A 115,343-nucleotide genomic window follows, 5' to 3' on the forward strand; every position below is an offset into this window, starting at 1 on the left:
TAATGAATGGCAGGTTGTAAAGGGGCATCCGAGTACGGTGAAAAAAATTCCTTTTGCATTTGCAGAACTGTTTGGCGAAGAGGTTGAACACGATACTAGTGTCGTTGAAGGTCAGCTAAGTTTATTTGATTTTGACGATGAAGATGATGAACCTAAAGAAGAGATTAAAGAAATAAACATTCAAAAAGTTTATAAGTTAGGAGATTAGTTTTATGAATGTTGAGTCAAATTTTGACTTTTTAACAATAGATTTAGATACAGCAGAGCTGTTTACAACAGCTAACATGGCTGAGAAGAGTTATACTCAAGAAGATTATGAAACAACTTTGTTTAAGGTTAGAAAAATTGCCGAAAATACAGCTTGGTTAATTGCTGACCGTGAATACATGGATATTCCTGAGAGAACCAATTTTAATGGTGTCTTGAGACTTATAAAAGATCGTATTGATGATACCAATGTTGTTGATTATTTTTACAAAATAAAACAGCTTGGTAATGATTCTGCACATAACATTAATTCTAAAGATGCGACAAAAGAAAATGCTTTAGATGCCTTACAAGATATTTTTTACATTTTGGTCTGGTTTGTTATTAAATATGTTGATCCAGATGTTAGTCAAGAATGGTATCATCAGTTTCTAGAGCCACAAGCACAAGAACTTTATAGTACTGCTACTCGTAAATTCATTTATATCCAAACCGTCAAAAATGAAAATGGTTTGTTTAATGCTTACGATGGTAGCCATAAAATTGGCGAAGGTTCTATTTCAGAAGATGACTTAGAGGCAGACTGGTCACCAAATAGTGACTTTTTACGAGAAGCGGCTCCAAAGCGTATTAAGCAGTATATGACAACTTCTGGTCTTCCTTATACACTTGGGTGGGTAGAACTTGCTTACAAGAAATCAACTAAAACTTGGTTCCACGATAAAGATGTCCATAAAGTTTTAACTCGTTCTGGTATTAATCATTCTAAATACCTTGAAGGAAATGAGTGGTTTGAAACAGACTTAGAAACAGCTAAACAAGCTATTAAGGCAGTTAAAGAAGGACGTGAATATCTTCAAAATATTATCGAAGAAACACCACAAGCTGAAACAAGAATTGAACTTCGTCCTGAGCAAAAAGAAGCCGTTGCTAAAACTCAAAAAGTCTTTAAGAAAAAAGACAAAATGCTTTGGAATGCCAAAATGCGTTTTGGTAAAACAATGACTTCTTTACAATTAATCAAAGAAGAGCAATTTCAAAAAGTCCTTATCATGACTCACCGCCCTGTAGTATCGGACTCTTGGTTTGAAGACTATCGTAAGTTAAAAATGGATGAAGCAGGCTATGAGTATGGTTCAGTTAACAAAGGTGCTCATATTACTTCATTGAAAAAAGGTGATAAACCTTTTATCTATTTTGCTTCGATTCAATTATTGCGTTATAACAATGGTGAAACAAACTTAAAAGACTTTGCTGATGTTGATTGGGACTTGATTATTATCGATGAAGCCCATGAAGGCACACAGACAGAACTTAGTGATATTGTTCTTAAACAGCTTGTTAAAGAACATACTAAGATTTTGGAGCTTTCTGGTACTCCGTTTAATCTACTAGATCAATTTGATGAAGATCAAGTGTATACATGGGACTATACCATGGAACAACAAGCTAAGACAAAATGGAAGTATGAACATCCTGATGAACCTAATCCATATGATTCTTTGCCAAAAGTGCTCATGTATACTTTTGAAATGAAGAATAAAGCGAAGTTTATGGATGAAAGCAAATCCTTTAACTTTAGAGAGTTCTTCAGAACAGATGAAAATGAGCAGCTCGTCTATAAAAAAGAAGTCAATGCGTTTCTAGATAATATTACAAATAAAGATAGCAAAACAAACTATCCATTTTCAACGCCTGAATATCGTAATGAACTTCGTCATACCCTCTGGATTATGCCTGGTGTTAAAGAAGCGAATGCTTTTGAAAATTTACTGAATGAGCACCCTATCTTTGGTAAAGAATATAAAATTGTAAATGTCGTTCGCGGAAGTTATACAGATAACGGCGTGACAAATGAAGCTGATATCGAAAAAGTTAGAAATGCTATTACAGACGATCCAACAGCAACTAAAACTATTACACTAACTGTTCGTAAATTAACAACAGGTGTTAACGTCCCTCAATGGACAGCTGTTATGTTCTTGTCTAATACTAATAGTGCTATGAACTATCTGCAAGCAGCCTTCCGTGCACAAACACCTTACTCACATGAAAAACTAGGTAAAAAAGAACGTTGTTATATCTTTGACTTTGCTCCAGATCGTGCTTTGACTGTTATGGCAGAAAGTGCTCAAATCAATACAGGTGTTGGTAAGAAAAATACTTCGGACCAAAAGCAAGCTATGACTAATCTTTTGAACTTCCTACCAATCCTAGGTAGTTCAGAGACTGGCATGAAGACTTATGATGTCGACAATATGCTAACGCAGCTTAAGAGGGTTTATGCTGAAAAAGCAGTGCGTTCAGGATTTGAAGATGATAGCCTTTATAATGATAGACTACTTACCTTAACAGCTGAAGATGCTAGCATGTTTAATAAATTGAATGCTATCGTTGGTAAGACGCAAAAACAAAAAGTCAAAAATACTATAACTGTTAATGAAAATGGTTTAACCGATCCAGAATACGAAGCTGGTGAAAAAGCTAAGAAAAAACCAGCTCGCAAACGTACTGAAGAAGAAAAAGCGCTTATCGAAAAGATTAAAGAAGCTAAAAAAGATAGACAAAAACTGATTTCTATCCTTCGTGGGGTGTCAATCCGTATTCCAATGATGATTTACGGAATGAAAGTTGATTTTGATAAGGATATCACCATTAAAGACTTTATTAACAAAGTCGATGATGAATCTTGGAAAGAATTCATGCCAAAAGGTTTCACTAAAGGCATGTTTAGTGAAATCACGAAGTATTATGATGCTGAAGTCTTTATCGAGGCAGGACGTATCATTCGTCAGCGTGCCAAATCATTTGACTCACTAGACTTTATCGAGCGTGCAGAGAGAGTTTCAGAGCTATTTGGGTCATTTAAAAATCCTGATAAAGAAACAGTTTTGACACCGTGGCGCGTGGTCAATATGCAGACAGCAAAAAGCGTTGGTGGACTTAATTTCTACGATGATGACTTTACATCAACAACCAACGGAGCTACTTCTAACCTTCATTGGGTAGAAAAAGATATCACAAGTGAGATTTATCATCCAGAAACTAAAATCTTAGATATTAACTCAAAAACAGGACTCTATCCGCTCCATGCAGCTATTAGCTTGTACTATCAAAAAGTCGTGGCAAACGATGATAGTCACTTTGAAGCAGATAAAGTCTATCAAGATATCTTAGCTAATAATGTTTATGCTGTTGCGAAAACACCAATGGCAAAAACAATTACCGAACGCACATTGACAGGATATCGTGATTATAAGACAAACGTAAAATACATCGAAGACCTTACAGATATTCTTAAAAATGATATCGAAGAAGGCAAACAAAAAGTAGAGGAGGCATTCAATCAAGTGAAATTTGACGTCGTAATCGGAAACCCTCCATATCAGGAAAGTGCTACAGATAAAGTAATGAGAGCTGGTCATCAGCAGCGGGTTAATAATGTATTTCATTTGTTCCAACAATTATCAGATGAGTTGAAGCCAAATCATTCTGTTTTAATTTATCCTGGTGGAAGATGGATGCAACAATCTGGACGAGGAATGCAAGAATTTGGAACTAAACTAATTAATAGCCCTCAGCTTAGTCATTTAATTTATTATCCTAATGCGAATGATGTATTTGGAGATGTTTCAATTTCTGATGGGATTTCAGTAGTACATAAGGATTATTCTAAGGAAATAAATGGATTTGACTATGTTCTTGCTGAAAATGGAAGTTTTATAGAAACCAAAAGAAAGAATCCTGGTGAACAAACTTTTATCATATACCCAATTGATGAATCAATTGTAAATAAAATCAATAAATTCGTAATTGATAATAATTTAGATTATTTATCATCGTCTTCAACAATTAATCAAAAACTTTTCCAAATTGAAAGTAATTTTGTTGAGATGAATCCTGATAAGGTAGAGCTTTATACTGGTCAAAAAATCGATAAGAGTACACAGATAAAATTATTGGCTAATGATAAAGCCGGAAAAGCTGGTAGAGCTACATGGTTTGTTGCTAATCGTGATGTTATTAAGGTTCGTAGAGAATTGATTGATAAATACAAAGTTGTTGTTTCTAGTGCTAATGCTGGTGGTCAGAAGAGGGATAATCAGTTAGCAATTTTAGAACCACATACTGCATTTGGAAGAAGTCGATTAGCACTGAAGGCATTTGATACAGAAGTAGAAGCTCAAAACTTCTACAAGTATGTAAGCTCATATTTTATTCGATTTGCTTTCTTATTAACTGATGAAAATCTTTCATCATTAGCTAAATTGGTGCCTGATTTACTTGACTATAGTGATTCACAAAAATTAATTGATTTTTCTAATGATGTAGATAGTCAACTGTTTGCTGTTTTAGACTTAACAGGTGAGGAGATTCAGAGAATAAAACAAAGAGTTGATACTATTCGCTCTTAACACACTATTACGAATAAAACAAATCTTATATATTCAAAAAAATTAAAAAAACATTTGAATATAGAGTCTGATTGATATATAATGCTTATAAGGACGCGGGTATTTTTACCTGCGTTATTTCATACAAAGGAGACTCATTCTTATGTCTATGGAAAAATTAGCAAATCATATTATAGCCGTAGCGCAAGAAAAAAACCTCTCAATAACAAATTTACAATTGCAAAAGGTTATGTATTTTACAATTAGATTAGCAAGACTTGAAAAAAGTGAAAATGACGATGAGCTAAAAAAATTATATGATAAAAAGTTCTATGTTTGGAAATATGGTCCAGTAATTCCTGAAATTTATGATAAATACAAAAAGTTCGGTTCAGATCCTATAACAGGAATCTTTTCTCAAGAGGATGAATACAAAAAATGGAACGACAATATTGTAAATCTTTTATCTATTAGTGTTTTTAAACTTGTCAACTTATCGCATAATATTGAATTTTGGCAAAAGAATAGTCCTAGTATAAATGGATATAGAAGCGATGTAGCATACGAGTTGGAAGATATTTAATTTAGAATATGGAAGAAATACAGCAGTTAAAAAATAATTTAGACGAAAAAATATTAAGTGAGTTTTTTGTAAATTATGGAAACTTTTTAAAAAATTTTACAAAAACAGTTGTTGAAGACATTGAAAAGGAGGGGGCAAAAGAAAGCGATTTAATTAGTCGCTTAAAAATTTCTAATATACAAGTTCGTGATGATTCTCGATATAGAAGCGAAATAACGACAGACTTAGAAAATCTTGCTGTTGAATTAACTAATTCTCATATTTCACATGTTGATTATTCTAGGATTAGTCAGTTAGTGATTGATTTGAAAAGTAATAGTAAGAATGATGATGAATCAGATATCTCATCTCTTTCGGATTATATTGAAGCATCAAAACAATCGTTAAGGGATTTGATTCACAAATTTGAGCAAAATAATACTGATTGTTCATTTAGTGCAGGCTCTCTTGTAGTTTTACATAAAATCATTGAACATACGTCACTTATCAATATTCAATATAGTAATTTATACGAAAGTCAAGAGCGAGAATTAAAAGAGTTACTCGAACAAATTGAAAGTGCAAAAATAGACCTTTCAAAGATTACTAAAGATTTTGAAACAAAATCAAAAGATTTTGAAACAAAATCAAAAGATTTTGAGGAAAAATTTAAAAGTCTCAATGTTGAAATAATATCAGTGCTGGGGATTTTTGCCTCTATCATTTTTGCAGTATTCGGTGGTGTCTCACAACTTGGAGCTTTGGGAGGTAAATTAACTACAACCAGTGTTAGTAAAATTTTTATTTTTGTAGGTGCATCATCATTTGTCCTCTTTAGCGTTGTATTCATGGCCTTTGCTGCAACAGCTCGATTAACAGGCCGTGAACTAAGATCTTGTGGTTGCTTAGAAAAAAATAACGGTGAGAAATGTCAACATAAAATATATGAGCGATACCCTATTTATACTATATCAGTTATCATATCACTTATTATTCTAATTTTAGGAGTTTTAGGAAATCGAGGGGTATATCCTGTGATATTAAACATTCTACAATTAATGTTTAATAATTTGCCAAACAGAGAAATTATTTGGAAAATATTATCGATATGGTTTCAGATGATAGAAAAATTTGGTATGCTTTGAGTACAAACATGATTGAAGGAGCAAACAACAGTTGAGGACGTTAAACGATTGAAAGAAGAAGTAATAGCTTTAAGTTTAAAAGAAAAGTACTAACTACTAGTTTAGTACTTTTTTATTATCTCCTTCCCCAATTCCCCAGCGTCAGCAAATTCTCCCTTCGTTGTCCCGCCATTTTCCAAAAGAAATGATACCGTGACTAAAAACTTCCTTGATTTTATGCTAAAATAGAGCTAAGTTATTTAGAACAGAACGGGAGTAGAGGTTATGATTCCAGCGTATATTAGAATTCATGATGCGTTAAAGAAAAAGATTGACGATGGTTTTTGGGAGATTGGTCAGCGTTTGCCGAGTGAGCGTGATTTGGCGGATGACTACGAGGTGAGTCGTATGACGCTTCGTCAGGCGATTACGCTTTTGGTGGAAGAAGGGATTCTTGAGCGCCGTGTGGGTAGCGGGACTTATGTGGCGAGTCATCGTGTGCAAGAGAAGATGCGCGGGACAACGAGTTTCACAGAGATTGTGCGTTCGCAAGGCAAGACCCCGTCATCTCAGGTGGTTTCTTATCAGCGTAAGCCTGCCAATGAAACAGAGATTCAGCAGTTGCAACTGAAACCTAGTGATTATGTGGTTCGTATGGAGCGCGTGCGTTATGCGGATAATGTGCCTTTAGTTTTTGAGGTGGCGTCAATCCCAGAGAAGTTGATTCGTGAGTTTAAGCGTGAGGATATCACGGAGCATTTCTTCCAGACTTTGACGGATAATGGTTATGAGATTGGTAAGAGTCAGCAAACCATTTATGCTAAAAATGCGAGTGAGCGCGTGGCTAATTATCTTAAAGTGCCTAAAAATCATGCGGTGCTTGCCTTGACTCAGGTGTCATATTTCTCAGATGGACGTCCATTTGAGTACGTACACAGTCAGTATGTTGGCGACCGCTTTGAATTTTATTTGGAGAATAATTAAAAATAAGAGAGCAAGAAAACTTGCTCTCTTTTGTCATCAAATATAAAAAAGGTAGAGAACCCTCGGGGATTTTCCTTTAAAAAATCAAGGCGGCAGCACCTCTACCTAGTTCAAATGCACTCTTTGGATAAATCGTCACCGATTTAAACTCAGTCTCAACCTTGCTTTATTGTATCATTTTAGAGAAAGTTACACTAATTTTTGCTTCTAAACTGATATCGCTTACGCTTTTTGTGACTTATTGGGTGTGATTAACCAATTCTGACTATTAAAATCAGGCAAAATATGGTAAAATAAAGGCTATGGAAATTGAAAAAACCAATCGTATGAATGCTCTTTTTGAGTTTTATGCTGCTTTGTTAACGGACAAGCAGATGAATTATATTGAACTGTATTATGCGGATGACTATAGCTTGGCTGAGATTGCTGAGGAATTTGGTGTTAGCCGTCAAGCAGTTTATGACAATATCAAACGAACTGAAAAGATTTTAGAAGCTTATGAGATGAAGCTACACATGTATTCGGACTATATTGTTCGTAGTCAGATTTTTGATGAGATTTTGGATAAATACCCATCAGATGACTTTTTGAAAGAAAAAATTGCGATTTTGAGCAGTATTGATAACCGAGATTAATTTACAGATAATTGATAATTTATAGATTTAGGTAGGAGAATTTATTATGGCTTTTGAAAGTTTGACAGAACGCCTGCAAGGGGTTTTTAAAAATATTCGTGGAAAGAAAAAGCTATCTGAAAAAGATGTTCAAGAAGTAACCAAAGAGATTCGTTTGGCTTTGCTTGAAGCCGACGTTGCTTTGCCAGTCGTTAAAACATTTATCAAACGCGTTCGCGAACGTGCAGTTGGTCACGAAATCATTGATACACTTGACCCAACACAACAAATCGTTAAAATCGTTAACGAAGAATTAACAGAAATCCTTGGTTCTGAAACAGCTGAGCTTGAAAAATCACCTAAAATTCCTACAATCATTATGATGGTCGGTCTTCAAGGTGCTGGTAAAACAACATTTGCTGGTAAATTGGCTAACAAGCTGATTAAAGAAGAAAAAGCACGTCCAATGATGATTGCGGCTGATATCTATCGTCCAGCAGCCATCGACCAATTGAAGACTCTTGGTAGCCAAATCAACGTTCCAGTCTTTGATATGGGAACTGACCATTCAGCCGTTGAAATCGTAACAAACGGTCTTGCACAAGCTAAAGAAAACCACAACGATTACGTTATCATCGATACAGCCGGTCGTCTGCAAATTGATGAAGCTTTGATGCAAGAACTTCGTGATGTTAAAGCTCTCGCTAAACCAAATGAAATTCTTTTGGTTGTTGATAGCATGATTGGTCAAGAAGCTGCCAATGTCGCTGACGAATTCAACAAACAATTGGATATCACAGGGGTTGTCTTGACTAAGATTGATGGTGATACACGTGGTGGTGCGGCGCTTTCTATCCGCGAAATCACTGGTAAACCGATCAAATTCACTGGTACTGGTGAAAAAATCACTGATATCGAAACATTCCACCCAGACCGTATGTCAAGCCGTATCCTCGGCATGGGTGATTTGCTCACACTGATTGAAAAAGCAAGTCAAGAATACGATGAAAAACGTTCAATGGAACTCGCTGAAAAAATGCGTGAGAACACCTTTGACTTTAACGATTTCATCGAGCAACTTGACCAAGTGCAAAATATGGGACCAATGGAAGATCTTCTTAAAATGATTCCTGGCATGGCTAATAACCCTGCACTTAAAAACTTTAAAGTTGATGAAAAAGCTGTCGCTCGTAAACGTGCTATCGTGTCATCAATGACACCTGAAGAACGTGAAAATCCTGATTTGCTAACACCTAGCCGCCGTCGTCGTATTGCAGCTGGTTCAGGTAACAGCTTTGTTGACGTCAATAAATTCATCAAAGATTTCAACCAAGCAAAACAAATGATGCAAGGTGTCATGTCTGGTGACATGGAAAAAATGATGAAGAAAATGGGTATCAATCCAAATAATCTTCCTAAAAATATGCCAAACGGCATGGATATGTCATCACTTGAAGGCATGATGGGTGGAAACGGTATGCCAGACCTTTCAGCGCTTGGTGGAGACATGGACCTTAGCCAAATGATGGGTGGCGGCTTCAAAGGTAAAATTGGTGAATTTGCTATGAAACAATCAATGAAACGCATGGCAAACAAAATGAAAAAAGCTAAGAAAAAACGTAATAAAAAATAAAATCATACAAAAAGCACGAGGTTAACTCGTGCTTTTTTACTTCGGATTTTCAGTGGCTGTCTTTACGTCACAGAGTTTATTGAGGCAGTTGTGACATGGGCTTTTTTCTTTGTTTTTAGGTTGTTTTTTGATGTCGTGCGGGTAGATGCCAATATATTTCTTAAATAAACTTGAGAAGCGGCTGTGAGAAGTATAACCAACAGCGATGGCGACCTCTTTGATTTCAAGTTGAGTTGTCATTAAGAGGTGCTCTGCTAGTGCCATACGACGTCGCTGGATGTATTCGGTGATTGTCATATGATATTTGGTTTTAAAAGCTGTTTTTAGCTTGGTTTTACTCATCATAGCGATTTTAGCCAGCAAATCCTGTGGTATTGTTGCCATTAAGTGATCATTGATATAATGGCGGACATTGTCCAAAGCAACACTGTCTTCTTGGCTGATTTCCTGCTCATTTTGTGTAGCATAATAGTTGTTAATAATGCTACTAAGCCATTCTTTAGCCTTGATTTCATAGAAAAGTTCGCTAGCAGAAGAGCCTAGTTTATAATGTAAAATGTCATCAGCAATTTTTCCAAGTCCCGCTCCAAGAAAATGATTGGCTTCTTTGAAAATGTGACACAAATCATCTGGTTTTAATTGATAGCGCCCAACAAGACAATCGTCGATAATTTTTTGTTTAAAATCAAAACAGACCGCTTGAAAATTAGTATGCTCATGCAGCAAGGTCTGAAGAATCTGATGTTGATTACAAATCACAAAACTATCGTTGCTTGATAGTTGTTGATAGGGTGGTAAAATCTCACCATTTGCTGAAATAATATGAGCTGAAAAAAGTGCAGTATCAGGAAAACGTGACAAGTCGCAACAATAAATGGTCTCTTTTTTTAAATCAAAATCAAAAATACTGACTCGAAAATATTCAGTATCATAGGTCCAATAAAAGCCTTCCAAATCATCGCAAGATAAGTAATAACTTTGTCCATGAGGGGCAAAGCGACTACAATTTGGCAGTAAAATAGCCTTTTCTTTGATATTATCATTAAAAAAGATAGCAGACATAAGGACTCCTTTGATAAAATGATACGATTAGTCAAATGCTACAATTCGTCATAATATTCTTTATGCATTGAATACATAATTATTACATGCTAGAATGTATGTCAAATCCATTATAATGCTAAAATGCTTATTTATCAATATTTTGGATAAAAATATAAAGGAGTTCATATGATTAAGGTTTATAAAAAGTTATTTTCTTATGTACCTGAATATAAATATCTGGCTTATCTTGCTATTTTATTAGCGGCGATTTCATCAGTCTTTACAATAGGTGCTTTTTATGACATGTATCTCTTTTTAAACCATCTAATTGTTCAGAATAATGCGACAAATATTGCCCATTATGCTAAAACGGTTGTTGGTTTTATGATGACTGGGATTGGTATTTACCTCATTTCAGGGCTATTAACCCACATAGTAGCTTTTCGTTTGGAAACTAATCTTAGAAAAAAAGGGATTGACGCTTTGAGTCAATCAAATTTTGCTTATTTTGATACTCATACATCAGGATACATTCGTAAAACCATTGATGATAATGCTGCAGAAACACATACGATTGTTGCTCATTTGATTCCTGATAATACAACAAGTGTCATGACTTTGCTATTGCTGGTTCTTGCAACTTTTGCAGTTAATGTTTATCTGGGACTTGCTTTAATTCTGTTAGCAGTGGTTGCTTTGTTGCAGATTAAACAGATGATGGGAAACGCTGAGTTCATGGATGCTTATATGAAAGCTTTGGAAAAAATGAATAGTGAAACCGTTGAATATGTTCGCGGGATGCAAGTTATCAAGATTTTCAAAACTTCTGTACAATCCTTTAAAGCTCTTTATACAGCTATTAAATCTTATTCAGATTATGCTCTCAATTATAGCTTTTCTTGTCGTACAGCCTTCATTATCTTTCAAGTAATGTTTGCGACTTACGCTACTTTGATTGTGCCAATTTACTTATATTTCGTACCGCAATCACAACAATTAGCTCTGCTACCAAAATTTATTTTCTTCTATTTTGCGGTTGGTTTGCTTTATGTTACCTTTATGAGGATCATGTATGTTTTCATGTATCAGTATAAAGGAAGTGTCTCAGCAGAAAAGATTGAAACTTTGTACAATGATATGACCAGCCAGCGTGTAGCTCTTGGAGATGAAGAACTTCTTGAAAATGGTAATATCATCTTTGATCACGTAAGTTTTGGTTATGAAGATCAAAAAGTTATTGACAATCTGTCATTTGAATTGGAAGAAAACAAGGTCTATGCCTTTGTTGGAAGTAGTGGTAGTGGGAAATCAACAATTGCCAAATTGATTGCTGGACATTATCGAGTTGATAGCGGAAGTATCAAATTAGGTGGAAAACCCATTGAATCCTATAGTCAGGATGCTTTGATGGGACAAATTGCATTTGTCTTTCAACAATCAAAACTTTTTAAAATGTCTATTTTTGACAATGTCAAAATCGGTAATCCAAATGCAAGCGATGAAGAGGTTATGAAAGCCTTGAAATTAGCCTCATGTGAAGAAATTCTTGATAAATTCCCTGAACGTGAACAAACGATGATTGGTTCCAAAGGTGTTTATCTTTCAGGCGGTGAAAAACAACGCATTGCTATCGCACGCGCCATTCTAAAAGATGCTAAAATCGTTATTTTAGATGAAGCATCAGCTTCTACAGACGTTAATAATGAATACCAAATCCAAAAAGCTTTTGCTAATTTAATTGCTCATAAAACGGTTATTATCATTGCACACCGTTTATCATCAATTAAAGGTGTTGATGATATTTTAGTGATTGATAAAGGTCAAATTATTGAACGTGGTAACAGTAATGAATTACTGGAAAAAGGTGGTAAATATAAAGCCTTTAGCGATCTTTACGCATCAGCAAATGAATGGAGGGTGTCATGAAAAAGAAATTACAAGAACTTTTTGCCTTGACTGAACACGGTGCAAGTCGTTTATTATATGCTTGCGTCACGGGATTATTTGTATCAGCAGCAGAATTAACACCGATTATCTTGATGATGTACTACATCAAGCATATCTTGGCACAGGAAACTCTTTCTTTTTGGACAGTTATTCTAGGTTTAGTTTTAGTTGCTGCAGTGACTTATGGCTTTTTCTACATCGATTATAATGCGACTTATACGGCTACTTATCAAGAAAGTGCTGATCTTCGGATTGATATTGCTGATACTTTACAAAAAATGCCTTTATCGTATTTCTCACAACGTGATTTGACAGATTTGTCACAAACCTTGATGAGTGATGTGGAACGTCTTGAACATGCTCTTAGCCATGCGATTTCTAAAACGATTGGCTTTGTCCTTTACTTTATTTTATTAACGATTACGCTTTTTTTCATCAATCTTCCTTTAGCTTTGTGTATTTTTATCCCCATTTTTCTAGCTTTTTTAGCACTTATTTTGTCAAAAAATATGCAAAAGAGAGCTGTTAAGAAATACTGGAAACAGCTCCGCGAAAACTCTGATAGTTTCCAAGAAGCCATTGAATTACAGGAAGAAATAAAAGCTTACAATTTAAGACAAACCATCCATGATAAGCTTTATCAGCAAATGGAAAAAAGTGAAAAAATCCATATTATTTCTGAAGTCCTTCAAGGTATTCCAATTAATATATCCAACTCAATTATCAGATTGACAATCGGATTGGTGATTTTGGTTGGAACAAATCTTTATTTCCAAGGTCAAGTGAGTCTTCTGGTTTTGCTGATGTTTATTCTACTTGCTATCAAAGTTTCTGACAGTACTGAAAACATTGTTTTAAATGTCGGTGAAATTCTCTACATTGACTCAGCTGTTAAAAATATTAAAGAACTTCGTGCAGTCAAACAACAAAGTGGACAAGATGTTACTCTCAAGCATTTTGACATCGAACTCAAAAATGTTGGCTTTGCTTATAAAGATGGACAAAAGATCATCGACGGTGTATCTTTTGTTGCCAAACAAAATGAAATCACAGCACTTGTCGGACCATCAGGATGTGGTAAAACAACCCTATTAAGACTTTTATCTCGCTTGTATGATTATCAAGAAGGTCAAATCACTATTGACGGCAAGAACATCCAAGACATTAGCACCAATAGTTTATTTGATAACATCTCAATTGTCTTTCAAGACGTTACGTTGTTTGATAATACGATTTTGGAAAATATTCGCCTTGGTCGACCAGATGCAACAGATGAAGAAGTAAAAGAAGCTGCTCGTCTGGCAAATTGTCAACATTTTGTTGAAAAATTACCAGAAGGTTATGAAACAAGAATTGGTGAAAATGGGGCAAAATTATCTGGCGGAGAACGTCAACGTATATCTATTGCACGTGCCATTTTGAAACAGGCACCAATTGTTATCCTTGATGAAATCACTTCATCACTCGATATTGAAAATGAAAAGTTGATTCAAGATAGTTTAAATTATTTATTACAAGGTAAGACCGTGATTATCATCTCACACCGTCTTAAATCCATTGAAAATGCAGATAAGATTGTTGTGATGAAAGATGGTCAGGTTGACGGTATTGGTAAGCATCGTGATTTGCTTGAAAAATCAGCTGTTTACCGTGATCTCATTGAAACATCGCAAAAAATTGAAGAGTTCAAATATCAAAAGAATGCTTAGGAGAAAAAGATGAAAACAAATTCCTTCACTGTTAAAGATTTGATTAATGCTGGTTTATTTTCACTCTTAGTTTTTATAGCTATTTTTGCTAGTGGCATGTTTGGGTTGATTCCGATTTTTATGCCATTCATTCCTTTTCTATGCGGGCTTTTTGCTGGTCCTGTCTTTATGCTTTACAGCACCAAGATTCACCGTTTTGGTATGGTTTTAATTATGGGAGTCATCATTGGGCTTGTATTCACAGTGACTGGACACGGTATTTACATTCTTCCAGGAATGACACTCTTGTCTTTAGTAGCTGAATACATTTTGAAAAAAGGTGGCTATGCTAGCGTAAATCACACGAAGTTGGCTTTTAACGTCTATTGTTTATCATTTGGTTTCAATATGATTCCGATTTATGTTTCTAGGGCTGCTTATGTGCAACGTTTGGTCGAAGAAGGCTATGGTCAAGCTTACGCTGATAAAATGATGAGTATCTTACCTTATTGGTCATTCTTCCCAGTTCTTGCCCTAGGAGCAGTAGGTGGTTACCTAGGAGCAACAATTGGTGTCAAGATGCTGAAAAAACATTTCCAAAAACTTGAAATGGCGTAAAATACAAAAAAATGAATGCAAACTTGGTCGCTTGGTGCGGCCAAGATGCATTTTGAGAGTGAATGAGATGAAGTTAGATTTTCGAACAAAATTACTAATGACAGTTGTCATTTCCTTTGTTTTGCTATTTGGCAATTTGCAAAGAAGCTACCCGATTATTGGTTTGATTGTAACCTTTTTGCCTTATGCTTTTTTACTGCTAGAAAGAAAAGTAAGCAAAGCCCTTAGGGGAGCAAGTTTAATGATTTTTGCTTTAGTATTGCAATACTATGCAGGCTTGCATGCGTTTAGCGGTATTGGAGCGTCTGTTGTGTTATTCTTTTCTATTATCGTTTTACGGATGGGACCAGGACTTGCCATGGGAGAATACAGTCTTTTAACGACAACCATGAGCGACTTAGTAGCTTCTTTAAAGAAAATGAAGTGTCCTGATAGTTTAATTATTCCAATATCGGTTATGTTTCGATTTTTTTATACGGTAAAAGAAGATTATCGCCAAATCAAGGAAGCTATGTACTTGCAGGGTTTGGTGACTAGTCAATTTTTCCGTCAACCTTTACGAATGATTGAATACCGATTAGTTCCGCTTTTGATGTGTTTGTCCCGCACGGCAGATGATGTGGCTATTTCGGCAACAACCAGAGGGATGGCAGTTGGTCAGGAACGTTCAAGCATTTCAAAAAGTCGCTTGAGATTACTTGATTATTTTTGGATGTTTGCCATGTTGACCATTTTAATCTTAATGATTTGGAGTTAAAACTATGCTAAAACTCAACCATTTTTCACTAACTTATGACCAGCCAATCTTAGAAGATATCAATTTAAGTTTTAAACCAGGTGAAATTACTGTTTTAACAGGGAGTTCAGGTTGCGGAAAGAGTAGTCTTTTGAAGGCGATTAATGGGGTAATTCCTTATTTTCAGCCTGCTAAGTTATCTGGTGATATGACTTATGATGGAGAAAGTTTGCTTGATTTGGATATGGCTGAAAGAAGTCAAGTAGTGGCTAGTGTTTTTCAAAATCCTAAAACGCAATTTTATGCCGTTAATTCAACGGATGAAATGGCTTTTGCTTTGGAGAATCGTAATTTGCCAGCTAAAAATATTTTTGAACGAATCAATTATTATACCAATCTGCTTCAGATGCAAGATTTGCTGAATCGCGACATTTTTACCTTGTCTGGTGGCGAAAAACAGCTTTTAGCTATTACTAGTGTGGCTTGCATGGATAATGACATTTATCTCTTTGATGAACCGTCGTCATCGTTGGACCGTGAGGAAATTTCTCGCTTTAAACGCGTTTTGATAAAGCTTAAAGAGCTTGGAAAAATCATTATCATTGCTGAACATCGACTTTATTATCTGAAAGACTTGATGGACCAGTTTGTCCTTATTTCTGACAATAAAGCGCATGTTTATCCCATTTCAGCGGTTAATGATGACTTGATTCAAGCGAAAAATTTGCGCGCATTGACAGAAATCAGCAAAACTGAGCTTATCAAGATTTGCTCGTACCAAAAACAATCAAAATACTCTTCAAATCAGGCAAATGGCAAGTTGATTTGTCAACGTTATAGCTATCAACACGACGACCAGCCAAAGAAAATTTTTGATTTCAATCTAGGTATCGATCAAGGCATTAACTTTATCATCGGGAAAAATGGTATCGGGAAAACAACTTTTTTAAGATGCCTATCGGGGTTAAATAAGAAATTCAAAGGAAAAACATACTACGATAAGAAACTCGTCAAACCAAGCTATAAATGGCTAAGTGAGGTGGTTCAAGACGTGAATTATCAGCTCTTTACAGAGTCTGTTTGGTCAGAAATTTCACTGGTTAGTGATGATGATGTTATCAAAAAGGATGCGCTTACACAGTTTGGATTAATCAGCAAGCTAAATAGACATCCGCAAAGCTTATCTGGTGGCGAAAAACAACGTTTATTACTAGCTATGGCAAAAGCTTCCAATAAACCAATTATTGTCTTAGATGAGCCAACAAGCGGCTTATGTCATGGTCAAATGAACAAAATGATTGAAGACTTACAAGAAATGGCGAAAAACGGAAAAACGATTATCGTCGTGACGCACGATTATGAATTAATCAAGAATTGCAAAGGCAATGTCATTGAGCTTGTCGAATAAAAAAATTCCCGCAGTTAAAAGCTGTGGGATTCTTTAATGTGTGAAAAAAATGACGAATCCGCTTACAAACACTAAAAATCAAGACTAAAAAGCCAAAATAGAAGGTATTTTTAGCAAATTTCATGACCAATGACACGAAGAAAAGCCAAAAAAAAACGCCTAAAAACGGCATTTTAAAAGCTAAAAATGCGAAAAAATCTGCAAAAAACATCTAAAGCAGATAAGATATTAAATCATAAAAAATAGATAAATCGTCAAAATTTTACCTTATAAAGATTTGCTAAAGACAATTTACCATTTATCCAGTGAAAATTTTTTCGAAAAAAATTTTGAGCATGAGAATAGGAAGAATAAGTAGTCAATAAAAACTAATGAGCAGAAAAACGCATAAAATCAAGTGTTTTTGACGATAATATAAATTTAATATAAATCAGCTCTTTCTAAAATTTTCCATAACATCTTTCCGAAAAACTGTAATTTTCTTGAAAAACAAATCAGTCTATGATAAACTACTATTATAAAGACATCTAGGGAGATTTTCAGATGAAACGTGAAAAATTACTTGAAAAAATTGATGAACTAAAAAATATAATGCCTTGGTATGTCCTTGACTATTACCAATCAAAACTTTCTGTACCATATAGTTTTACAACCTTGTATGAATATCTTAAGGAATACAGACGATTTTTTGAATGGATTCTTGAATCAGGAATTTCAAATGCTAAAAAAATTGCTGATATTGAATTAAGTACTTTAGAACATTTATCAAAAAAAGATATGGAATCCTTCGTTCTTTATCTACGTGAACGCCCTTCTTTAAATACTTATTCAACTAAGCAAGGGGTTTCACAAACCACTATCAATCGTACCTTATCAGCACTTTCAAGCTTATTTAAGTACCTGACAGAAGAGGTTGAGGATGAAAATGGTGACCCCTACTTCTATCGAAATGTCATGAAAAAGATATCAACGAAGAAAAAGAAAGAAACTCTGGCAGCTCGCGCTGAAAATATTAAAGGAAAGCTCTTCTTGGGTGATGAAACAATGGCTTTTATCGAGTATATCGATAAAGAGTACCAAAATAAGCTCTCTCACCGTGCCCTCTCCTCCTTCCAGAAGAACAAGGAGCGAGATTTGGCAATTATCGCCCTTCTTCTTGCATCTGGTGTTCGTCTTTCTGAGGCTGTTAATCTTGATTTGAAGGATTTACATCTGAATATGATGGTTATCGAAGTCACTCGTAAAGGTGGCAAACGCGATTCTGTGAATGTTGCTGCTTTTGCCAAACCTTATCTTGAAGAGTATTTAAAAATTCGTGCACCACGCTACAAAGCAGAAAAACAAGATCAGGCTTTATTTTTAACGGAATACCGTGGTGTTCCAAATCGTATCGATGCATCAAGTATTGAAAAATTGGTAGCTAAATACTCACAAGATTTCAAAGTACGTGTAACCCCCCACAAACTTCGCCACACCTTGGCAACCAGGTTGTATGGCGCTACTAAATCTCAAGTTTTGGTCAGCCACCAATTGGGTCATGCTAGTACTCAGGTAACTGACCTATATACCCACATCGTTAATGATGAACAAAAGAATGCACTTGATCAATTGTAAAAAGTAATCTGGACTATAAAATTAGTCCAGATTTTTTTATGTTAAAGTAATTTTAAAAACTGTTAATTAGCCATTTTACATAAATAATATTATGTAGTTAAATTTCTAAAGGTTTAAAGTTCCCAACGATTTTTCTAATGATTCGTGGATTTTCATCATAAGGTGCAAATTTGTCAGCATAATGTTTATTGAGAGAGACTAAACGTAATCCATCTTCTTCTCGATAAACTTTTTTGATGTAAGTTTGTCCATCCCAATCAACAGCGTAAATGGCTCCATCATAATCAAAGCCAGTTTGCTTAATAAGGACCACTTCACCATTTAGATAAGTTGGTTCCATTGAATCACCGAAAACCCAAGATGCAAAATCGTGGTCTAACTGCTCATCATAAAAGACTGTATCGTAATTGCCATCGCCAAAATAAGAGTAACCAGTACCTGCAGATAACTTTTCAAAAACCTTATAAGAGTAAAGTTTTGGTAATGGTTTAACAATTTCTTGCTCTTTTAGGAGATTTTCTGCGTAGTTCTCTAATTTTAAGCGATTATCTGGATTCAATTGTAGGTAAGTATTGACAATATCATGCTCAGAAAGGAAATACGTTTTTTCATCAACTTTAAAAATCTGACTTAATTGTTCTAGGTTTTTTTGATTTGGTTTTGTTTTCCCATTCTCCCAATTAAAGTACGAAGCTCTTGATATTTGTAGTCTTTTGGCTAAATCAGCTTGAGAATAGCCTTTTTCTTGACGTAATTCTTTTAATTTTTTTCCAGAAAACATGGCTTCCTCCTTTTTGTTAGTTTATAAACTAACGTTATTATAAAAGATATTCAGTAAAAAAGCAAGACGAAATAGTCTTGTCTTGCTTAACGTTTTTTAGGTGTGATGAAAACTTGTGTTCCTTGGTCAATTTGACTATGAATTGTGATATCAAGATTAAGGCTATCTAGGACTTGTTTTGTCATATAAAGACCAAGACCTGTGGCTTTTTGATGTTCATGACCGTTAAAGCCTGTGAAACCTTCTTCAAAAATACGTGGTAAATCTTCTTCAAGTATGCCGATACCATCATCTGATATTTCAATACTAGCTTGAGAAATGCGGATGATGATTTTGCCGTTATCTTTCGAATACTTAATGGCATTGTCAATTATTTGTGTCAGTGCGAAGGTCACCCATTTTTTATCAGACTTGAGTTCCCAATCACCTGTCACCTCAACAGAGAGGTGTTTTAACAAACAAGGAATGCGGTATTTTTTGATAATTGAGATTGTAATCTCCTTGACGGATAGTCTTTCAAAACGAAAATCATCTTTATTTTGACTGAATTTCAAGTAATTTAATAGGGTATCTAAATAGTTTTGAAGACGATTTAGTTGTTGTTCAACTTCTTTTGATTCAAGTTGATTAGTCTGTGCCATCAATGATAAAGCTGATAGAGGAACTTTCATTTGGTGAGACCACATTTTGATGAGATTCTGAGTATCTTCCATCTGTGTCTGAATAGCTAGAACATCGCTGGCATGCGCTTTTTTTTGTTTACAAATAATAGCTTTAAAAGCTTTTTCTGATGGGAGATTGAAGTCATCTAATTCTTTTACATAAATAAATTGTTGTAAAATTAACTGTTTCTTTTTAAATTTGAAGTACTGCCAAATGCTAATGAAAATTAGTATTGTGATACTAATGCTAAAGCTTATTCTGAAGTAAGTTACGGGCAAGTGAAATAACATAAAGGTCAGGAAAAATGAAATGGTTAATATGGCATAGGTAAGGTACCAAATGCCGTATTCTTTAAAAAACTGTCGAATCATTTTAACAGATAACCTACTCCTCTCACGGTGTGAATGCGGTCAAATCCTAGCGGCTGTACTTTTTTGCGTAAGCGAGTCATGTTGACACTTAGGGTATTTTGGTCAATAAAACTCTCATTTTCCCACAGCTTTTCAAGCAAATCTTCTTTTGGAACCACTTGATTTTGGTGCTCGAATAAAATGCTAAGAATTTTATTTTCTGTTGGCGAGAGATTAATTTGTTTGCTCCCATTTGAGAGAATGCCCTCGCGAGACAACGAAAATTCGTCAAGCTGATAATTATCAGAGGTGAATTGGTAAGCTCTGCGTAAAAATGCTGCAATCTTAGCATCTAAAATGGTTAAGGAGAATGGTTTTGAAATAAAATCATCTCCTCCCATATTTAACGCCATAACGGTATCCATCTCGTCATCACTTGAGGAAATAAAAATGATTGGTAAAGTCATGGTTTTACGAATCTCAGTTGTCCAATAAAAGCCATTAAAATAGGGCAAAGTGATATCCATTAGAATCAAATCCGGGGTGATTTCTTCGATTTCTTGCTTAATCGCACGAAAATTATTAACGCTAAATACGTCGTATGCTTTGTTTAAATGTTGTTTTAGTAAATTGACGATGGTTTTGTCGTCTTCAACGATGTAAATCTTTCCTTGTTTCATAGGTTCATTTTAGCAAAAAATGGTCTTTGCGACCATTTTCAGCTGGAGTTTCTTATCAAAATATTGTGTAGAGCTTGTTTAAAAGAGTTTTGTTACTAACGTTGGATAATCTTATAGTAAGTTCGGCTAGTTAGTTTATAGATAAAGAAGTAAATGATAATGACACATAGAATTGTCACCGCACTGACAGAAACCATTTTAGAGCCCGTTACGCCAAATAGCAAGAGCATTTGTTTTAGCATGGTTAAGGCGAAAATAAAGTGTAGTATTGCAAAACCAAGCGGCATAAAGAAGACAAGTAAGGTTTGTGAATTGATTGTTCGTTTGACTTCTTTGGCACTCATTCCTACTTCTTGTAAAATCTTGTATGATTTCTTATCTTCGATTCCTTCGGTGCGTTGTTTGTAGTAAATAATCAATGCTGCACCAAGTAGGAAGCTTAGACCAAGTAAGAATCCTGTAAATAGGAAGCCTCCAGTAATGGCATACATATCATTTGCAAAGTCTTTTTTGGTTTCAAGAATGCCCAAGATGGCTTTATCAGCTCTACCTGAAGGTATTACCTTATCTTTTGAGATGGTAGCTACTTCTTTATTTGAAAGGTCAACAAATGCGGTAAAATTATCTTGTACTGGGAAGTGATGGTCATTAAAAAGTTTTTTAACTTCTGATAAGGTTGAATCATCACTAAAGATAATAACACCAGGATTATAAGTATTTCCAAGTTCTGGGAATTTAACTGTTTTAAGATTTTTAATGTTGACAAAATCTTTACCGAAAAGAGTTAAATGTTCAAGTTTGCTATCGCCTTTTTGTTTGTAAAAAGCAATTTGGTTATCTTTTAGTATTGGAATATCATTTCCAAGTGCTCTAAAATCATCTTGCGTAGTAATATAGATAGCACCAAATGATTTAACATCAGGATGCTTGATCATATCATCAGTGACAGCTAAACTTTTACCTGTTGGCACAGAGAAAGATGTCAAAGCAGATTCGTAAGTTAAGTAATCACTTTGAGGTTTATCAAGTTTATCCACGACTTGTTTTTGCAACTCATCCTGGAAATCTTTTCTCGTCATTTCTTTAGCATTTTCATCAGCATAGCCATTGTTATTTAAAACGATTTGTGTATTTTTAGGAAATAAGATATCAAGTTGTTGCTGACTACTAACGTAGAGAGAGGTTGTTGTTGCTACAGTTACAAATGACATTGTGGCAAGCAAGGTGATGTTAGCTAATCCGATAGCGTTTTGCTTGATTCGAAAAATCATTTGTGAAGTGGTTACAAAGTGTTCAGGTTGGTAAAAATAATTTTTATTTTTACGTCGACGTTTGAGATACCAAGCCATAAAGCTAACGTAAAAGAGGTAAGTTCCGATAATAACTAAGACAACAGCGATAAAGAATCGATAAACCACTACTAGCGCAGCTATTTTTTCAGAAGTCACTGACAAATAGTAGCCTGCACCAAGGCTGATTAGACTCAAGAGGGCAAAAAGAATATTTCCGCGAGGCTCTTTTTCACCTTTTTCCTGACGTTTAAATAAAGCCAATGGAGATGAACGGCGAATAACAATCAAATTGATGACTTCTAACAAAATAAAGATTCCCGCAAAAGCCATAGTCGTAAAGAGAAAGGCAATCAACGACAAGTTCAAGACAAATTTATTGTAATGTAAGAGATTAACAAAAATGAGGTAAAAAACTTGTGAAAAGATTGCTGAAAGAAGGCTACCAAGTACTACGATGCCAAAGAAACTAAAAGCTAACTCGATACTTGCTACCAAGCTAATCTGTTTTCGATTCATTCCGAGAATATTGTAAAGACCAAATTCTCTACTTCTTTGCTTGAGCAAAAAATTGTAACTGTAGATTTCCATGATAACTGTGAAAATCATAAGGACTACAATTGCTAATCCAAGCACGGTATTGCTATACCTCATCGCATCAGCTACAGAACTGAAAAGAATGAGCAAAGTAGAGCAATCTAAGATAAATAAAACAACACTGGCAAGTAAAAATGGGCCGAAAATATCAAGTGATTTTTTCAAATTTGACCAAGCTAGTTTAGCATAGAACATCTTATTCACCTCCTAAAAGAGCTGTCATGGCGAGTGAAATGTCTTTACTAAATTCTTGATTGGTTTTATTACCACGGTAAATTTGGTGGAAAATACGACCATCTTTGATAAAAAGCACACGTTTAGCATGGCTTGCGGCGTTGGCTGAGTGAGTTACCATAAGTATTGTTTGGCCATAGCTGTTAATGTCTTCAAAAAGATTTAAGATATCTTCTGAATTACGATAGTCAAGCGCTGCGGTTGGTTCATCAGCCAAAAGAAGCTGCGGATTAGTAATTAAACTACGAGCAATGGCAACACGTTGTTTTTGACCACCAGATAATTCAAAAGGACGTTTTTCAAGCAACTCTTCAATGTGTAATTTTGGAGCAAGTGTTGCAATGCGTTTTTCCATTTCTTGATGATGAACTCGACCAAGAACTAATGGCAAGAAAATATTGTCTTTAACAGACAAAGTGTCGAGCAAGTTGAAATCTTGAAAGACAAAGCCAAGATTTTTTAAACGAAATTCAGCTAATTGGCTTTCTTTGATTTTCGTGACTTCTTCACCATTTAGAATAACGGAACCATTGGTTGGCTTTTCTAGTGTTGCTAAGATATTTAGCAAGGTTGTTTTACCTGATCCTGATTCTCCCATAATGGCGATGAACTCATTTTCATCAACCTTAAAGTCGACATCTTGCAAAGCTCGTGTCACTTCTTTTGAAAAGCGTGTGCGAAAAACTTTCTCGAGGTGATTGATTTCCAGTAACATAATTTCTCCTTTTTTTCATTATACCCTTTCAAGCTCAGAAATGCTTAGTTAGTCTTTTACTTTTGAAAACTTTTTAGCGCTTTTTTAGCGGTCTTCTACCACTCCAGTACCAAAAAGCCAAGCTTGCTACTCCTACTATGATGATAAATAGAATACTTATCAGACTATATAGCTCAATCATACTAAGCACCTCCTTCTACTTTGTTATGCGAAAGGCATATGAGATGATATAAACAATAGATCCAAGAAATAGCAATACAATCCAAATGAAAAAATGAATCCATAGGCTAAGATAGTGTTTAAATTCTTCTTTCATATACTGCTACTCCTTTCTTATTGACATCTTTAGTTTATCGGAAATCAGCTCTTTTTTTCTTACAGTTTTGGGGATGAAACCTTACAAAAATGTAAGAAAAAACACAGAAGCCAATACTTCTGTGTTTTATATTATCTTACAAGTTTTGTGCAATCTGTTTTAGGTAAGCATGACTTTCGAGCTGTTCAACTGGATTAGTTAGGTCTTTTAAGTTAATTTCGTAGATGCTACTTGCTTTCTCATTAAAGAGTGGCAAAGCTTTCGCCCAATCAATTTTCCCATGCCCTAGCGTTAAGCTATCATGCGTTTGCCCAAGTGAGTCTACTAAATGGTAATGAACGATATGATCCTTCAAAGTCTTTAGAGACTGTTGAAGAGCCTCGTTATCACCGTGAAGATAGATAAAAGCATGAGAAATATCATAGGCAAGCGGGTAAGCTTTTTTCGCTAGCAAGCCATCAAATTTAGGATCTCCATAGGCATAGAGTTTTGAAATACCATTTTCAAACATGATATGGCCTTTGCCAATATGGCAAAAATGATCCATGCGAGAGAAAAGATACTGACGAGCATCCTCAATTGAAGCAAAAGGTTCTAATAGTTCAGCTTCTTCTAACTCGTAAGAGCCGTGAACCAGCACTTTACAGTCGTATTTTTTTGCTAAATCAAGTATTTTTTGTGTTGAAAAATCGATAAAGTTAACCAATTCAGCATTATTTTTGGGATGGGCTACCAATTCCAGACGTTTTCCTTGGTATTTCATGGGGTGATGGAGAACAATAGTCTTTACACCACTTGATTTGACCTTTTGAATGGCTTCTTCAAGTTTTTCTAAGCCATCAGCCGTATAATCAGCTTCGCTTGTGAAAAATTCAAAAACATCTGGATGATATTTTAGACGACTAGCTACTTGCTCTGGAGCGCAGCTAGCTTTTAGTCCTAATTGAATCGGAAACATTTTGTCACCTCTTCTAAGATATTGTATTAAACGTTAAGGTATTCTTCCAAATCTTTCAAGGCACGTTCAGCAACTTTTTCGTAACGTTCTTTTTTATCACGGATACGTGGTCCTTCGAGTTCTTTAACGATACCAAAGTTAACGTTCATTGGTTGGAAATGTTTGCTTTCAGCATGAGTGATGTAGTGTGGTAAAGCACCGATAGCTGTTGTTTGAGGGAAAATAACTGGTTCTTCGCCTTTGAAACGACGCACAGCATTGATACCAGCTACAAGACCTGATGCAGCAGATTCAACATAACCTTCAACACCAGTCATTTGACCAGCGAAGAAAAGATTTGGATTTTGACGTGTAGCAAATGTTTCAGTCAAAAGGTTTGGTGAATCCATGTATGAGTTACGGTGCATAACGCCGTAACGTACAAATTCAGCATTTTCTAGACCTGGAATCATGCGGAAAACACGTTTTTGTTCACCCCATTTGAGGTGTGTTTGGAAACCAACGATATTAAATAGGCTACCAGCAGCGTTATCTTGGCGTAGTTGAACAACAGCATATGGTGTTTTAAATTCACCGTCACGTGGACCTTTGTAGTCATCTGGATATTCGAGCCCAACTGGTTTCATAGGACCGTAAAGCATTGTTTTAATGCCGCGTTTAGCCATCACTTCGATTGGCATACAACCTTCGAAGTATTTTTCTTTTTCAAATGAATTTAGCGGAGCTTCTTCAGCATTGACAAGAGCTTCGTGGAAAGCCATGAATTCTTCTTTTGTCATTGGACAGTTAAGGTAAGCAGCTTCCCCTTTGTCATAACGTGATTTAAGGTAAACTTTATCCATGTCGATAGAACTTTTATCGACAATTGGTGCTGCTGCATCGTAGAAATAGAAGCCGTCGCCGCCGTTTAATTCGTGGATTTTTGCAGCCAAGGCATCTGAAGTAAGTGGACCACTAGCAATGACTGTGATAGCATCGTCAGGAATTTCAGTGATTTCTTCACGGATAACTTCGATAAGTGGGTGGTTTGTAACTTCATCAGTTACCATTTGTGAAAATCCGTCACGGTCGACAGCAAGAGCACCACCAGCAGGCACACGAGTGCTTTCAGCAGCTTTCATGATAACAGAATCCAAGCGACGCATTTCTTCTTTCAAAAGACCAACAGCATTTGTTAAACTGTCACCACGAAGTGAATTTGAGCAGACAAGCTCAGCGAATTTATCAGTTTTATGCTGAGGAGTTGGTTTAACGCCGCGCATTTCGTAAAGTTTAACTGGAATACCGCGTTTAGCAATCTGATAAGCAGCTTCAGAACCAGCTAAACCAGCTCCAATAACGTTAATGTATGATGATTGAGACAATATACTAATACCTCCAAAACGACGCCAAAATGGCTAAATAAGCCAATCTAACATCGCTTCCAGACACGGGGATTTCCCATATCTGAATCTTTCTATTTTTAATACTTGACTATCATAACATAAAATCATTGAAATACAAACAAATATTTAAAATTACAAACATAATTAAAGTTATGTAAAAAAGACTAAAACAAACAAATCCAAGCAGCTAGCAAAACACTTAAAATACTAAATAGTGATCCAATCAAATAATATTCTGCAAATGTTGGACTTTCTGAAATTTTATTATACCGCGCAATAGATTTTGCTGTAAAAACTAAACCGATTGAGGCGAATTGATTAAAAATGATACAAATACTCATTACAATGCGTTCTAATAGACCAATGATTGCCCCAGCACCTGGAATGGTATCCATTTTTTGATTGTCTTGTGGCTGATATTTTTGAAAGAAAATCTTGAAAACAACATTTGTTGGCTTAGTGATGAGAACAAGAAATAGAATCATGTTTACTGTTGTAGCATTGACAGTCAGATAAGGACAAAATATACTTCCTGTCAATAAAACGATAATCACTAAGTGAAGTGTCTGATCTGCTAAAAATGTCCACATAGCGTTGAGATGAAGCCACTTAGCGACACTCGATTTTCCAAAATCAATGATAGCATGGCTAAGTAAGATAAGCAGACTCGTCAACCATAGACTTGGTAAAAAGCAAGTTAGTAAAATCAGAGGAAAAGCTACTCCTAGAAGATGAACCAAAAGGTACTTTTTATCTGTATTTTTACGGTCAGCCACCTTTTGACTTTGCAGTTGGAAATCAGATAAAAAATGACAGATTAACAACAAGGTCAAAACAGGATGCTGTGTCAAATATTGTGCAAGTCCAGTGATAGGCATTAAGCTAACTCCTCTCCGTAGTGTTTGAGACAATTTAAAGCCGTTTTTCGTGCGCGAAGGTAAACTTTGATATTACTACTTTTAAGACGTTTTGATAAGGCACTGGTCGTTAATTCTAATCGTTTAGCAAGCATTTGTTGGTCGAACTGCTCATCGTAAATTCCAAGCGCTAATAATTCTTTTAAGATAATTTCTTGACTTGCTCGCCAGTCTGATTTAATAGCTTCGCTGCTTGCAATCAAGGTATTAACAATGCTGACTTGATTCTCATCATCAAAAGAAACCGCAATTTGTGTATTGCCGTAGTCATTTTTTTGATGAATATAGTTAATGGCTTTTCTGGCATGCCAGTAAGCTGGACCATCAGCACCAATACTTTGTTCGGGATTGATGTCTGTTAGAATTTTTCCCATTCCAATTCCGAAACGTACCTGATAAGGCTGCATAGCAAGATTAATACGATCAATGATTTGAAATAAAGGGGCATCAAGCGTCAATAATCCTTGAAATTCATCTCCCAATGTAATAGATAATTTTGAAACCAATACTTCTTTAAATTCTGTATTTAAATCATTTAAGCAAGTTTCTAATATTTTTTGAACTTGGTAACGATTATCGATTTTTTTTGAATCAATGATATCACCAATTAATGCAAAATAATTCATAGGCCACCTCTCTTATAGGTCTATTATAACAGACTTATCAAAAAAAGTCCGTTATAACGGAAATTATTTAAAAAGTCTATTATAATGGCAATGAAAACTGACCTAAAAAAACCTTACAAAACAAATTGTAAGGTTTAACAGATTATTTAACTTTTGCTTCTTCATAGTCACATTCTTCGTTGCTGCAGACGACTTGTTTACCACCGCCACGAATTTTCTTCTCAACGAGGAATTGACCACATTTTGGACAAGAACGTCCGACTGGTTTATCCCATGAAGTGAATTCACACTCAGGATATCGGTCACAGCCATAGAAAAGACGATTACGTTTTGTCTTACGTTCAATCACTTGACCTTCGCCACAAATTGGACAAGTCACACCAATTTCTTTTGTGATGGCTTTGGTATTGTGACATTCTGGGAAATTACTACAAGCATAGAATTTACCGTAGCGACCAAGTTTAATAACCATTGGATGTCCACAAACGTCACAGTCAAAACCAGCAGGCTCATCTTTGATTTGAATTTTTTCAATTTCAGTTTCTGCTTTTGCTAGTTCTTTTTCAAATGGTTTGTAGAAAGCATCAATGACTTTTTGCCACTGTTCTTTTCCTTCTTCGACTTCATCAAGTTTACCTTCCATGTCAGCGGTAAATTTGACATCAACGATATCTGGGAAGAATTCAACAATCAAGTTATTAACGATTTCACCCAATTCAGTTGGTTCGAAGCGTTTTGAAACCAAGCGAACGTAGTAACGTCTTTGGATAACATCAAGTGTTGGTGCATATGTTGATGGACGTCCAACACCGTTTTCTTCAAGCGTTTTGATTAATGTGGCTTCAGAATAACGTGCTGGTGGTTGAGTGAAGTGTTGTTCAGGATTTGTTGAAACTTTCTTAACAACATCGCCTTCAACCATGTCGGGCAACATTTTATTCTTATCAGAATCGTTGTAGACAGCCAAGTAACCGTCAAATTTGACTTTACTACCGTTAGCTGTGAAGCGAACGCCATTTTGCTCCAAATTAACTTTCATGGTATCAAACACCGCAGCTGTCATTTGACTTGCGACAAATCGATTCCAAATCAATGTGTAGAGTTTCAATTGGTCTTTGTCTAAGTGTTTTGCGATAGATTCTGGTGTTAGGTTAACGTTTGATGGGCGAATAGCCTCGTGGGCATCTTGAGCACCTGAAGCGTTTTTCACACGACTACCGTGTTTAGAGTAATTTTCACCGAAACGTTCTGTAATAAAGCCTGCAGCATCATTTTGCGCAACAGGGCTGATACGTGTAGAGTCGGTACGCATGTAAGTAATCAAACCTTGTGTACCACTCTTACCAAGACTAATCCCTTCGTACAACTGTTGAGCAACCATCATAGTCTTACGTGTACGGAAGTTGATTTTGTTAGCAGCATCTTGTTGAAGAGATGATGTTGTATATGGAAGTGGTGCGTTACGACGACGCTCTTTCTTTTCAACTTTTGCTACGTTAAACTCGTCACTTGTAAGTCGAGCAAGAACTGCTTGGACATCCTCGTTAGTGTTGAGTTTTAGTTTTTTACCATCGATGCCATAAAAAGCAGCTTGGAATTTTTTAGTTCCTTTTTTGAAGAATCCATCAATTGTCCAGTATTCTTCAGGTTTAAAGTTTTTAATCTCATTTTCACGGTCGATAATTAATTTCAGTGCTACAGATTGCACACGACCTGCAGAAAGACCTTTTTTAACCTTTTTCCAAAGCAATGGTGAGATAGAATAACCAACAATACGGTCAAGAACACGACGAGCTTGTTGCGCATCTACCAAATCCATGTCAATCTGACGTGGTTCAACGAAGGCATTCTTAACAGCATCCTTAGTGATTTCATTGAAAACAACACGGTTTTTATCGTTTTCGTCAAGTCCCAAAATGTGTGCCAAATGCCATGAAATAGCTTCTCCCTCACGGTCCGGGTCACTTGCGAGATAAACTTTTTTAGATTTTTTAGCCTCTTTTTTCAAATCATTAATTAGAGGACCTTTACCACGGATATTAATATACTGCGGTTCATAGTTGTTTTCAAAATCAATAGACATGCTTGATTTTTTCAAATCACGGATATGACCAACTGAAGCGACAACTTTGTAGTTGCGTCCTAGATATTTTTCAATGGTTTTTGCTTTAGCTGGTGATTCCACAATAACCAAGTTTTTCTTGGCAGCTGTTTTTTTCTTTGTTGTTTTTTTACTTGTCTTTTTAACAGCTGTTTGGGCTTTTGTAGTAGTCGTTGCCATAAGCTCACTTCCTATCAGTAATAAACTTATAACATGATACCCCGCTTTTTCCAAACTGTCAATAAAAAAGTTGTATTTAATAGAAAAAACTTGTTTACAATTGGTACTCTGAAAGGACGTCTAAGCCTGATGTGATGCACTTTGCGCCTTCTTTGATCAAATGATGACATCCGTCAGATTTTCCGTCTAAAATATTACCTGGAATGGCAAAAACGTCTCGTCCTTCTTCTAGGGCTCGCTCACAAGTAATTAAGCTGCCAGATCGCAATTTAGCTTCTGCTACTATGACGCCTTGGGATAACCCTGCGATAATGCGATTGCGTTCTGGAAAATGGTATTTTAGTGGCGCTTCTACTGCTGCGTATTCACTTAAAATCAAATGATTTTTTCCAAGGTAGTCCTGCAACTGCTTGTTTTCTTTGGGGTAATAGACGTCAAGACCACAACCAATAACTGCTATTGTCGCTCCGCCATTTTTTAGGGCTGAAATATGTGCGCTGGTATCGATTCCTCTAGCTAAGCCACTGACAATGACGAATTGATTTCCAAGTTCTTTGATAATTTTTTGAACGGACTTGGTTCCTGTCTGTGTGGCTGTGCGTGCTCCTACTACTGCCATTTTTGGACGATTGAGTAGCTCAATATTGCCTTGATAAAAAAGCAAAACAGGCGGATTATAAGAGTGTTTTAATTCCAGCGGATAGTCGTCATCTAGTATTGAAATACTAGGGTATTGGTTAAAGACTTTTCGCAAAGTTTTACTATCCAAATCTTTGTATTTTTCTATAAATAAAATAGGATTCTTACATTTGGACACAACTGCCATATCGCGCAAGGAAAGAGATTCCTTCTCTCGCTTTTGATAATCTAAAATGGTTAGAATATTGAGATTTGTTAGTCCTGCTTGTTTTAATTTAAATAGTTCAAAATTATTCATTAGTCACCTCACTACTTCTCTATTCGAAAAAAAGTCCTATAACCATAGGACTTTGTGAGATTTTTTTGAGTTAATCTAATATTTTGATGATTTTAGCTGGATTTCCGGCGATAACCACATTATCTCCAAATGATTTGGTTACAACAGTGCCAGCACCAACGACGACATTATCACCTAAAGTGACACCTGGTAGAATGGTTACCCCACCACCAAGCCATACATTATCACCAATAGTGATTGGCGCTCCATATTCCAAACCAGAAATACGTTCTTTTGCATCTAGTGGGTGAAGAGGAGTTAAAAACTGACAATTCGGACCAATCATAGCGTTGTCTCCAATGTGAATCTCGCAGACATCTAACATGGTACAGTTATAATTAGCGAAAAAGTTCTCACCAATGTAGATATTTGACCCGTAATCGCAGACAAAACGCTGCTCCATTAGCAAGTTATCGCCTGTGGAACCAAATAATGATTTGATAATTTCTTTACGTTTCTGACGGTCTTCTTCATTATTAAAGAGTGTGATTTGTTTACGGGCATGTAAACGCATGGCAAGTAGCTCACTGTCACCAGCATCATATAGCTGACCAGCTAGCATTTTTTCTTTTTCGCTTGTCATTTAGTTCTCCTTCAACATAGATTTAATTGGTTCAAATGTTTTACGGTGAATTGGTGTAATACCGTGTTCTTTAAGACCTGCAAGATGGTCTTTAGTACCGTAACCGACATTTTTTTCAAAAGCATAGCCAGGGTACTCTTTGGCGTAATCCGCCATCATGCGGTCACGAGTGACTTTGGCAACGATAGAGGCTGCCGCAATTGATAAAGAATTAGCATCTCCTTTGATAAGTGATTGCTGAGGAATGTCAGTGTCTAAGTGCATGGCATCAATTAAAAGATAATCGGGTTTAGTCACTTGTCCCTTGATTTGGTCAATTGCTTGGAGCATACCAACTTTTGTCGCTTCATAAATGTTGATATCATCGATGACAGTATTATCAATCACACCAATACCAACTCCTAAAGCACGCGCAAGGACTTCTTCATAAATTTCCTCGTGGTGTTTTTTAGGAATTTTCTTAGAGTCATTAAGATGCTTGATTTTACAATTCTTAGGCAGAATAACGCAAGCAGTCACGACAGGACCCGCTAATGGGCCACGTCCTACTTCATCGATGCCTCCGATAGCTTCATAACCAGCTTGATAAAGCTCTTTTTCGTAGCGCAGCATATTTTCCAAACGCAAGTCTTCGTCGATATCGGCTTGAATAGCCTTTTTACGCTGGATGATAGCTTTTTGCACGCCTGCTCGGCTATCTTCCTCGTAGGCTTGCCAGCGTGCATCGTCAAGATTGTCAATGTCAGCGAGCGCTTCTTTGATTTCTTTAACGGTCGCCATTTTCAACATCTCCTACAATGTCCAATGTGTAGCGTCCAAGTTTACCTTCACGAACATCTTTGACAAAAAGAGCGTAGAAACGATCATAGTCATCACGAAAACCAAGTTTCTGTGTCATAGCCATGATAATTTCTGGTGCTTCTTCTTCCAAGTCAATGCCTTTATAACGTTCAATCAAACGTTCTGGGTAATGTTCTTTGAAGAAATTAAGTCCAAAGATAGTCACTTCGTCCATTGGTAAAAGTTGATCTTTGATAGCTCCGGTAAGAGCGAGTTTTAGACCAACCACTTCATCTTCGAATTTTGGCCAAAGAATCCCTGGGGTGTCAAGGATTTCCAAATCTTTATTAGATTTAAGCCATTGTTGTCCTTTTGTGACACCAGGTTTATTTCCGACAACGGCGATTTTCTTACCAGCTAAGCGATTCATAAGAGTTGATTTACCAGCATTTGGAATACCGATAATCATCGTACGAAGGGTTTCTTTTTGAATACCACGTTCACGCAATTTAGCTAATTTGTCAGCCATTAAAGATTTAGCTGCTTCTGTAACTAATTTTACAGTTGCTTGTTCTTTTGAGTTGACAGCAAGAGTTTTAATTCCTTGGCTTTCAAAATAACGACGCCATTCTTTTGTACGATTGCTATCAGCTAAATCAGCTTTATTTAAAATCATGAGTTTTGGTTTATCACCAACAATTTTTGTTAGCATTGGATTTTGACTTGAAAGTGGTAAACGTGCATCCACTAAAATAGTCACGAAATCAACGTGTTTAATATTTTCCTGAACTTGTCGACGGGCTTTTGACATATGCCCTGGGAACCATTGAATAGTTGCCATGAGTTTATAAATCCTTTCGTAGCAAGGCTTTTTGTTTGAAAAAACTGCCTGTTTTTTATTAGGCACCAAACAGGTACCAAGATTTTGTATTCACCAAGTTAACCTATAATAACCAACAAACTTTTGTTTCCCTTCTCTTAAATAAGAAATATCAAATGACTTGTAATATTTTGATAAATCTTTCTTAAGCTTAGGAATTATATTTGCAGTTATATGCCTAGGTGTATAAGTTGATTTTAGACCAAGTTTTTCTCTAAAATCAACTAAAGAAAATTCAATTATTTTTGAATCAAGATTATTTTCTATTTCATCATTTAATATTTGGAATATTTGCTAGACCAAGATTTTAATGCTTCAAATCTAAAATTATTCCTATCAATAAATTTATCGAAGGCTTTAACTGTTTGATTTTCAGATATTCCTTGACTATGAGTATACAACATAGTTGTTTCATAATTAGCATGTCCAACACGTTCTATAATTTCTTTTATAGCAACTTTCATACCCTCACTTTGTAAATAGGTAATATGCATATGTCTAAAGGAATGAGGGGTTACATGCTTTGTCCATTTGAAACCGTATCTCTCTTCGCAGTTTTTGATAAGATCAGTTTCAACACGAGCAAGTACTTCCCGGAAAGAATGCGAAGTTATTGGTGAACCGTATTCTGTTCTAAAAACACTCTCAGCATCAAAATCTTCCTTTGTAAAAGCAGCTTCCCCGATTCGCAGTCCTGAAAATAGTAAAACTATTATAGCTAAGTCATAGTAATTCGGGTTTCTTCTTCGACTTAGTGCTTCAAAGAAGGCTCTAATTTCATGAATTTCTAAAAACTTTGCTTCTCGCTTTTTCTCAAGGAACGTTTCTAGCTTTATTACAGACATTTGTGAGAACTGAATAACATTATAAAGAACACCATGGTTAAAAATTTTGTTACAAGTGTTTTTATATGTATCATAGTAGATTGTAACGCATTATATTCTCCATATAGGTAGTCAAATACTTTTTCATCAATAACGGTGTTAAACGTTCGAGTAAATAATCATCACCAATGATTTCACCAAGACGTTCTATCACAAAAGCCTCTCTTTTTACTGTCTGAGGTTTTACTGATACTGACTAGGTTTCTAACCAACTCATCTTTAACTCTCCGAAAGTTCTTATCAACTGTGGATTAAATTGAGCTTCACTGCCATTAACTAATCTCTTAATTTTATCTTCGAGCGCGACTCGTGTTTTTACGATAACTTACAACAGTTGTCTTCCACTTGCCAGATAGTACATTTTCGTTTCCTTAAACTTGAAAAGAAAAATCAATCATAGAAATATAACCATTTTATATTATATCATGATTCTCTTTATTTTTCTGCCCTCTGCTTCCATCTTAAAAACTCTTCAAAGCCTTCCAAATTAATAAAGACTAGTTTATGAGTTGGATTAATCACATAATCTTTAAACTGCTTATTATCTCTCATTTCACCTAACCATCTATTCAGTGTATATTGATTCAGACCTTCTCACCTCCTCAATATAGCTTTTTTATCTGCCCACTCAGCTATACTATTCTCAACCGATACAAATTTAATTTTCATAATAGTTTCTCTCTATTCATATTATTAACCTCCGTGGGTATGATTGGTTAAATCATTCATGGGCATTTCACCCGCTATCCTTTTACGCTGGCAGCCTGAACGTTCAGAAGTATCATTATCCTTATTTGAGGTCATGGCAGATAGAGAAACACTCTATTTTATAGCTAATAATTTTCGCTCCTATCACGGCGTATCTCACTAAATTGCTCAACAAATAAGAAAGTCCCACCTCGGTTTATTCAATTGTCAATGAACAAATCAAGGAGAGACTATTTTATTTTGTGTTTTATCCTATCTGGACAATCTGTTAACCCTAATAGGTAATCTGTACTAACCGTTATAGAGTTTAGAAAGTTACACTAGAACATCTGCCGTTAAGGCAACCTCTCCTCTCTCAAATCTCTTATATGTTGGTACATCTAGCTTTCTCCTAAGAAAAGTATATGCCACTTTCAGAAAAAAGCCGGAAAATTGTCATAATATGGCACTTCTAAATTGTAACTACTAACTTATCCAAAGCTATGTCATCTTTCTCCTGTTCGCGAATATACTTCGCTACAGTTTGTTCGTTTAGTCCAACAGTACTTACGTAATATCCCCTAGCCCAAAACTTACGATTTCCGTATTTATATTTTAAATTTGCGTGCTTATCAAATATCATCAAAGCACTTTTACTTTTTAAATATCCCATAAAATCTGAAATCGCAAGTTTTGGAGGAATGAGTACTAATATATGAACATGATCAGGCATCATATGTCCTTCCAAAATTTCTACTCCTTTATACTTACAAAGTTGTCACATGACTTCTATTAAATCTAACCTAACCTTGTAGTATTATCGCCTTACTGCGATATTTAGGAGTAAAAACAATATGATAGAGCACATCCATTTCGTATGTGATAAACTGTAACTGGTTTTTGCCATTTATTTTTCCTCCTTTTCTGACCTGAACACTTAGATTATACAGGAAAAATAAATGGAAGCTCAAAGACCTGTTAGCCACCAGCTTAACTGGTGGTTTATTTGTTTTTCACGCAATGAAAAACTAGCTTGAATCCATAACAAAAACGATGTTTAAAAACATCGTCCTAATATTTAATCTTGAAATTTGTCTGCGATATAGTGTTCTACTGTAAGTGCCATCTCATTATTATCCTCGATATACTTATACAAAAAATGTGCAATCTCAAAGTAACTTTTAACAGTCTTTTTTTCAGAAAAATTTAGGCTTAAATTTCCTAATAGCAAAAATAAATCTGCTAATAGATATGATGTGCGATACTCTTGACATAGCCTAATTGTAGCAGTTACTTGCTTAATGGCTAAGTCTATATTTTTTTGTAGCCAGTAGTATCTACTTAGATTATAGTTGAATTTTATAGAAAGTTCTAATTCCTCTATTTTATCTAAACTAAGTTTCATTATCTGTTCATTTAAATCTTCCTTAATTCTATCAAATTTATCTAAGTTTTCCGTATCATAATAAAAATTAAATAGAGTATTTGAAATTTGTAGATAGTTAATATCTATCTTAGTAAGTGATTTCAAAATTTCCTCCAAATTTTCCATTGCTTCCTCTCTTTTTTGAAAAAAATAGAAATCAACAAGGGAACCAACCCACTCCAAATATATTTTATCTGATAGAGACAAACGATGTGACTTTCCTTTCTCAAGTTCATAAATATATTTTAAGGATTCATAATTTCTATGATTGATAAAGTTTTTAGATATTTTTTTAAACTCAATAAGTTCGACACTTTCATCTGAAATATGTTCATCAAAAAAATAATCCATACTCACATTAAGTTTTTTAGCTAACTGATATAATAATTCCGACCCTGGAGTATATTCTCCATTCTCTAATCTACTAATTTGACCTTGCTTGCATATCCCATCAGCTAATTCTTTCTGTGACATTTTTAATTCTTTTCTTCTATTTTTTATTCTAGAAGCTAGTAAGATTCCCATAAATTTTCCTTTCCTAGTTCATTATAATAGTTTATTTTACCACTTCAAAAAAATTATTCAAATAATAGATACATTGTTATTAAAATACAAACTATGATAATGATGTTTCCATCATGTCCTGATATTTTAGACTGGATAACTTTCACTACTACAGCGTATATTTCATTTACTCAACAAATTTCGTAAAATCTTGTAATTTTTTATGATTGTCTCTATTATTATTTAGGATTTTTACAAATGTTTCTAATCTTTTAGCTAGTCGCTCATATTCGTCAATATCATTACTAAGTTTCTGTTGTAATTTTAAAATATCTTTATTGAGCTTATCCAATGTTATTGATTCCGTCATATTCAGTCTAGCAAAATCATACTTTGCTAATTTTCTGCTCTCATGCTTATCACTCTTCAGATTGACAAGCACTTCCGCCATCTTGTTTAAGGTGGTGATTTTTTCATTGGTTTGATTCAGTTTGATATCTAGCTTTGCTATTTCTGCAACCAGACCGTCTTTAACGTCCTGGTATTTTTTGTCTGTCTCAGTTAACTCAACCAAGAGGTTAATCTCAGTAATCTTTTTCTGTAAACTTTCAACTGTTGGTCTTCTGTATGGTATTACTTGACTATCGTTGCTTAGTTGTCTAATCAAGGTTCGTCCTTTTATATACTGATTTATCCGAATGTTCTTTGTTATAGACAAAGTATGAGGTTGTCTCACAGATATAGACTTTATATTTTGTCTGATTCTCTTCTGCTAGAATATCTAATTGATAATTGGAAATGAAAATAAGACCGCTCTGTTGGACACCGAAAGACACCTTGATATAGACGCCCTCATCAACTAATTTCTCAATTTGATGTTCTGTAAGTTCCACCTCAAATTCATGAATGACATCACGTTTTTCCTTAAATGTCTCAAAGGCTTCCCCAATCTCTTGCTTGGTAAAATGTGTACGAAAAAATTCTTCATCATATAACTCTCGTTTACTGAGTTGGCGTCCTCGAATTGGCTTTGTCATAGTTCTATCTGTCATCATGAATCGACTATGCTTCTGATTAAAATCAATATGAACATGTAACTGCTCTGCTTTTCCCAAAAAATCATCAAAGGACTTTGACTGCTACATCAAAAAATAAAGACGTTGTTTCAATTCAAATTTATGACTAGACTGCCTATATTTTTGATAGTCACGGTAGGAGAAACGTTTTTCAATAATTTTCGCTCCAGCAATCTTAGAAATGCGGTCTGAAATCATACGAAGGTTTCGTTCCAAGGCATAATTCCATATCAACTTTTTATCTGAATTACGGTCAATGGCGTTGATTAGGATGTGATTATGAACATGATTTTTGTCTGTATGAGTTGCCACGATAAAACGAAAACGGCCTCCTGTTACTGTCAATTCTATCACAGTCTCGTAACCAATGCGGTTAATTTCTTCAGGTGTCAGATTATCTTCAGGAAAAAATGATTGAATGAGGTGATGGGCATGAATATTTTGTTGGTGTTTTTCTTGTCGGTCATTTCTAGATTTGTACAACTTGTCGTTATTGGTAAAATTGACATTGTACATGTCAACCATTTCTTTCATAGCTGGGAAAGTCTAAGTAATTGCTCATGCCAAAATCAGATACCAATTTCAACTTGTCTGTTTTATCAGGATTGAGGATATACTTAATCAGACGCCTACGATATTTTTTACCATGCGTTGCAAAATGCTTAGTGACTACCATGAAACTCCTTCAGTCTTTTCACTTCCACTTGAAATTCTTTCTCTACTCCAGTAATCAACTCACTAACTCCCTTACTCAATTCTTGTAACTGTTCCTGAGAAATCAGATAGCTCTGATTGATAGCACGCGCAATTTGATTAATGTTATTTCCGATCCGTCTCAATTCAAATACTAACTGGTCATAGGTATCCGTATTAATGGTGACAAATGACATATTGGGATTCAGCAACACTTTTCTGGCATAGACTGAAAAATTTTGACAGTGACTCTTGTCGATTCGCTCATTCAATTGATGTAACTCTGAATCTGTTAGAAATACTTTTTTGAGATTGGTACGATAACGATAAACCATAGTAGCCTCCTATCTCATGTATTTTTCACGAAACCCACGACTGAGTGGCTGCACTTGATTGACTTCCGCAATCAATTCTTGAACGCAGGTCAATAAGATTGACACGTGCTCTTGAGTCACTTGATGATTCTCTCTTGCGACAACTAGAACTTCATGCACATCTCGACTGATCTGTTCAAACTTTTGAGACTGCCAAAGGGAAAACCATTCTTTGGCAGCTAACTGTTTGTCATCAGTCATCAAAATTTTATCCCTGACGAATGGTGAAAAGTGACGATAATTATCAACCTCCATCATTTTTTCAATCTGTTTTAACTCATCTGTGGTTAGATTTACCTCTTTTCGAATGTCACGGTACTGTTCAGACATCTCTTTCCCTCACTTTCATCCTTTCTCGGATAAACCCCGACCCCGTGTGTCATACGAGAAATTTCTTAAAGTCCTTGTTCGGTCTTTGCGAGCTCAGGCATTGTGGTCACAATACCCAAAAAATCATATCGCCAGCCGACCAAAACCTTTCTGTTTTGACAGCCAACGATAAGATAACTTGGTGGCTTCGCCCCCAACCCCCAGTAAAAAATCAGAATTTGATTTTCTTAGGAATGATATAAGGATAACAGGGATGATTTAGAAAAGTTATCACAAATGTTAACAATTTAATTTCTCAATTCATGATGTAAAAAAAGAATAGAAACCTCTAATCATTCTGAGATTTATATTCTTTTTTCGTATTTATAATTAACAAGTAAAATATTTGTTAGAGAGCAGAACTCCAGTTATTCTTATCAATAATAGCACTATCTTTCGATAAGAATCAGATTTATTCTTGGAATTACAAGTATTGCGACTACTATAGCTACTACAGATGTTAGAAGAATTCCAATTACTCCAAAATATATGTTGTTGAAGTATACATCTCTGATTATTTCTAATTGATATGTTAAAGGATTTATTTTTCCAAACAATCTAATTACTTCTGGTGCTGAATCCATTATATAAAAAACTGGTGCTGAAAACCCTAATGGAGTTAGAAGAAATCGAATAACTATATCTCTTCTTCTGTAATCGTTAATAAACATTGTAATCAATATTCCTATAGAATTCCAGAATAATAGAATTAAAATAGAAAGAATAATAACTATTAAATACTTAGAAACTACTAGTTGAATTCCAAATAAAATTGCAATTCCAAAAATAACTACCTCCTGTACCAGCAAGCCCAAAATTGGAAAAACACTCATTCCCAAAATGTAAAAAAAAGGTTTTACTCCGCTACAAAGTTTTAATGCAAGTAGTCCATACTTTTTATCAATTGTTACCCTATAAATAACTTGAGTCATTTGTCCAATTATTAGTAAACCAATAATGCCTAAGATAGTATATTCAGCATAAGTTACATTGACTCCTCTGAAATTTACAGAGTGTATCGAATCATTAAGCCCAACAACAACAAATACAACATACAAAATTGGTTGGATTAATTGAGAAGTCAAGACTCCCTTACTACGAAAAAAAGCAACTAATTCATTTTTAGCAACTATTTTACCACCATATAATCCTAAATTTGAATTATGTCTTAAGTTCCTTGCTTCAATCATGTACTTCCTCTCTTACTCTGTTCAAATAACTTTCTCTAAGCTGCTTATCTTTGATCTTAATATCTTTAATATCAAATTCCTTCAATATCTTCTGTATGATTAATATTATATCTTCATTATTTGAAAAATGTACCTTAAAACTTTTTGAGTTAAGTATTTCTATTTGAAAATTAAAGCTCTTTAGCCAAATAAGCTTAGAATCTGATATTTTATTCTTTACTGTGAACTCTATTACTTGTGCAGTTTTACCAATAAAATCTTCTAAATTACCCCAAAATAATAATTTGCCACTTTGTAAAAACAAAATTTTTTCACAAAACATTTCTAACAACTGAATATCATGTGATGAAATTATAATAGTCTTTCCTCTTTCAGATTCACCTTTTAGATAACTTAAAAAACGTTCTGAGGATTCAGCATCAAGACCAACAGTAGGCTCATCTAATATATATATATATGGTTTATGTGCTATAGCTCTTGCGATTTGGACACGCTGCAATTGACCTCCGGAAAGTGATTCAACTAATTCATTAGCCTTATCTGATAATCCAACGATCTCTAATGCAGAATTACATAATGTTACTGCTTCTTCTCCTCTTTTTCCTGCAAGATTTAGTCCTAACATGACATTATCCCAAACAGTAGTATAATAATCCATAACTGAAGTTTGAGGTGTAAAACCCAAACAGGCAAACGGTTGTAGTTCTGTATTAAATGCTTCTGTATTAAAGAGTATTGAACCACTCACATTTTTTTGTAATCCTGTAATAGAATTAATCAAAGTAGACTTCCCAGCTCCATTCGATCCTAGTAAACCTATAAATTCTCCTTTATTCACTGTTAAGGAAATGTCTTGGAGAGCTTTTTTACTTCCATATGATACTGATAGATTATCAATTTTTAAAATTTCATTCATTATCTAATTCAACCTTCCAAAATTTGAATAAATTCAGATTTTAATTCTGAAAAATCTCTATATTCATGATTAAATGCCTTTTTATAGATTGGATAAAATCTTTCCTTACTACTAATTTTATTGTACCTATCCTTTTCAAATGTCATTATATATTCCATAGCTGCAATATAATCTAAATTTAAGAAATGTCTATATTCCTTTAAATTTTGACTCCAAAAAAGCAAATAAACTATACCCAAGATATCTTCAGCCTGTTTTTCAGATAGATCTAAATTAGTTTCATAAAAGCCTGGAGTACCAAATAGTGATACTCTCTCTTCATTCTCAAATTCAGTTTTACTTAAAGCATGTTCAAAATCAATTACATATACTTTTTTTTCTTTACTTACTATTATATTATTAAATGACAAATCTCGATAAGTGTAGTTATATTTCTTATTTAACAACTCTAAATTATCAATTAAATTCAAAAACCAAGAATAATTTGTCTGTAATTCTTTATAATTAATTAAAGGTACTCCTTCTATGTATTCTTCTTCAACAAAATAAGAATTTTTGACATAGAAATCTCCAAAAACCTTAGGAGAAAAATTCTCTTTTTCAATATCTCTTAATATACTTCTCTCAGACATTAACCTGCTAATACCATCTTTATTGGTAAAATCTAATAAAGATAAATTTTTTGCTTCCTTTAATACAGAAATACGGTTGCTTTCAGTATTTAGTACTTTGTAAACACCTCCTTTGGCATTTCTGTTTATTATTTCTAAAATAATATATTTAGTCGGTATTACGTCAAATCGTTCTCTAAAATAATCTTCAATTGGTATCTCCACATCAGTTGGAAATTTTCTATCTCGTTTATCAATAAAATCATCTTTTTTTATAAACTCACCATATCTATAAAAGACTACTTCGCTTAGCTGATATCTAAAATCTGATGGAATATCAACTCCCTTAATCCCTCTATATAAGTTTTCCAATTTATTAAGTAAAAAAATTAATTCTTCATCATTATTCGGATAGATTGTAATAAATTTACCAACTTGCGAATATCCATAAATACTCGAATTTTGTAATGCTAATTCTTTTAGATTAGCCAGTATTTTAAAATTAATTTTAAGATTATATGTTTCAATAAAATTAAAGAACATTTTCGCAATTATTACAGCATTTAGTACATGCGCACTTAAATGGATTTTTATTCCTTTTTCTAATTTAACCTCCCTAACCATATTATAGGCCCAATGATTATCTTCAGAATTAGATAGTGAACAATATTGATTCAATAGATTCTCATAGCATTTCTGATGTTCTGATTCGAATTCGAGATATTTCTTATAATTAGAATATGTCATATTAAAAAACCGTCCCCATAGATTTCCAATCCGTCGTTCAATGCTAGGCAATTTAGTACATGATAATATGTATTTATTATTAATGAGACCTTTATATGATTTTCCTTTAAAATACTCGCTAATAGTTTAATGCTATATCTATTTTTTCTTGGTACTTGATATGACTCCAAAATAAACTGATATAAAGAATAGGTTGCATAATCTGACATACCAACTTCCTTATATATTTTGATAAAATTCATCAACATAGAGGATAATTCAAAAGAGATCTCTCTATCAATACAATAATTTTTTTCCATAAATAAAATCTCCTTCTAAATAAGAGAGTGTTATAAAATATCAGAATACAATAAAAGGCATGAAAAACGTTATTAAAAACGTTGATTCTATGCCTTTTTAGAATATTCATTTTTCAAAAGAAGAATTAAATTAAGTTTTTCCAGACTTTTGAAAATATATACACTAGGCTACTTGTGGATCAGGTCTAACAATACAAGTACTACTATGAGCTCCTGATGGTGTCACAACACTATTCTGAATTGATAATGCAAATTCATCCAAAGAATTTAAGTCACGTGCCAATAGAGCAGCTTTCTCCTTCCCAACAATCCCAAACTGTTCAACAACCGCCTCAGGGTTATCAAAAAATTCGCCTACAATTTCCATATTACCTTGAAGTTCTTTTTATAAAGCTTTCATTTGTTTACTCATAATTATTTCTCCCTTCTTAATCCATATAACATAAGACTAAAAAAATTAACAAAGCATGTCAACCACCTTCTTTTATACCAATTATATATATTTTTTGTATTATTGTCAATAAGATACTTAAATTATATATTAAATTATAACTTTATTGATAACAGTATCTCTTTTCTTGCATTTTAAAAATTTTTGATATAATTGTTGCATAATAAAGCAACAGGAGTTTTAACTTAAATTTTCTGGTAGCCGTCTAAAAGAATGTAGAATAGAAAAACACTATTCTCAATCTGAGCTAGTTAATCTTTTAAAAATCAATAGAGCTTCATACAATAAATGGGAGACTGGTAAATCTGTTTCTAATCAAAAAAATCTTTCTGCCCTTGCAAGAATACTTGACGTTCCAACAACCTATTTTGAATCGGAATACAAGATTGTGAATACCTATCTCCAACTCTCTACGTCTACGGAAAATCAAGGAAAGGTTGATGAGTATGCTGATGAGTTACTTCAAAAACAACAATCACAAGAGAAAGTAATTCCTCTTTTTGCAGTTGAAGTCTTATCTGATGTTTCTCTTTCTGCTGGTCTTGGGGAATCGCTCTTTGAGGAATACGAGACAGAGACCGTCTATGCCCTATCCTGGAATGACTCCGTCTATATCAAAAAACTTTATCGAGAAGAAAATGGCTTTAGAATGGTATCTCTCAACGGTAACTACTCTGATAAATGGATTCCTTATTGAAGACAATCCTCGTATCGTAGGGCTTGTTGTAAGTCACTTTATGCCAGTTATAGGAGCCTAAGAATGACAGTTAATGTTAATGAAATGATTTATCTCAAAGACAATCGTATCTATTTTACCCCCTACCTCAAAGAGTATGACATTACTGATCATATTCAGGAACTGATGGAAGAATTAGAAATGCTTAAAAGAGGATAAGATGATGGGCTATATCGATTATTCAAAAGAACCTCAGTCTGATATAGCTTTCGTTGACATGAAATCGTTCTATGCTTCAGTTGAATGTGTGGATAGAGGATTGAATCCCCTCCATACCTCTCTCTGTGTCATGAGTCGAGCAGATAACGCTGGAGGCTTAATTTTAGCCTCTTCTCCCATGTTCAAAAGAGTTTTTGGAAAAAATAATATTGGACGTGCCTACGATTTACCTTTTGACATCCGCACAAGAAAATTTGACTACTATAATGCTAAACGTCAAGGCTTAGACATATCACCGCACTATATTTCCTATCTATATTGAACATTGGGCTAAGCGAACGCTTATTGTTCCACCACGTATGGATTGCTACATCGAAAAAAGTATTGACATTCAACATATTTTCCAAGATTATGCGGCTCCTGAAGATATTCTCCCCTACTTCATTGATGAAGGGTTTATTGATTTAACCTCCTCACTCAATTACTTTGTAAGTGATAAACAGATGGATAGAAAAGCAAAATTAGATGTTGTCTCTGCCAAACTACAACATGACATCTGGCAAAAGACTGGTATCTATTCTACCATTGGTATGAGTAATGCTAACCCATTATTGGCCAAACTTGCTCTAGACAATGAAGCCAAACGAACACCTAGTATGCGTGCAAATTGGTCCTGCGAAGATATAGAAACAAAAGTTTGGTCAATTCCTAACCTAACTGATTTTTGGGGTATTGGTTCCAGAACAGAAAAACGCCTTCACAAACTAGGGATTACCTCTATCAAGGAACTAGCAAATAGCAATCCTGATCGATTGAAAAAAGAATTTGGGAAGGTTGGACTCCAGTTGTGGTTTCATGCTAATGGTGTTGACGAGAGTAATGTTCATCAACCCTATAAACCAAAATCACACGGGCTTGGCAACTCTCAGGTGCTACCTCGTGACTATGTCAAGCAGCGTGATATTGAGATTGTTCTTAGTGAAATGGCTGAACAAGTTGCCATCCGAATGAGGAGAGAACATCAGAAAGCTACTATTGTTTCCATCTTTGTGACCTACTCTAAAACAGAAATGAAACAGCCAATTAACGCTCAAATGAAGATAGAACCTACTAATCATACACGACTGCTTACCGATACCGTGCTAACGCTTTTTCGTAAAAAATACACGTCAGGAGCCGTTCGGGGTATTGCAGTCAATTACTCAGGATTTGTCGATGAAAGATATGCCTTAATCTCATTACTTGATGATATCCACCAAAACATCTTACTCACCCCCTTTTAGTTCTTTTAAGCGTTGGACCTTGGTCCATTCGGATAAGACGCCATTAAAGACGTACTCCGCTATCGTTTCTGATTTATCCGCAAACCTCATATTCTCTAAAGCGTACTTATAACGATAATCAAAATAAACCATGTCATAATCACTAGCGGCACGTGATGGACCAACTTGTCTCAACTGGTCATGTACCAAGCCCCAAATATAATCTCTGTCGTATCTTGTGACTCGGTCCACTTTACGTTGAAAATAGTCATTGTCATTTTTCTTACTTGCTTGACTTTCTTTCTCCTCCTCGTCTTCAAAGACTGACTCACTCTCTTTAGTCTCACTCTTATCATTCTCACTAGTGGCTGAATTTAAGACTGGCCTCGTCTCATTTTGAGACCCCCTAGTATTTTTGGAACACCCCCGTCCGTATTTGCGACTGAGGTAGGTTCATGTTCCAACTTCCCCAAGTAAATCTTATTAGCCGGTTCTCCTTTTTCACTCGAATATTGTTGGACTTCATCTATCAAGCCATATTCTCTTAACGTTTTCTTGATAGTAAGCAACTTGGATTTGGAACAGCCAAGCAGTGCTATGAGTTTGGAGTTGGAATAAACTAAATAAATAGCTCCATCATCATCTATCCAACCTTTACTCAGAGATAATTCCAAACGGTCTTTTAGAACGGCATAAGCTACTTTAACCTCTAATTTCATATCCATATAGCCTCGCTCTCAAACAAGAGTTTTGAGAGCTTATAGTAACGTTCTGACGTTTGATAGTGATTTGCGGTGATACGTTTCATAATTGTCCCTCCAACACTAACAAGCCAACATTTCCCAACTCATCAAATTGAATGAGTCCTTCTTTTTCCATGTCAGCAACCAATTGATTCGCTTCTTTAATATCAATCCTCATGATAGTCATGAGATAACATAGCACGATTTGCTGTGATGACTGTTCTTACTTTTGCATGATTTTCCTCCTGAAAATAAAAAAGAACACTTATTAAAATGTTCTCGTGAAATTCTAAGCACCAAAAATTGATTATTTTTGCGTATTATTGCTTAACACTAAAATAACTTACCAAAGAATAAATAGTAAAAGCCCTGATAAGTCAAGGCTTTTGGGCTATATTTCCTATTTTTTGATTTTGCAATTCCATATGGCTCCCATTCAACCATTGAATAGTTGCCATAAATTTTCTCTCCTTGATTAACGAATCTATATTTAGGATTTGACTATTATTTTCTATTCATAATTGTGAAAATCTATCACGTAATATTATATCATAAGTCTTTTTATTATGGGAAAAAGCCGAGAACTTACAGTACTACTCCATTCTTGACTATCATATCTTAAGGCGATACAATGATATCGAATACGAAAAGGCTTACCCACAAGGAGATTATATGATTGATTATAACGAAATGTCAGTAGAAACATATGTAACAGAACGTTTAGAAAAAGCTATCGATACTTATAGCAAAAAAGCAAAATTCCATCGTGCATGGTTTATTGTATTTAAGGTTATTCAAATCATTGCACTTGCCCTAATTCCGATTTTAGCAAGCTTACCTATTCCTTGTTTTAAACTTTTGACTGTGATTATTTCGTCTATTGTACTTGTTCTTGAGGCACTTATCGCTCTTTCAAGTCATAAAGAAAAATGGCAACTTTATCAAGAAACATCAAAAATGATTACTTCAGAAAAATTTGCTTTTCAAACTAAAGCTGGTCTTTATCAAAACAAAGATGATGATAATTGCTTTTCACTTCTTGTTGAACGTTGTGAAGCTATGATTAAGTATCGTGATTAAAAAGAACCCCGTGTTTCATAAACATGGGGTTAATTTTTTTGATGCAAAAATAGTATTGGAATACTCAGCATCAAAAAATAATAAGGCAAAAAATGCCAATATGGTGTTCTATGCGGATCTAAATAGGTGATTATTAAAATAAATAAGCACCAAGATATCCAAAGTATGGTTACTAATTTACGCTTTTTCAGAATAAAATCTTTGAGTTTATTTTTCAATAACCTGATACTCCTTATGAAATCTCTTCTCAGAAATAATACGATGGTTGGTGCAATCAAGATAATCTCCTAAATAGCCAATCTGATACATGCCATAACCAGCAAAGCCTCCGCCAAGACTTCCAACTGCACCAAGTTTAAGGTTTCTTGCTGTAGAAGGATTTAATCCTGCCATTAAAATACGTAAATGATTGTCTAACCAATACAAATAATTCTTATCGAAAGCTTCCTTTACCCAATTTGGATAGCTTTCAACATTTTCTTTACTGATTTTCCAAACATCAGCCACTTTTTCTTTATAAATTGCTTTCATACTTCTCCTTTAACTTCCTTATAACTAAAAAATGAGTGCCACTACTAGGCGTGTCAAAATAGTAATGACTAATAGTTTTTGAATACAATATTTGGTATCAGCGGACCAATCTGTCATTTGGACAATACAAACACATAGTATTAAAATACTGATAAAACTAAAAAATAACATTTTTCCTTTCCTTCAAAATCCATACTTACTAGGCATGGAATTGTACGAAATTAGTATACCAGATTTTTTTGTTAATAGACGCAAATGTCGTAAATGGTTGTTTTTTTGTCGTGAACGGTAAAAAACAAGAGCCTTTTAACAAGACTCTTGTTTTTATCTTACATTAGTTCGTTAAAATCCCAAACTTCTGTCCAACCTTCATAGAAATCAGGCTCGTGGCAAACCATTAGGACGCTACCCTTGTAGGCTTTAAGAGCACGTTTCAATTCTTCTTTAGCATCAACGTCTAAGTGGTTGGTTGGTTCGTCAAGTACTAGCACGTTGTTTTCGCGGTTCATAAGCAGGCAAAAACGCACTTTTGCTTGTTCTCCACCAGAAAGTACTTGAATTTGACTTTCGATATGTTTTGATGTCAAACCACAGCGAGCAAGAGCAGCACGAACTTCTGCTTGGTTCAATGCAGGAAAGGCATCCCAGACAGCTTCAAGCGGTGTTTGACGATTACCAGCAGCGACTTCTTGTTCAAAGTAGCCAAGTTCAATGTAATCACCACGTTCAACACTTCCTGAAATTGGCGGAATGATTCCTAGTAAGCTCTTAAGAAGTGTTGTTTTACCAATACCGTTGGCACCAATGATGGCAACTTTCTGATTACGTTCAAAAGTTAGGTTAAGTGGTTTTGTCAATGGACGATCGTAACCAATTTCCAAGTCTTGTGTTTGGAAGATAAAGCGACTTGGTGTACGTGATTCTTTGAATTCAAAGGATGGTTTTGGTTTTTCAGCTTGCAACTCAATGCGGTCCATCTTGTCCAATTTTTTCTGACGTGACATAGCCATATTACGTGTGGCAACACGCGCTTTGTTACGATTAACAAAGTCTTGCAAGTCAGCAATTTCTTTTTGTTGACGTTCGTAAGCAGCTTCAAGCTGTGCTTTTTTCATAGCATAAACAGCTTGGAAGTTATCATAGTCACCAGTGTAACGAACCAAATCGTGATTTTCCACGTGATAAACAATATTAATCACGTCATTTAAGAATGGAATATCGTGTGAAATCAAAACGAAGGCATTTTCATAGTTTTGAAGGTAACGTTTCAACCATTCAATGTGTTCAGCATCAAGGTAGTTTGTTGGTTCGTCAAGAAGCAAAATATCAGGTTTTTCAAGCAAAAGTTTTGCTAAAAGAACTTTAGTACGTTGACCACCAGATAGTTCTGTGACGTCAGACTCCATGCCAAAATCCATAACACCAAGAGCGCGTGCAACTTCATCAATTTTAGCGTCCAAAGTGTAAAAATCGCGTGATTCTAGACGATCTTGCAACTCTCCTACTTCTTCCATCAGAGCATCCATATCTGCGCCTTCATCAGCCATAGACATGTAAATGTCATTGATACGTGCTTCTGTTTTGAAAAGCTCATCAAAAGCTGTACGTAAGACATCACGTACTGTCATTCCAGCTTCAAGTACAGTGTGTTGGTCCAAGTAACCAGCAGTGACGTATTTTGACCACTCAACTTTTCCTTCATCAGGTTGCAAATGTCCAGTTACGATACTCATGAAAGTTGATTTTCCTTCACCGTTTGCCCCGACAAGACCGATATGCTCTCCTTTCAACAGACGGAAAGACACATCTTCAAAAATCGTACGCTCCCCAAAACCATGGCTTAAATGTTTAACTTCTAAAATACTCATCTCTTATATTCTTTCGTTTATTTTCTTTTTGAAAATAGCTGCGCAAACAGCTTATTTATAATAATCTTTTCAATTATAGCATGACTTTAAGCGCTAAAGCAATGACTTTAGCTGTTGAAAACGCAAACTAAAAAGCCTTTTTAAAAGGCTTTTGTGATTTATTCAGAAATCGCTTTAGCATGGCTTTTTTCTGGAATGAAGAATTGTTTTAAGATTGGGTATAAAATTGGCACAGAAATAATTGTGACAAGCGCTGAACCAAATGTCCCACCAATTTTAACCAAAGCTGTCAAAAAGGCTACTTGCAAATGAAGACCACCCACAAGACTATTAATCAAAGTATATTTAACAAGGTTACTAATGATTTTTGTAATGGCAGCTACGACCCCAACAATGATCACATTGCGTGTTTTAGTATCAGAATGCAACAGTTTTTCAAAAACAAAATGAAGAACTAAACAAACAATCAATGATTCTAAAATCGTAATCCAAACTTCCGCAGCATAGCCATTAAGCACATCGAACAAGCCTAGCCCGATAGATGCAACAAGTGCTGCAATTCTTGAGCCAAATAGTAGAACCGCTACTACAACCAAGGCATTGCCAAAATGAACAAACTGAGCACCGAGCGGAATACGTAAAAACTGAACACTGATAAAGATTAATGCTGAATAAAAACTAAGTTCAACAAGTTGACGTGTGGTAAGATTTTTCATGCTTTTTCCTCCATTAATTGTTTGATTTGTAAAGCTAAGTCTGGCAAATAAGGTTCATACGACAAGCCAAAACGCAAATCTCGCTTTAATGACAAAGTCCTTTGTAAGGTCTTATCGATAAAGTTTAGAGCTACTTTTGCAACATCATCTAGACTTAAGCCGTGAAAATAGCCAGCCCCAAGAACTGCCGTTACTAAATCCCCTGTTCCAAAGAAATGATATGGATAGGCTTTCGAAAAATGATAAGTGATTTCTCCACTCTCGCTATCATAATGCGCTAATCCAACATTATCAGCTTCAAAAGAAACTCCGGTTAAGATGATGTGTTTATTATGAAGATGAGATAAACGCTCGCAGAGTTGCTCGATATCAGTTTTTGTATAAGTCTCGCCAAGATAAGGACAATCAGCTAAAAGACAAGCTTCGGTTAAATTTGGCGTGATCACATTGGCATTTTTACAAAATTCTCGCATAGCTAGCACAAAATCTTGCTCATATCCAGCATACAGACGACCCTTATCAGCCATAATAGGATCAACAAAGCGTGGCAGCTTATGCTCACTAGCAAATTTAGCTAAGTCTTCTAACTGTATTTGATTCTTAAAATACCCTGTAATTAGACCATGACATGGGAAATCAAGCGTCTCCCATTGCTTGATGAAACCTTGTGTTGCTTGAGTTAAATCTGTAATAGCAATCTTATCAAATCCCCCCGTATGAGATGATAGCAAAACTGTCGGCATAGGAATAACTTCGATTTGACAAGTTGATAAAACGGGCAAAGCACTGGATAGCGCCACTTTTCCAACCCCAACAACATCGTTGGCAACAATCACAGAACGTGTAATTTGATTCATAATAAATGACTTTCTAATCTCGCCTCAAAACCACATTCAATAACTTGAAAAGGTTTTAAATTAAGAGTTTAGAAATATTGTAAGAAAATTCAATTTATTATACAATAGGTATCATAAGAAACTGTATGGGGACAGATTATGACTAGTAAATACCAAGAAATCATAACAACTATCATCGACCAAATTGAAAATGGCAAATTGCAAAAAGGTGAACGTATTCCTTCCATTCGCCGTCTAAGCCAAAAATTCCACTGCAGTAAAGACACTGTTCAACGGGCTTTGCTAGAATTAAAGTTTAAAAACTACATTTATGCTGTTGAAAAAAGTGGTTATTATGTCCTTGAAGGAAAAAGCCAAAAGGAGACACCGCTGAATCTCAGTTTATCTGACTACAACAACATGGCTTATGAAGACTTTACAACGTGCCTAACAGAAACCCTTGTGAATCGTGAGAATTACCTCTTTAACTACTTCTATCAGCAAGAAGGATTACAAGAATTAATCGATTCCTTGCAAGATTATCTTGAAAAGAGCGCTATTTACGCAAAAAAAGAAGACATTCTAGTTACTTCAGGGACCCAACAAGCCCTTTACATCCTTTCGCAGGTGACTTTTCCAAATCACAAGAAGACAATTCTTTTGGAACAGCCAACTTATCATCGAATGAATGATTTGGTTACTTCTCTAAAACTACCTTATCAGACCATTGAACGTGATTTTGAAGGCATTGATTTAGCAAGGCTAGAAGAATTGTTTAAGAATGGTGATATCAAGTTTTTCTACACTATTTCACGCTTTTCAAATCCCCTTGGTTTATCATATTCGACCAGTGAAAAGCAAAGGATTGTTGAATTGGCTGAACGCTACGATGTCTACATCATCGAGGATGATTACATGGGAGATTTTGCAAAATCAACGGATTTGCCTCTCCATTATTACGACACTTCTGGTCACGTTATTTACCTTAAGTCCTTTTCAATGACCATTTTTCCTGCTTTGCGTTTGGGGACCATTATCTTGCCACCAGCTTTAACAAAAGCTTTTCTTGACCATAAGAAAATGATTGACTATGATACCAACCTTATCATGCAAAAAGCGCTATCGCTTTATCTGGATAGCGGTTTGTTTGAAAAAAATCTGAATTACCTCAAGCAAGTTTTTCAAAAACAAAGGCAGAAAATTGATATCGTTCTTGCTGACTTTCCAAGGCTTCAGCATTTCAGCAGCTCTCTTCAAGGATTGGTACTTGAACTTCCTAAGGACCAACACTTAGGTGACCTAAAATTCACTGATAAAATCAACTATCTGGAGGATAACTACCTTTCTTTGACAGAAAAACGATTCATTAAGCTTTCAAATAATCAGGATATTTTCAGCATTTTAAGAATGATAAGTGAGCGATAAAATAAAAAGCCAGAGAAACAGAATCTCTGGCTTTTTATATCGTTAATAGGAAAATTAATAATCAGGACGCAAAACACCTTTGACGGTTTCTTTTGTTGCTTCCACATCTCCATCGATAACAACATCGATGATACGTTTAGCATCTTCTGGTGGACAGCAAACCAAAGGCAAACGTAATGGTCCAGTTTCAAATCCAAGATAATTAAGCACGGCTTTAACTGGTGCTGGACTTGGATATGAGAATAAAGCATTAACTTTTGGAATGAATTGACGTTGGATAGCTGCAGCTTTCTTGATATCGCTGTTTTCGATAGCTGTTAGCATTTCGTGCATTTCATCACCGTTAACATGAGAAGCAACAGAAATTACCCCATCAGCACCTAAATTCATAGCGTGGAAAGCATCACCATCTTCACCAGTATAAATCAAGAAATTATCTGGTTTGTGTTCGATAAGATAAGCCATGTTAGCAAGACTCGTACATTCTTTAACACCGATGATATTTGGGTGCTCTGCCAAACGTAACATTGTTTCTGGCGTCATTTCAACAACAACACGTCCAGGTATGTTATAAATAATGATTGGAAGGTCACTAGCATCAGCAATAGCTTTAAAGTGTTGATACATGCCTTCCTGTGATGGTTTGTTGTAGTATGGAACGATGGCAAGACCAGCAGCGAAACCACCAAATGCAGCAACTTCACGCGCAAATTCGATAGAATCGCGGGTATCATTGGTACCAACACCAGCAATTAATGGCACACGACCTTTAACAATCTTTTGCACTGCAGCAAAAAGTTCCAATTCTTCATCGTGTGTCAAAGTTGGACTTTCAGCAGTTGTTCCAGCAAGCAAAAGAGCATCTGTGTGATGTGCAAGCAAATGTTCAATTAATTTTGGTAGCGCGTCAAAGTTAATTGAACCGTCTTCGTTAAATGGGGTAATCATCGCGGTGATGATTTTAACATCTCTTAAATCTTCAATAGACATAATACTCTCCCTCTTTGTCTAAGAATTTATACCTGTTTGATTAAAAATGCTCAAAGACCAGCTTCTAAAAGAAACTGGTTTGAGTTGTTATTTTAGTTCGAATTTAAGCTCTTTAGTTGGGTGGACAAGTCCGCGTTCGTGAAGTGTTTCAGCAATTTGGACTGAGTTCCAAGCGGCACCTTTAAGAAGGTTGTCTGAAACAACCCACATATGAATACCATTTTCAACATCAAGGTCTTTACGGATACGTCCAACAAATGTTTCGCGTTTGCCCACAGCGTTAGCAGCTTGTGGGTAAACTTGGTTAGCAACATCATCTTCAAGGACAGCGCCTGGGAATCCAGCAATAGCTGCTTTCACTTCTTCGATTGGAGCAACTTCTTTTGTTTCGATGTAAACTGCTTCAGAGTGTGAGAAAAGAACTGGCACACGAACACATGTTGCTGAAACAGGAAGATCTGGTTCTTCCATGATTTTCTTAGTTTCGTTTGTCATTTTCATTTCTTCGTAAGTGTAGTCATTATCGGTGAAGACATCGATTTGTGCAAGTGCGTTAAATGCGATTGGGAAGTGTTTTTTATCACCACCACATGGCAAGATGTCAGCGTGAACGTCTTTTGGTTCAACACCATCATTAACAACTTCTTTGATTTCACGAAGTGTTTCATTGATAGCTGATTGACCAGCACCAGAAACGGCTTGGTAAGTAGAGACGATGATACGGCTCAAACCCCATTTTTGACGAACGGGTTCCAAAGCAACCATCATTTGGATAGTTGAACAGTTTGGACAAGCAATGATACCATTGTGAGCATCTAAAGCGTGAGCATTGACTTCAGGTACGACAAGTGGCACATCTGGATTTTGACGGAAATAAGATGTGTTATCGACAACAACTGCTCCTGCTTTAACAGCGTATGGAGCGAATTTTGCAGAAACAGAACCACCTGCAGAGAAAAGAGCAATATCAACGCCTTCAAATGAATCTTCAGTTGTTAATTCAACAGTAACATCTTGCCCCTTATACTTCAAAACTTTCCCAGCAGAACGTGAAGATGACAAAAGACGTACTTTGTCAATAGGGAGTGTTGATTGTTCTAATTGTTGAATCATGCGAGTTCCAACGGCACCTGTGGCACCAACGACAGCGACTGTATAGCCCATTTCAATACCTCTTCCTGGAAAATAGTATACTATTCTCAATTTTCTAAAAATTTATAGTAGCTACATTATACAATTTTTTAACTCAAAAGAAAAGTCTGAATTTTATTTAATTTTAAAAATTTTTTGACAACAAAAAAATCCCCACCAAATTGGTAGGGATATGAGGCATTCAAAAATGAATGTGGCAAAAAGGTTCACACAGATTGCCAAAGTCCGCTCCTGCGTTTCTAGTCAAACTAGAATGACCTCCTCTCTTGCGCAAATAAACTCTCAAATCGAGTTAATTCGGCTCATCGCATGTTCCTAGTATACCATAGAAGGCAAGATTTGCAAATACTTTGTTTCTACATCAAGGGTGCGATGGTTTTGACCAGTAATCCAATGAGTTTTTCATGGGTTGGTCGACTATCAAGCGTCTCTTGAGTGACGCGTTTACTTTTTCGCATAGTTTGAATGCAATCATCATAAATATCTCGAATAGCATCAACTTTATACATATAAGTTGCACATTCAAAATGGTGATATAAACTACGATAGTCAAGGTTAATCGTTCCGACTACTGCTTTGCTGTCATCGCTGATAAAGACTTTAGAATGGACAAATCCTGGTGTGTAGAGATAGATTTTAACACCTGAGCGCATGAGTTTGCTAAAGTAAGTTTTTGCCAGCATATAAGGAACTTTTTTATCTGGAATTCCAGGCATGATAATTCGCACATCTACACCACGTTCCGCGGCAAAACAAAGCGCGTGCTCCATTTCACTATCAAGAATGAGATAAGGTGTCATGATGTAGACGTATTCTCTGGCGTGGTTAAGAATATCAATATAAACATTCTCACCAATTTTATCGGTATCAAGTGGCGAATCACCATATGGAATAACATAACCATTTGCTTTTCGTTTTTTATCATGCTTAGCAAGGTAAGGTTTGACAACCATTTGTCTTTCAGTGATTGACCACATTTGTAAGAACAGTACTAAAAAACTGTCAACTGCCTCACCCTCAAGCATCAGAGCAGTGTCTTTCCAATGACCAAAACGATTGATTTTGTTAATATACTCGTCAGCTAAGTTCACTCCGCCTGTGAAACCTACTTTACCATCAATCACAATGATCTTTCGGTGATCACGGTAATTGTAATAAGTTGAGATAAAAGGTGAAATTGGTGAAAAAGCTTTGGCTTTGATACCAATTTTCTCTAAGCGTTGTGTGTAATCAAAAGATAAGGTTGAAAATTCAATCATGCCATCGTAGAGGACACGAACTTCCACTCCTTCCCTGACTTTTTGCTCTAGAATTCGTAGAATTTCACCCCACATCTTACCTTCTGCAATGATGAAAAATTCCATGAAAATGTATTCTTCAGCCTTGAGCAATTGTTTTTTTAGTTCTTCGAAAAACTTTTCTCCACTTGGGAAATAAGTCACTTCGGTATTTTGATAAGCTGGAAAGTCACCGCGACTACGGTCAAAATACTGAACCAAATGATAGGTCGTCGACGTATTACTTTTCAAAACTCTCAATGTTTCCAAATTATCTTGCAAATATTGGCTGCTAGCATCAACCAAATGGTTCATTCGAAGTTTGAGACCGCGATAACCCCAATCAAGCTTGGTATAAATGAGAAAAAGTGACCCTAACAAAGGGGCAATCATTACCAGAATAAGCCAAGTCACACGTGATAGAGCGTCCATTTCACTGTTTACAAGATATAATACAGTTGCAATGGCAAGAGCACGTTCAATCATAGCGACCCAAATACGATAGTGATCTAGCCAAGCAAATGATGCAATGATGAACAAAAGTTGCAAGATCAACAGGATAGAAATGACAGTTGTCCGACTAAAAATTCCTCGAAGAAAACTGCGTCGGCTTTTATCTAATAAGCGTAATGCTTTGATTTTATTAGTGCTTTTATTGTCGATAATCATAACCTCCACATCATTTTTTCTTCATTTACTTCTATTATATCATATTTTACTGGCTGCTTTTTTCTGGAAAAATAGAAAAAGCCGGCAAAAGCCGACCTTTTAGTGGTAAGTTTATTAGAACAATCCGATAGCTGTTCCATCTTCAGCAACGTCCATGTTAAGCGCTGCTGGTTTTTTAGGAAGTCCTGGCATTGTCATCACATCACCAGTCAAAGCAACGATGAATCCAGCACCAGTTTTTGGAACAAATTCACGAATTGTGATATCAAAGCCTTCTGGTGCTCCAAGAAGTGTTGGATTGTCAGAGAAGCTATATTGTGTTTTAGCCATACATACTGGCAATTTGTCCCAACCAAATTGAGCAAATTGTTTCAATTGGTTTTTAGCTTTTTTGCCGAAGATAACTTTGTTACCGCCGTAGATTTCAGTAACGATTTTAGTGACTTTTTCTTCAAGTGAATCGTCATCAGAGTAAAGACGTTTGTAGTTGGCATTACCATTTTCAACGGCATTAACAACGGCTTTAGCAAGGTCAACCCCACCGTCAGCACCGTTTGCCCAAACACTTGCAAGTTCAACTGGTACATCGATTGCAGCACAAAGTTCTTTGAGGGCAGCAATTTCAGCTTCTGTGTCCGCTACAAATTCATTAATGGCAACAACTGCTGGAACATCAAATTTACGGACGTTTTCAACGTGACGTTTAAGGTTAGCAAATCCAGCACGAACAGCTTCGACATTTTCTTCACCAAGATCTGTTTTAGCTACGCCACCATGCATTTTAAGGGCGCGAATTGTAGCGACGATAACCACAGCATCTGGTGTTGTTGGAAGATTTGGTGTTTTAATATCAAGGAATTTTTCAGCACCAAGGTCAGCACCAAAACCAGCTTCTGTAATTGTGTAATCTGCTAAGTGAAGAGCTGTTGTTGTTGCAAGAACAGAGTTACAACCGTGTGCGATATTGGCAAATGGTCCACCGTGAACAAAGGCTGGTGTTCCATAGATAGTTTGAACAAGGTTTGGTTTGATAGCATCTTTAAGGATAAGTGTCAAAGCACCTTCTACTTTAAGGTCACGCACGTAAACTGGTGTACGGTCGTAACGGTAAGCAACCACGATATTTGCCAAACGTTCTTTCAAGTCTTTGATATCTGTTGCCAAACACAAGATAGCCATGATTTCTGAAGCAACTGTGATATCAAAACCATCTTCGCGAGGAATACCATTAACTGGGCTACCAAGACCAACAGTGACATGACGAAGAGCGCGGTCATTAAGGTCGACAACGCGTTTCCAAATGATACGACGTTGGTCGATACCTAATTCGTTTCCTTGGTGCATGTGGTTATCGATAATTGCTGAAAGGGCATTATTTGCAGTTGTGATAGCATGCATATCACCTGTGAAGTGAAGGTTGATATCTTCCATTGGAAGAACTTGCGCATAACCACCACCAGCAGCACCACCTTTGATTCCCATAACAGGACCAAGTGAAGGTTCACGCAAAGCAAGCATTGTTTTTTTGCCGATCTTATTCAACGCATCAGCAAGACCGATAGACATTGTTGATTTTCCTTCACCAGCTGGTGTTGGGTTGATAGCTGTGACAAGGACAAGTTTACCTGGTTTATTTTCTTGAACAGATTTGATTTTATCAAATGATAATTTTGCTTTATATTTACCATAGAGTTCAATATCATCAAATGTGATACCAACTTTTTCAACAACTTCTGTAATTGGTTTAAGCTCAACGCTTTGTGCAATTTCGATATCTGATTTCACGGGGACTCTCCTCTGATATTTTTTGATTGATAAAAACATTATAACACACTTTTTTAAAAACGCACGATATTTATTAAAATAATTATTATTGTTCGTGTTTCAGTGTTATTAAACAACTTTTTTTATCAATAGTTATAGTTATTCGTTATAACAAAGAACATTTTCAAAATCCTTGAAATAACAGAATTCATTAGAGATTGTTCGTTTTGAAAACCATTGAAATCAATTGTTTCATTCTTCAAACTTCTCAGGAGAAAAGGTTGTTATTGTTCGTTTTTAGGTAAATATTTGTGAAAAATAGGCACTTTCTAAATTAAAAGTGTGTCAAACAATTTACGAAAAAAATGTTTTTGTGTAAAATAAGGCTATGAAAATTTTAATAACATCCGGTGGAACAACCGAGAAGATAGATTCTGTGCGTGGCATTACTAACCATGCTACAGGAACTTTAGGAAAATATATCGCTGAAGCTTTTTTAGAAAAAGGGTATCAGGTAACTTTGGTTACAACTAAAGAAGCTGTTAAACCAAAGGATCACCCTCTTTTAACTGTGCAGATCATTACGAATGTTGATAGTTTGCTAAAAACACTTGAACCACTTGTCAAAACGCACGACGTCTTTATTCATAGCATGGCAGTATCTGACTACACACCTGTTTATATGACAGATCTTAATGAAGTTGAACAGGCTGAGCATGTTTCTGATTTGTTAAAACGTCAAAATACGGAATCTAAGATTTCTTCTAAGGAAGACTACCAAGTGCTTTTTTTGAAGAAAACGCCAAAAGTGATTTCTTTAGTGAAAACTTGGAATCCTGATATCTGCCTAATTGGCTTTAAATTGTTGGTTAATGTCAGCAAAGACGAGCTTTTTGCTGTTGCGCGTGAAAGTTTACAAAAAAATAAAGCCCGCTATATCCTTGCTAATGATTTAACAGAGATTAAGGGAGACAAGCACCATGCTTATTTGCTAGATGAGTCTCATGTCTATGAAGCAGATACTAAAAAAGCTATTGCAAACTTGATTTTTGAAAGGGTGACAAATCATGTCTAAAAGTATTTTATTAGCTGTTTCTGGTAGTATTTCTGCCTATAAAGCAGCTGATTTAACTAATCGATTAACCAAACTTGGCTATGATGTTCATGTTTTAATGACCAAGGCTGCTACTGATTTTATCACGCCACTGACGCTTCAGGTCTTGTCAAAAAATACTGTTCATCTTGATGTTATGACCGAAGAGGATCCTAAGAGCGTTAATCATATCGAATTAGCTAAAAAAGCTGATTTATTTATCCTTGCCCCTGCTTCTGCTAATACTTTAGCAAAATTAGCGCACGGTTTAGCTGATAATATGGTTACAGCTACTGCTCTTGCTTTGCCAGCTGAAACACCTAAATTAATTGCGCCAGCCATGAACACAAAAATGTATGAAAATCCCTTAACGCAGCGTAATTTATCGATCTTAAAAGAGGTCGGTTATGAGGAAATTGAGCCACGTTCAAGCCTTTTAGCTTGTGGAGATCTTGGTCGCGGTGCGCTGGCTGAACTTGACACAATTATCGAGTATATTGAAAAACGTCTATAATTTTACCCTTGTCAAGACACCTGTAAATTTGTATAATGTATTGGGCTTTCAAAAGAGAAGCCAAAAAAGTCATCTCTTAGGAGGAGTTATGAAAAACAGTAAAGCAGCAAGTAATATTGCCACAGTTGCAATTTTCTTTGCTATCATGCTTGTTATTAATTTCTTAACAAGCCTTGTCTTTAACCTTTGGCCTGTGCCAATCAAGCCGACACTTATTCACGTTCCAGTAATCATTGCATCTATTGTTTACGGACCACGAATCGGTGCTACGCTTGGTGCTTTAATGGGAGTTATCAGTGTAACAGTGAACACTTTGACTCTTCTACCAACAAGTTACCTCTTCTCTCCATTTGTTGAAAATGGTAATCTTTCTTCATTAATTGTTGCCATGGTACCTCGTATTCTGATTGGTATCACACCATATTTTGTTTATAAATGGCTTCATAATAGATTTGGTATCATTGTCGCTGGTGCTATTGGTTCTATGACAAATACAATCTTTGTTTTGGGTGGTATTTTCTTCCTCTTTGCAAATGTGTATAGTGGAGATATCAAAGCACTACTTGCAGTTGTCTTTGGTACAAATGCGATTGCAGAGATGATTATTTCAGCTATTTTAACGCTTGCAATTGTTCCAAAATTACAGAAAATCAGAGCATAAATAATGAAAATCACGGGAAAACCGTGGTTTTTTTAGTCACATGAAGTTAAAAAAATTGGTTAATTTTTACCTTACACAAACGTTTGCGTAACTAGACCAAAGTACTCAAAAAGCTTGATTTAACAATATTTTCACTAAAATTAAATTTTTACTAGCTAAATGATTTACAAAGTGGTATAATGAAAGCGTTTATAAGAACATATAAAGGAGTTCCATTAATGACTTACACTGAAAACTATCAAAAATGGCTCGATTTTGCGGAGCTTCCCGATTATCTCCGTGAAGAATTGTTAGCCATGGACGAAAAGACAAAAGAAGATGCTTTCTACACAAACCTTGAGTTTGGTACAGCAGGTATGCGTGGTGTTATCGGCGCTGGTACTAACCGTATCAACGTTTACGTTGTTCGCCAAGCTACTGAAGGTCTTGCAAAACTTATCGAAACAAAAGGTGAAGATGTTAAAAAACGTGGTGTTGCTATCGCCTACGACTCACGTCATTTCTCACCTGAATTTGCTTTCGAATCTGCTCAAGTTTTAGCAAAACATGGCATTAAAGCATATGTTTTCGAATCACTTCGCCCAACTCCAGAATTGTCATTTGCTGTTCGTCACCTTGGTACTTTTGCTGGTATCATGGTTACTGCAAGTCACAACCCTGCTCCATTTAATGGTTACAAAGTTTATGGTGAAGATGGTGGACAAATGCCACCTGCTGATGCTGATGCCTTGACTGACTTCATTCGTGCTATCGATGATCCATTTGCCATCGAATTAGCTGATCTTGAAGAAAGCAAAGCTTCTGGTCTTATTGAAGTTATCGGTGAAAATGTCGATGCTGAATACCTTAAAGAAGTTAAAGACGTCAACATCAACCAAAAATTGATTGATGAATACGGCAAAGACATGAAGATTGTCTACACTCCACTTCACGGTACTGGTGAAATGCTTGCTCGTCGAGCTCTTGCACAAGCTGGTTTTGAATCTGTACAGGTTGTTGAAGCTCAAGCTGTTCCAGACCCAGACTTCTCAACTGTAAAATCTCCAAACCCAGAAAATCAAGAAGCATTTGCTCTTGCTGAAGAACTTGGACGCAAAGTTGATGCTGACGTTCTTGTTGCAACTGACCCAGATGCTGACCGTCTTGGTGTTGAAATTCGTCAAGCTGACGGTTCATACCGTAACCTTTCTGGTAACCAAATCGGTGCTATCATTGCTAAATACATTCTTGAAGCACATAAAACAGCTGGAACTCTTCCAGAAAATGCAGCTTTGGCAAAATCAATCGTATCAACTGAATTGGTAACTAAAATCGCTGAAAGCTACGGCGCTAAAATGTTTAACGTCTTGACTGGTTTCAAATTCATCGCAGAAAAAATTCAAGAATTTGAAGAAAAACACAACCACACTTATATGTTTGGTTTCGAAGAAAGCTTCGGTTACCTTATCAAACCATTCGTACGTGATAAAGATGCCGTTCAAGCTGTTCTTATCGTAGCTGAAATTGCTGCTTACTACCGCTCACGTGGTTTAACACTTGCTGATGGTATCGAAGAAATCTACAAAGAATACGGATACTTCGCAGAAAAAACTATCTCAGTAACACTTAGCGGTGTTGACGGTGCTGCAGAAATCAAGAAAATCATGGATAAATTCCGTGACAACGCTCCTGCTCAATTCAACTCAACTGATATTGTTAAAACTGAAGACTTCTTGGCTCAAACTGCTACAAGCGCAAATGGCGTTGAAAAATTGACAACTCCACCAAGCAACGTATTAAAATATGTTCTTGCTGATGATTCTTGGATTGCTGTTCGTCCTTCAGGTACAGAACCAAAAATCAAATTCTACTTCGCAACAGTTGGTTCTGACTTAGCTGATGCTGAAGCTAAAATTGCTAACATCGAAAAAGAAATTAACGCATTTGTTAAATAATTTTAGTTAGATATTCTAAAACTCCTTCTATTCTAGAAGGAGTTTTTTTACGCACTAAATTAGATCATTCAATATTAAAAAGGCAACCACCAATTAGTTTACATAAATATATTTATATACAACAAAACAACACCCAAGGGAGATAAGGTGCTGTTTCTTTTTTGTTTTTTAGGGAGTGTTCATTTCATGAAAAAACGTATTAAATATTACCAGTTAGCCAAGCAATGATAAAGAACAATGCAAAACCAAAGAGGTAAATAAGACCAATGATTGATAGAACTTTCAACCAAGGTTTGATTTGATGTTCTTTGTTATTAACCAAAGAATAATTAAGGTAACCAAAGAATGGTGTTGTGATGAATGATGCAATCATGGCAAAGCGGAGCATTGTTGCCACATTACCAGCAAATAGATAAACAATGATAAGACCAACTGCTGCTGTCACAGTCATCCAAGCATAAAGAGCTTTTTGAGATGATTCTTCCTTACCAAGTAATAATCGAAGGGATTCGTTGTTAGCACGAGAATACCCATCAATAACTGTGATAACTGTACCGAAGATACATAGGAAGGCAATTAGGGTAATCAAGAAGCGAGCCCATTCACCAAGTACTTCAGCGTACATGTTAACGAATTGAGCGATGTAAGCTGCTGATGCACTTTGTACTTCTTCACCAGAGCCAAATTGAATTAAGGCACCAAGAGCACAGAAGATAAGTGCTAAGATTGCTGTTCCAATGTAACCAATATTAAAATCAAAAACAGCATCCTTCTCTGACATATTGACGGTTTTACGTTTTTCAACTGACCACATTGAATTGATGGCTGAGATTTCAATTGGACAAGGCATCCACCCCATTAATGAAACGATAAATGGTAAAGCTGCCATGCGCCATGGTGTTGGAGCTTCAAAGTTTGGAGCGTATTCACGGTGTTTGAATAATGCAACAACAACCGCCAAAACAGTTGCCAAAGTCAAGGCAGTCATTACCCATTTCGCAAGCGAATCAAGGAAACGATAACCACCGATCAGTAACATGGCCCAAATAATCACAATAATGATAGTAGTCAATTGTGAAATGCTCAATCCAAAGCCATTTGGGAAGACATTATATAAAATTGCTGCGCAAAGAATACCAACCCCAGCGGTATTAACGATTGCTGAGAAGACATTTAAGATGAAGAAAACAGCTAACCAACCTTTACCTTTTTCAGCATAGCCTTCAATCAAGCTTTTATTATTTTCCATTGTGTATTGGGAACCAAAACGGAAAAATGGATATTTGAAAATGTTAATCAAAATAATCAGCAAAGCCAATTGCCATCCATAGATAGCTCCTGCTTGTGTAGAAGAAACGATGTGTGAGCCGCCAACAGCAGCTGATGCCATTAGAATACCAGGGCCAAGTGCTTTAAGTTTAGTGCGCCAGGTCGACTGTTGTTCTGTGCTTTCAGTCATAAACCAGACCTCTTTCTAAATAAACTTTCAATTTTCAGATAATTCTGAATTGTGCAAGATTTATTTTACAACTCAAACTAAAGAAAGTCAACCTTTTTACGTAAATTTTCTGAAAAAACTGAAAAATATCTTTTGAAACACAAAAAAAAGACCGGTAACTAGAGCCTCGGTCTCTTTAAAAAAATACGTTTTTCTCTTTATTCTGTAAAATAATTAATATACCCTGCTACCACTCTAATCAAAATTAAGATTGCTACTACTAACTCGATGACATACAAAAAATATAAACCTTCAAAATAAATAACTGCTCCTTTTAATGCAATTGCCGTAACAATCAAAGGAAAAGTTAAAGCTGAAAACCCTGGATTGAAAGGGCTTTTTAAAATTCCTGGAACAAAATAAAGAACGATAAGGTATAACATTTGCGACAGAATAATCAATCCTAAAAGTAATGGGCGATAGATAGTTTCAAAAGCATTGAGATAAGCTACTGCCACTAAGGCTGGAGCACACAGTGTAGCTAGGTTAGCTTTTACATCGTCAGGAATTCCATGTTTCCACAATCTTAGAAAAATCGTCGGTAAAAGAACTATTAAAGCAAGTAAGAGATAAATAAAGATAGTTTTACCTAGTTGAGAGTATCCCGTCCAGGGAACAGTTAAACTAGAGATTCCTATTCCTATATATAGAACTGCCCATGATGGAAAGACGTTACTTAGCTCAAAATTCCATAGAAATCTTTTTGAAAAGATAACAATGTAACTAATCAATGCAATAAAAGACAGCCACCAAATCGTCCGGAAAACTCCCTCGGTAAATCCATACCATTCTGGAAAGACATCCTGATAGACAATCATCAGCATTCCTTGCATTAGGAGTGTCGGAAAAATTGAGGCTGTTAGCGGATTTTTAAGTGCAAGTCTATAGTTCTTAAAAGATTTTACAAATGCCGTTAGTAATAGTAAATATAAAACAAAAGCTATACCACCTAGTACATAACGCAAAAGAGTTGAATAATCTCCCAAGGTGTTTCCTAATGAAAAAAAGCTCAATCCTAAGCCACCTAATGCTAAAGGAGGTTCTTTTAATTTTCTCATCTATTCTCCTTAGTATCATGTTTCTTTATAAAAACGAAAAAATACCTCACAAAACATGAGGTATTTTTATTGTAACATAAATAAGTTAGGGTCAAAAGCTCTTTAAAAATCCAGCTTACTATTAAAACAAGTTTTTAAAGAAGTTGACAATAGCTTGCCAGATGTTAGCCAAGAAGCCTTTTCCTGATTCTAAAGCGCTTGATGAATCAAAATTCAAGTTAATACCCTTGAATGATGAACCTGCATTTGAAACAATACTGTCCTTCAAAGAAGCCAAGGCTGATTTGAAGCTACTGCTATCAATGATGTTTGATTTTGAAAGGTTGAAAGCAAAGTTAACAATCATGTTGATTTGGTTATTTGATAACACGTCTTTCAATTTATAGTTATCAAGTGTTTCATCAACGATTTTACGAACATCATCTTTTGTCACGTTAGACCCGGCATCTGCTACTGCTGATTTGATATCAGCTAAAGCAACGTTCAATTTGTCAGCGTCATAACCATCTGTACCTTGATTTTCAGCATTGATAGTAGACAAGGTATTCAATTCTTCTTGTGCTAATTGCTTACTTTCATCAGAAACTTTAGCACCATTTTCTTCAAGTGAATAATAAATTCCAGCCAAAGCCGATTCACCTGTTACAGGGATTGGTGAGGCTACAGTGATTGCGGCGTGTTCGATACCAAGTGTTACTGCAGCGTTGCGGTACATATCTGACGTTACTTTTGTGATATTTTCAGGAGTGACAATATTAACCGTTAATGTCTCTGAAGATCCCAATTTTTGAATTTTAACTGATGAGTATAATTGTAAACTTGGGTCATCAGCAACATCCATAATCTTAGCATAAGCACTTGTTGTAATCGTTTTGACGCTTGTGTCTTTTGAACTATCATAACCAAGCAATGACAAGGTTTGATTGCGTTGATCATCCGATAAAGAATAACCAAGCACATAATCTGGTTGCACATATGTTTCATCAATGACATTTTGAACTGAGTTACTTGCTGCTTGAACGTGACTAACTGTAAGAGTTGAGAATAATGCTAGCGCACAAGCCATGAGTGTCTTTTTAAATTTCATCTTAACTAATTCCTTTCACTTAGGTATTTAATTATAGCACTTCTTGTTTAAAGCGTCTGAAAAAAACTGTTATTTACTCACATTCTACTCGTGTAGTTCTAGGGGAAGGCCATCTGGGTCAAAGAAGAACGTCATTTTCTTGCCAGTATAGTCATCGTGACGGATAGGTTGCACGTAAATTCCCATATCTTCGAGCTCAGCCTTATAGGCTTCAATATTTTCAACGTAAAAAGCTAAATGACGAAGACCGCAAGCTTCCATATGGTACTCTGGTTGCCCAACACGTTTTGGTGGTGCAACATAAGCTGGATCTGATGTCTTATTCCCGAAAATTTCAAGTTCGATAGAACCACATTTCAAATCAAGCTTGTAATCGTGACGTTCTGGACGATGGTTTTCGCGGATAATTTCAAAACCAAGTTTGTTAACGTAAAAGTTACGTGATTTGTCATAATCAGAGACGATAAGTGCCACATGGTGAACAGCGTTTAATTTCATAAAAATCTCCTTGTTAATGTATGTTTAGAAAAAGCCGAGAATAAAACTTACTCTCAGCTTTTTTCTTTAAAAGGTCATTTGATTGTAAGAGTAATCAAAGGCTTTGTGAATGTCGTTTGAAGCTTGGTCATAGGCAATAGATGATTCTAAACTACCTCTAACAACAATTCGCTCAGTTGCTTGCTGATCTGTACAAGTTACTAGAGTGACCAAAGCTTGATCAGGAACATCATTTAAAACATCTGAACGGTCAGGTGTCACTAAAAATTTTTCAGTGATAACGTAGGTGTAAATTGTTGATTTATCGGTAAGGTAAATCTTCATTCCAGCCTTAGCATTCTCTAAAGGTGAAAACAACATCTTAGATGAACCAGAAATACCAAAAACGTGATGGCTAGCAAGGGCGTAATTATTCTGTCCACCCATTACTTGATCTTCTTTCATCGTTCCAGCTCCATAGGACAACTCAGTATTTCCCAAACCTTTAAAAATTGGGAGATTAATACCAAGATCTGGTATGGCAATACCGCCAATCACAGGAAGGTCAACATTAGCCGACTGAGCTTTTAACACTGATTCGACTGTTACAGGTTCAACTGCTGAGAAATCATAAGTCACTTTAGCATTTTGATTATCTTTAATCTTCTTTTTAGAGACTTTGTTGATTTGATAATGATTTGACTGATGGCCAATCAAAAAATTACAAATGGATTTATTAAAAATCAAGGCAAGTCCTAAAAGCAATAGAACTAAACAAAGTGTAATCCTAAGGAAAGTCAAAAAACGATGTGTTTTCTTCTTTTTCATTATTCTAATCTTCTACTTCTTCAGTTTCTTGTTCTTCTTCTGGTTGAACAAGAGCTAGAGTCATGATTTTCGCATCTTGGTCAAGGCGCATGATTTTAACACCCAATGTTGCACGACCAGTTTGAGAAATGTCAGCGACGCTTGTACGAATCATGACACCTGTGTCTGTGATGACCATGATATCTTCATCGCCGTTAACTGTTACAAGTCCAGCCAATTGACCATTTTTCTCAGTAATATTAGCAGTCTTGATACCTTTACCACCACGACCTTTAGTTGGATATTCAGAAGCTAGTGTACGTTTACCATAACCTTTTTCAGTAATGACAAGAACTTCTTGGTCATCTGTAATACGTGAAGCACCGATAACTTCATCGCCTTCACGAAGGTTAACACCACGAACACCAGTTGCTGAACGGCTCATGCTACGAACATCAGATTCGTTAAAGCGAACGCTGTAACCAGTCTTAGTTCCGATGATAATATCATCATTACCGTTTGTTCGGATAACGTTGATTAACTCGTCACCTTCTTTTAAGTTAAGGGCTTTAAGACCATTTTGACGGATATTGCTAAATTCAGACTCTTTGGTACGTTTTACAACACCTTGTCGTGTGACAAAGAACAAGTAATTTTCGTTATCATCACTGCCTTTTTCACTGATAATAGTTTGAACAGTTTCACCTTCATCAAGTTTTAGAAGGTTAACAATTGGCAATCCCTTAGCCGTACGACCATACTCAGGAATTTCATAACCTTTCAAGCGGTAAACACGTCCTTTATTAGTCATGAAATATACATGGTCATGGGTATTTGTAGAAACTAATTCACGAACAAAGTCATCGTCATTAACACCAGTTCCTTGAACACCTCGTCCACCACGACGTTGAGCACGGAATTCGTCTTGAGCAAGACGTTTGATGTATCCTTTATTTGAAAGAGTAATCAAGACGTCTTCTTCTTCAATCAAATCTTCGTCTTCAAGTGAAAGAACTTCACCAACCATCAATTCAGTACGACGTGGATCAGCGTATTTACGTTTAATCTCATCCATTTCTTCTTTGATGATTGTGATAACGCGTTCTGGTTTTGCCAAAATATCAGCCAAATCAGCAATCAATGCGAGAAGGTCATCGTATTCGGCTTGGATTTTTTCGCGTTCCAATCCTGTCAAACGACGAAGACGCATATCAAGGATAGCTTGACTTTGACGTTCAGATAAGTTGAATCGACTCATCAATTCGCCTTGAGCGATTACATCTGTTTCACTATTACGGATAATGCTAATAACTTCATCAAGGTGATCAAGTGCAATTAACAAACCTTCTAAGATGTGAGCACGTTTTTCAGCTTTGGCTTTATCGAACTCTGTACGACGAACAATAACTTCTTTTTGGTGTTCAATGTAATCAACAATGATTTGTTTCAAAGAAAGAATCTTCGGAACACCATTTTCAATAGCAAGCATGTTAAAGCTGAAGTTTGTTTGCAAGCTAGTAAGTTTGAATAAGTTATTTAGAATAACGTTTGCTGATGCGTCACGACGCACTTCAATGATAAATCGGATACCTTCACGGCTTGATTCATCACGAACGGCGGTAATTCCTTCGATACGTTTTTCTTGTGCTAAACGAACGATGTGTTCGTGAACTTTAGTCTTGTTAACTCCGTATGGGAATTCTGTGACAACAATACGTTCACGACCGCTCTTAGTTGTTTCGATTTCAGTACGTGAGCGAAGAACGATAGAACCTTTACCAGTTTCATAGGCTTTACGAATTCCAGATTTACCCATAACAAGCGCTCCTGTTGGGAAATCAGGACCAGGCAATACTTCCATCAACTCACGTGTTGTAACATCAGGATTATCCATAACCAGTTTAACGGCATCAATAGATTCCCCTAAGTTGTGTGGTGGAATATTAGTTGCCATACCAACGGCAATACCTGTCGCACCGTTAACGAGTAAGTTAGGAAAACGTGATGGCAAAACAAGTGGTTCACGTTCACTACCATCGTAGTTATCTTGGAAATCAACAGTATTCTTGTTAATATCACGAAGCATTTCAAGAGCGATTTTACTCATACGTGCTTCTGTATAACGTTGTGCGGCTGCGCCGTCTCCGTCCATAGAACCAAAGTTTCCGTGTCCGTCAACGAGCATGTGGCGGTAGCTCCACCATTGTGCCATACGCACCATTGCTTCATAAATTGATGAATCACCGTGTGGGTGATATTTACCCATAACATCACCGGTGATACGTGCAGATTTCTTATGAGGTTTATCTGGCGTTACACCGAGCTCATTCATCCCATACAAGATACGACGATGAACTGGTTTCAATCCATCGCGTACATCAGGAAGAGCACGAGCAACAATAACAGACATGGCGTAATCAATAAAGCTTGTCTTCATTTCTGAAGTTAGATTTACGTCAATTAAATTCTTATCCTGCATTAAGGAAAAACACTCCTTTTCTAGTGTAAAACTCAACTATATTATACCACAAAAAGTACGGTAAAACCATATCTTGACCAATCTCCTTTTACGTCTTATTAACTAAATGTAAGATTAGCTATCAAAGTTTTCCTAAGTATTTTCAAAATAATAATATGGCAAAAAATCAGTAAAATCATTGTGAAAAATTCACTAACTTTTAAGATAAAAATAGAGAGTTTTCGCCTAAAATTTTTGCTTTCTTCTTTTTTCAAATTTTTACAATAAGTTCGTGACATTTCTCACTTAACGTGTTAAAATATTATTCGTATGGGCGTCAGCCTAAAAAAATTAAGGAGATGTTTAGATAAATGACTGCAACTAAACAACACAAAAAAGTTATCCTTGTTGGTGACGGTGCCGTAGGTTCTTCTTACGCATTCGCACTTGTAAACCAAGGAATCGCTCAAGAACTTGGTATCATCGAAATCCCACAATTGTTCAACAAAGCTGTTGGGGATGCTGAAGACCTTAGCCACGCTCTTGCTTTCACTTCACCTAAAAAAATCTACGCAGCTAAATACGAAGACTGTGCAGATGCTGACCTTGTAGTTATCACTGCAGGTGCTCCACAAAAACCAGGTGAAACTCGTCTTGACCTTGTTGGTAAAAACCTTGCTATCAACAAATCAATCGTAACTGAAGTTGTTAAATCTGGATTCAAAGGAATCTTCTTGGTTGCTGCAAACCCAGTTGACGTCTTGACTTACTCTACATGGAAATTCTCTGGATTCCCTAAAGAACGCGTTATCGGTTCAGGTACTTCACTTGACTCAGCTCGTTTCCGTCAAGCATTGGCTGAAAAACTTGATGTTGATGCTCGTTCAGTTCACGCATACATCATGGGTGAACACGGTGACTCAGAATTCGCTGTTTGGTCACACGCTAACGTTGCCGGTGTAAACCTTGAAAGCTACCTTAAAGACGTTCAAAACGTTGAAGAAGCTGAATTGGTTGAACTTTTCGAAGGTGTTCGTGACGCTGCTTACTCAATCATCAACAAAAAAGGTGCTACATTCTACGGTATCGCTGTTGCGCTTGCTCGTATCACTAAAGCAATCCTTAACGATGAAAATGCAGTACTTCCACTTTCTGTATTCCAAGAAGGTCAATACGCTAACGTAACTGACTGCTACATCGGTCAACCAGCTATCGTTGGTGCACACGGTATCGTTCGTCCAGTTAACATTCCATTGAATGACGCTGAACAACAAAAAATGGAAGCTTCTGCTAAAGAATTGAAAGCTATCATCGACGAAGCTTTCTCTAAAGAAGAATTCGCTTCTGCTTGCAAAAACTAATTTCTAGTTTTTAAATAAAAAGCTATCCGTAAGGATAGCTTTTTTTGTGTCTTATTTTGCATTTAAGGCAGCCATTGTAATGTAGTTATATGGCTTATTAAAATGTGGCAAGAAGAACAAATCTGTGAGAGCTAATTTATCAATCGTAACACCTTCTTGAATGGCTAGTGAGAAAAGATGAATACCTAATGAAACATCTGCCATTGCTAGCATCTGAGCACCTAATACACGTCTACTTTCTTTGTCATAAACAATCTTTAAAGTGACTTCGAAGTTATTTTTCTCGATGAAATCTGGTTTTTGTTTATCGCTGTATTCTACTTCTTCTGCGTCAAACCCTTTAGCTTTTGCTTTTTCAAGTGTCAAACCAGTTGATAGCATATTTAAACCATAAATGGAAATACCGTTTGACCCTTGCACACCAATTCCTTTAAGATTACGTCCGCAAGCATTATGCGCAGCAACAATACCAGTTCTTACTGCATTTGAGGCTAGTGCGATATAATCTGTTTCTCGAGAAGCATTGTTATAAATGGTTGCACAATCACCAATTGCATAAACGCCAGGGAGACTTGTTTCTTGTTTTTTATCAACAAGAAAAGCACCGTTTTTGAAAAGTTCAACATTTCCAGCAGCAAGGCTTGTATTTGGTCTAAAACCAACAGCAAGGATAACCATATCAACATTATAACTTGCTTTATCCGTGATGATTTTCTCAACTTTTGTTTTGCCAACAACTTCTTTTACTGTTTCTCCGAAAGCTAACTTGATGCCGTGAGCTTGAAGATTATTTGCCATAATAGCACTTAAATCTTCATCATAATAACCTGCAAGACACGTATCTGCAACATCAATCAGAGTTACTTCCTTTCCTTTACGCTGAAAAGCTTCTGCTAATTCTACACCAATGTAACCAGCACCCACAACTGCAACACGTGAAATCTCTTTTTCCTTAAGTTTTTGAATGACATCTTGAGCGTTTTGATAGAGTTTTACAAACTGAATGTTTTCCAACTTAGCTTCAAATTCTTGGCTATCTTCTTTTAGCTCAACTCCCTTAATCGGTGGAATAATCGGTCTTGAACCTGTCGCAAAAATTAATTTATCGTAACTTTCTAGGTGAGGCTTCCCATCAACCAGAGCTGTCACTAATTTCTTGTCGTAGTCAACTGACTCTACCGGAGAATTCATGTAAATTCTTGCTCCCAACTGCTCAAGTTCTTCTTTATTTGAATAAAAAAGCCCTTCTGGTCCTGAAATTTGCTGACCAATCCATAAAGCCATACCACATCCTAAAAATGAAATATTTGAATTTTGATCAAATACCACCACTTCGTTTTCAGAACCATAGTTAGTTAACATCGTTTTTATGCAAGCTGTACCAGCGTGATTTGCTCCAATTACAACAATTTTACTCATATAGAAGTAACCTCGATTATCTTATTTATTAAGGTAACTATATCATATATTTGAAGCGCTTACAATTATTTAGCTTAAAAATAAGTTGGTATTATGCCAACTTATTTGTTTTATTTTGATTTAATGTAGTTAACACCATCTGCTTTTGGTGCAACAGCTTTACCGAAGAAGGCTGCTAAAACAACGATTGTCAATACATATGGCGCAACTTTAAGGTAAACTGATGGAATGCTTGAGAAGAATGGTAATTGTGCTCCAATAATCGCAAGAGATTGTGATAAACCGAAGAATAGACTTGAAAGCATTGCTCCGACTGGATTCCAACGACCAAAAATCATAGCAGCAAGAGCGATGAAACCTGGACCTGCAATTGTTGTAACCGCAAAGTTGTTTGAAATCGTTTGTGCATAAACAGCACCACCAATTCCTCCAAGGAAACCTGAAATCATAACACCTGCATAACGCATAAGGTAAACGTTAATACCAAGTGTATCAGCTGCTTGTGGGTGTTCACCAACTGAACGAAGACGAAGACCAAAGCGTGTCTTGAAGATGATGTACCATGAAATAAATGATACCAAGATAGCTACATATGCTACCAAAGATGTATTGTTAAAGAAGATTTTTCCGATAAATGGAATATCTTTTAAAATAGGAAATGAAAAACGACCGAATGTTTGAGTAATTGTATCTGTTTGACCTTTACCAAACAAGTGACGGCATTGGAAAACCGCAAACGATGGTGCAATCAAGTTCAATACTGTACCAGATACAACGTGGTCAGCACGTAAGTTAATAGTTGCTACTGCGTGGATAAGTGAGTACAAAAGACCAACTAAACCAGCAACAATTGAAGCAACCCAAGGTGTCGCATGTCCGAAAACATCAGCATAAGTGAGATTGAACAAGACACCTGAGAAAGCACCCATAACCATGATCCCCTCAAGACCGACGTTAACAATACCTCCACGTTCAGAGAATGTTCCACCGATACTTGTAAAAATCAAAGGTGCAGAATAAATTAGCATGGAAGAAACTAATAGGGCTAACGTTGTTGAAAAACTCATCTTACTTTCCTCCTTCTTCTTTTTTAGTTTTAATGAATTGACGAATCAAGTAATCAGCTCCGACAAAGAAAATGATAAAGGCTGACACAACATCGATAACTTCTGATGGGATACCAATCATACCTGTTTTACCGATTGAAAGAACGGCATATAAGAATGATGCAAATGGAATACCAAGAGCTGTATTAACAGCAAGTAGAGATACGGCCATTCCGTCCCATCCAATACTTAATGAGCTTGTTTGAGAATAGACATTTCCGAATGTTCCAAGACCTTCAACAGTACCACCAAGGCCAGCAAGAGCACCTGAGATAATCATTGAAACTACAATCAAATGTTTAGCTGACATACCAGCGTATTCAGCAGCATGTGGGTTAATCCCTACAGAAGTAATTTCATATCCCAATGTTGTTTTACGCATTAAGAACCATACGATAAAGACAGCAAATAAGGCGATGAAAATACCGATGTTAATACGTGAATTATCTGTTAGAGCAGATAGCCATTCTGTTTGATATGATGCATTTTCAGAAACTTTGATAGTTGCTTCTGTTGTACGCATGATTTTATCTGGGAATACATCTTGGATAAGATATTGGGTTCCGTACAAGATGATGTAGTTCATCATGATTGTAACGATAACCTCACTTGTACCAAGGAAAGCACGTAAAATACCAGGAATGGCACCAGCGATACCACCAGCAATAAGACCGACTAAGACAGTACAAATAACTGAAACTGGTTTTGGTAAATCAGGGAATGACAAAGCAAACCAAACTGACATTACCCAACCCATTAACGCTTGACCAGGAAGACCAACGTTAAAGAAACCAGCTTTTGAAGCAACTGAGAAACCAAGGGCAATCAGGATAAGTGGACCCATTGCACGGAAGATTTCACCAATATTTTTTACTGAACCAAATGCAGTGTAAAGCAAATCATTATATGCCCACAAAGGATTATATCCGAAGCAAAGCATAAGGATTGCTCCGAGTAACATTCCAAGGAATACTGCAATCAATGGAACAGCCCATTTTTGGGTTTTCTTAGACATTAACATTAGAATCCTCCTTTTCCACTTTTCCACCAGCCATCAAAATACCAAGTTCTTGTTTATTGGTTGTGGCAGCGTCTAAGATACCTTGAATTTTACCATCATGAATAACGGCAATACGGTCGGAAACATCAAGGATTTCATCTAATTCAAAACTAATAACTAAAACGGCTTTACCTTTATCACGTTCGGCAACCAAACGTTTACGAATATATTCAATCGCACCGACGTCAAGTCCACGTGTTGGTTGACTTACGATAAGCAAATCAGGATTGCGATCGATTTCACGAGCGATAACCGCTTTTTGTTGGTTACCACCTGAAAGAGCTCCACCTGATACCAATTCACTTGCGGCACGAACGTCGAATTCAGCCATCAATTGACGAGCATGTTCATTCAACTTGTGATAGTTCATGAAACCATGTTTACTGAATGGCTCTTTGTAGTAAGTTTGAAGAGCAATGTTTTCAGCAATGGTCATATCAAGGACCATACCATCACGGTGACGATCTTCTGGCACGTGTCCAACACCCAATTCAGTAATCTTACGTGGGCGTTGGTTAGTCATGTCAACACCTTTGATGAAGAAATTACCTGATTCAACTTTACGCAAACCAGTCAATGCTTCAACCAATTCTGTTTGACCATTACCATCGATACCTGCGATACCAACGATTTCACCAGCACGAACATCCAATGACAATTCTTTAACAGCTGGAACGCCTCGGTTTTCGTTAACAACTAAATCTTTGATTGAAAGAACGACATCTTTTGGATTAGCAGGAATTTTATCTGTTTTAAATGAAACAGCACGTCCAACCATCATTTCAGCCAATTCGTTACTTGTTGAATCAGCAACTGGAACTGTCTGAATTGATTTACCGTGTCGGATAACTGTAACACGGTCTGCAACGGCACGAATTTCATCAAGTTTGTGAGTGATTAAGATGATTGATTTACCTTCTTTAACCAAATTACGCATAATATCAAGCAATTCAGTGATTTCAGAAGGTGTTAAAACAGCTGTCGGTTCATCAAAGATAATGATTTCAGCTCCGCGGTAAAGTGTTTTTAAGATTTCAACACGTTGTTGCGCACCAACTGAAATATCAGAAATTTTAGCAGACGGATCAACCGCCAAACCGTATTTTTCAGATAATTCTTTGATTTCTTTACTTGCTTTTTTAAGGTCAAGAATTCTAGGACCTTTTGTTACTTCATTACCTAAGATAATGTTTTCAGCAACTGTAAAAGCTTCAACCAACATAAAGTGTTGGTGAACCATTCCGATACCCATCTTAGCTGATTTAGATGGTGAATCTAGTGTAGCCTCTTCACCTTTTACTAAGATTTGACCACTTGTTGGTTGTAGAAGACCAGCAAGCATATTCATCAAAGTCGATTTACCGGCACCATTTTCTCCGAGGAGAGCGTGGATTTCACCTTTTCTGACTTCTAAATTAATATGGTCATTTGCGACAAAATCACCAAATTTCTTGGTAATCTCACGCATTTCTATGACGTTTTCATGTGTCATGTGTGATCCCTTTCAGTCTAATAATAATTTTTAGGTCAGTTAAGCCCATTAAAAGACCTTTAATGAACTTAACTGAGATAAAAATGACTTTTTACCTCAGCCCCTGAAAAAAGGCGACCAATTTGGTCGCTTTTTTCAAAAGAGCGATTATTTGTTTACGCCATCATCAACTTTTACTTCGCCTTTGATAACTTTTTCTTTTGCAGTTTCTACAGCAGATTTGATGTTATCTGGAAGGTTTGTAGTAACAAGATCTACACCGCCATCTTTAAGACCGTATGTACGAGTTTGGTTACCACCGAATTTTTCATCTTTAAGTTGACCGTTAGCGATATCTTTAACAACTTGACCTACTTCTTTGATTGTTGAAGTCAAAACAAAGTTTGATTTCACTTTATCAGATGAAGTATAGTTACCTTCTTCAGTTTGGTCACGGTCTACACCAACAACCCAAACTTTTTTGTCGCTATCAGCTGGTAATTTTTCGTTGATTTCTTTAGCTTGTGAGAAGACACCAGTACCTGAACCACCAGCAGCATGATAAATAACATCAGCACCGCTAGCATACATTGTTGCAGCGATTGTTTTACCTTTAGCTGAATCAGAGTATGAACCAGCATATTGGACGTCAACTTTGATTGAGCTATCTACTGAAGCAACACCTTCTTTGAATCCAGTTTCAAAGCGAGTGATTGTATCAGATTCGACACCTCCTACAAAACCAACGTGTTTTGTTTTAGATTGCATTGCAGCTGCAATACCCGCAAGGTAAGCACCTTCGTTATCTGCAAACAATACACTTTCAACGTTTTTGTGGTCTGCAACGACATCATCGATAATAACATAGTTTGTATCTTCGTTTTGAGGTGCAGCTTCATCAACAGCGTCGTGAAGGTTGTAACCAATTGCAAAAACAAGGTTGTAACCATTTGAAACAGCTGAGTCTAGGTTTGTTGCATAGTCTGACTCACTATCAGATTGGAAGTAAGTGTAGTCAGTATCTTTTTTCAATTTGTTTTCTTTACCCCAAACTTGCATACCTTCCCAAGCAGATTGGTTGAATGATTTATCATCAACACCACCTGTATCAGTAACGATTGCAGCTTTTACGCTTGAGTTTGAGCTAGAGCTAGATGAATTTGAACGACTACATGCGCCAAGCGCTAATGTTGCTACTGCAGCAAGTCCAAGACCAACAATTTTCTTGTTCATGAAAAATGAACCCTCCTAAAAAACTTATAAGCAACGTTTGTTGCTAAAATCTATCAAGCCAATTGGCTTAATGAACACTCTGAAAATAGACTCCAAAAAGTCTACAAAACTGTGGCAATGTTACCACCTGACCGTCGTCACGACCGTCCACAATCAAAAATAAGTTATCGTTTGAAGTTCTTCTAATTAATGATTAGTAGCTACCTTCTGCAGCAGTTTCACCATTAACAATTGCAACACCAGAAGACGCCCCAATACGTGTTGCACCTGCATTGACAAATGCTTCAGCGTCAGCATATGAACGTGCACCACCAGCAGCTTTTACACCAATGTTAGGACCGACTGTTTTACGCATAAGAGCAACATCATGTACATTTGCTCCTGCAGTTGAGAAACCAGTAGATGTTTTAACGTAATCAGCTCCAGCGGCTACTGACAATTGACATGCTTTTTCTTTTTCTTCATCAGTTAAAAGGCATGTTTCAATGATAACTTTTACTAATTTATCTCCGCTTGCTTCAACAACAGCACGAATATCATTTTCAACAAAATCATACTCTTTTGCTTTCAAGCGACCGATATTAATTACCATATCAATCTCATCAGCACCATTTTCGATAGCATCTTTTGTTTCAAATGCTTTCACACGACTTGTGTTAGCTCCTAGAGGAAATCCGATAACAGTACATACTTTTACATCAGAATCTTTTAAGGCTTCTGCAGCATGAGAAACCCAAGTTGGGTTAACACAGACACTAGCAAAGTTGTATTCTTTAGCTTCAGCAATAAGATTATCAATTTGATCTTGAGTGCTTTCAGGTTTCAATAAAGTGTGATCAATGTATTTGTTAATTGACATTAATATAATTTCCGTTCCTTCCTGAAAATGTTATTTTCATTTCATTAATAATTACACTCCATCTATTCTACCATTTTTTTGATAGAATGTAAGTCTTTTTTGCTATTTTTTTAATAAAGAGTAAAAATGGCAAAAACCGAAAATTCATTAAAACGCTTATTTCGTTTCACTTCCATATAAAAACCTTATTATAGCAACCTTTTTGCACTAAATATGACATATGTGTCATATGTCATATTCGGTATTCCTGAACCTTTTTCTATCATTTTACTATAAACAACAAGTTTTTACGACCATAAAATCAGTGTATTTTAGCTGTGTAATCGCTTTACATTAGTGTATTTTATGATTTTTATGTGAATAATTATTCTTTAAAAAGTGACTACGATGTCATAATTATTCTATGACATTTGTCACAAAGCTTGTCGTTAAAGGAATTCAACAAAAAAATCCTTATCGAACTAGAAATAATAACTAATTCAATAAAGATTTTTTATTCACTTATTTTGTTTTTTCACTTCGTAAAATATAATAGCCTTTATCGCGTTTTAAAATCTCAACATTTCCAAAAACTTCTTCCATTTTGGCTTTTGCACTTGGTGCACCTTGTTTTTTCTGAATAACAATTGTCAAATTGCCACCAACTTTTAAATAGTTAATACTTTCAGAAATAATTGTATGGACAACTTGTTTTCCTGCACGAATTGGCGGATTACTGATGATATAATCAAATGTTCCATTGACTTTCTCGTAGATATTTGATTGGAAAATATCAGCTTCGACACCATTTTTTTGTGCATTTTGTTTCGCTAAATCAATTGCACGATTATTGATATCAACCATAGTTGGTTTAACACCTTGAACTTTTGCTAGTGAAATTCCTAAAGGACCATACCCACAACCAAGATCTAACAGTGTCTTTCCTTTTTCGAAATCTAGGGTATTTAAAAGGACTTGACTCCCATAATCTACCATTTTTTTAGAAAAAACGCCTGAATCAGTTAAAAAAGTAAACGATTGCCCAAGCAAGGTAACTTTTAATTCATGAATGTCGTGAGCACTATCAGGATTTTCTGCATAATACATTTTAGTCATTCTTCTATCACTTTCTCTTATAATGCACTTCTATTTTATCATACTCTTCTATCATATCAAGTATTGTAACTGTTTTCAACTAAAGCTTAAAATGCTATAATAAATTACATAACCTCTTTAAGGAGTTTCGTATGACTAACGAATTTATTAATTTTGATCTTATTTCTCGCGAGACTTGGCAGGAATTACATCGAAAGACTCAACCTCTTCTTACAGCAGAGGAACTTGAATCAATTAAAAGTTTAAATGATAACATCAGTATTCAAGATGTTATCGAAGTTTACCTTCCATTAATTAGCTTGATTCAAATTTACAAAAACGCTCAAGAAAATTTATCTTTTTCCAAAAGTATCTTCTTAAAAAAAGAAGCGAGTAAGCGACCTTTCATCATTGGAATCTCTGGTTCTGTAGCTGTTGGTAAATCAACCACAAGCCGTCTCCTACAACTTCTACTCTCTCGTACATTTAAAGACAGTAAAGTTGAAATGGTTACGACAGACGGATTCATTTACCCAAATAAGGTCTTGATTGAGCAAAATATCTTAGATCGCAAAGGATTTCCTGAAAGTTATAATATGGAACTTCTTTTAAACTTCCTTGATACTGTCAAAAATGGAATGACAGCTCGCATTCCTGTCTACTCACACGAAGTATACGACATCATACCAGATCAAGAGCAAGTTATCGAAGCACCCGATTTCTTAATCGTCGAAGGTATCAACGTTTTTCAGAATCAAAAAAACAAACGTATCTATATGACAGGTTACTTTGATTTTTCTATTTATATCGATGCCGAAAATGATTTAATTGAAAAATGGTACCTAGAACGTTTTGACAGCTTACTAGAACTTGCTAAGACAGACAAGACAAACTACTATAATAGATTTGTTAAAATGCCACACAAAGACGCGTTAGAGTTTGCCAAAATGGTTTGGAAAACTGTCAATCTTGTAAACCTAGAAAAATATATTGAACCCACTCGAAATCGGGCAGAATTAATTTTACACAAAACTGATAATCACAAAATCGATCACATTTACTTGAAAAAATAAGTAAATTTTCCTGAAACAGTGATTAAGACTTGCCAAAACGCAATAAATTCTATATAATAATGTAGTTAGATTAATTTGGAGGTGAAAACATTGGCAAATATTAAATCAGCTATCAAACGCGCTGAACTTAACGTTAAACAAAACGAAAAAAATTCAGCACAAAAATCAGCTATGCGTTCTGCTATCAAAGCATTTGAAGCTAACCCATCTGAAGAGCTTTTCCGTGCTGCTTCTGCAAGCATCGATAAAGCTGAATCAAAAGGTTTGATTCACAAAAACAAAGCTAGCCGCGATAAAGCACGTCTTGCTGCTAAATTGGCTAAATAATATCCAATGAAAACTCCAAATGGAGTTTTTCTTTTTCTAATGAACACTCTTACAAACTAAAAAGGATGCTTAAAGCATCCTTTTTTATTTACCAAAATTATGTCGGTTAAAACGAACTTCAAAGATAGTTCCTTTTGGATGATTATCCTTAACTTGAATATCACCTTTTAAGGCATCAACAATTTGTTTAGCTAAGGATAGACCAAGTCCAAAGCCACCTTTTTGACGTGTCCTTGCCTTATCAACGCGATAAAAGCGATCAAAAATTTTCGCTTTATCAGCGTCACTAATACCTGGCCCATTATCAGCGACGGTTAGAATAGTCTGGCGTTCTGTTGTTTTAACTGTAAATTCAATAAAACCGTCGTCATCAGTGTACTTAATCGCATTATCAAACAAGATTGTCATCAATTGTTTAAGCAAGGTGCGATCAGTTTTTATCGGACGATCCGCAGAATTATGAGCAACAAAAGTTTTACCATTTTCTTCGGCAATCATGTTGTAATTCTCAAAAATTTCATTAAAGATTGAAGGTTGGATTTCTTCTAATTCAACTTTCAATCCATCATCTCGCCTAGCAAGGTTCAAAAGATTGGTTGTTAAAATACGCATATTACGAACTTCGTCAAGACTCGCTGCAATACTTTCACTGTTATCAAGAATTGTTGCATTCGGTCGTCTAAAAAGACTTTCAAGTCGGTTTTGAAGCACCGCTAACGGCGTTCTTAATTCGTGACTAGCATTTTCAACAAAACGCTTTTGTTTTTCATAACTTTCTAAAATTGGTTTACGCATCCAATTTGCCAAGTAAATACTTGCTAAAATTGAAATCATCCAGAAAATAATCATGACTGAAACAGTTATGGTTACATAACGTTCGTTTGCCTCATCAAGCTGACTAACACTGATTAAGAAAGTCGCGTATTCAATCGTTGGATAGTCACTACTATACACTCTAACCGTTAAAACATGGTATTTTTCGGTTTGACCAAAGATAGTTGTCATTTTCTCGTCTTTAATCTCACCAATAGTGTCTTCATCAACACTAGATGCTAATGTCCCAAACTGGACAAACGCATCAATTGCATTTACGATTTTTCCATTTGTATCGTACAATAGCACACTGACATTACTTAAACTTGCCACATTTGAGCTGGGTTTTCCTTTTCCAGAATTACTAAAACTATTATTAGATTGTAAGGAATCACTACGCTCCATTGTTCGTGTGACGTAATCACTTGCGTTGTCAGCTGCATTTTTTAAAGTGGTATCTACAGAAGAATATAGACCATAACGCATAATCTGCAAGATAATCGTGGTCATAATGATGAAAATTCCTGTAAATACAATGAAGAAATGGAAAAAATTAGAAAACGTTCCTGTTGATAATTTTTTGTGTATGTTATTCAGCATCTTTTAGAATATACCCTACACTACGAAGTGTTTGTAGATTTTTAGCAAAATTTGTTCCTTTTAATTTTTTGCGAATCTTAGAAACATAAACTTCAACAACTGAAATTGTAGTATCGCTATCAAATCCCCAAATACGGTCAAAAATTTGTGATTTTGGCAAAATAACATTTTGGTTTTGCAAGAAATAAACCAATAAATCAAATTCTTTACCTAGTAACTCCACTTTTTCACCGTTAACAGTTGTTGTGTTAGTTGATGTATCAGCTGTTAATTCGTGGTAAGAAAGAGTATTATCATTGAATTTTCCAGAGCGTTTCAAAAGCGCTTGAATACGCATCTTCAACTCTTCAAGATAAAATGGTTTTGTCAAATAATCATCAGCACCAAGTTCAAAACCGTGTCCTTTATCATCAAGGCTTTCTTTGGCTGTCATAATTAAGACAGGTGTCGTAATACCTTGTTCACGTAATTCTTTCAGAACTTGGAAACCATCTTTTTCTGGCAACATCAGATCAAGCAAAATGAGGTCATAAACACCACTTTCTGCCTCATAAAGCCCTTCTTCACCATCAAAGACTTGCATAACATCTGCAAAATCATCTAAAAAATCAAAGATTGAATTTGACAAACTCAAATCATCTTCTACTAATAAAATCTTAATCATATATCTTGCTCCCTTATTCGTCTTATTATATCATGACTTAACCCTTAAGTCTAAGTATTTAATACAATAATTTCAGTTTATCAAAAGCATATCGTAAGCAGCTTAAGATTTCCTAAAAACACAAAAAGCGTCTGAGTTTTCACTCAAACGCCCTTTATATTTTCTACTATTTTACAGCTGCAAGAGCTTCTTCGACAGCAACTTTACTTGTGCTAATCAAATCAAGACGAGCAGAGATTTCTTTGATACCCATTGTGATGTTACGACTGATGGCCATATCATTTAATTGTGGTTCAAAGAACGCTTTGTATTCTTCAAGACGTTCAGTTGTCTTGAATGAGTTAGCTGGGTAGATAACGAATTTATCAAAACTCATGTCGCCACCAAGTGCAGCTTTAATCCAATCCCAGTTTTCACGAGCCCAAGTCCAAAATGCCCCTTGAGAGAATGGTTTATCAAGGAATGGTCGGTACCAGCTCATTGCTAAGTCTTGAGGTTTAACAACGTCTTTGTTCTTCAATTCAGAAAGTACACGTTCAACTGTTGCATTTTCTTTTGTATTTGACAATGCTGATGCTAATTGACGTTTGAAGTTACCATCATTAGTTTTCACGTAAGTGTCAAGGTAAAGAGATACAAGTTCTTCAGTTTCAGCGTGTTTGATTTGGTTAGCAAGAACTGACATACGAATTGAGGCTGGAATCGCTTCGATATTGTCTTTGTGTTGGTGGAAAATAGCCTCCGCTTTTGTGACAGCATCTTCGTTATCAGCATACAACATTAATGAAATAGTGTTTTGACGAACCATTTCATCTTCGTCTGATTCACCAGCTTTTGGTTCAAATCCTAGACGATCGTAGTTCTTTTGCATCAAACGGCTAATCAAGGCTTTAAATTGTGCTTGTGCTTGACTTCCTTCCTCTAAGAAGATATCCAAACCTTCAACAACTTGAGAAATAGCTTCCGCTACTAAGTATGATGTTTCATCAGAAAGTTTTGTCAAAAGTGGAACTAACTCAGCGTAAGAAATTTCACCACTTTCAGCAAGTAAACGACGTTCTTGGATAACTTGAAGTTTTGAAACAGTATCAAGTTCAGTCAATTGTTCAAGAACTGTATTTAACAAGTCACCTTTGTAGTTTGTAATATAGTGAGCTGTATTTTCTGTATTTAAACGGAAAGCACCTTCGTTTTCAGCAGCAAGCTTGCTGTAATTAGGAATTTCAAGACGAGCTTCTGTTAGAGTATCTGGAAGTCCTTTCCAATTACTATTAAGTGGAATTGGCCAAATACGGTTTTCATCAACGCTTTCACCGATGAAGAATTGTTTTTGGCTAAGAACGAGTGTATCATCAACCACTTCAGCAGTAACCACTGGATATCCTGGTTGTTCTAACCATGCATCCATGAAAGCAGCAACATCTTTTCCTGATGCTTCTGATAAAGCATCCCAAAGGTCACGACCGATTGTATTGCTATATTGGTGTTTTTCAAAGTAAATTTTAAGACCTGCACGGAAATCGTCATCTCCTAACCAACGACGAAGCATGTGCATCAAGCGGCTACCTTTGGCGTAAACGATAGCTGGATCAAACAAAGTATTGATTTCATCAGGGTGTTTGACTTCAACGTGAACTGATTGAACACCATCAGTAGCATCGCGTTTAAGAGCTAATGGAAGACCACCTGTTTGGAAATCTTCAAAGATATTCCATGATGGTTCAATAGCATCAACAGAAACATATTCCATCATGTTAGCAAATGATTCATTCAACCATAAATCATCCCACCATTTCATTGTAACAAGGTTACCAAACCATTGGTGAGCTAATTCGTGAGCAACAACAAGCGCAACGCTTTGGCGGCTCTTAACAGTTGAGTTCTCGTCAACAAGAAGATAAACTTCACGATAAGTTACCAAGCCCCAGTTTTCCATAGCTCCCGCTGAGAAGTCAGGAAGAGCAACGTGATATGACAATGGAATTGGGTATTTAACACCGAAGTACTCTTCATAAAAATCAATAACACGAACAGCGATATCAAGTGAGAAATCTAATGCTTTAAGAGCATGCGCTTTTGTTGAGAAGACTCCTACTTCTGTACCATTTTTAGTTTTAGCTGTTTTACCTTGCAAATCACCAAGAGCAAAAGCTAGCAAGTATGATGACATGCGAGGTGTTGTATCAAATGTCCAAAGACCAGTTTCTTTACGACGTTCAGCATCAACTTCAGGCATGTTTGAAAGTACGATTTCGCCTTCAGTTTGGTCAAATTTGATGCTCAAATCAAATGTTGCTTTTGCTTCTGGCTCATCGATACATGGGAATGCTTCACGCGCAAAGTGACTTTCAAATTGAGTTGAAATGACTTCTTTTTTAACACCATCAACAGTGTAATATGATGGGTAAATACCAGTCATGTTATCAGTGATATTACCTGAAAACTCAACAACAAGTGTCATTGTTCCTGTTTCTGGCAACTCAACATGAACAGCTTCATTGTCGTTATCAATCTTAAACTCAAGATTTTGATTATCTAACAAAACAGAAGCAACCGTTAAATCTTTTTGGTGGAATGAGATAACATTATCTAAAGCTTCACCACTAATGGCAACGTTACCTGAAAAAGTTTTAGCTTGACGGTTAATATCAAGAAAAATATTATAATTTTCAGGAACAAACTTTTCAATAAAATGTTCTACAGTTTTCATATAACTCCTTTAAAACGTAGAATGAGGACCAACGTATTGTTTGCCCCATATCACCTAATCTTTTAAAATTTAAGTTTGGTACCAAGTATTGTTTTCATTTTTTGCAAATGTCAGAATTGACACACAATACTTTCAAACTTCATCATTATATCACAAAATATGATATATGTCAGTTTTAAAAATCTTGTGAACAAAAGAAGGCTGCCTGTTAGTGGCAGCCTTCTTTTTGTTTATAATTCAATGATTTTTCCTGTTTTAAGGTAAATAACCCATTCACAAAGGTTACGAGCATAGTCACCGATACGTTCTAAATAAGTAATAACCTGAAGGTATTCTTTGCCCGCAAACACTGTATCTGGTTGTTGGCGGATAGATTCAACTGCCATGTTTTGAATTTCTTTAAAATAGTTATCAATCACTTCATCAGAAGCAGCAACTTCATAAGCGCGTTCTTCATCACCAGTCACGTAAACGTCAAGCGCTTCTTCGACCATGTTGCGAACAGCTTTACCCATTTTTTTGATTTCTGCCTCTACTTCTGGCAAACGTTCTTCACCTTTAACGCGAATAGTTGCTTTTGCGATAGAGGCTGCATGGTCACCCATACGTTCAACATCACTTGAAGCTTTCAAAACTGTGATAACTGTACGCAAATCTTGTGATACAGGTTGTTGAAGGGCAATAATCTCAAGAGATTTCTTTTCAAGTTTTGTTTCAAAGTTATTGACAATTTCATCACCTTCAATAACTTCTTTTGCCAATTCACGGTCATGGCTGATGAAAGCACGAACTGTTTTGTTAATTTGTGACAACACTTCAGTACCCATAGCGTAGAATTGGTTATGCAATTTTTCTAATTCATCATCAAATTTTGATCTTAACATAATATCATCTCCTTTTGAGTGTTCCCAAAACTAACCAAATTTACCAGTGATATAATCTTCGGTTTCTTTGCATTTAGGATTCATGAACATTTCATGAGTTTTTCCGTATTCAATAAGTTTACCATCTAGGAAGAATCCTGTACGGTCTGAAATACGTGAAGCTTGTTGCATTGAACGTGTTACAAGAAGCATTGTGTATTTATCTTTCAAACCATAAAGAGTATCTTCGACCTTACCAGCTGAGATTGGATCAAGAGCCGATGTTGGTTCATCAAGCAAAATGATTTTTGGACTTGTCGCTAAAACACGCGCGACACAAACACGTTGCTGCTGACCACCAGACAAGCCAAGGGCTGAATCATGCAAACGGTCTTTTACTTCATCCCAGATTGAAGCTCCAATCAAAGAACTTTCAACTGCTTCATCTAAAACTTGCTTATCTTTAATTCCTTTTAGACGTAGGCCATAAACAACATTTTCATAGATCGACATTGGAAATGGATTCGGTTGTTGGAAAACCATTCCAATTTCTTTACGAAGTTCAACCGTATCTGTTCGTGGACTATAAATGTTATGTCCATTATAAACGATTGAGCCTGTTAAAGTCACCTCTGGATTCAAATCTCCCATTCGGTTAATTGAACGTAGAAGAGTTGATTTTCCTGAACCAGATGGACCAATAAGTGCTGTGATTTCATTAGGATAGAAATCCATAGAGACATTATTGAGCGCTTTTTTCTTATTATAGTAAACAGATAAGTCTCTTACTTTTAAAATAGGTTCTGTCATGTCTTGCCTTTCTAACCAAAGTGTCCTGACACATAATCGCTAGTTGATTGCAATTTGGCATTTTGGAAAATATTATTGGTTTTATCGTATTCGATTAAATCCCCCAAATAGAAGAAGGCTGTATAATCACTAGCACGTGCAGCTTGTTGCATGTTATGAGTAACAATGATGATTGTGTAGTCTTTTTTCAAGTCAAACATCGTATCTTCCAGTTGCATTGTCGCAACTGGGTCAAGGGCTGATGCAGGTTCGTCCATTAAAAGAATATCTGGTTTCACTGCAATAGCACGAGCAATACACAAACGTTGTTGCTGACCACCTGAAAGTGTAAAGGCTGATTTGTGCAAATCATCTTTTACTTGATCCCAGAGAGCAGCTTGTTTTAGAGAAGTTTCTACAATTTCATCTAAAAATTGTTTATCTTTGATACCTGCACGTTCGTAGGCAAATGTAATATTTTTATAAATTGATTTAGCAAATGGATTTGGTCGTTGGAAAACCATTCCGATGTGCTTACGCATTTCGTAAACGTTAATGTTTTTGGCATTAACATCAATACCTTCGTACAAAATTTGTCCAGTGACTTTCGCAATGTCAATGGTATCGTTCATACGATTTAGGCTACGAAGAAAAGTTGATTTACCACATCCTGAAGGTCCGATAAGAGCAGTGATTTTATTTTTTTCAAACTGCATATCAATTCCCTTGATAGCTTCTTTTTGACCATAGTAAACATGAAGATCTTTTGTAGCTAGGGCTAATTTTTCTTCAGGAAAAGTAATAATATGTCTTTCATTCCAGTTATACTTTGTCATCTCTTCTCCTTTATTTTGCTGACGTTAATTTGGCGTGAAGTTTTTTACCGATATAACGTGCTGAGAGGTTGAAAATTAAGATGAAAATCAAGAGAACTGCAGCACTTCCTTGCGATACTTGAGTCGCATCAGGAATCGTTCCTTCACTATTAACTTTCCAAATGTGAACAGCCAAAGTTTCGGCTTGACGGAAAATTGAAATCGGACTTGTAATACTTAGCGGATTCCAGTTTGACCAATCGAGAGCTGGTGCTGATTGACCAGCTGTGTAGATAAGCGCTGCTGCTTCACCGAAAATACGACCTGAAGCAAGAACGATACCAGTCACAATACTTGGAAGGGCTTCTGGAATGACCACATGAACTACTGTTTCCCAACGTGACAAACCAAGCGCAAGACCTGCTTCACGTTGTGTGTGGTGAACATTACGAAGACCATCTTCAACATTACGTGTCATTTGAGGAAGGTTGAAAACAGTAAGTGCAAGGGCACCTGAGATAATTGAGAATCCATATTGGAATTGAACAACGAAAATCAGATAACCAAACAAACCGACAACAACAGATGGTAAAGATGAAAGAATTTCAATACATGTTCTGATGAAATTAGTAAAGCGGCCTTTTTTCGCGTATTCAGACAAATAAATTCCTGCTCCCATTGATAAAGGGATAGAAATAACCAATGTGATTACCAAAAGAAAGAGGGAGTTATACAATTGAATCCCAATACCACCACCTGCTTCATACGATGATGATTTACCAGTCAAGAATGACCAGTTAACATGAGGTAATCCATTTACCAAGATATATAGTAGTAATGATGCCAAAATCGCAACAATAATTCCAGCAATTGTATAGAGAATTCCTGTTGCTAACTTATCAAATTTCTTAGCGTGCATAGTTTCTCTTTCTTTCTCTTGTAATAAATTTAACAAGCATGTTGAATCCTAAACTCATAATGAGTAGAACCAACGCTAGTGACCAAAGAACATTATTTTGAACAGTTCCCATAACGGTATTACCGATTCCCATTGTAAGAACGGATGTTAGGGTTGCTGCTGGAGTTGTTAGAGAGGTTGGAACAACGGCTGAGTTACCAACAACCATTTGGATAGCTAAGGCTTCACCAAAGGCACGTGCCATACCAAAAATAACAGCGGTAAAAATACCAGGTCTAGCAGCATTTAAAATAACGCGCCAGATTGTTTGCCAACGAGTGGCTCCCATCGCTAAACTAGCTTCTTTATAATGTCTTGGCACTGCTTTTAAACTATCGATTGTCATGAAGGTTACCGTTGGTAAAATCATAACAAACAAAACGCAGACACCAGATAAGATACCGAACCCAGTTCCACCAAAGATAGAACGTGTAAATGGAACGATAACTTGCAAACCAATGAATCCATAAACAACAGATGGAATACCTGTTAATAATTCAATAGCTGGTTGAAGAATTTTGGCTCCATATTTTGGAGAAATTTCTGTCATAAAGACTGCCGCACCAATAGCAATCGGAGTTGCTACCAAGGCAGACAAAATAGTTACAATAAATGATCCCAAAATCATCGGAAGAGCTCCGAATGATCCTGAACTTGGATCCCATTTACTTCCAAAGAGGAATGTGATCGGATTAACACCATCGACGAAGAAAGTTGATAATCCTTTTTGGGCAACGAAGATTAAAATCATTGCCACGATGAAAACAATCAGTACTAAACAAAAGAATGTGATGCCTTTTCCGAACTTCTCAAGGCGAGAATTTTTTGAAGGCGTTGTTAACTGTTTCTCAAGATCTTGATTTCTCATAGTATCTCCTTATTTTGCTGTAACAGTGCCATCAGCTGATTTGGTAACTTTCATTTCGTTAACTGAAATGTAACCCATATGTTCAACGACACCTTTTTGAATCTCATCACTCATAACGAAATCCAAAAATTCTTTAGTCAAACCAGTTGGTTTACCTTTAGTGTACATATGTTCATATGACCAAAGTGGCCAATTATTTTTGGTTACATTTTCAACTGTTGGTTTATAACCGTTTAGACGAATTGTCTTAACAGAACTATCAACGTAAGCAAAAGCAAGATAAGAAATAGCTCCTGGAGTTTGCGATACGATTGACTTAACCATACCGTTTGAGTCTTGTTCTTGACTTTGAATAGCTGAATCACCTTTCATGATGATGCTATCAAATGTCGCACGCGACCCAGAACTTGCTGCACGGTTAATAATAGAAATAGCTAAGTCTGGTCCACCAACTTCTTTCCAGTTTGTAATTTTACCAGTGAAGATTTGGTGTAATTGCTCAGTGGTTAAATTGTTAACAGCGACTTTTTTGTTAACAATAACCGCAAGACCTGCTACTGCTACTTGGTGATCCACCAACTTATCAGCATTGATACCTTCTTTTTCTTCTGCGAAAAGATCGCTATTACCTATTTGAACAGCCCCTGACTGAACTTGTGAAAGACCTGTACCAGATCCACCACCTTGAACATTGACTGTCTTACCAATATTCGTCGATCCGAACTCATCAGCGGCAGCTTCAACAAGTGGTTGCAAAGCTGTCGATCCTACGCTGGTAATCGACTGCCCCTTGTCAATCCAGCTTGAACAACCAGATAAGACAAAGGCTACTGAGGTAGCTAGCAATAAAAAGCTAAGAATTTTCATTTTTTTCATTTGCGATTCCTACTTCTTTTTGAAAATAAAAAGTAATTGACATGAAGTGTTACAAACACCTCACATGCAAATAGTAACATATCACTGAAAGCTTGAAAAGTGGTTTTCAGGCCATCACATTCAAAAATTGTACCTATAACAGTTTAAGGATTAAAGCGAAGTCCTTTTGGAAAGTAATTTTTCAGAATATTCCCAGTAACTTTTGCAAAACCTATGCCGTTGCCGTTTACAGAAACTAAATACCAACCATTTTTTAATGGATTTTCTAAGTTTATGACATTTCCTGTAACATAAACCTTGAACTGTTCTATATCAATTTCTACAAACTGTTCTACGTCATTTGGTGAAAGGGCTAAGCCCAATGCAAAAGATGGTTCGAAACGATTTTTCTTAAATGTTCCTAGATGAAGTCCATTGCGAGCAATTTTTAATTTACCTAAATCAGGCAATCCTTCTGGCAACAAATAAAGGTTATCGCCAAAGGTTTGTAGGAGCCCATTTAGCTCAATTTTTAGATGTTTTTTGGCGAAATCTTGCCAAAGATTAAGCTGATCTTTTGTTAGATTAGATTTTATAGGTTTGACTTTACGGTGAGCTGGTTCCCTCGTATCATGTAGCTTAGCAACAAATTGTCCTTCACCTTTAAAACGGTGTGGATACATACGAGCAACTTCAGTCATGTCAATTCCTTCAGCCATTCCATTGATTTTTTCAATAGGAAGAAGCTCAAGATAATCGTATTTTGACAATAGCCAGTTAACAACGCCTTCATTTTCCTCTGGGGACCATGTACATGTTGAGTAAACAAGTGTGCCTCCAGGCGCTAGCATTTTCATTGCTTCTTCTAAGATTTCCTTTTGGAGACTGGCACATTCAGCTGGATATCCTTCATGCCAATATTGTGTCGCTGAAGGGTCTTTTCGGAACATTCCTTCTCCAGAACAAGGACCATCAAAGACAATCAAGTCAAAGTACTCTTTGAAAACTTTGGCTAATCTGTCTGAGCTTTCATTGGTTACGACAACATTTTTAGCACCAAAACGTTCCACATTCTCAACCAGAATTTTACTGCGTTTGTTGGAAATTTCATTGCTTACTAAAACACCAGTATTATTCATATAGCTAAGAAGATGGGTGGATTTTCCACCTGGTGCTGCTGCTAAATCAAGCACGCGCATGTGCTCACCCGGTGCTGCAACTTGAGCAACCATTTGAGCAGCAGGTTCTTGTGAATAGACCAGACCAGAAACATGTTCAGGTGACTTACCTGACACTTTTCCATAGTAGCCCCACGGGGTGTCAGGAATCGGTGATTCAAAAGTCTGCTGAGCATTTTTAAGAGGATTTACACGAAATCCAGAAACAGCTTCTTGATCAAAAGTTGCAAAGAAATCATCTGCTTCTTGTCCAAGAAGATTACGGTATTTTTCAATAAATTTATCAGGTAATTTCATACTTATATGATAACAATTTCACATGTTAATTACAACTTTAAGACAAGCATATGACTGATTTAATAAGCAATTTAACCAATAAAAAGCAGTTCTTATCCGAACTGCTTTGTTTGTTTATAAAAATTTTAAATCTATCTCATCGTCACAAATTCTTCGGCTCCTGTTGGATGAATGGCTACCGTATTATCAAAATCCTCTTTAGTAGCTCCCATTTTGATAGCAACTGAGAAGCCTTGAATCATTTCATCAACACCGTAGCCTATACCGTGCAAACCAATAATTTTCTCATCCTCACCTAGAGTAACCAATTTCATTTTACTTGGTTGGCGATGATTACCTAGAGCAGTATACATGGGCGTAAAAGTTGAGCGATAAACTTTAATCTTATCTGCACCAAATACTTCAGTAGCTTTTTCTTCCGAATAGCCAATAGAACCAATCGCTGGATGGCTAAAAATGACTGTGGCAACGTCTTTATAATCCATTTTTGCATTTGGTTTGTTGTTAAAAAGACGCTCTGATAATTGTCTTCCTGCCTTAACTGCTACTGGCGTTAATTCAAGTTTGCCATTAACATCTCCTAGAGCATAAATACCGTCAACAGTGGTGTTTTCATAGGCATCTGTTTTAATGAAACCTTCTTTGGTTAATTCTACTCCTGTTTTTTCAAGTCCGAATCCACTCACATTTGCTTTACGGCCAATTGCCCAAATGATAGCGTCTACCGTGTAAGATTCGCCATTTTCTAAAATTAACGTCAAAGAGTCATCGGCATTTTTTTTAACTTCTTTTGGAATTGAGTGCGTATGTAATTGTGGACCACTTTCGGCCATGTATTTAACAAGGGTTTCAACAATTTCTTTATCAAACGTACGAAGTGGTCGTTCATTACGAACAAAAAGGTCCGTCTTTGAACCGAGTGCATGTAAGACTCCGGCAAGTTCAACAGCAATGTAGCCAGCTCCAACAACAGCAACGCTATTTGGAAGACTATCTAAGGCAAAAAAGTCATCTGAAATCATGCCGTATTCAGCACCTGGAATATCAGGATAAAGAGCATGACCACCAGTCGCAATCAAAATATGCGGAGCTGTATAGTATTGACCAGCAACTTCAACCGTATGAGAATCAACAAAATTAGCATAGTCATAAACACGCTCAACACCATTGTTATCAAATCCGCGTTCATAAGAGCCATGAATACGGTCAATATAAGCCTCTCGATTAGCTTTTAAAGTTTTGAAATCAAAGGTAGTATCAGCCGTGTGAAAGCCATATTCGCTAGCGTATGTCTGAATCGTCTCAGCGACCTGAGCCCCGTACCACATCACTTTTTTAGGAACACATCCTAAATTGACACAAGTACCACCAACTTCTTTCGCTTCAAAAAGAATCACCTTAGCACCATGCATAGCTGCTCGATTAGCTGAAGCAATCCCACCAGAACCACCACCAATAACAATATAGTCATATTGCTTAACGTCCATATATTCTCCAAATCTAATTCTTGATAAAATCTAAAATTGCTTCTTCTGACAACGACGAATCACACACCACTTTAACATGACCAGCTTTGGCAACTAATAATCCTGGTACTGTTGGAACATCATATGCTGTTCTTAAGTCTTGAATATCAGAATCGGCTGCTTCACTATTTACAAAGTAAACAGTAAGTTGATTATCTTTAGCAACTTGAGTTAACTTCGGTTCAAAGCGGCGACAATATGGACAACTAGGGCGACCAATAAAGAGAATAAAACCTTCTGCTACTTCTAAACACTTTTTAGCTTCTTGTGCAGTAATTTCTGTAAAAAATGATGCAAATGATGTCATCTGAATACCTCCTGTAGAAAACTTAATAATCGATGTAATTGATAAATTAATGGCGAATAAAAGCACTGTCATCAACGTCACTATTATCTGAAATATAACGTTCAACTGTCATATGCAAATCATATTTATCGCGCAATTTCGCTAAAGTAGTCATCATTGGTGAAGCATGGTGAATATCAAGGGCTTCTTGATTTTCCCAACTATCAATCAATAAAACTGTCTCAGTTTCTTTAGCCGGAAAGAAATAGTCATAGCGTAAATTACCTTTTTCAGCACGAATAGCATCTGCTATACCAGATTTTTCCATTTCTTCTACAAATCGTCTAGCACTGCCGTTTGCACCTTTATAATACAAATTAACTGTAATTGCCATAAGATCACCTTTTTCTTTTTTTGTCCATTTTAATAAATTTTGAAAACTGTTTCAAATAATTTGCACACAAAAAAAGACTGAGGTATTTTATCTCAATCTCTTTTTTAAATATGAAGTTATTAGCCCAGCGCTACATCCATTACCATCATGATAACAAAACCAACCATTAATCCAAGAGTGGCCACGTCAGTATTTCCATTTGTCTGTGATTCAGGAATCAATTCTTCTACAACTACAAACATCATAGCACCAGCTGCATAAGCTAGGGCATACGGTATGATTTGTAGCATAATAATCACTAGAGCTGCTCCTAAAACAGCCCCAATTGGTTCAACAATGGCTGACATTGCGCCAAGAAAGAAAGCTCGAAAACGAGAACTCCCATCAGCTCGAATCGGAATTGACAAAGCAGCCCCTTCAGGAATATTTTGTAAACCAATCCCAATAGCAAGTCCTAGTGCACCAATAAGCGCAGCACTAGTCATATTACCAGAAGCAAGCGCCCCAAAAGTCACTCCAACCGCTAAACCTTCTGGGAAATTATGAATGGTAATAGCCAAAAATAGCAAAGCTGTTTTTGAGAGTTTTTTCTTTGGTTGAATCCCTTCTGCTTCAGAAACATCTAACCCTAAGTGCAAGTGAGGAACAAGGGCGTCAATCAATCGGAGACTAAAGCCACCGAGTAAAAATCCAACTGCTGCGGGTACCCAAGCAAAATTACCATAATCAGCCTTAGCATAAGAAAGTGCTGGGTCAAGCAAAGACCAAAAGGACGCTGCAATCATTACTCCGGCAGCAAATCCCATCATAATATCTAGCAATTTTCGGCTAACTTTAGTAAAGAAAAAAACAACGGCAGATCCAAGAATGGTACATCCCCAAGTAAAAAGGCCTGCCAACAAGGCTAAAAAGACAACATTTTGTGTCATTAGCCAATTCATCATAAACAAATCTCCTTTTATCAATATTATCCAATAAAAACGTTTTCTATAAATTCATTCTTATTTTACCATAGGTGTAAAAGAAAAACCTAGTAAAAATACTAGGTTTGAGATAAATAAGTTTGTATCGTTGATAATTTTGCTTTCGGAACAAACATGACTTTTTGACGATGTGTGAAATCTGGTTCTTCACCATCAATAGTCAATAAGACATAACCAAGTTTTTCTCCCATCACCTTAGCGGCTGCATAGTCCCAAGGCTGAATGTAAGAAAAGTAAGCCAATAATTGTCCAGCCATAACTGCTGCCATACTAATTCCAGCACCACCATAAACACGAACCCCTAAAGTATGCTCAATCATATCATGGAGTCCATGGTAGTTATACGCAAACATATTAGCATTGCAGCCTACCAAGAATCGGTTCATTGGTCGATCTTGAAATGGTGGTAATTTTTGATCGTTCATATAAACATCAAATTGACCTCCACCACTATACAAGGTATCATCCATCACATCATAAATCAAACCAAATTGACCGACTCCATTTTCATAATAAGCAATCATAACAGCAAAATGCGTACCTTGCGCCACAAAATTGACAGTACCATCAATCGGGTCAAGTACCCAGACATTACCATCGGCAATATCGTGGTGTACACCATTTTCTTCCGCCAAGATATGGTCACTTGGATAAGCTTGCTTAATTTTGGTGATTAGTAATTCTTGAGTTGCTTTATCTAGATTCGTTACCAAATCATCAAAACGTGTCTTTTCTTCAATTTCAAGATCCTTGACCATATTAGACTTAATAAAGTCACCTGCGTCACGAATAATGTCTTTAGCAAATTGAAACTTATTTTCCAAGGGAAATGTATCCTTTCTCCTTTGCTTTAGCAGCTTTTACGGCTTGATAAGTTGAATAGCCACTGCTTTGTTGAAATTCGCGATCAATTTGTTTTTCCTGTGCTTTACTTTTCACAATTGTCTTAAAGGTTGCGTAGCTGTCTAATAAATCGCTAACAGCAACTTTCTTTTCATATGCGGCCTCAACCTGATTCAAAAAATGAAGCACTGATGCTATCTCTTCAGTGCTCCAAGACAAATCAAGTGGATAGCTGTAATTTTTCATACAAAGATGCCCAAACTCTTAAGAAAACGAATCGTTTTCCATAGCTCAACAGACATCAACCTGTTGAAGAGTTATTCCTTTCTATCCTTCAATTTCTGCTTTTATCGTTGCGTCACGCAATTCTTGTTTACGATAATCACGTGGTAAAAATGCACGAATTTCATCTTCATTAAACCCAATTTGCATGCGTTTGTTATCCAAAATGATTGGACGACGAAGCAAACCAGGATTCTTCGCAATTAAATCAATCAATTCTGAAACAGATAACTCGTCAAGATCAATATCTAACTTTTGGAAAACTTTTGAACGAGTTGAGATAATATCTTCTGTTCCATTTTCTGTGAAGGCCAAGATAGCCATTAATTCATCGCGACTAAGAGGACTGGTAATGATATTGTGTTCTTGAAATTTAACATCGTGTTCATTAAGCCAAGCTCGTGCTTTTCGGCAGCTTGTACAACTTGGTGACAAAAATAAAGTAATCATAAAACCACCTCTCTAATCTTCTTAACTTAATTATACAAAATTTTAAAAAAGTTTTCTATTTTTTCCCCAATTTTGAGCAAATTTTTTATCAGATTTTAGCTGTTCAACTAATTCATCGGCTCCAGCGAACTTAATCATGCCTCGAATTTTATCTAACCAGATAATTTCGACCGTTTCGCCATAGATATCGTTTTCAAAATCGAAAATATTTGCTTCCAGTCGCAAATCTTGGCCACCAAAAGTCACATTTTTTCCGATACTTGTCATTGAGCGGTAGCGTTTTCCCGAAACAATAATATCTGTCACGTAAACACCATCACCTGGAAGATAAACACGGTCTAAAACGGCAAGATTTGCTGTCGGGAATCCTATCGTGCGACCTCTAGCATCACCATGAACAACAATCCCTTTAGTTGAAAATTCATAGCCCAGAAGACGATTTACCTCAGAAACATTCCCTGATAGAATCTCTTGACGAATACGTGAAGAGCTAATCTTCTCTCTATTATCCTGAACTTCAGGAACTACAATAACATCACCATCAAAAATTTCTGATAAATGAGCTGCGTCTTTTCTATCGTGTCCAAACTTATAATCAAAACCAACGACAATAGTTCTTGCTCGCAAAGCTTTGATATAAGTCCTCAAAAATTCTTCTGACGACACTTTTGAAAATGCTGATGTAAAATCAACTAAGTAAAGGTCATCAACGCCATACTCAGCAAATTTTTCGTAACGCTTTTCTGGCGCCGTTAAATTCAATAATAATTCTGGTGTAAAACGAGCAAGAGCTAGACGTGGTGATTCATTAAAAGTCAAAACAGTTAAGTCTAGCTGATTGCGTTTGGCAATTTCTCTCGCTTGATCAAACAAAGCTTTGTGGCCTTTGTGAAGACCATCAAAGTATCCCAATACTAAAACACTATCTCGAGTACGTTTGATATCTCGAGCATCTTTTATTTGTTGAATATTCATTTTTTCCATTCTATTATATAAACACTTTATTTGGTTTGTATAGGTCATCACGTGGAATTAGAATAGCAACAACTTTATCTTGATAGAAAGCAGCTAATTGTTCTTCAGTTCTATCTAAAGCAATTTTACGCCCAAATGAAATCTCTGTAACTTGATCTTCTGTCAAATCTACACGTGGCAAATCCATAACGCCATACTCAATTGGCAAAAGAAATGAAAAATCATCTTGCGCAACTTTTTCAGTGATTTCAGACAAAGTCAATGCATCTTCCAATTGAAGACCAGCTGAAGCTTGGCGCTCCAAATAAGACATATGACTGGCAAAACCAAGTGATTTTCCTAAATCGACTGACAAGGTTCTAATGTAAGTTCCTTTACTACAAGCAACTTCAAAGTCAAAATAACAACAATCATCTTTGAATTCTAACGGGCTAGTGCGTTTGAAATCATAGATTGTCACATGGCGTTCAGGTCGCTCAACTGTTTGTCCAGCACGAGCATACTCATATAAACGTTTTCCATTGACCTTAACAGCTGAGTACATTGGTGGAATCTGAGTAATTTCACCAACAAAACTCGCCATAGCTTGGTCAATGGCATCTTCTGTTAGCTCTGTTGAAACTGGAGTCTTCTCAACAACTTCACCACTGGCATCTTCAGTTGTTGTTGAAAATCCTAGGCAAATCTGCCCACGATATACTTTTCCAGCTTCTGTCATATATTCAATCACACGTGTTGCTTTTCCGACAGCAATTGGCAAGACACCAACAACGTCAGGATCGAGCGTTCCACCGTGACCAATTTTCTTTTCATGTAAAATTTTACGAAGCTTAAAGACTGCATCATGGCTAGTCATTCCAGCCTCTTTTTTCAAATTAATAATTCCGTTAATCATAATTTCTATTATAACCGTTTTCAGTAAAAAAAGACAAGCTAAAACTTTGCATTGTTTTAACTTGTTTGTGTTTTTTTAAATGTCGCGTTTGACATCACTGTCAATGTCTAAAAATTCTTGAATGTCTTGTACGTATTCTAAGACACCTTGGAATTCATCATTTTCATCACGAACGGCTGCATAAGTGACATGGATGAATTTTCCCATTTTTTCAGATTTAAACCACATGACAACTTTATCGCGTTCGCCAGAGCGAAGTAATTTAAAGACTTTTTTGACTTTATCTAACACTTTTGGTGGGTGACAAAGTTCAACGTTACGTCCAATCTGACTCGGTGTACGTTTAAACACCATTTTTTCTGGAACAGTATTGTCATTAAAGTATTGGAAAATATCGTCTTTATTAACAAAGCTTATTTCCAAAGGGAGATGATTTAAAATCAGGTTGGCTTGTTCTACTGACAAATACCCGTTACCAAATGGCTGAGCAGTTGTGCGATCAACAGCTGGCTTTTCTTTTTTAGGTGTAAAGCTAATGGTGAACTGTCCCTCTGGCGTATCGATAACTTTCGTCAATTGACTATCATTTGATTCAGCATTAGTCTGACAAAAATCATCAGAATTAACTGTTACAGAAGCAGATTCTGGTTTCTCACTGTCAAATGACTCACGTTTTGGTTGCCATTTAGCTGTTGGTTTAATAATGGCATAACCATACGCGTCACTTTCATCAGCAATGGCTAACCAATCATCTTGGGTAAGAGCTTCAAGAAGAATCATCAACAAAATGGCTTCTTCCTTGAAAATCATTTCTTCAAATTCATGAGCAAAAGTTTCAAAGGCTTGTGACACTTCAGCGATTGATATTTCTGGTAATTTACCCACTGATGCTTGTGCTTTTTTAAAGAGCTCACGAATATCATCATCCACACCCCACATGACGCGTGGCGGAGCATCATGACCATGCTGTTCCATCAATGGAAAAAAGAGCTCTTCTTTACGCTTGTAATGATTATCAAATTGTCCTAGCAGTCCCATTTGAAATTTCAAACCACGTAACAAATCATCACGAAAGTCTGCATTTTCAGGTTTCTCATAGTTTTCAATAATACGGCGAATGCGCAACATAGCTGAGCGTAAAGCTAGATTTTCTTGCTTAAATACATAAACAGGATGCCCTTCTTGTTCCGCATCTGGGACATCAACATCTGACACAGCTCCTTTAAAAAGGTTAGCGTGGACATTACACAAGCCCATAACATCCTCAAAGGTAATGCCAGTCTCATCTCCCATTAACTCATGCTCCATCATTGAAATCTCAAGCGCGGAAACACCTTTAAAGGTTTGATTGAAATCTTCCTGAACAGAATCAGCATCCGCACCGTGATGCAAACGCAACAAAATATCTTTTAGTACTTCAATACGATTTTCAGTCATTGTTGCCTCCAATCACTTCATAACCGTTAAATTCAAGTACTTTTTGAATTTTATCAAGTGAGACATTAGCCAGTTTTGCTCCTGCTTTCAGAGAAGTCACTTTGCCAACGGTATTTAGCATAGTTACTTGTGCTAAAGGTTTAAAACCTAAATCAACCAAAATAGCTTTAATCTCAGGATGTTCTTTTACAACCTCAGCTACTGGTTTGGTTAAATCTATAATATTGTTCATTATAATAACCTCTTTTATTAGGGATAGGTTCATTATAGCACAAGAATTTTAAACTGACTTCATCTGTCATAAAATCTGACATCATTTTTAATCTTTCAAGGCTTCAAATTTTGCTCGCATTGTTGGATTTTTTCGGGTTAATTTTTTGACTGAAACGTCGTCAAGTTTATTGTTAGCAAGTCGAAGTTGGTTTTCGCTTGTCGTTAAAAATCGTTTTACTTCTTCCATACGACGGATTGATTTATCAATTTCATCAATGGCTTTTTTGAAGTTATTACTTGCCGAATTGTAGTTTTTCGCAAAGGCATTTTTAAAGGTTTCAAGGTCATCTTCAAAATGCGTAATGTCAATATTTTGTTCACGAACCAAGGCTAATTCTTGTTTGTACTTAAGAGAATTAAGCGCAGCATTTCGCAAAATACCAATCAATTGGATGAATAATTGCGGACGAACCACGTACATCTTTTCATATTCATGGCTAACATCGACAATTCCTGTGTTAAAGTAATCATTGTCAGCTTCTAACATGGTAACTAAAACCGCATACTCACAATTCTTTTCGCGACGGTCTCTATCTAATTCTTTGTAAAAATCTTTGTTTTTGTGTCTGGTTTTTGTCTCATCAGCTTCATTTTTCATCTCAAACATGATAGATAGTATTTCAATACCATTTTCATCAGTTTCACGATAAATGAAGTCTCCTTTTGAGCCACGGCTTGATACTTCATTATCTTTGCCGAAGGTTGCATTTGGGAAAGCATAGGCACGCACTTTATTAAATTCTGTCTCGGCATATACTTCTAAGCTTTCACCGATTGCCTTAGTTGATTGCTGAGCTTTAAAGTTTTTGTAGAATTCAACTTGTTCATTGGCAGCTTTCAATTGAGCTTCGTAATCTCTTTTAACAGATGCAAGAGATAATTCAGCTTCTTTTTCTTGGAGAGCTAATTTTGACTTAACATCATCACGTTCTTTTTCAACGCTAGCAACTGCTTCTACCAGACTTGTTTTATTTTCAAGTGATAAACGTTCGAGTTGATTTTTAAGCTCAGCTACTTCTTTATCTTTTTCCGTTAAAGCTTTTGTTAGTTCCAAATCTTTATTTGATTGGAAATTTTCCAAGCTAGATTTTAACTCGAGAATTTCTTGGTCTTTCTTAGCTAGTTGGCGTTGATTGTCAAGCTCTAAACTTTGTTTTAGCTGCTCTAATTGCGTAGTCAAATCTGCAATTTCTTTATCTTTAGCACTAGCTTGAACTTGCAAATCATTTTTTGATTTTTCTTCTAAAAGTGCCTTTTCTTTTTCTAAACGCTCATGAATTTCTTTGTCGAATTCGCTACTTCTGACTTGAGCTAGCAATTGACTGTATTCTGTTTCATTAATGGTAAAGACTGTTCCACAATGGGGACACTTAATGTTATTCATAATTTCCTCGCTTGATTTTATAATTACTCCTATTATAACAAAAAGAAGTCTCGAAGACTTCTTTTATATATCTAGAATAGGTTCTTAGCAACATCATCACGAATATGTTGCCATTCTTGGTTTGCTCTAGTAATTTTTCGCTTGTAATCTTTCAAACCTTGTTCATATCGTTGAATGAGAAAAGCTTGTTTGAGTGGCTGAAGTTTTGGTATTTGAATACTAACAATCTTTTTCGTATTCAAATTCATCACATTTTTTCCGGTATTAGTTGTCTCAAGAAGTTCTTGACCTAATTCAGATTCTAAGAATAATTTGATATATGTCCCTGAAATGTCAGCAGTCGGTCTTAAAACAGTAATGTTAGCAGAGGCAATGATTGCCCTATCTTGCTCATGAAAAACAGCGACTTTTTTAACTGTTCCTTTTGAGGCAATTAAAACATCTCCATCTTCTAAAAGGTAACGTGAGACACTGTCTTGTTCTGCATCAATCTTTTTCAAATGGTCGTAATCAATATCAGTCTCAGTCATATCACTTAAGTTAACAACCGATACATTTCCTGTATCTCCTAATTTTGAAACAGCCTTTCCTTTAAAATGCTCTGTCACGTCACTTAAAGAAACTTTGGCAATCGGATTTGCTTCATATTTCTCAATCAATTCACTCATAGCTATCTCTCCTTACATGTTAGTATTATAATACTAATTTGAACATTAAACAAGTTAAAAGAGCAGTAGACTCACTGCTCCTTTACTATTTATTCGATTTTTTCCAAGAACTCAATCAACTGATTTCAAAGCTTCTAGCATATCAACTGTTTTTAGGATATGGTTAACAAGCCAACCTAACAAGAATAGTATTCCAATAACAACGATAATTGGAATGATGTAGATTGATAAGCCAACTTCAGTCCCAAACTTAATTGAATCTGAACCAATCATATTCATAATCAGTTGATGTAAGTATTTTCCGCCAATCAATCCTACTACAATACCAATCAATGACAAACTAATCGTTTCTCGATAAATGTACATGGTCACTTCATTATCATAAAATCCAAGAACCTTAATCGTTGATAATTCTCGAATACGTTCAGCCACATTAATATTGGTTAAGTTGTAGAGAATAACCACTGCAAGTAAAATGGATATGATGATTAGAATCGTCATTGCGCCATTAAGAGAGACAACGACTGAGTTAACATTCTTAATCAGTGAAGCATTTTGGCTAACAGCTGATACACTATCCATGGCTAATAATCTTGTAGACATATCTTCGATATTCTTACTAGAATGATTTTTAAGTGTGACAAGGTAAGCATTATCTTTAACCTCTTCATCGAAGAGTTTTTCATAAGCTTTTTGTGACATAAAAAGATAATGACCAACATTCATTTCAGCAATTGCAGAGACTTTAAGAGAATGCTTATTCCCATTTTGATCTTTAAAATCAAATGAATCACCAGCTTTTATGTGATATAAGTCAGCTAATTTTTCTGATAGGACAACACCATCATCTGTTAAGGTCAAGTCTTGTGCTGTTTTAGCATCTTTCAAATGAATAAAGTCACCAAAACTTTTACCTTGACTAACCAAAATTGAAATGTCTTGCTTATCTGTCAATCCAGAAATACTTTCTGTGACATGTGATAAATATATGCTTTGGTATTTGGATACTTTTTTAGAATCTAAAACAGACGTCAACTCTTTTTGGCTACTGCTATCATCACTAGTGACCACAATCATGTCATAAGGCATCAAACGTGAAAATTGATTATCAATGATTTTTCCTAATGACGATTGAATTCCTAGTCCAGCAAATAAAAGGGCAACCGAACCGGCAACACCAAATATGGTCATCAGCATGCGCTGCTTGTATCGGAAAATATTTCGGGCAGTAACTTTATGTGTAAATGACAAACGGCGCCAAATGAAACCGATACGTTCTAAGAAAATTTTTGAACCTTTGACTGGTGGTTTTGGCAACAAAAGCTGAGAAGGTTTCTCACTAAGCTCTTTTCTAGCAATAATAAAGGCTGGCAAGACCGCACTAACAAGAGCAAATACGATTGCAATCAAAGTATACGACCAATAGAAATAATAAGTCGTACTTCCTAAAGTTGTATCACCTGTAACAATCTCAGCAATGACTCGTGACAAAATGTAATGCCCCGCAAAAATTCCCAAGATGGTTCCTGTCATGCTAGCAACAAAACCATAGATAACAAATTTCTTAATAACGTCGCTATTGCTGTAACCAAGAGCTTTTAACACTCCTGAATTAGTACGCTCTTCATCTACAAATCGCGTCATTGTTGTGAAAGTCACTAAAGCAGCAACAACATATAATACAACAGGAAAGACATTGCCAATGCTGCCAATACTTGAGGTACTTGAAATGTAGGTTTGATAACCTCCACCACCTGGCAAGGTTGAGCGAGTATACGATGTATATGTTGGCTCTTTCATAGAATCAAGCTTCGTTTTAGCGTCACTAAGCTGCTTTTCACTCTCAGTAATTTGAGCTTGGGCTTGATTGATTGATTCTTGTGCTGCTAATTGCTGCTCATTTGGTAATTGAGTGAGCATTGCTTTTTGGGCTTCCAGTTGAGATTTAGCTGCATCGACCTTTGCTTGATTAGCATCAAGTGAAGTTTGCGTTTCTGATTTTAATTGTGCTAAACGCTGGCTAGGATTATCAGAAAGCAAATCCTCTAGCGCACTTTCTTTTTTAGCTAATTTTTCCTTATATGTTTCAGAAAATGGATTTAGTTTTTTTAAATCATCATAACGAATTCTAGCAATCGTGTAAAAATCACTGTCAAAGGCTGATTCTGGAACGACGGCATAGTATTTCAATACTCCGTTTCCAGCACTTGATGTTCCAAGGCTAGATTTTGAAAGAATCTCTGAGGAATTGACAAAGCCAACAACTTTGAATGTTGTTTTTTTCAAAATGCCTTGTTCGTCAGACTGCGTAAAGGTGATATTATCACCAAGGTGGTATTTCTTTTGCATGGTTGAAGCTAAAGCAATTTCATCAGCAGCTTTGGGATAAACACCTGAAACTAACTCATATTTTGAAATACGCTTGCTGTTTGAAAACACACGAATAGCATCATCGGTATTTTTAATTGTCACATCCGTCAGATAGCCATAATCAACTTCGCTGTCTTTGATCGTTGCTAGCTCTTTTTGATCATCATCACTAAAACCATAGCTTGCAATAACTGACAAGTCCATGGTATTTTGCTTTTTAAGATAAGCACTTGCTGTCCTTTGCATGTCAGGTCCTGTTACTTTCAAGGCGACAAAGGCAAAAGCTCCAAGCATCATCAAAAGCATGATGGATAAAAAACGACCTTTTGAACTTCCGATTGATTTTCTGATATCTTTCCAATAAGTCTTTTTTGACATAGCCACCACCTCAATATTCTAGTGTTTCGATATCTTGAGGATGCTCGTTCACTTCGATACTACTTACCGTGGCATCATGCATATGAATCACTCGGTCAGCAATTGGAGCAAGAGCTGAGTTGTGTGTAACAATAATCACGGTTGAACCTTTATGACGTGACATATCTTGCAAAATTTTTAGAACTTGTTTTCCGGTTTGATAATCAAGGGCACCAGTCGGCTCATCGCAAAGCAATAATTTGGGATTTTTGGCTACCGCACGCGCAATTGACACACGCTGCTGTTCACCACCAGATAGCTGTGCTGGGAAGTTATTAAGACGTTTTCCAAGCCCCACATCAATCAAAGTCTGCTCAGCATCTCTTGCATCGCTGACAATTTCTGATGCTAACTCCACATTTTCTTTGGCGGTCAAATTAGGTACCAAATTGTAAAATTGAAAGACAAAACCAACGTCGTTACGACGATAAGTTGTTAATTCTTTTGCATTGTATTTAGCAATATCAACACCGTCAATCAAAACTTGCCCTTCATCGTTCGTGTCCATACCACCGAGAATATTTAAGACAGTTGATTTTCCAGCTCCCGATGCCCCTAAAATAATGACCAATTCCCCTTTTTCAATGGCAAAATTAATATCATTATTAGCCACAATTTCAGTTTCACCTGCTTGATAACGTTTATAAGAATGCTTCATTTCAATATAAGCCATGAAATTCACCTCTTTATTTTTTCTTAATTAGACATCTTGTTGATTTAATTTGGACTATATTATATAATTTGATAAATTATTAAACAAGGACAAAAATAGACAATCTGTTCATTTTAGACCAGGACTAAGAAAGGAGCTGATTTTTATGGCAAAGAGACAAACAGAAACCAAGAACTATCTTAAACAAGCTTTAGCTAAACTCTTGTTGGAAAAACGATTTGAGGAGATTAGTGTCTCAGATTTAACCAAAACTGCTGGCATTAATCGCGGAACATTCTACCTTCATTATGTTGATAAATGTGACATGATGGACCAACTAAAAAATGAAACACTTGATGAGTTATTAGCTATTCTAAATGACGACTCTCTTTTTTCTGATAGTCGGACTGTTATCATCCAGTGTCTGGACTACATCCGCAAGAATTTTGAGTTTATTTATGCTATTTCAAAATCATCTTCTTCTGATTTCTCTAAAACCATCAAGGATTTTATTTACAGTTTTCTTTTGACTATCCCTGATTTCAAAGATATTCTCGTGAGCTATTATGAAATTCCTTATCAATATGCGCTTGAAGTTTATTTATCTTCTATTGAGAGTATTATCTCTCTTTGGGTAAGTAATGGTGGAATTGAAAGTTCTGAAGAAGTCACCGATATAATCCTTAAAGTTGCTTCGCTTGATAAAATGGTATGACAATACTAAGAAAATCTCACTTTAGTTTAAGTGAGATTTTTTAACTATAGTGAGTTTACGGCAGCAAGAGCCGCTTGATAATCTGGATCTGAGTTAACATTTTCCAAGTATTCAGCATAAACCAATTGATTATCCGTATTTAAAACAAGCACAGCACGAGCTAGAAGATGCCATTCTGCCATTAAAAGACCATAAGTCTTCCCAAATTCATTGTCATAGTAATCAGACAACATAACCGCTTGATCAAGACCTTCAACACCACACCAGCGTGCTTGAGCAAATGGCAAGTCTGCTGAAATCGTAATTACCACGGTATCAGACATAGCTGAAAGTTCTTTATTAAACGTACGTGTCTGTGTTGAACAAATACCTGTATCAATTGATGGCACAACGCTAATTACTTTTTTCTTTCCAGCAAAATCAGACAAGCTTTTAATACTTAAATCAGATGCTCGCAATGAAAAATCTGGTGCTGTTTCACCAATTTTTAGTTGTTTACCAATTAAAGTTACGGGATTTCCAAGAAAAGTTGTCATCGTTTATTCCTTCCATTATGAGAGTTTTTTTGTTATTTGCAAGAAAAGAAAGCCTTTTACTCTCCTTTCATTTTACCGAAAAATCTCTTTTTAAACGAAGAATATGCTTGAAAGTTAAAGATACTTGCTTGCCTCTCTAACTGAAAGTGGTGATAAGTGTTCTTTGTTTGTCATGATAAACTGTCTAACCCAAGCAGCGTTAGTTTTTGACAAATCACGTAAAGCCCAACCTATGGCTTTATTGATAAAAAATTCCTTTGAACCAAGATTCCTCAGAAGAATCTCTTGGAGTAAATCAATCTTAGTCTGATCTTTTCTACCAAGCTGGTGAAGAATGGCTAGTCTACATAGCCAGATATTATCATCATATGCCCACGCTTTCATCACCTTATCAACTCTCTCATCCGTTAATCCAATGCGACCAATAACAACGGCTAGTATGTCAATACTATCCCACCACTGTTTGCTTCTCGCAAAATATTCAAGCTTTTCAATATCATCATAAGTCAGAAATCTTTGCATCGTACGCAAGTAATCAAGAACCAAATACTGACACTCACGGTGGTCATCTTGCCAGACCTGCTTTAAAAAAGCCCAATCAAGCCTTTCTGATTTTTTCTCATTGGCTAAAAATGATTTGTAAAGCGCTCGGCGTTTTGGTGTTTGAATACCATAAAAAGAAAATCGATTTTTCATGTAGGCAGACATAACTTGCGCTTTTGCCGAATCAGCGTTTTCTTCAAATAATCGAGTCATTTCTTCAAGCTTTGACAACTTTCTTCCTCCTTAGAGTAACTAAGCTATTTTTCACTTTCATTCTACCAAAAAGCAGCCTGTTTGGCATACAGGCTGCTTGCTTTTACCCTATGAACATCAATACGATTGTTTGATTAGATTTTTTCCAAAGCTAGACGCAAATCTTCAATCAAGTCATCAGCATTTTCAAGACCAACAGATACACGAATTTGATTTCGAGTTACTCCACAAGCTTTCAAATCTTCTTCAGAAAGTTGTTGGTGAGTTGTTGTCGCTGGGTGAACAACAAGAGATTTGGCATCCGCAACGTTTGCTAAATCAGAGAAGATTTCAAGGTTATCGATAAATTTATGCGCTTCTTCTTGCCCTCCCTTGATGTGGAAAGTAAAGATTGAACCAGCACCTTTAGGGAAATATTTTTGAGCCAAGTCATAATATGGACTCGATGGCAAGCTTGGATAGTTGACTTTTTCAACTTTTGGATGATTGGCCAAAAAGTCAACGATTTTCTTAGTGTTTTCAATATGGCGGTCAATACGAAGTGACAATGTTTCAAGACCTTGCAAAAGTAAGAAAGCACTAAATGGTGACAAAGCTGCACCAGTGTCACGCAATAATTGCACACGAAGGGCTGTGATAAAAGCTGCAGCTCCGATATCACGAGTGTAGCTGATATTGTGATATGATGGGTCTTCATCTACAAATTGTGGGAATTTACCAGATGCTTCCCAATCGAAGTTTCCTGAATCCACAACTACACCTGCAATAGTTGTTCCGTGTCCACCGATAAATTTTGTTGCTGAATGAACCGCAATATCAACACCGTGTGAGAAAACATTGATTAGATATGGTGTACCAAAGGTATTATCAGTTACCAACGGAATCTTGTGAGCATGCGCAATATCAGCAATCTTTTCGATATCAGGAATATTGATAACAGGATTTCCAAGCGTTTCGATCAAAACAAGTTTTGTATTATCCTTGATAGCTGCCTCAACTTCCTCAAGATTGGCAACATCAACAAATGTTGTTGTCACGCCATAACGCGGAAGGGTTTCTTTTAGCAGATTGAATGTTCCACCGTAAAGCGTTGTTGCAGCCACCACATGGTCGCCAGCGTGAGCAAGCCCAAGAACAGCATAAGTAATTGCTGCCATACCAGATGATGTTGCGACTGCTCCAACCCCATTTTCAAGGGCAGCAATACGATTTTCAAAAACTTCTACCGTTGGATTCCCGATACGTGAATAGATATTTCCTGGTTTTTTCAAACCAAATAAATCTTCACCTTCTTGAGCATTATCAAAAACATATGATGTTGTTTGGTAAATTGGAACAGCGCGAGATTTAGTAACTGGGTCAACAGTTTGACCAGCATGCAATTGTAGAGTTTCAAAGTTATATTTTCGTGTCATGGCATGTACTCCAATCATTAAAATTTCTGAATGTACATACAATTTTACACTCTTTTAAAAATATTGACTAATACTTATTAAAAAAGACTAGGTATAGTTTCAAACTATACCCTAGTCAAATGCTCTGGCAAATCGTTGCGTATCAAGTTCAACTTCTTTGGACTGAGCAATGGCTGAAATTACAGCAACACCATCTGCTCCAGATTGCCGAATAGCAGCTACATCACCAAATGTAATGCCACCAATTGCCACAATTGGAATGTCTTTATCCAATTCACGCATTTCTCTCAGACCATTTAATCCGATTACTTGGCCAGCATCAGATTTTGAAGAAGTTGGAAAAATAGGCCCTACACCAATGTAATCAACAACATCAATAGCTGATAAATGATATTCCTTAGCATTTCCAACCGATAGACCAATCAACTTATCTGGAAACAACTTTCTAGCCTCACGAACTGGCATATCATCTTGACCTAGATGAACACCATCAACACCAATTTCTAAAGCCAAATCAATATCATCATTGATAAAAAATAAAACGTGGTACTTACGACAAAGTTCTTTAACTTTTAAAGCAAGGTCCTTTTTTTCTCGCCCAGAAAGTGCCCCTTGACCTTTTTCGCGAAACTGAAAGCAAGTTACTCCCGATTTAAAAGCTGCTTCTAAGATATCCAAAAATTTCCCTTTGGGGCAATTTGGCGTGCCACAAATAAAATAGACCTGTAATTGTTCTTTATTCACAATACACCTCAACTCTCTTCAACCGCTCAACATCTTGATTTGTGATTTTGCAAAGAGCATCTAAAAAAGATATCTGAAAACTTCCAGGTAAACCAATGCCTGATGCAGCTTCTGCTAGCTCACCTGCAATATTATAGACTGAGACTGCTTCTTCTAAGCAAGCAAGTAAGTCACCTTCTTTAGCCAGTCCGATAAATGCTGCTAGTACAGCTCCAAGTAAGCAGCCTGTTCCAGTAACAAGAGGCATTAAGGAACTGCCATTTTTAAGAAGTTTAACGTGACCATTGACTGCAATTGCATCTGTTTTTCCTGTGATGACGACAGGAATTTCAAGTTTTTGATTGGCTAACCAAGCGAGGTGTCCAATATCGTCAACATCAGCAGAATCAACGCCTTTACTTTTGACATTTTGTCCAATCAAAGCAGCAATTTCACCAGCATTTCCCCGTAAAAGTGAAACCTTGTGATGGTTTAGTAAATCAGACGCAACTTTCTTACGATAAGGGCCAGCACCAGCAGCAACTGGATCCAAAACAGTTGGCACCGAATGCTTCTCAGCAATATCTAGAGCGTCCTTGTAAAGTTGCCAACTTCCCTCGTGCAAAGTACCAATATTAACCAAAAGACCACTAGCGTTTGGTAAAAAATCTTCCAAATCTGGTTGATACTCACTCATAGCAGGGGAAGCTCCTAGAGCTAAAAGTCCGTTTGCTGAGAAATTTTTGACCACATTATTTGTCAAACAAATGGTCAAAGGATTATTTTCTCGTAAGTCATCTAAATAAGTCATTTAATCTCCTTTGTATGTGACGTGATTAACTGGACCATTTCCATGACCGAGTTCTGGAGCGGTTTTGATAGCTTCTGTAATAAATCGCTTAGCTGTTCCAACAGCTTCTTGAACAGAACGACCTTTGGCTAATTCTGCCGTGATTACTGCAGCATAGGTACAACCTGTTCCGTGTGTATGTTTGGTCGCAATGCGTTCAGAGGTAAATGTCTGCACTTGACCATTTTCTAAAAAGAGAAAGTCTTTAGCTTCATTTTGTAAATGGCCACCCTTGATGACAACATTTTTAACGCCGTATTTAGCTTGAATAGACTTTCCAGCTTTGAAAATGGCATCTTCGTCTTTTAATTCTTGTCCAAAAAGTACTTCAGCTTCTGGTAAGTTTGGTGTGATAATGGTTGCCAAAGGAAGTAATTTTTCTTTAAGAGCCTCTACTGCTTCTTGGCTAATCAAACGATCGCCACTTGTTGCTACCATGACAGGATCAAGGACGTAAGGACATGACATAGTATTCAAATACTGACTCACGCGTTCAATGGTTTCAACTTCCGCCAGCATCCCTGTCTTAATCGCATCTGGCTTAATATCAGAAAAGACACTTTTTAGCTGCTCATCAAGAATCGTTTGATCAAGATTACAAATGGCTTGAACACCTTGGGTATTTTGTGCAACTACACTGGTAACAACCGCCATACCATAAACCCCACGCGCTTGAAAGCTCTTTAAATCAGCCATGATACCCGCACCACCACTTGGATCAGTTCCAGCAATTGTTAGAGCTACTTGTAATTTAGACATTTCTTACCTCCTCTGGCCACTCTTCCTGATCAATTGCCATTTGGAAAAAATTGCGTTCATGCTGACAACTTTCCAAAAAGACACGAATCATTTCTTTTCTTTTTTCTTCTGGTAGTTGACTACTAAATCGCTTTAGTAGGTCAAAATACGTCGGTAAACAAGCTGTTGCTTCGTCAGCTGCGTAAAACTCAAACCATGCTTTAAATGGATTATCACTTGCAACCTTACCAGTCTCAAGTGCTTTTTTAGCAACCTGCTGATAAATCCACGGACATGGAAGCATGGCTGCCAAGATGTAAGCTGGATTATCTTGATAAAGTTGATAATACATGTGCTTAATGTAATGGTCAGAACTTGGATACCAAGCCTTATCAGCAATAATATTATGATAATCTCTTCCAGCTGCTTTAGCTAAAATATGGTGAGCTCCAACCTCATGATTAAAAATAAAGTCAATCTGACCTAAAAAGAAGTCTTTGCTTGCTTTATCAGGAATTTTGGCAAATAGCTGAGCATAAATATCAGCGAATTTTTCCAAATAAATAGCATCCGCTTTTAAGTAATGGCAAATTGCCTCATCAGACAAATTGCCTGCCATCATTTGCTTGATAAAATCATCTGCTAAAATCTTATCGATAAAGATTTGACTACGTTCTTTCATTTCATTAATCATTCATTTCTTCCTTTACTATTGTTGTGAATTCCTTTAAGTGACGAATGGTGCGAAATGCCTGCTCTTGATTGTCTTGTGGGTTATCAGTATTTGACAGATAGACACCTTGAATACCAAACTTTTGAGCTGTTTTTAAGTGGCGCGTGCTATCTTCCAGATAAAAAATCGTCTTGTCAAATAAGGCTTCAGTTTCAAGTACCGCTTGATAAAAATCTTCTGTTTTATCAGGAAATCCTAGCGCAATACAAGAATAACTACCAGAAAAGTATTGTAATACTCCTGCCGATTCTAAACCGATTTTGGCTAAATCATCATAATTTGATGTGACTGCATAAATCAAAAAATCTTCTTCAGCTAAATCGTCTAAGGTCTCTACAGCTTGCGGCATGAGTGAAACCTTTTGATAAGCCTCTTCTAGTAGCTGCTGAGTTTTCTTTTCTGGATAAGTCAAGTTTTCTTTGGCAAATAAAGCTGATAAATAAGCTTGCGACTCAATCATATTTAAACGCCAGAGGTGTTTTTTTATCGTTTGAGTATAGGAAATATTGGCTAAAGCCAAGACTTTCTCAATCACCTCATCCCACAAACCATAAGAATCAAAAATAACCCCGTCTAAATCAAGAAAAATAACACTTTTACTTTTGGGCAACAAGGGCAACATAGCCTCCTTTGTCATACCCCTCAATCGGTTCCTCCACAAAATCATTAGTATAGATAGGCTGAGCTGTAAGGGTTTGGAAATATCGAATATTTGTCATGCCAAGTTCATCTCTTAAAATCGCTTCTTTTTCAAGAGGAGAATGGAAAACAGCAGAGCGGACTAACTCGATTGGATAAGGAAAAGTTGGGGCAATTTTATGAAAAATTTCTTTATTATAACCACCAACATGAGCAGCAAATTTATACAAAATACCATAAGCACTCTCCACTGGAACATCCAACAAAATCAAATGACCTCCCTTTTTCAAAGCATGATGGCAATTCTGGTAAGCTGACGATAAATCTTTGATATAACTCGAACAACCGTTTAAATAAATCACATCATAGGCTTCTTTTGCAAGTGTAGCACTCTCTGCATCCCCAATCTTGACTGTCATGCCACGTTTTCTAGCAATTGTCGCCATATCATTTGACGGCTCAACACCGTATTTAACCTGAATGCCGTATTGTCTATGCAAAGCTGATTCAAAAAGACCACTGCCGCATCCAATTGATAGAATGGTTTCTTTTTCAATATCATGTAAAGCTCGGTGCAACAGTTTTAATTCACTGGCAAAGACATTACTATTTGTCATAAACCATTGATCATACGCGTCTGCGTAACCGTCAAACATTTTTGCATCTGTCATTGTAATCCATCCTCCTTGAGACTTTCCAAGGCATATAATTTTTTCAAATTCATGAAATGTGTTGAAGACTTCAAGCCACGAAGCACAGCCATTGCCAAAAAGCCCCCAATCAAAGTCGCCAAAACAAATCGTGGGGTAAAAAAGACCAAAGATTGTGCCTGACTTGCTTTTGCAAGTAACTCGTCATCCCCATGAGCTGACATGGTCCAAAACCAAACCATAACTGGTGCAGAAAGTAGCGAACCAATAATCCCTGTTCCAAGAAACTCTCCGAACCATGCCATGACAGGCTTTTTCGTTAAACGGTAAAAATAAGTGGCTAAAAAAGCTCCTGGGACAGATCCAATAATAGCTAATGGAGCTACACTAGCCACACCAGCTTGAGTTAAAATCCGCATAATAGCAACAATTAATGCCATAGCTACAGCATAAATAGGCGTCATGAAAGTTGCCGCAATGATATTCATCACACTGGACATAAATGCCATGCCTTCAATCCGAAACAGCGGTGTTAGCAAAAAATCCAAAGCAATCATGATAGCCAGAACAGTTAAACGGTGTACACGATTATTCGCCATAAAAATTCCTTTCCTGACACTAACATGCACCAAAAGCTCACAGAAATAAAAAGACTCCATTTGAAAAATCTCAAATGGAGTTTATCTATTTAAAAACTGCGAAACAGCTCTTTTGACTTTACAAAAGAACTATCTTATATCGATTTTTGCACAAC

The 115,343-nt window shown here is 36.2% G+C and carries 103 protein-coding genes and 8 pseudogenes (1 of these 111 cut by a window edge); 26 read left to right on the forward strand and 85 right to left on the reverse strand.

Annotation, left to right across the window (positions count from 1 at the left end; genetic code table 11):
- The 7 genes from GPZ88_RS08815 to ffh all read left to right on the forward strand — a co-directional run.
- Positions 1 to 208, forward strand: the final stretch of a protein-coding gene (locus GPZ88_RS08815) for a DNA methyltransferase family protein (protein ID WP_166044129.1). The gene continues 470 nt to the left of window position 1, outside the view; 208 of the gene's 678 nt are visible here — the last part of the coding sequence; its start codon lies beyond the left edge, outside the window; it ends in the stop codon at positions 206 to 208.
- A 4-nt stretch (positions 209 to 212) separates the two neighbouring features.
- Positions 213 to 4,622, forward strand: a complete 4,410-nt coding sequence (locus GPZ88_RS08820; RefSeq protein WP_166044130.1) for an Eco57I restriction-modification methylase domain-containing protein — start codon at positions 213 to 215, stop codon at positions 4,620 to 4,622.
- A gap of 142 nt (positions 4,623 to 4,764) precedes the next feature.
- Positions 4,765 to 5,184 (forward strand): Panacea domain-containing protein, encoded by a 420-nt coding sequence (locus GPZ88_RS08825; RefSeq protein ID WP_039698258.1) that lies wholly within the window; start codon positions 4,765 to 4,767, stop codon positions 5,182 to 5,184.
- 8 nt (positions 5,185 to 5,192) lie between these two features.
- Entirely contained in the window at positions 5,193 to 6,308 is a 1,116-nt protein-coding gene (locus GPZ88_RS08830; protein WP_166044133.1) for a hypothetical protein, read from the forward strand.
- A gap of 264 nt (positions 6,309 to 6,572) precedes the next feature.
- The gene (locus tag GPZ88_RS08835; protein ID WP_166044135.1) at positions 6,573 to 7,271 is read left to right on the forward strand and encodes a GntR family transcriptional regulator; all 699 of its coding nucleotides are present in this window, start codon (positions 6,573 to 6,575) and stop codon (positions 7,269 to 7,271) included.
- A 302-nt stretch (positions 7,272 to 7,573) separates the two neighbouring features.
- Positions 7,574 to 7,906 (forward strand): putative DNA-binding protein, encoded by a 333-nt coding sequence (locus GPZ88_RS08840; RefSeq protein ID WP_004231629.1) that lies wholly within the window; start codon positions 7,574 to 7,576, stop codon positions 7,904 to 7,906.
- Positions 7,907 to 7,952: 46 nt separating this feature from the next.
- Positions 7,953 to 9,518 (forward strand): signal recognition particle protein, encoded by a 1,566-nt coding sequence (ffh, locus tag GPZ88_RS08845; RefSeq protein WP_033152598.1) that lies wholly within the window; start codon positions 7,953 to 7,955, stop codon positions 9,516 to 9,518.
- 36 nt (positions 9,519 to 9,554) lie between these two features.
- Here the strand turns inward: ffh and GPZ88_RS08850 are convergent, their stop codons facing one another.
- The gene (locus GPZ88_RS08850) at positions 9,555 to 10,580 is read right to left on the reverse strand and encodes a helix-turn-helix domain-containing protein (RefSeq protein WP_166044137.1); all 1,026 of its coding nucleotides are present in this window, start codon (positions 10,578 to 10,580) and stop codon (positions 9,555 to 9,557) included.
- 171 nt (positions 10,581 to 10,751) lie between these two features.
- Between GPZ88_RS08850 and GPZ88_RS08855 the strand changes: the two genes are divergently transcribed.
- From GPZ88_RS08855 to xerS, 6 genes are all read left to right on the forward strand, one after another.
- Positions 10,752 to 12,488 carry an ABC transporter ATP-binding protein gene (locus GPZ88_RS08855; RefSeq protein WP_206282138.1) on the forward strand — a complete coding sequence of 579 codons (1,737 nt, stop codon included), beginning with the start codon at positions 10,752 to 10,754 and terminating at the stop codon, positions 12,486 to 12,488.
- Positions 12,485 to 14,218, forward strand: a complete 1,734-nt coding sequence (locus GPZ88_RS08860) for an ABC transporter ATP-binding protein (RefSeq protein WP_166044142.1) — start codon at positions 12,485 to 12,487, stop codon at positions 14,216 to 14,218. The genes GPZ88_RS08855 and GPZ88_RS08860 overlap by 4 nt, the downstream gene beginning before the upstream one ends.
- Before the next feature lie 9 nt (positions 14,219 to 14,227).
- Positions 14,228 to 14,815 carry an MptD family putative ECF transporter S component gene (locus GPZ88_RS08865; RefSeq protein WP_166044144.1) on the forward strand — a complete coding sequence of 196 codons (588 nt, stop codon included), beginning with the start codon at positions 14,228 to 14,230 and terminating at the stop codon, positions 14,813 to 14,815.
- Positions 14,816 to 14,882: 67 nt separating this feature from the next.
- A complete protein-coding gene (locus tag GPZ88_RS08870) occupies positions 14,883 to 15,572 on the forward strand; it encodes an energy-coupling factor transporter transmembrane component T (RefSeq protein WP_166044146.1) in 690 nt (229 codons plus the stop codon).
- A 4-nt stretch (positions 15,573 to 15,576) separates the two neighbouring features.
- A complete protein-coding gene (locus GPZ88_RS08875) occupies positions 15,577 to 16,959 on the forward strand; it encodes an ATP-binding cassette domain-containing protein (RefSeq protein ID WP_166044148.1) in 1,383 nt (460 codons plus the stop codon).
- Between the two features lie 543 nt (positions 16,960 to 17,502).
- Positions 17,503 to 18,573, forward strand: coding sequence for a tyrosine recombinase XerS (gene xerS / locus GPZ88_RS08880; protein WP_166044150.1), 1,071 nt, complete (start codon positions 17,503 to 17,505; stop codon positions 18,571 to 18,573).
- Between the two features lie 97 nt (positions 18,574 to 18,670).
- Here the strand turns inward: xerS and GPZ88_RS08885 are convergent, their stop codons facing one another.
- The 27 genes and pseudogenes from GPZ88_RS08885 to GPZ88_RS09020 form a co-directional block, all read right to left on the reverse strand.
- Positions 18,671 to 19,354 (reverse strand): XRE family transcriptional regulator, encoded by a 684-nt coding sequence (locus GPZ88_RS08885; protein ID WP_166044151.1) that lies wholly within the window; start codon positions 19,352 to 19,354, stop codon positions 18,671 to 18,673.
- 86 nt (positions 19,355 to 19,440) lie between these two features.
- Positions 19,441 to 20,388: a sensor histidine kinase gene (locus tag GPZ88_RS08890; RefSeq protein WP_166044154.1), complete on the reverse strand. Its 948-nt coding sequence runs from the start codon at positions 20,386 to 20,388 to the stop codon at positions 19,441 to 19,443.
- A complete protein-coding gene (locus GPZ88_RS08895) occupies positions 20,385 to 21,047 on the reverse strand; it encodes a response regulator transcription factor (RefSeq protein WP_166044156.1) in 663 nt (220 codons plus the stop codon). Before GPZ88_RS08895 ends, GPZ88_RS08890 begins: the two co-directional genes overlap by 4 nt.
- A gap of 95 nt (positions 21,048 to 21,142) precedes the next feature.
- On the reverse strand, positions 21,143 to 23,128 hold the full coding sequence (locus GPZ88_RS08900; RefSeq protein ID WP_166044158.1) for an ABC transporter permease: 1,986 nt from the start codon (positions 23,126 to 23,128) through the stop codon (positions 21,143 to 21,145).
- Position 23,129: 1 nt separating this feature from the next.
- Positions 23,130 to 23,882: an ABC transporter ATP-binding protein gene (locus GPZ88_RS08905; protein WP_166044160.1), complete on the reverse strand. Its 753-nt coding sequence runs from the start codon at positions 23,880 to 23,882 to the stop codon at positions 23,130 to 23,132.
- A 452-nt stretch (positions 23,883 to 24,334) separates the two neighbouring features.
- Positions 24,335 to 25,156, reverse strand: a complete 822-nt coding sequence (locus GPZ88_RS08910; protein WP_166044162.1) for a sugar phosphate isomerase/epimerase family protein — start codon at positions 25,154 to 25,156, stop codon at positions 24,335 to 24,337.
- Positions 25,157 to 25,182: 26 nt separating this feature from the next.
- Positions 25,183 to 26,520, reverse strand: a complete 1,338-nt coding sequence (gene trmFO, locus GPZ88_RS08915) for a methylenetetrahydrofolate--tRNA-(uracil(54)-C(5))-methyltransferase (FADH(2)-oxidizing) TrmFO (protein WP_004231656.1) — start codon at positions 26,518 to 26,520, stop codon at positions 25,183 to 25,185.
- 185 nt (positions 26,521 to 26,705) lie between these two features.
- On the reverse strand, positions 26,706 to 27,419 hold the full coding sequence (locus GPZ88_RS08920; RefSeq protein WP_166044164.1) for a DUF3307 domain-containing protein: 714 nt from the start codon (positions 27,417 to 27,419) through the stop codon (positions 26,706 to 26,708).
- Positions 27,419 to 28,084, reverse strand: a complete 666-nt coding sequence (locus tag GPZ88_RS08925; RefSeq protein ID WP_166044166.1) for a SatD family protein — start codon at positions 28,082 to 28,084, stop codon at positions 27,419 to 27,421. Before GPZ88_RS08925 ends, GPZ88_RS08920 begins: the two co-directional genes overlap by 1 nt.
- A 142-nt stretch (positions 28,085 to 28,226) precedes the next feature.
- Positions 28,227 to 30,365, reverse strand: coding sequence for a type I DNA topoisomerase (gene topA / locus GPZ88_RS08930; protein ID WP_074601924.1), 2,139 nt, complete (start codon positions 30,363 to 30,365; stop codon positions 28,227 to 28,229).
- A gap of 94 nt (positions 30,366 to 30,459) precedes the next feature.
- Positions 30,460 to 31,302, reverse strand: coding sequence for a DNA-processing protein DprA (gene dprA / locus GPZ88_RS08935; protein ID WP_166044168.1), 843 nt, complete (start codon positions 31,300 to 31,302; stop codon positions 30,460 to 30,462).
- 70 nt (positions 31,303 to 31,372) lie between these two features.
- On the reverse strand, positions 31,373 to 31,924 hold the full coding sequence (locus GPZ88_RS08940) for a sugar O-acetyltransferase (RefSeq protein ID WP_166044170.1): 552 nt from the start codon (positions 31,922 to 31,924) through the stop codon (positions 31,373 to 31,375).
- Complete coding sequence (locus GPZ88_RS08945) at positions 31,925 to 32,704, reverse strand: ribonuclease HII (protein WP_158913825.1); 780 nt, start codon at positions 32,702 to 32,704, stop codon at positions 31,925 to 31,927.
- Entirely contained in the window at positions 32,691 to 33,545 is an 855-nt protein-coding gene (gene ylqF, locus GPZ88_RS08950) for a ribosome biogenesis GTPase YlqF (protein WP_039696900.1), read from the reverse strand. The genes GPZ88_RS08945 and ylqF overlap by 14 nt, the downstream gene beginning before the upstream one ends.
- 90 nt (positions 33,546 to 33,635) lie before the next feature.
- Positions 33,636 to 34,824, reverse strand: a pseudogene (locus GPZ88_RS10425) (tyrosine-type recombinase/integrase); the annotation flags it as partial.
- A 79-nt stretch (positions 34,825 to 34,903) separates the two neighbouring features.
- Positions 34,904 to 35,137 (reverse strand): annotated as a pseudogene (locus GPZ88_RS08960) (DNA-binding protein).
- Positions 35,138 to 35,406: 269 nt separating this feature from the next.
- Positions 35,407 to 35,539 (reverse strand): annotated as a pseudogene (locus GPZ88_RS08965) (helix-turn-helix domain-containing protein); the annotation flags it as partial.
- 88 nt (positions 35,540 to 35,627) lie between these two features.
- Positions 35,628 to 36,062: pseudogene (gene tnpA, locus GPZ88_RS08970) on the reverse strand (IS200/IS605 family transposase).
- 171 nt (positions 36,063 to 36,233) lie between these two features.
- Positions 36,234 to 37,106 carry a helix-turn-helix domain-containing protein gene (locus tag GPZ88_RS08975; protein WP_157629023.1) on the reverse strand — a complete coding sequence of 291 codons (873 nt, stop codon included), beginning with the start codon at positions 37,104 to 37,106 and terminating at the stop codon, positions 36,234 to 36,236.
- A gap of 166 nt (positions 37,107 to 37,272) precedes the next feature.
- Positions 37,273 to 38,837: pseudogene (locus tag GPZ88_RS10300) on the reverse strand (helical hairpin domain-containing protein).
- On the reverse strand, positions 38,824 to 39,189 hold the full coding sequence (gene mobC, locus GPZ88_RS08990) for a plasmid mobilization relaxosome protein MobC (protein WP_157629024.1): 366 nt from the start codon (positions 39,187 to 39,189) through the stop codon (positions 38,824 to 38,826). Before mobC ends, GPZ88_RS10300 begins: the two are co-directional and overlap by 14 nt.
- A gap of 9 nt (positions 39,190 to 39,198) precedes the next feature.
- A complete protein-coding gene (locus GPZ88_RS08995) occupies positions 39,199 to 39,558 on the reverse strand; it encodes an SAG1252 family conjugative relaxosome accessory protein (RefSeq protein WP_157629025.1) in 360 nt (119 codons plus the stop codon).
- Positions 39,559 to 39,986: 428 nt separating this feature from the next.
- Positions 39,987 to 40,787 carry an ABC transporter permease gene (locus GPZ88_RS09000; protein ID WP_157629026.1) on the reverse strand — a complete coding sequence of 267 codons (801 nt, stop codon included), beginning with the start codon at positions 40,785 to 40,787 and terminating at the stop codon, positions 39,987 to 39,989.
- Complete coding sequence (locus GPZ88_RS09005; RefSeq protein ID WP_157629027.1) at positions 40,780 to 41,703, reverse strand: ABC transporter ATP-binding protein; 924 nt, start codon at positions 41,701 to 41,703, stop codon at positions 40,780 to 40,782. Before GPZ88_RS09005 ends, GPZ88_RS09000 begins: the two co-directional genes overlap by 8 nt.
- 8 nt (positions 41,704 to 41,711) lie before the next feature.
- A complete protein-coding gene (locus tag GPZ88_RS09010; RefSeq protein WP_240915085.1) occupies positions 41,712 to 42,992 on the reverse strand; it encodes a class III lanthionine synthetase LanKC N-terminal domain-containing protein in 1,281 nt (426 codons plus the stop codon).
- A 65-nt stretch (positions 42,993 to 43,057) separates the two neighbouring features.
- A complete protein-coding gene (locus GPZ88_RS09015; RefSeq protein ID WP_166044172.1) occupies positions 43,058 to 43,360 on the reverse strand; it encodes a hypothetical protein in 303 nt (100 codons plus the stop codon).
- Between the two features lie 163 nt (positions 43,361 to 43,523).
- On the reverse strand, positions 43,524 to 43,727 hold the full coding sequence (locus GPZ88_RS09020; RefSeq protein ID WP_238385853.1) for a hypothetical protein: 204 nt from the start codon (positions 43,725 to 43,727) through the stop codon (positions 43,524 to 43,526).
- Positions 43,728 to 44,031: 304 nt separating this feature from the next.
- Here GPZ88_RS09020 and GPZ88_RS09025 point away from each other — a divergent pair.
- From GPZ88_RS09025 to GPZ88_RS09030, 3 genes and pseudogenes are all read left to right on the forward strand, one after another.
- Positions 44,032 to 44,569, forward strand: a pseudogene (locus GPZ88_RS09025) (XRE family transcriptional regulator).
- A gap of 2 nt (positions 44,570 to 44,571) precedes the next feature.
- Positions 44,572 to 44,706 (forward strand): hypothetical protein, encoded by a 135-nt coding sequence (locus tag GPZ88_RS10405; protein ID WP_014294857.1) that lies wholly within the window; start codon positions 44,572 to 44,574, stop codon positions 44,704 to 44,706.
- A 4-nt stretch (positions 44,707 to 44,710) separates the two neighbouring features.
- A pseudogene (locus GPZ88_RS09030) lies at positions 44,711 to 45,959 on the forward strand (Y-family DNA polymerase); the annotation flags it as partial.
- 12 nt (positions 45,960 to 45,971) lie between these two features.
- On the opposite strand, the pseudogene GPZ88_RS09035 reads toward GPZ88_RS09030, so the two are convergent.
- A pseudogene (locus GPZ88_RS09035) lies at positions 45,972 to 46,776 on the reverse strand (replication initiator protein A).
- Between the two features lie 607 nt (positions 46,777 to 47,383).
- Between GPZ88_RS09035 and GPZ88_RS09040 the strand changes: the two are divergent.
- The gene (locus GPZ88_RS09040) at positions 47,384 to 47,791 is read left to right on the forward strand and encodes a DUF4231 domain-containing protein (protein WP_024344079.1); all 408 of its coding nucleotides are present in this window, start codon (positions 47,384 to 47,386) and stop codon (positions 47,789 to 47,791) included.
- A 207-nt stretch (positions 47,792 to 47,998) separates the two neighbouring features.
- Here GPZ88_RS09040 and GPZ88_RS09045 read toward each other — a convergent pair whose 3' ends face one another.
- The 4 genes from GPZ88_RS09045 to GPZ88_RS09060 all read right to left on the reverse strand — a co-directional run bounded on the left by GPZ88_RS09045 (position 47,999) and on the right by GPZ88_RS09060 (position 51,763).
- Positions 47,999 to 48,322, reverse strand: coding sequence for a hypothetical protein (locus GPZ88_RS09045; protein WP_074480596.1), 324 nt, complete (start codon positions 48,320 to 48,322; stop codon positions 47,999 to 48,001).
- Positions 48,323 to 48,651: 329 nt separating this feature from the next.
- Positions 48,652 to 50,190, reverse strand: coding sequence for an ABC-F family ATP-binding cassette domain-containing protein (locus tag GPZ88_RS09050; protein WP_074560162.1), 1,539 nt, complete (start codon positions 50,188 to 50,190; stop codon positions 48,652 to 48,654).
- 158 nt (positions 50,191 to 50,348) lie between these two features.
- Complete coding sequence (locus tag GPZ88_RS09055) at positions 50,349 to 50,906, reverse strand: ECF transporter S component (protein WP_074560163.1); 558 nt, start codon at positions 50,904 to 50,906, stop codon at positions 50,349 to 50,351.
- On the reverse strand, positions 50,903 to 51,763 hold the full coding sequence (locus tag GPZ88_RS09060; RefSeq protein ID WP_166044174.1) for a pyridoxamine kinase: 861 nt from the start codon (positions 51,761 to 51,763) through the stop codon (positions 50,903 to 50,905). The genes GPZ88_RS09055 and GPZ88_RS09060 overlap by 4 nt, the downstream gene beginning before the upstream one ends.
- Positions 51,764 to 51,901: 138 nt before the next feature.
- On the opposite strand from GPZ88_RS09060, the gene GPZ88_RS09065 reads away from it, so the two are divergent.
- The gene (locus GPZ88_RS09065) at positions 51,902 to 53,167 is read left to right on the forward strand and encodes an aminotransferase-like domain-containing protein (protein ID WP_166044176.1); all 1,266 of its coding nucleotides are present in this window, start codon (positions 51,902 to 51,904) and stop codon (positions 53,165 to 53,167) included.
- Positions 53,168 to 53,221: 54 nt separating this feature from the next.
- Here GPZ88_RS09065 and dapA read toward each other — a convergent pair whose 3' ends face one another.
- From dapA to GPZ88_RS09085, 4 genes are all read right to left on the reverse strand, one after another.
- Positions 53,222 to 54,157 (reverse strand): 4-hydroxy-tetrahydrodipicolinate synthase, encoded by a 936-nt coding sequence (gene dapA / locus GPZ88_RS09070; protein WP_014334769.1) that lies wholly within the window; start codon positions 54,155 to 54,157, stop codon positions 53,222 to 53,224.
- A gap of 87 nt (positions 54,158 to 54,244) precedes the next feature.
- Positions 54,245 to 55,321, reverse strand: a complete 1,077-nt coding sequence (locus GPZ88_RS09075) for an aspartate-semialdehyde dehydrogenase (protein ID WP_006532177.1) — start codon at positions 55,319 to 55,321, stop codon at positions 54,245 to 54,247.
- Positions 55,322 to 55,665: 344 nt separating this feature from the next.
- The gene (gene cls, locus GPZ88_RS09080) at positions 55,666 to 57,255 is read right to left on the reverse strand and encodes a cardiolipin synthase (protein WP_166044178.1); all 1,590 of its coding nucleotides are present in this window, start codon (positions 57,253 to 57,255) and stop codon (positions 55,666 to 55,668) included.
- A gap of 114 nt (positions 57,256 to 57,369) precedes the next feature.
- Positions 57,370 to 59,040 carry a formate--tetrahydrofolate ligase gene (locus tag GPZ88_RS09085; protein WP_166044180.1) on the reverse strand — a complete coding sequence of 557 codons (1,671 nt, stop codon included), beginning with the start codon at positions 59,038 to 59,040 and terminating at the stop codon, positions 57,370 to 57,372.
- A gap of 367 nt (positions 59,041 to 59,407) precedes the next feature.
- Here GPZ88_RS09085 and GPZ88_RS09090 point away from each other — a divergent pair, with 367 nt between their 5' ends.
- The 4 genes from GPZ88_RS09090 (at position 59,408) to GPZ88_RS09105 (ending at position 63,221) form a co-directional block, all read left to right on the forward strand.
- Positions 59,408 to 60,094, forward strand: coding sequence for a phosphopantothenate--cysteine ligase (locus tag GPZ88_RS09090; protein ID WP_166044182.1), 687 nt, complete (start codon positions 59,408 to 59,410; stop codon positions 60,092 to 60,094).
- Positions 60,087 to 60,626 carry a phosphopantothenoylcysteine decarboxylase gene (coaC, locus tag GPZ88_RS09095; RefSeq protein ID WP_166044184.1) on the forward strand — a complete coding sequence of 180 codons (540 nt, stop codon included), beginning with the start codon at positions 60,087 to 60,089 and terminating at the stop codon, positions 60,624 to 60,626. The genes GPZ88_RS09090 and coaC overlap by 8 nt, the downstream gene beginning before the upstream one ends.
- A gap of 88 nt (positions 60,627 to 60,714) precedes the next feature.
- Positions 60,715 to 61,287: an ECF transporter S component gene (locus GPZ88_RS09100; RefSeq protein WP_014334774.1), complete on the forward strand. Its 573-nt coding sequence runs from the start codon at positions 60,715 to 60,717 to the stop codon at positions 61,285 to 61,287.
- A 218-nt stretch (positions 61,288 to 61,505) separates the two neighbouring features.
- Positions 61,506 to 63,221 (forward strand): phospho-sugar mutase, encoded by a 1,716-nt coding sequence (locus GPZ88_RS09105; protein WP_166044186.1) that lies wholly within the window; start codon positions 61,506 to 61,508, stop codon positions 63,219 to 63,221.
- A gap of 199 nt (positions 63,222 to 63,420) precedes the next feature.
- Here the strand turns inward: GPZ88_RS09105 and GPZ88_RS09110 are convergent, their stop codons facing one another.
- From GPZ88_RS09110 to gyrA, 6 genes are all read right to left on the reverse strand, one after another.
- Entirely contained in the window at positions 63,421 to 64,680 is a 1,260-nt protein-coding gene (locus tag GPZ88_RS09110; protein ID WP_074601968.1) for an NRAMP family divalent metal transporter, read from the reverse strand.
- A gap of 197 nt (positions 64,681 to 64,877) precedes the next feature.
- A complete protein-coding gene (locus tag GPZ88_RS09115; RefSeq protein ID WP_166044188.1) occupies positions 64,878 to 65,777 on the reverse strand; it encodes a TDT family transporter in 900 nt (299 codons plus the stop codon).
- Between the two features lie 121 nt (positions 65,778 to 65,898).
- Positions 65,899 to 66,864 carry a DUF1002 domain-containing protein gene (locus GPZ88_RS09120; RefSeq protein WP_166044190.1) on the reverse strand — a complete coding sequence of 322 codons (966 nt, stop codon included), beginning with the start codon at positions 66,862 to 66,864 and terminating at the stop codon, positions 65,899 to 65,901.
- Between the two features lie 84 nt (positions 66,865 to 66,948).
- Complete coding sequence (gene gloA2, locus GPZ88_RS09125) at positions 66,949 to 67,362, reverse strand: SMU1112c/YaeR family gloxylase I-like metalloprotein (RefSeq protein WP_166044192.1); 414 nt, start codon at positions 67,360 to 67,362, stop codon at positions 66,949 to 66,951.
- Between the two features lie 66 nt (positions 67,363 to 67,428).
- Complete coding sequence (locus tag GPZ88_RS09130) at positions 67,429 to 68,172, reverse strand: class A sortase (protein WP_234791874.1); 744 nt, start codon at positions 68,170 to 68,172, stop codon at positions 67,429 to 67,431.
- 1 nt (position 68,173) lies between these two features.
- On the reverse strand, positions 68,174 to 70,627 hold the full coding sequence (gene gyrA / locus GPZ88_RS09135) for a DNA gyrase subunit A (protein ID WP_039696870.1): 2,454 nt from the start codon (positions 70,625 to 70,627) through the stop codon (positions 68,174 to 68,176).
- A 350-nt stretch (positions 70,628 to 70,977) separates the two neighbouring features.
- Here gyrA and GPZ88_RS09140 point away from each other — a divergent pair, with 350 nt between their 5' ends.
- Positions 70,978 to 71,967: an L-lactate dehydrogenase gene (locus GPZ88_RS09140; RefSeq protein WP_039696869.1), complete on the forward strand. Its 990-nt coding sequence runs from the start codon at positions 70,978 to 70,980 to the stop codon at positions 71,965 to 71,967.
- Between the two features lie 51 nt (positions 71,968 to 72,018).
- Here GPZ88_RS09140 and nox read toward each other — a convergent pair whose 3' ends face one another.
- From nox to GPZ88_RS09175, 7 genes are all read right to left on the reverse strand, one after another.
- Positions 72,019 to 73,386 carry a H2O-forming NADH oxidase gene (nox, locus tag GPZ88_RS09145; RefSeq protein ID WP_166044194.1) on the reverse strand — a complete coding sequence of 456 codons (1,368 nt, stop codon included), beginning with the start codon at positions 73,384 to 73,386 and terminating at the stop codon, positions 72,019 to 72,021.
- Between the two features lie 110 nt (positions 73,387 to 73,496).
- Positions 73,497 to 74,453, reverse strand: coding sequence for an ABC transporter permease (locus GPZ88_RS09150; RefSeq protein ID WP_074560192.1), 957 nt, complete (start codon positions 74,451 to 74,453; stop codon positions 73,497 to 73,499).
- A 1-nt stretch (position 74,454) separates the two neighbouring features.
- Positions 74,455 to 75,507 (reverse strand): ABC transporter permease, encoded by a 1,053-nt coding sequence (locus GPZ88_RS09155; RefSeq protein WP_074564775.1) that lies wholly within the window; start codon positions 75,505 to 75,507, stop codon positions 74,455 to 74,457.
- The gene (locus GPZ88_RS09160) at positions 75,500 to 77,044 is read right to left on the reverse strand and encodes an ABC transporter ATP-binding protein (protein WP_166044196.1); all 1,545 of its coding nucleotides are present in this window, start codon (positions 77,042 to 77,044) and stop codon (positions 75,500 to 75,502) included. Before GPZ88_RS09160 ends, GPZ88_RS09155 begins: the two co-directional genes overlap by 8 nt.
- Positions 77,045 to 77,191: 147 nt before the next feature.
- Positions 77,192 to 78,256, reverse strand: a complete 1,065-nt coding sequence (locus GPZ88_RS09165) for a BMP family lipoprotein (protein WP_166044198.1) — start codon at positions 78,254 to 78,256, stop codon at positions 77,192 to 77,194.
- Positions 78,257 to 78,449: 193 nt separating this feature from the next.
- Complete coding sequence (gene deoC, locus GPZ88_RS09170) at positions 78,450 to 79,115, reverse strand: deoxyribose-phosphate aldolase (RefSeq protein ID WP_074625712.1); 666 nt, start codon at positions 79,113 to 79,115, stop codon at positions 78,450 to 78,452.
- 501 nt (positions 79,116 to 79,616) lie between these two features.
- A complete protein-coding gene (locus GPZ88_RS09175; RefSeq protein WP_157629041.1) occupies positions 79,617 to 80,210 on the reverse strand; it encodes a class I SAM-dependent methyltransferase in 594 nt (197 codons plus the stop codon).
- A gap of 131 nt (positions 80,211 to 80,341) precedes the next feature.
- Between GPZ88_RS09175 and coaA the strand changes: the two genes are divergently transcribed.
- The gene (coaA, locus tag GPZ88_RS09180; RefSeq protein WP_157629042.1) at positions 80,342 to 81,262 is read left to right on the forward strand and encodes a type I pantothenate kinase; all 921 of its coding nucleotides are present in this window, start codon (positions 80,342 to 80,344) and stop codon (positions 81,260 to 81,262) included.
- Between the two features lie 75 nt (positions 81,263 to 81,337).
- Positions 81,338 to 81,589, forward strand: coding sequence for a 30S ribosomal protein S20 (gene rpsT / locus GPZ88_RS09185; RefSeq protein WP_004231769.1), 252 nt, complete (start codon positions 81,338 to 81,340; stop codon positions 81,587 to 81,589).
- 84 nt (positions 81,590 to 81,673) lie between these two features.
- Here the strand turns inward: rpsT and GPZ88_RS09190 are convergent, their stop codons facing one another.
- The 25 genes from GPZ88_RS09190 to GPZ88_RS09310 all read right to left on the reverse strand — a co-directional run bounded on the left by GPZ88_RS09190 (position 81,674) and on the right by GPZ88_RS09310 (position 106,855).
- Positions 81,674 to 83,002: a sensor histidine kinase gene (locus tag GPZ88_RS09190; RefSeq protein ID WP_039696862.1), complete on the reverse strand. Its 1,329-nt coding sequence runs from the start codon at positions 83,000 to 83,002 to the stop codon at positions 81,674 to 81,676.
- The gene (locus GPZ88_RS09195) at positions 82,992 to 83,666 is read right to left on the reverse strand and encodes a response regulator transcription factor (RefSeq protein ID WP_074563738.1); all 675 of its coding nucleotides are present in this window, start codon (positions 83,664 to 83,666) and stop codon (positions 82,992 to 82,994) included. Before GPZ88_RS09195 ends, GPZ88_RS09190 begins: the two co-directional genes overlap by 11 nt.
- Positions 83,667 to 83,832: 166 nt before the next feature.
- Positions 83,833 to 86,376 (reverse strand): M1 family metallopeptidase, encoded by a 2,544-nt coding sequence (locus GPZ88_RS09200; RefSeq protein WP_157629043.1) that lies wholly within the window; start codon positions 86,374 to 86,376, stop codon positions 83,833 to 83,835.
- 230 nt (positions 86,377 to 86,606) lie between these two features.
- On the reverse strand, positions 86,607 to 87,260 hold the full coding sequence (gene phoU, locus GPZ88_RS09205; RefSeq protein ID WP_039696860.1) for a phosphate signaling complex protein PhoU: 654 nt from the start codon (positions 87,258 to 87,260) through the stop codon (positions 86,607 to 86,609).
- Positions 87,261 to 87,290: 30 nt separating this feature from the next.
- Positions 87,291 to 88,049 carry a phosphate ABC transporter ATP-binding protein PstB gene (gene pstB, locus GPZ88_RS09210; RefSeq protein ID WP_039696859.1) on the reverse strand — a complete coding sequence of 253 codons (759 nt, stop codon included), beginning with the start codon at positions 88,047 to 88,049 and terminating at the stop codon, positions 87,291 to 87,293.
- A gap of 11 nt (positions 88,050 to 88,060) precedes the next feature.
- The gene (gene pstB / locus GPZ88_RS09215) at positions 88,061 to 88,864 is read right to left on the reverse strand and encodes a phosphate ABC transporter ATP-binding protein PstB (protein WP_166044200.1); all 804 of its coding nucleotides are present in this window, start codon (positions 88,862 to 88,864) and stop codon (positions 88,061 to 88,063) included.
- Between the two features lie 10 nt (positions 88,865 to 88,874).
- Positions 88,875 to 89,762, reverse strand: coding sequence for a phosphate ABC transporter permease PstA (pstA, locus tag GPZ88_RS09220; RefSeq protein ID WP_039696857.1), 888 nt, complete (start codon positions 89,760 to 89,762; stop codon positions 88,875 to 88,877).
- Positions 89,752 to 90,669 carry a phosphate ABC transporter permease subunit PstC gene (gene pstC / locus GPZ88_RS09225; protein WP_039696856.1) on the reverse strand — a complete coding sequence of 306 codons (918 nt, stop codon included), beginning with the start codon at positions 90,667 to 90,669 and terminating at the stop codon, positions 89,752 to 89,754. The genes pstA and pstC overlap by 11 nt, the downstream gene beginning before the upstream one ends.
- A gap of 9 nt (positions 90,670 to 90,678) precedes the next feature.
- Positions 90,679 to 91,545, reverse strand: coding sequence for a phosphate ABC transporter substrate-binding protein PstS (locus GPZ88_RS09230; RefSeq protein WP_074563743.1), 867 nt, complete (start codon positions 91,543 to 91,545; stop codon positions 90,679 to 90,681).
- 143 nt (positions 91,546 to 91,688) lie between these two features.
- On the reverse strand, positions 91,689 to 92,999 hold the full coding sequence (locus GPZ88_RS09235; protein WP_166044202.1) for an RsmF rRNA methyltransferase first C-terminal domain-containing protein: 1,311 nt from the start codon (positions 92,997 to 92,999) through the stop codon (positions 91,689 to 91,691).
- A 131-nt stretch (positions 93,000 to 93,130) separates the two neighbouring features.
- The gene (gene gorA / locus GPZ88_RS09240; RefSeq protein WP_166044204.1) at positions 93,131 to 94,486 is read right to left on the reverse strand and encodes a glutathione-disulfide reductase; all 1,356 of its coding nucleotides are present in this window, start codon (positions 94,484 to 94,486) and stop codon (positions 93,131 to 93,133) included.
- 13 nt (positions 94,487 to 94,499) lie between these two features.
- A complete protein-coding gene (locus tag GPZ88_RS09245) occupies positions 94,500 to 94,832 on the reverse strand; it encodes a DUF6568 family protein (RefSeq protein WP_166044206.1) in 333 nt (110 codons plus the stop codon).
- Positions 94,833 to 94,878: 46 nt separating this feature from the next.
- A complete protein-coding gene (locus GPZ88_RS09250; protein WP_166044208.1) occupies positions 94,879 to 95,205 on the reverse strand; it encodes a putative quinol monooxygenase in 327 nt (108 codons plus the stop codon).
- A 119-nt stretch (positions 95,206 to 95,324) separates the two neighbouring features.
- On the reverse strand, positions 95,325 to 96,149 hold the full coding sequence (locus tag GPZ88_RS09255; RefSeq protein ID WP_158913890.1) for a ZIP family metal transporter: 825 nt from the start codon (positions 96,147 to 96,149) through the stop codon (positions 95,325 to 95,327).
- 98 nt (positions 96,150 to 96,247) lie between these two features.
- On the reverse strand, positions 96,248 to 97,012 hold the full coding sequence (locus tag GPZ88_RS09260) for an inositol monophosphatase family protein (protein WP_166044210.1): 765 nt from the start codon (positions 97,010 to 97,012) through the stop codon (positions 96,248 to 96,250).
- On the reverse strand, positions 97,002 to 97,277 hold the full coding sequence (locus GPZ88_RS09265) for a UPF0223 family protein (protein WP_006532215.1): 276 nt from the start codon (positions 97,275 to 97,277) through the stop codon (positions 97,002 to 97,004). The genes GPZ88_RS09260 and GPZ88_RS09265 overlap by 11 nt, the downstream gene beginning before the upstream one ends.
- 81 nt (positions 97,278 to 97,358) lie before the next feature.
- Positions 97,359 to 97,763 carry a Spx/MgsR family RNA polymerase-binding regulatory protein gene (locus tag GPZ88_RS09270; protein WP_006532216.1) on the reverse strand — a complete coding sequence of 135 codons (405 nt, stop codon included), beginning with the start codon at positions 97,761 to 97,763 and terminating at the stop codon, positions 97,359 to 97,361.
- A gap of 42 nt (positions 97,764 to 97,805) precedes the next feature.
- Positions 97,806 to 98,738 (reverse strand): bifunctional riboflavin kinase/FAD synthetase, encoded by a 933-nt coding sequence (locus GPZ88_RS09275; RefSeq protein WP_338104105.1) that lies wholly within the window; start codon positions 98,736 to 98,738, stop codon positions 97,806 to 97,808.
- 13 nt (positions 98,739 to 98,751) lie between these two features.
- A complete protein-coding gene (truB, locus tag GPZ88_RS09280) occupies positions 98,752 to 99,633 on the reverse strand; it encodes a tRNA pseudouridine(55) synthase TruB (protein ID WP_166044214.1) in 882 nt (293 codons plus the stop codon).
- A gap of 75 nt (positions 99,634 to 99,708) precedes the next feature.
- Complete coding sequence (locus GPZ88_RS09285) at positions 99,709 to 101,070, reverse strand: DUF438 domain-containing protein (RefSeq protein WP_166044216.1); 1,362 nt, start codon at positions 101,068 to 101,070, stop codon at positions 99,709 to 99,711.
- A complete protein-coding gene (locus tag GPZ88_RS09290; RefSeq protein WP_039698211.1) occupies positions 101,063 to 101,302 on the reverse strand; it encodes a DUF1858 domain-containing protein in 240 nt (79 codons plus the stop codon). Before GPZ88_RS09290 ends, GPZ88_RS09285 begins: the two co-directional genes overlap by 8 nt.
- Positions 101,303 to 101,389: 87 nt before the next feature.
- A complete protein-coding gene (locus GPZ88_RS09295; RefSeq protein WP_166044218.1) occupies positions 101,390 to 102,727 on the reverse strand; it encodes a DUF2130 domain-containing protein in 1,338 nt (445 codons plus the stop codon).
- Between the two features lie 71 nt (positions 102,728 to 102,798).
- Positions 102,799 to 103,395: a restriction endonuclease subunit S gene (locus GPZ88_RS09300; protein ID WP_157629053.1), complete on the reverse strand. Its 597-nt coding sequence runs from the start codon at positions 103,393 to 103,395 to the stop codon at positions 102,799 to 102,801.
- A gap of 111 nt (positions 103,396 to 103,506) precedes the next feature.
- Positions 103,507 to 106,143 (reverse strand): FtsX-like permease family protein, encoded by a 2,637-nt coding sequence (locus tag GPZ88_RS09305; RefSeq protein WP_166044220.1) that lies wholly within the window; start codon positions 106,141 to 106,143, stop codon positions 103,507 to 103,509.
- 10 nt (positions 106,144 to 106,153) lie between these two features.
- Positions 106,154 to 106,855 (reverse strand): ABC transporter ATP-binding protein, encoded by a 702-nt coding sequence (locus tag GPZ88_RS09310; RefSeq protein ID WP_074563760.1) that lies wholly within the window; start codon positions 106,853 to 106,855, stop codon positions 106,154 to 106,156.
- Between the two features lie 145 nt (positions 106,856 to 107,000).
- Here GPZ88_RS09310 and GPZ88_RS09315 point away from each other — a divergent pair, with 145 nt between their 5' ends.
- Positions 107,001 to 107,549 carry a TetR/AcrR family transcriptional regulator gene (locus GPZ88_RS09315; protein ID WP_074563761.1) on the forward strand — a complete coding sequence of 183 codons (549 nt, stop codon included), beginning with the start codon at positions 107,001 to 107,003 and terminating at the stop codon, positions 107,547 to 107,549.
- 44 nt (positions 107,550 to 107,593) lie between these two features.
- Here GPZ88_RS09315 and tpx read toward each other — a convergent pair whose 3' ends face one another.
- From tpx to thiW, 10 genes are all read right to left on the reverse strand, one after another.
- Complete coding sequence (gene tpx / locus GPZ88_RS09320) at positions 107,594 to 108,085, reverse strand: thiol peroxidase (RefSeq protein ID WP_074602016.1); 492 nt, start codon at positions 108,083 to 108,085, stop codon at positions 107,594 to 107,596.
- 114 nt (positions 108,086 to 108,199) lie between these two features.
- A complete protein-coding gene (locus GPZ88_RS09325) occupies positions 108,200 to 108,859 on the reverse strand; it encodes a DNA alkylation repair protein (protein ID WP_420825313.1) in 660 nt (219 codons plus the stop codon).
- Between the two features lie 116 nt (positions 108,860 to 108,975).
- On the reverse strand, positions 108,976 to 110,256 hold the full coding sequence (locus GPZ88_RS09330) for an O-acetylhomoserine aminocarboxypropyltransferase/cysteine synthase family protein (RefSeq protein ID WP_052071116.1): 1,281 nt from the start codon (positions 110,254 to 110,256) through the stop codon (positions 108,976 to 108,978).
- A 111-nt stretch (positions 110,257 to 110,367) separates the two neighbouring features.
- Positions 110,368 to 111,000: a thiamine phosphate synthase gene (gene thiE, locus GPZ88_RS09335; protein WP_133018258.1), complete on the reverse strand. Its 633-nt coding sequence runs from the start codon at positions 110,998 to 111,000 to the stop codon at positions 110,368 to 110,370.
- A complete protein-coding gene (gene thiM / locus GPZ88_RS09340) occupies positions 110,993 to 111,790 on the reverse strand; it encodes a hydroxyethylthiazole kinase (protein WP_166044222.1) in 798 nt (265 codons plus the stop codon). Before thiM ends, thiE begins: the two co-directional genes overlap by 8 nt.
- Positions 111,791 to 112,588 carry a bifunctional hydroxymethylpyrimidine kinase/phosphomethylpyrimidine kinase gene (gene thiD / locus GPZ88_RS09345; RefSeq protein ID WP_157629057.1) on the reverse strand — a complete coding sequence of 266 codons (798 nt, stop codon included), beginning with the start codon at positions 112,586 to 112,588 and terminating at the stop codon, positions 111,791 to 111,793. It abuts the gene before it with no gap.
- Positions 112,581 to 113,261: a thiaminase II gene (tenA, locus tag GPZ88_RS09350; RefSeq protein WP_166044224.1), complete on the reverse strand. Its 681-nt coding sequence runs from the start codon at positions 113,259 to 113,261 to the stop codon at positions 112,581 to 112,583. Before tenA ends, thiD begins: the two co-directional genes overlap by 8 nt.
- Positions 113,254 to 113,910 carry an HAD family hydrolase gene (locus GPZ88_RS09355; RefSeq protein WP_240915086.1) on the reverse strand — a complete coding sequence of 219 codons (657 nt, stop codon included), beginning with the start codon at positions 113,908 to 113,910 and terminating at the stop codon, positions 113,254 to 113,256. The genes tenA and GPZ88_RS09355 overlap by 8 nt, the downstream gene beginning before the upstream one ends.
- A complete protein-coding gene (locus GPZ88_RS09360; RefSeq protein WP_157629060.1) occupies positions 113,897 to 114,610 on the reverse strand; it encodes a class I SAM-dependent methyltransferase in 714 nt (237 codons plus the stop codon). Before GPZ88_RS09360 ends, GPZ88_RS09355 begins: the two co-directional genes overlap by 14 nt.
- Entirely contained in the window at positions 114,607 to 115,188 is a 582-nt protein-coding gene (gene thiW / locus GPZ88_RS09365) for an energy coupling factor transporter S component ThiW (protein WP_157629061.1), read from the reverse strand. The genes GPZ88_RS09360 and thiW overlap by 4 nt, the downstream gene beginning before the upstream one ends.
- Positions 115,189 to 115,343 lie beyond the last annotated feature (155 nt).

It is taken from the genome of Streptococcus ruminicola (assembly GCF_011387195.1).
In the GTDB taxonomy this organism is placed as follows: Bacteria; Bacillota; Bacilli; order Lactobacillales; family Streptococcaceae; genus Streptococcus; species Streptococcus ruminicola.

Bases quoted from the DNA above. Each gene is read 5' to 3' on its own strand.
- GPZ88_RS08820 (WP_166044130.1), top strand. From the start codon at position 213: ATGAATGTTGAGTCAAATTTTGACTTTTTAACAATAGATTTAGATACA.
- GPZ88_RS08825 (WP_039698258.1), top strand. From the start codon at position 4,765: ATGTCTATGGAAAAATTAGCAAATCATATTATAGCCGTAGCGCAAGAA.
- GPZ88_RS08830 (WP_166044133.1), top strand. From the start codon at position 5,193: ATGGAAGAAATACAGCAGTTAAAAAATAATTTAGACGAAAAAATATTA.
- GPZ88_RS08835 (WP_166044135.1), top strand. From the start codon at position 6,573: ATGATTCCAGCGTATATTAGAATTCATGATGCGTTAAAGAAAAAGATT.
- GPZ88_RS08840 (WP_004231629.1), top strand. From the start codon at position 7,574: ATGGAAATTGAAAAAACCAATCGTATGAATGCTCTTTTTGAGTTTTAT.
- ffh (WP_033152598.1), top strand. From the start codon at position 7,953: ATGGCTTTTGAAAGTTTGACAGAACGCCTGCAAGGGGTTTTTAAAAAT.
- GPZ88_RS08850 (WP_166044137.1), bottom strand. From the start codon at position 10,580: ATGTCTGCTATCTTTTTTAATGATAATATCAAAGAAAAGGCTATTTTA.
- GPZ88_RS08860 (WP_166044142.1), top strand. From the start codon at position 12,485: ATGAAAAAGAAATTACAAGAACTTTTTGCCTTGACTGAACACGGTGCA.
- GPZ88_RS08865 (WP_166044144.1), top strand. From the start codon at position 14,228: ATGAAAACAAATTCCTTCACTGTTAAAGATTTGATTAATGCTGGTTTA.
- GPZ88_RS08870 (WP_166044146.1), top strand. From the start codon at position 14,883: ATGAAGTTAGATTTTCGAACAAAATTACTAATGACAGTTGTCATTTCC.
- GPZ88_RS08875 (WP_166044148.1), top strand. From the start codon at position 15,577: ATGCTAAAACTCAACCATTTTTCACTAACTTATGACCAGCCAATCTTA.
- xerS (WP_166044150.1), top strand. From the start codon at position 17,503: ATGAAACGTGAAAAATTACTTGAAAAAATTGATGAACTAAAAAATATA.
- GPZ88_RS08885 (WP_166044151.1), bottom strand. From the start codon at position 19,354: ATGTTTTCTGGAAAAAAATTAAAAGAATTACGTCAAGAAAAAGGCTAT.
- GPZ88_RS08890 (WP_166044154.1), bottom strand. From the start codon at position 20,388: ATGATTCGACAGTTTTTTAAAGAATACGGCATTTGGTACCTTACCTAT.
- GPZ88_RS08895 (WP_166044156.1), bottom strand. From the start codon at position 21,047: ATGAAACAAGGAAAGATTTACATCGTTGAAGACGACAAAACCATCGTC.
- GPZ88_RS08900 (WP_166044158.1), bottom strand. From the start codon at position 23,128: ATGTTCTATGCTAAACTAGCTTGGTCAAATTTGAAAAAATCACTTGAT.
- GPZ88_RS08905 (WP_166044160.1), bottom strand. From the start codon at position 23,882: ATGTTACTGGAAATCAATCACCTCGAGAAAGTTTTTCGCACACGCTTT.
- GPZ88_RS08910 (WP_166044162.1), bottom strand. From the start codon at position 25,156: ATGTTTCCGATTCAATTAGGACTAAAAGCTAGCTGCGCTCCAGAGCAA.
- GPZ88_RS08920 (WP_166044164.1), bottom strand. From the start codon at position 27,419: ATGCCTATCACTGGACTTGCACAATATTTGACACAGCATCCTGTTTTG.
- GPZ88_RS08925 (WP_166044166.1), bottom strand. From the start codon at position 28,084: ATGAATTATTTTGCATTAATTGGTGATATCATTGATTCAAAAAAAATC.
- topA (WP_074601924.1), bottom strand. From the start codon at position 30,365: ATGGCAACGACTACTACAAAAGCCCAAACAGCTGTTAAAAAGACAAGT.
- dprA (WP_166044168.1), bottom strand. From the start codon at position 31,302: ATGAATAATTTTGAACTATTTAAATTAAAACAAGCAGGACTAACAAAT.
- GPZ88_RS08940 (WP_166044170.1), bottom strand. From the start codon at position 31,924: ATGACAAGCGAAAAAGAAAAAATGCTAGCTGGTCAGCTATATGATGCT.
- GPZ88_RS08945 (WP_158913825.1), bottom strand. From the start codon at position 32,704: ATGGCGACCGTTAAAGAAATCAAAGAAGCGCTCGCTGACATTGACAAT.
- ylqF (WP_039696900.1), bottom strand. From the start codon at position 33,545: ATGGCAACTATTCAATGGTTCCCAGGGCATATGTCAAAAGCCCGTCGA.
- GPZ88_RS08975 (WP_157629023.1), bottom strand. From the start codon at position 37,106: ATGGGAATCTTACTAGCTTCTAGAATAAAAAATAGAAGAAAAGAATTA.
- mobC (WP_157629024.1), bottom strand. From the start codon at position 39,189: ATGGTTTATCGTTATCGTACCAATCTCAAAAAAGTATTTCTAACAGAT.
- GPZ88_RS08995 (WP_157629025.1), bottom strand. From the start codon at position 39,558: ATGTCTGAACAGTACCGTGACATTCGAAAAGAGGTAAATCTAACCACA.
- GPZ88_RS09000 (WP_157629026.1), bottom strand. From the start codon at position 40,787: ATGATTGAAGCAAGGAACTTAAGACATAATTCAAATTTAGGATTATAT.
- GPZ88_RS09005 (WP_157629027.1), bottom strand. From the start codon at position 41,703: ATGAATGAAATTTTAAAAATTGATAATCTATCAGTATCATATGGAAGT.
- GPZ88_RS09015 (WP_166044172.1), bottom strand. From the start codon at position 43,360: ATGGAAAAAAATTATTGTATTGATAGAGAGATCTCTTTTGAATTATCC.
- GPZ88_RS09020 (WP_238385853.1), bottom strand. From the start codon at position 43,727: ATGGAAATTGTAGGCGAATTTTTTGATAACCCTGAGGCGGTTGTTGAA.
- GPZ88_RS10405 (WP_014294857.1), top strand. From the start codon at position 44,572: ATGACAGTTAATGTTAATGAAATGATTTATCTCAAAGACAATCGTATC.
- GPZ88_RS09040 (WP_024344079.1), top strand. From the start codon at position 47,384: ATGATTGATTATAACGAAATGTCAGTAGAAACATATGTAACAGAACGT.
- GPZ88_RS09045 (WP_074480596.1), bottom strand. From the start codon at position 48,322: ATGAAAGCAATTTATAAAGAAAAAGTGGCTGATGTTTGGAAAATCAGT.
- GPZ88_RS09050 (WP_074560162.1), bottom strand. From the start codon at position 50,190: ATGAGTATTTTAGAAGTTAAACATTTAAGCCATGGTTTTGGGGAGCGT.
- GPZ88_RS09055 (WP_074560163.1), bottom strand. From the start codon at position 50,906: ATGAAAAATCTTACCACACGTCAACTTGTTGAACTTAGTTTTTATTCA.
- GPZ88_RS09060 (WP_166044174.1), bottom strand. From the start codon at position 51,763: ATGAATCAAATTACACGTTCTGTGATTGTTGCCAACGATGTTGTTGGG.
- GPZ88_RS09065 (WP_166044176.1), top strand. From the start codon at position 51,902: ATGACTAGTAAATACCAAGAAATCATAACAACTATCATCGACCAAATT.
- dapA (WP_014334769.1), bottom strand. From the start codon at position 54,157: ATGTCTATTGAAGATTTAAGAGATGTTAAAATCATCACCGCGATGATT.
- GPZ88_RS09075 (WP_006532177.1), bottom strand. From the start codon at position 55,321: ATGGGCTATACAGTCGCTGTCGTTGGTGCCACAGGTGCCGTTGGAACT.
- cls (WP_166044178.1), bottom strand. From the start codon at position 57,255: ATGATTATCGACAATAAAAGCACTAATAAAATCAAAGCATTACGCTTA.
- GPZ88_RS09090 (WP_166044182.1), top strand. From the start codon at position 59,408: ATGAAAATTTTAATAACATCCGGTGGAACAACCGAGAAGATAGATTCT.
- coaC (WP_166044184.1), top strand. From the start codon at position 60,087: ATGTCTAAAAGTATTTTATTAGCTGTTTCTGGTAGTATTTCTGCCTAT.
- GPZ88_RS09100 (WP_014334774.1), top strand. From the start codon at position 60,715: ATGAAAAACAGTAAAGCAGCAAGTAATATTGCCACAGTTGCAATTTTC.
- GPZ88_RS09105 (WP_166044186.1), top strand. From the start codon at position 61,506: ATGACTTACACTGAAAACTATCAAAAATGGCTCGATTTTGCGGAGCTT.
- GPZ88_RS09110 (WP_074601968.1), bottom strand. From the start codon at position 64,680: ATGACTGAAAGCACAGAACAACAGTCGACCTGGCGCACTAAACTTAAA.
- GPZ88_RS09115 (WP_166044188.1), bottom strand. From the start codon at position 65,777: ATGAGAAAATTAAAAGAACCTCCTTTAGCATTAGGTGGCTTAGGATTG.
- GPZ88_RS09120 (WP_166044190.1), bottom strand. From the start codon at position 66,864: ATGAAATTTAAAAAGACACTCATGGCTTGTGCGCTAGCATTATTCTCA.
- gloA2 (WP_166044192.1), bottom strand. From the start codon at position 67,362: ATGAAATTAAACGCTGTTCACCATGTGGCACTTATCGTCTCTGATTAT.
- gyrA (WP_039696870.1), bottom strand. From the start codon at position 70,627: ATGCAGGATAAGAATTTAATTGACGTAAATCTAACTTCAGAAATGAAG.
- GPZ88_RS09140 (WP_039696869.1), top strand. From the start codon at position 70,978: ATGACTGCAACTAAACAACACAAAAAAGTTATCCTTGTTGGTGACGGT.
- nox (WP_166044194.1), bottom strand. From the start codon at position 73,386: ATGAGTAAAATTGTTGTAATTGGAGCAAATCACGCTGGTACAGCTTGC.
- GPZ88_RS09150 (WP_074560192.1), bottom strand. From the start codon at position 74,453: ATGAGTTTTTCAACAACGTTAGCCCTATTAGTTTCTTCCATGCTAATT.
- GPZ88_RS09155 (WP_074564775.1), bottom strand. From the start codon at position 75,507: ATGTCTAAGAAAACCCAAAAATGGGCTGTTCCATTGATTGCAGTATTC.
- GPZ88_RS09160 (WP_166044196.1), bottom strand. From the start codon at position 77,044: ATGACACATGAAAACGTCATAGAAATGCGTGAGATTACCAAGAAATTT.
- GPZ88_RS09165 (WP_166044198.1), bottom strand. From the start codon at position 78,256: ATGAACAAGAAAATTGTTGGTCTTGGACTTGCTGCAGTAGCAACATTA.
- deoC (WP_074625712.1), bottom strand. From the start codon at position 79,115: ATGTCAATTAACAAATACATTGATCACACTTTATTGAAACCTGAAAGC.
- GPZ88_RS09175 (WP_157629041.1), bottom strand. From the start codon at position 80,210: ATGACTAAAATGTATTATGCAGAAAATCCTGATAGTGCTCACGACATT.
- coaA (WP_157629042.1), top strand. From the start codon at position 80,342: ATGACTAACGAATTTATTAATTTTGATCTTATTTCTCGCGAGACTTGG.
- GPZ88_RS09190 (WP_039696862.1), bottom strand. From the start codon at position 83,002: ATGCTGAATAACATACACAAAAAATTATCAACAGGAACGTTTTCTAAT.
- GPZ88_RS09195 (WP_074563738.1), bottom strand. From the start codon at position 83,666: ATGATTAAGATTTTATTAGTAGAAGATGATTTGAGTTTGTCAAATTCA.
- GPZ88_RS09200 (WP_157629043.1), bottom strand. From the start codon at position 86,376: ATGAAAACTGTAGAACATTTTATTGAAAAGTTTGTTCCTGAAAATTAT.
- phoU (WP_039696860.1), bottom strand. From the start codon at position 87,260: ATGTTAAGATCAAAATTTGATGATGAATTAGAAAAATTGCATAACCAA.
- pstB (WP_039696859.1), bottom strand. From the start codon at position 88,049: ATGACAGAACCTATTTTAAAAGTAAGAGACTTATCTGTTTACTATAAT.
- pstB (WP_166044200.1), bottom strand. From the start codon at position 88,864: ATGACAAAGTATAACTGGAATGAAAGACATATTATTACTTTTCCTGAA.
- pstA (WP_039696857.1), bottom strand. From the start codon at position 89,762: ATGCACGCTAAGAAATTTGATAAGTTAGCAACAGGAATTCTCTATACA.
- pstC (WP_039696856.1), bottom strand. From the start codon at position 90,669: ATGAGAAATCAAGATCTTGAGAAACAGTTAACAACGCCTTCAAAAAAT.
- GPZ88_RS09230 (WP_074563743.1), bottom strand. From the start codon at position 91,545: ATGAAAAAAATGAAAATTCTTAGCTTTTTATTGCTAGCTACCTCAGTA.
- GPZ88_RS09235 (WP_166044202.1), bottom strand. From the start codon at position 92,999: ATGAAATTACCTGATAAATTTATTGAAAAATACCGTAATCTTCTTGGA.
- gorA (WP_166044204.1), bottom strand. From the start codon at position 94,486: ATGGACGTTAAGCAATATGACTATATTGTTATTGGTGGTGGTTCTGGT.
- GPZ88_RS09245 (WP_166044206.1), bottom strand. From the start codon at position 94,832: ATGACATCATTTGCATCATTTTTTACAGAAATTACTGCACAAGAAGCT.
- GPZ88_RS09250 (WP_166044208.1), bottom strand. From the start codon at position 95,205: ATGGCAATTACAGTTAATTTGTATTATAAAGGTGCAAACGGCAGTGCT.
- GPZ88_RS09255 (WP_158913890.1), bottom strand. From the start codon at position 96,149: ATGATGAATTGGCTAATGACACAAAATGTTGTCTTTTTAGCCTTGTTG.
- GPZ88_RS09265 (WP_006532215.1), bottom strand. From the start codon at position 97,277: ATGAAAAATTACAGCTATCCACTTGATTTGTCTTGGAGCACTGAAGAG.
- GPZ88_RS09270 (WP_006532216.1), bottom strand. From the start codon at position 97,763: ATGATTACTTTATTTTTGTCACCAAGTTGTACAAGCTGCCGAAAAGCA.
- GPZ88_RS09275 (WP_338104105.1), bottom strand. From the start codon at position 98,738: ATGAATATTCAACAAATAAAAGATGCTCGAGATATCAAACGTACTCGA.
- truB (WP_166044214.1), bottom strand. From the start codon at position 99,633: ATGATTAACGGAATTATTAATTTGAAAAAAGAGGCTGGAATGACTAGC.
- GPZ88_RS09285 (WP_166044216.1), bottom strand. From the start codon at position 101,070: ATGACTGAAAATCGTATTGAAGTACTAAAAGATATTTTGTTGCGTTTG.
- GPZ88_RS09290 (WP_039698211.1), bottom strand. From the start codon at position 101,302: ATGAACAATATTATAGATTTAACCAAACCAGTAGCTGAGGTTGTAAAA.
- GPZ88_RS09295 (WP_166044218.1), bottom strand. From the start codon at position 102,727: ATGAATAACATTAAGTGTCCCCATTGTGGAACAGTCTTTACCATTAAT.
- GPZ88_RS09300 (WP_157629053.1), bottom strand. From the start codon at position 103,395: ATGAGTGAATTGATTGAGAAATATGAAGCAAATCCGATTGCCAAAGTT.
- GPZ88_RS09305 (WP_166044220.1), bottom strand. From the start codon at position 106,143: ATGTCAAAAAAGACTTATTGGAAAGATATCAGAAAATCAATCGGAAGT.
- GPZ88_RS09310 (WP_074563760.1), bottom strand. From the start codon at position 106,855: ATGGCTTATATTGAAATGAAGCATTCTTATAAACGTTATCAAGCAGGT.
- GPZ88_RS09315 (WP_074563761.1), top strand. From the start codon at position 107,001: ATGGCAAAGAGACAAACAGAAACCAAGAACTATCTTAAACAAGCTTTA.
- tpx (WP_074602016.1), bottom strand. From the start codon at position 108,085: ATGACAACTTTTCTTGGAAATCCCGTAACTTTAATTGGTAAACAACTA.
- GPZ88_RS09330 (WP_052071116.1), bottom strand. From the start codon at position 110,256: ATGACACGAAAATATAACTTTGAAACTCTACAATTGCATGCTGGTCAA.
- thiM (WP_166044222.1), bottom strand. From the start codon at position 111,790: ATGACTTATTTAGATGACTTACGAGAAAATAATCCTTTGACCATTTGT.
- thiD (WP_157629057.1), bottom strand. From the start codon at position 112,588: ATGTCTAAATTACAAGTAGCTCTAACAATTGCTGGAACTGATCCAAGT.
- tenA (WP_166044224.1), bottom strand. From the start codon at position 113,261: ATGATTAATGAAATGAAAGAACGTAGTCAAATCTTTATCGATAAGATT.
- GPZ88_RS09360 (WP_157629060.1), bottom strand. From the start codon at position 114,610: ATGACAGATGCAAAAATGTTTGACGGTTACGCAGACGCGTATGATCAA.
- thiW (WP_157629061.1), bottom strand. From the start codon at position 115,188: ATGGCGAATAATCGTGTACACCGTTTAACTGTTCTGGCTATCATGATT.